Origin of the sequence: Chitinivorax tropicus (assembly GCF_014202905.1) — a bacterium.
In the GTDB taxonomy this organism is placed as follows: Bacteria; Pseudomonadota; Gammaproteobacteria; order Burkholderiales; family SCOH01; genus Chitinivorax; species Chitinivorax tropicus.
Window position 1 is genome coordinate 1 of record NZ_JACHHY010000007.1, and the last position, 111,587, is coordinate 111,587.

Here is a 111,587-nt window from a genome sequence, read left to right on the forward strand (position 1 = left end):
TTTCAGGATGCCAATGATCTGGACTTCGTTGAATCTCGCCTTGCGCATGTGAGCTCCTATCGCCCTCCATGCTAACTAATTCTTGGTATACCGTGATGGGGAAAGGTCAGTGTAGGAACCTTATTCTTGCAGGTTTGCACTCCTTCCATCTTCCCCTTTCTGCAAAACGTCAACAGCACCCAGTCAGCGTCTGGGGTGATCACCGGTTGATACGGCTGGCCGTACTCGATCCCCTAGCCCCTTGCCGGTTGCTGTCATCAAAATGTAGCGGAAGTAATTGGATAAAGTCAGCGTGCTGAGCATTTCGGCATCGACTTTAGCAAGCAGTTGAGGGGTAGACATATCAATGGCTTGCACTTGAGCCAATCCTGTAATTCCTGGCCTTGCTGCAAATACTTCAAGTTGGTCCCTGGCTTCAATCAGCTCGACTTGATTGAACAGACAAGGCCGTGGCCCCACTAGGCTCATCTCGCCTTTCAGTACGTTCCACAGTTGTGGCAATTCATCCAGTTTGCTTTTACGCAGGAACCGCCCAAATGGCGTGATTGCATTGGCATGCACCAGATGTGTTGCGACAGAGGCGGTATCTGCGCGCATGGTTCTGAATTTGATGAGGTTGAAAGCTTGCTTGTCTTTCCCAACACGTTGTTGGATGAATAAGGGTGAGCCAGTGTCAAACAGGCCGATCATATACAGCACGGCCATCACTGGCGAGGCCAGCACCAAACCCAATCCTGCCAATAAAAGATCCAGAAAACGCAACATCAATATTTACCCTCACGCTGTCGATACCACTCAGCCGTAGCGGCAAGCCCCTCTGCCATGCTGAATGGCGGTGACCACCCAAGCTCGCGTTGAATCGGCGCGATATCGACAGCTAACGATCCGATCAATCGGTCGACTGCGGCGCGCTTACCAAGCAAACTGCCCGCCCATTTCATCCATTGTACTGGGATGGGCATCAGATGGGCGGAATGCCCCATTGCGGTGGATATCCGACGAATCAATTCTGGTGTGGAAACATCGTCACCATCACTCAGCAGGTAAGTCTTGCCTGCTGCTGCTGGGTGTGTCATGCAAATTTGAATAGCATGGATGAGGTTGCCGACATAGATCAAGCTGCGGCGGTTGCAAATGGTACCAAATGGCAGTGGTAGCCGCCTCTCTACGGTCTGTAGCAGGCGGAGGAAATTGCCTTTGACGCCTGGGCCGTAGACAAGTGGTGGGCGCAGGATCACTACCTCCATGTCTGTCTCTGCGGCGATTTGCATCAGACCTTGCTCGGCTTTCCATTTTGATATCGCGTACGCATCAGTTGGATCAGCCAGGTCATCTGCGCAATAAGGCTGATCTCTTCCCTCGCCCAACACTTTTATCGAACTGAGAAAAATAAAGCGCTTCACGCCGGAGGCGGCACATTGGCGAGCCAGATTCAATGTGCCCAGTGTGTTGGCCAAGTGATAGGCGGCCTGCGATTCAGCTTGGCCCGATGAATCTGGCACTTTTGCAGCGGTATGGATGACAATAGCGATGTCTCTGGAAAGCACTTGGCTCCAATCCGTGGTGGCGTCCATCTCGCCTACTGCGATTTCTCCTGCTCTCGCATTGGCCCGCGTTGATCGGATAACCTTAAAACCAACTTCGTCTAGCTTTTTGCCCAGCGCGATGGCAACAAACCCCCGCGCCCCAGTAATCAGCGCATTCAACTTTTTCCCCTCAGATCCGCCGACGGGATGTTTGGTAAACGCCCACCATGTTTATAGAAGAAACGCATCATGCTGGTGATATGCCAGTATAGGTAACGGAATTTTCTCCTGCTGTCTCGTTGCGCCTCATGGATGATGGAAACCTTTGGGCAAGCAACAATTCTGATCTTTTGCTTCCACGCTCGGACGCAAATATCGACATCTTCGTAATAGAGGAAAAAAGCTTCGTCAAACCCTTTCAAACGAGCAAATGTATCATTTTTGAACAGCATGAACATGCCAGCCGCCCATTCGGGGAAGAATGCCGCCTGCCCAGGCTGAGCATGGTAACGTCCATCTGGACCACCTACTGCTTTGGACAGCAGCATCCAAGGCGTTGGAAAGCGTCGTAGACTGTCCTCCATCTGTCCCTTTCCTGACAATACCAACGGTACGCCCAGGCCCGCCCCCAAGCTGTCCATGGTCGCCAACAGGGTTGGAAAAGGATTGCCAGACAGGTGTACATCCGGATTGATCGGACAGAAGAAATGTAGCCTAGGGTCATTCTCAATGTGCCTGAAAGCTGCATTATGATTCGCCCCAAAACCTTTTGGGGATTCGTTCTGAATCAATAACACTCGCGCATCATCTGGCAATGCCAGCGTTTCAGGAACATTCAATGTGACAATCACCAGACCGACTTCTTTGCAATCCAGAAGCTCGGCTACCAGCGGGGGGATCATGGCGGCATGTCCATGGGAGATGATTGAGAGGGCGATCAAGATTTACTAATTTTTATGGTCAACGTCAATTTGCGGCAATTTACACGCTAAGGCAGCTCCGCACAAATCCCCCATTGGGTAAATGTCCCATCACTATATTGTCCAACATCCGAAAGATCATGAGCGGACTTTTAGAAGTCGCTCTTGGCTTTGTTCTGATCTTTGTCTTGTTGCAAAATCCGGCGAATCTCGCGCAATCTTGCTTCAAGGGCGGATTGCAGGTAGAAATTGCCTTTGGCGTTGTCCATGGCGATCTTGAGTTGGGTCTGGGTTTCCATTGGATTGCCCCGTAGCCAGAAATATTCCGCCAGCGCTTGGTGTTCGCGGGCGTTGTCTTTCAGTGCTTCATAGGCTCTGGCGCGGAGGTGGTATAGCCGGGCATCGCCGGGTGTCAGGCTATGCTGTTCATTGATCTTGTCCAAGGCTGACTGGGCTTGGTCTTGTCGTAACAGGGCCTCGATACTGCCGAGGGATAAGCCCGGGTTGCCTGGGTAGTGTTGTAGTGCTTCCTGATAGATTTTCCCGGCTTTGGCAGGTTGATTCAGCGCCAGCTGGATATCTCCTGCCAATGTTTCCAGCATGGGGTGCTGCCACCGTTTTCGCGCTTTGTTGATTTCGAGCTGCGCACGCTCGTATTGGCGGTCTTTCAGTAAGGCAAAGGCCAATCCATAGCGGTAGGCGATTTCCTGGGTGTATTTCTTCTCCGCCAAGGCGTAATCGTAATATTGTACGCTGGCTTTTCCACCATTTTGCATGACCCGCAGTTTTTCCCGGATCAGCAAGAAGTCTGTACTGTCAGGAATTTGCCGATATGGCAGCAGATCGACCCGGCTTTGGGTGTCAGCCACGCGCTCGGTGGTCAATGGGTGGCTTCTCAAATAGGGTAGCGCGTTGTTGTCCAGCAGTGAGTAGGCTTTTTGCATGCGCTCAAGAAAGCGTGGCATGGCACGCGCGTCGAAGCCGGCTTTGCTCAATGTCTGCAGGCCCAACCGGTCTGCCTCTCGCTCGTGGTCGCGGCTGTAGGCCAACGTGGCGGAGGCTCCCAGTGCCTGAGTTGCGGCGAGCACGCCCATGCCTGGGTCGGAATTGGTGGTGCTGCGGGCCGATAAGATGGCCAGTGCCATAGCGGCCAGTAAGGGCACTGATAGCTTGCTCTGTACTTCCGCCCGCCGGGCCAGGTGGTGCTGGGTGACGTGGGCTATTTCGTGTCCGATGACGCCAGCCAGCTCGGATTCGCTTTGAGCTGTCAGGAAAATGCCGGCATGGATGCCAATGAAGCCACCGGGCATGGCGAATGCGTTGATACTCTTGTCGTTGACCACGAAGAATTCGAATGGAATGGTCGGGTCTTGGCTGGATGCGGCCAGTTTGTAGCCAACGCTGTTGATGTAAGCCATGATATCCGGGTCATCCAGATACTCGTCACTGGCGCGGATTTCACGCATGATGCTCTCCCCAATCGACCGCTCCTGCTGCATGGAGAGGGTGGATTGGGAGGAGTCGCCAAGATCCGGCAGGCCGTCAGCCATGACAGTCTGCCAGCTGAAGCACGCCAGTACGATAAGGGAAGTCAGAGATCGCATGATGCTATGATAACGATTTTGGCTGTGGGTTCCGAGTCCATCTGTCACAGTCCGCCCCGGTTTTCGCTGGCATGCCGACCGTTTTGGCGGGTATCACCGGGAATCTGATCAGGAACAAGGTTGTCTCTGGATGAACCATGCCATATTAACTGCCAGCATGCCCAGGAAACAGATCATGAGCCAGGAATTTACACATTTTGACGCAACCGGCCAGGCCCATATGGTGGATGTGGCCAGCAAACAAGAAACGCATCGGGTGGCCCGGGCGGGTGGGCGGATCGTGATGCTGCCCGCCACGTTGCAGAAGATCCAGCAGGGTGATCATAAAAAAGGTGATGTACTGGGTATCGCCAGAATCGCCGCCATCCAGGCAAGCAAACGCACAGGGGATTTGATCCCGTTGTGTCACCCGATCCCCCTCACTCATGTAGCTGTTCAATTTGAGGTGGATGAACCCAGCTCTGCCGTGTTGTGTGAGGTAACCGCTGAGACAGTGGGGCGTACCGGGGTGGAGATGGAAGCCCTGACTGCTTGCAGCGTGGCGCTGTTGACTATCTATGATATGTGCAAGGCGGTTGATCGCGGCATGCAGATCGACGCGGTACGGCTGCTGGAAAAGCGGGGTGGCAAGTCGGGCGATTGGATGGCGTAGGTTCGCTACGTCATCTTGTCTGGGGATGCCGCTGGGGACAGGATTTTTCAAACCTGTCAGCAGCGCCAGATGCTTGATGGCGCACGGTGGTGCGCTCAGGTCAATTAGGGGTTGCTTGTCGGCGCTGGCAATGTAGGCAGGCTGGGTCTTGCTTGAAACGCATCTCACGCCAGGTCATGCTCCGCCCGTCCAATAACAGCAATCGACCGGCCAGTGTTTCTCCGTATGGAATCAATAACTTCAATGCTTCCGCAGCTTGCATGCTGCCGATGATGCCGACCAGTGGTGCGAAGACGCCGAACAGGGCGCAGGGGCCATCGTTGGCGTCACCCGTGTCTGGGAATAGGCAGTGATAGCATGGGGCTTGCGCCTGCCGGAGGTCAAAGACGCTGATCTGGCCATCGAACCGGACAGCTGCGCCTGACACCAATGGCTTTTTGAACTCACTGCAGGCGGCGTTTACCGCGTGGCGCGTGTCGAAATTGTCACAGCAATCCAGTACCACATCCGCTCCGGCGACCAGCGCCCGTAAATCATCTCCTGCCACGCGCTCTTGAATGGCCGTGACCTGGCAATCCGGGTTGATCTGTGCCAGCCGTGCTTTGATCGACAACGCCTTGTTCTGCCCGATACTGGACAGTGAGTGGGCTACCTGCCGTTGCAGATTGGTGGCATCGACAGTGTCATGGTCGCATACCGTCAGCTGGCCGACGCCAGCGGAGCCCAGATACAACGCGGCAGGTGAGCCCAGCCCACCCGCACCAATCATCAAAACTTTGGCATTCAGCAGATTCTGCTGGCCTTCCACCCCGATTTCATCCAGCAGGATGTGTCGGGAATAACGAAGCAGTTGGTCATCATTCATGGTGGCAGTGTAGCAGGCAGCGAACTGCTTGAGCATGATCTTGCGCAACTCAGGCGTGGCCCAATGGTAAAGGGGCGCTACGTTTGACTGGTTCCAGCGCAATGGTGGATTTGACGCTGCGCACGCTGGGCACGCACATCAAGGTATGCATCACAAACCGCGACAGTGAGGGTAGATCAGGCACCTGCACCCGTAGCCAGTAGTCGGCCTCACCTGACACCGCATAGGCTTCCAGCACTTCGGGCAGGTCTGCCACTGCACTGGCGAAATCACGCACCACGGCCTCGCCGTGATGATCGAGAAAGACATTGATGAACGCCAGAACGGACAGCCCTAAGCGCTCAGGGCGCAGATTGACACGGTAGCTGTCGATGACCCCGGCCTCTTCCAGACGCTGGATGCGCCTGCCGATCTGAGAGGGTGATAGCGGAATGGTCTGCGATAGCTTCTGGTGTGTGCTGCGCGCGTCATGTTGTAGGGCATCGAGGATCTGGACATCAAAACGGTCAAAGTTGATGCTGCTCATTATCTGCATTTGTTGTGGTCATGATGCGTCAATTATGCATAATTTATGATATTTATGCGAATATTGCGGCCAATCCGCATGGCGGTAAGCGTAGACTGTGCAGCCTCAATCATTGCAGGACGCGAGGCACGTCATGGATACGCATCAGCCTTACATCATTCCCGACATCACCATCCGGAAAAACGACGGCCTGGCCCATGCTGCGGACTACACCATGCCGCAGCCACTCGATCGCTACACCGCTGACGATCACGCTGTGTGGTGCTTGTTGTATGAACGCCAAATGGCGCTGCTGCCTGGGCGGGTGTGTGATGAGTTTCTGGTGGGGCTGGCGCAGATCGAGCTGGCATGTGATCGAGTGCCCATATTTGAGGAGTTGAATGTCCGGCTGAGGGCTGCAACAGGCTGGCAGATTGTGGCGGTGCATGGCTTGATCCCTGATGATGTCTTTTTCGAGCACTTGGCCAATCGTCGGTTTCCAGTCACCTGGTGGTTGCGTGAGCGCCACCAGATCGATTATCTACAAGAGCCGGATATCTTTCATGACCTGTTCGGCCATGTGCCGCTGCTGATGAATCCTGTGTTTGCCGACTATCTGCAAGCCTATGGCCGGGGTGGCATGAAAGCCAAGGCACTGGGTGCATTGCCGATGCTGGCCCGCCTATACTGGTATACCGTCGAATTTGGCTTGCTGAAGACTGCGGAAGGCTTGCGGATCTATGGTGCGGGTATTGTGTCCAGCAAGTCTGAGTCGATCCATAGCCTGGAAAGCACCAGCCCGAACCGCGTCGGTTTTGATCTGGAGCGGATCATGCGGACTCGTTATCGCATCGACACCTTTCAGCAGACATATTTTGTCATTGACAGCTTTGAGCAATTGTTTACGGCCACTGCGCCGGATTTCACCACAATCTATCAGTCTTTGCTGAGCCAGCCAGTCTTGGGTGCAGGCGCGCTGACCGAGGGGGATTGCATATTACAGCGAGGTGATCAACAGGGCTGGGTGGTGACGGGGGACGTGTAGACTGGCTTGGGGCTTGGCTTGCCGCGCGGCTTGCAATGCCAGTATGCTCAACTTGATGTAGGCGCCAGCCTGTTTTGCTGGCAGGTTCTTTTTTGATGACGAGGGCTCAAATCATGCTGGAACGACTGACACCCGAACAAAGCCAGCGGCTGGTCAGCGAGCTGCCTGGCTGGGCGCTGACCAATGATGGCAAAGGCATGGTCAAACAATTTGTGTTTGCCGATTTCAAGGCTGCTTTTGCATTCATGACCCAGGTGGCATTGCAGGCAGAGGTGATGAACCATCACCCTGAGTGGCGCAATGTCTATAACCGGGTCGAGATCGTCTTGACAACACATGACGTGGATGGCTTGTCCACGCGGGACAGGGATCTGGCTGATTATATCGAGCACATCACACGTTGAGCGCCGATCGGCCATGAAGCCATGACTACGAAACGGAGATCCAAATGAAGTCAACACTGACTGATAAGGTCATCGCCATCCCGGGTGGCTTTGGCTACCTGGGCAGCGCGATTGCGCAGGTGTTGCTCGCTGCAGGGGCAAAAGTTGCCCTGATCGGCTTGGTGCGTGGCGAGCTGCCTGCGACCGAGGCCAACCTGCTCGCCCTGCCGGGGGTGGATTTGACCGACCTTGTTGCCAGTACTGCGGCATTCAAGCAAGTCGCCGCCCAGTTCGGTGGCTTGGATGGGGTGGTGAATGTGGCTGGGGGGTTTCGCTGGGAGCTGGTTAGAAGTGGTGATATTGCAAGCTGGGACGCCATGTACCAACAGAATGTCCGCACCGCAGTGATTGCCTGCCAAGCCGCCTTGCCCTTGCTGCAAGCGCGTGGCATGGGACGGATCGTCAATATCGGCGCCAACGCGGCCACCAAGGCGGTTGCTGGCATGGGGGCTTATACAGCGTCCAAGTCAGGGGTGGCCAGGTTGACGGAAAGCCTGGCGGATGAGTTGAAATCGTCTGGTATCACCGTGAACGCGATTCTGCCTGCGATCATCGACACCCCTCAAAACCGTGTGGATATGCCCGACGCGGACTTCAGCCAATGGACCCCACCAGAATCGATCGCCCAGGTGATCGCTTTTCTGCTCTCTGATGAAGCACATGCCGTATCGGGAGCCTTGATCCCAGTGACCGGCGGACGCCCTTGAGCCACATTGACATTGTACCCCCGCACCTTGATTGGCCCAGTCAATGGGGGTGAAGGCGGTCAGCGCGGCAGATGGTTTTCCGCCAATTTACCCAGCCGCCGAATGGTGTGTTCGACTTCTGTTGTAAAAGGCAGGCCGCAGTTCAAGCGAATGTAGGTTTCGAACCGGATCAAGTTGGAAAACAGTGTGCCAGGGGCGATCAGGATGCCCGCCTGCAAAGCGTCCTCAAACAAACGGGAGCCGGAGATCGGCTCTGGCAGCTCTACCCACAACATCAGCCCACCTTCGGGCACCACCAACCGCGTGCCTGCCGGAAAATACTGTGCGACAGCTTCAGCCATTTGCTCCCGCTGGGCGCGCAATGTATGCCGCAGCCGTCGCAAATGGCGGTCATAGGCGGCAGAGTTCATGAATTCCGCTGCTGTCAGTTGCGACCACTCTTCGTTATGGCGCGATTGGGCGTATTTCAGCATCTCCACCTGATCGTGCCAGCGACCCGCCGCGATCCAACCCAGCCGCATGCCCGGAGCTAGCGTCTTGTGCAGTGACGCGCAGTGGATCACATTGCCCGTTTTGTCCCAGTGCTTGAGCGCCAGCAGCGGGATGTCACTGTTGGTCAGCGCGGTATAGGTATCGTCCTCTATCAGCGGAATGCCTTGTTGCATACAGAGCTCGACCAGCCGTTGCTTGTGTGCATCCGGCATGATTGAGCCCAGCGGGTTTTGCAGATGGGGCACGACCACGACCGCTTTGATGCTGTCGTGACTGCGTATGGCCAGCTCCAGCGCGTCGATCGACAAGCCCGTTTGGGGGCTGGTCGGGATCTCAAGGGCACGTAGACCTAAGCTTTCCAGCACCTGTAACAACCCATAGAAGGTGGGGGATTCCACCGCAATGGTGTCGCCTGGTTTGGTGACCGCTCGCAGGGCCAGGTTCAGCGCCTCGATACAGCCGTGGGTCACCAGGATGTCGGTTGGCGCCAGAGTCATGCCACTGGCCACCGCACGCCTGGCCAGCGCGACTTTCAAGGCCATATTGCCACTATGAGTACCTGCGCTGACCAGCAGTTGGCGGTGCTTACGTAATAGTCGGCTTGCGATCAGGTTCAGTTGTGCATGGGGATACAAGCTGGGCGCTCCGCGTGCACCAGACAGATTGCATTGGATCGGATAGCGTTGTCCTTGAGCGACAAAGTGCGACACTCGTGCCTGAATCCCGACAAAGGCCGCAGGATCGAGAGGTAATGCAGGATTGGGCTCGCGTGTGGGCGCCAAGGGCAATCGCCTGGGGTGTCTGACAAAGTAACCAGATCGTGGGCGCGCCTCAAGCCAGCCCTCGTTTTCCAGGTGCCGGCACAGCTGCAGCGCGGTGGTGAGACTCACATCATGCAAGCGCATCAACTCCCGAACCGAAGGCATCTTGTCACCACGAGCCAGTGAGCCAGCTTTGATTGCATCCAGATAACGATTGGCCAGGCGGCGGTAAAGCGGTTGTGTATCCATACCTAATCATGGTGTCAGGGTGGCTTGCCTGAACAGATATAGATTCCAACTATTCACACCATAACAGATTGATAAAAATACCATCTGTTATGGGATCATCACCATTCCCTGTCTCTGTCCTCGCTTTGCTTGTGTCACTAAGCTGTCCAGACATGATCGATGAAGATGGGAGGCGCAGGTATGGACGGCGATAAAGTGGTGGATACAGTTTTGCTCAACCCTGGACAAGGGATGGTTTGCCAGATCTTACGAGGGTCTGTCATCCAGGTGATGGCCGGGCAAATCGAGATTGGCTATGTGATCTGGATTGATGGCCGGCCCTTCACGCAATCACAGCACTTGAGCGCTGGGCAGGCGACGACATTTGGCGACACCGTGTGGTTGACGGTCCGTAACATCGACTCACATCCCAGCCAAATCCGCCAGGGATCAATATCCCAGCCCCATTTTCTCAAACCCCTCCTGCGGCTGTTATGGAGTTTGACCAGCAGCCTCGTGGCCAAATGCGCGTCATACAGCCGGCATCGATCATCATGATGGGGCGGTATTGGCCGACCGCAGCGGGATCATCCTGATCAACACGTCGATCAAACATTCAGAATACGTATAACTCTCCAGCCCTGTGTCATCCATGTCTGTGCCGGTGCAGAGTGTCGATCAAATTGCCACTGTCAGTGATGCTGGGGTGCCAAAAGTGAGGTAATGGGTTTTGTGTTGTATCTAATTATTTTTTAAAGAGAAAGTAAGGATTTGATGAAGCGTGCATTGTGCGGCGGGACGGGTTGTCCAGGCAGCGTGGGCACCGCTACGGTGACCGGCCGGAAAAATGGGTGGGCTTCGTTGTCGGTGTTGACTGCACCTTCTTCCGAATTGCAATCAGTAACTTAATGCATTTTGAATATACTGATGTAATTCTCATGCTATGAATATGTTATTGGTAATTTAACATGCCATTGTCAATAAGAGTTAAGTCGGAAATCTTTACACTTGTACTTTCGATCATTCCTTGTTGAATAAGGAAAATATTGATTCTGTATGTATTTCTTAAGCGAAAACCAACATGGCACGTGTTTTGCTTTTATATGCGTGCTTTCTACAAGGAGTTATATATGATCAAGGCATCAATCATTGCGGGAACCATCGCAATCGCAACAGTTTCCAGTTCCGCGTTTGCGGGTTTCATCAATGGGGATTTCGAGCAGGGCAATACCACCGGCTGGACGGTCGGCACAGGTAACCGTGCAACAATTTTGAATGCGAATCTCGACCCCATGGCTTTCTTGCCTGGTGGTAGCAAATTCAATGCAAACCGTGACAATTCCGCTATCGTATCTGGTGGTTTTGCCCCGCATACCGATAACCAGCTGAAGCAGGTTTATGCAGGTAATCATTCCATGCGAGTGGAAGATGTGCTCAACGGTGGATACGCTTCTGTCATTACGCAGAAGGTGGGCAAGTATCAAGATAAAGACATTTTCTTTGCCTGGGCGGCAGTACTTGAGGGTGCGCATGACTCAAGAGAAGCAGCGACGTTCAAGCTGGTTCTGCGTGATGAAACCCGTGGACTGAATCTGATCACCCGTGAATACAATGCTGATCAAGCGGGTGGTGGCGTGGATAAATTGTTCTCCAAATCGACAGATGGCTATTTCTACACTTCATGGCAAGTTGAGCAGCTGAGCCTGGATGCCGCCGCTCAGGGAAATGACATTTCCCTGACCCTGCTGGCAGCAGACTGCTCACAAACTGGCCACGGTGGCTGGGTGTACCTGGATGGCTTTGGCCAAAGCGCACCTTCAGATGTGCCCGCACCTGGCGTCCTGGCGCTGATGGGTCTGGGCCTGTGTGGTTTGGCTGCAGCGCGCCGTAAGCGCTGATCGCTTCGACAGACTAGGCTTTTCATTTGGTCTCGTCTGGCAGATGAAATTAAGCCGGGTTACCCGGCTTAATTTTTCTCTTTCGAACATGCTATATGGATGTTCACTCTCTGGCGCGAAAATGACGTTCTGCTCAATGGTGTCTGAGCTCCGTAGCTTTGTCGAGCGCTGATCTGTCTGATGAGCTGCCTACCTTGTCCTGCCTTGCTGGATGGGCAATTCCTCATTGTCAGTGCTTGGCCCGGTGTCGGTACGTATATCTCTCGAATTCAGCTTGATCCACCTGATCCACAAGGCATGTCTTTGCCGATATGGATATAGTCGAATTGCCGATAGTTATTTGGCATTAGCGGGTTCATATCGATATTGTGCGTTTTGGGCTCGCTCTTGCCATGTCGCCAAGTAGATGATTGTGTAATCAGCCTTGCAGTCACACGCCCACCACACGCTATGTAAGGGATTGCCCCTGATCCTCAATGGGCCATGTTGCTGCTACTCTTGATCGAGCACCTACCTCCCACCACCCTGACGTCAGGCTGACAACAAGCGAGGCCCATCATGTATGCCATACTGGACACCCTGCAGACTTGGCCGGATGAATCATTACTGAGATTGATCGATCATTTGAAGTGGCATGGTTGGGTGACGGATGAAGATCGCCTGGGCCTGTCTTCCACCATGATTGAGCATTGGGATGCGGCCTGCACTGGATATCTGCGCGCTGTCGGCTATGCCGGTGCTGATCTTGGTCGGGTCGGGTACTTTCAGCCAGGGTGGGGGGCGATCTATGCTCTGTACGACTCGGTACAGTTCGATGCAATGTCTGCACGTGAGCACCTGATTCTGCTCGGCCAGCGGCTGGCTGAGTCTCTCTGAAGTTGATCAACTTGAAAGGACAGTCTGTGAAAATCTATGGCACCTCAAACTCCCGTTCGACCCGTGTTCTGTGGGTGGCGGAAGAGGCTGGCATTGCTTACGACTATGAAAGTGTGGACCTGAAAAGCGGAGCGGCCCGTAGCGAGCCTTATCTCTCCATCAACCCGGCAGGGAAGGTGCCTGCGCTGGTCGATGGTGAGTTGGTGCTGACAGAGTCGGCGGCCATTTGCAATTATCTGGCGCATTGCGCACCTCAGTCCGGGCTGTTGCCGCCGGAAGGCACTAAGGAGCGGGCATTGGTCGATCGCTGGAGCTACTTTGCGATGACAGAAATGGATGCGCCGCTGTGGGTCATGACCAAGCATACCTTCATCTACCCGGAGGATATGCGTGTCCCAGCCATCGTGACCGTGGCGATGGGTGAGTTTGCCCGTGCGGTGGGTGTTTTGGACAAGGGCTTGGGAGAGCGGGAGTTCATCGTTGGTGATCGCTTCACTGTTGCGGATGTGCTGCTGGGGCATTGCTTGAGTTGGGCGAAGGCATTTCAGGTGCCGATCGAATCAGAGCGTGTCATGAGCTACGCCAAACAGCTGTGGTCACGTCCGGCCTTGGCGCGTGCTAGGGAGCGCGAAACCGTAAAGTGACGTGACGGTTTGCTGGTTGATGATCTGATCAGCGCGAGGGTGCAAGTCCTGGCGCTGCGGGCTTGGCTAGATAGTTGAGTGACAGCCATGCCAACAGCGCCCAAAGGCCGCTTAATGGGTGGCTATTGGCAGGTTATCGTCCGACGGTTGTCTTGCCTTTTCCTGATTTCACCTGCATACCCCTGCCGAGGCAGGGTTTGGTGCCTGTTGTTTGCCCGGTTCACGACTGGGACGCTGTCGACAGGGCTCTTGCCACATGTTGCGCCACCTGCTCGATCAAGTCGGGCGCCAAACAATCCAATGTTGTCGTATCGACCATGGCGCGGAGCCAGGTCATCTGCCGCTTGGCCAATTGCCGGGTCGCGAAAATGCCTTTATCACGGAAGGTGGCGTAGTCGGTGTCGCCCGCTAAGTGCTCCCAGGCTTGGCGATACCCCACGCAGCGCATGGAGGGTAGATCCAGGTGCAGACCTGGGTAGCTGGCCTGCAGCTGTCGCATCTCACCGAGAAAATCATGTGCCAGCATCTGATCAAAGCGCTCGGCAATGCGCTGATGCAGCACTGCGCGGTCGCTGGGCATCAGAGCCAGTTTGGTCAGCCGGTAAGGTAGCGGCTGGCTGGTTTGTCGTGCCAGATGAGCGCTCATGGGCTCGCCAGTCAGGCGCCAGATTTCGAGCGCACGCTGGATGCGCTGTGAATCGCCCGGTTGTAGGCGGGCTGCAGTGTCAGGGTCGATTTCCGCCAGCTTGGCGTGCATGGCCGGCCACCCCAGCAATGCTGCCTCTTCATCCAGCTCGGCGCGGGTGGCAGGGTCAGCTTCAGGCAGGTTGGATAGCCCATGCTCCAAGGCTTTGAAGTACAGCATGGTGCCACCCACCAGCATCGGCACCTTGCCACGGGCGGTGATGTCAGCCATCAGGCTGAGGGCATCGGTGCGGAATTGTGCTGCGGAATAGGCTTCCAGTGGGCTGATCAGATCAATCAGGTGATGGGGGGCACGCGCAAGTGTGGTGGCGTCTGGCTTGGCGGTGCCGATGTCCATGTCGCGGAATACCAGTGCTGAATCAACGCTGATCAGCTCGATCGGCAGCTGTTGAACCAACTCAACGGCGGCGCCGGTTTTGCCGCTGGCAGTGGGGCCCATCAAGAACAGGGCCGGGGGAAGCAAAGGAGGCATGGATAGTGTCGGTCATCAATCAGAAGTGGTTGGCTCCAGCCGCCGTAGCAGGTGGCTGATGATCAGTGCGGTGCTGATCGACAGGGCGACCGCCAGGCAGAAGGCCCAGCCACCCAGGTCTACCAGCCCCAACCCTACGGTAATGGCAAAAGCCCCCAGGCCAGTCATGCCGGCGCAGAAGCCTTTCAGTTGCACCAGCAGGGCATTCCGGCCAGCGGTGGCAAAGGTAAAAGCAGGCATGACCGAGCTGGCCACTGGGAAGACGGTCAGCACCCCGGTCAGCGTAGTGCCCAGTCGGCTGGCCAGGGTTGTCAAGACCACCACCAGCAGCAGCGCAGCGCCCATGCGGGCGGCCAGCTCGGCCTTGGGGAGATGGGTGTCTGTGGGTGGGGCGACAGGATGCGGCACCAAGCGGGCGGCCAAGATCAGCGACAGCATGGCCGCAACGCTCACCCAAGCCTGATCTGCCTGCCCCATCACCACCAAGCCCAGACCAACCACGAGAAAGCCTGCCCAGCCGATCAATAGACTGGCCAGCCAACCGAAGCGCTGGCTGGCCAGGCCAAACAGCAATATGTGGGCGGCGATGCCAAGCAGGCCCGCCGGAATGGCCCGAGCGGCAGCGGCGGCAAAGCTCGCGCCATGTTGCAGCCACAAGGCCAGAATGATTGGCCCCGCCACCATCGGCAGGCCGCCAAGAAAGCCTGCCACTGCTTGGCCCCAGCGTTTGCCAGCCATGCTGGCGAGGCCGATGAACATCGGTGCGCCAAACAGCTTGATGACCAGCAGCTCCATCACTGTCCTCGCATGAACAGTTTGTCTAGCTCGTTCAGGCTGAGTTTGAACCAGGTCGGGCGGCCATGGTTGCATTGTCCGGAGCGCTCCGTGGCCTCCATGTCGCGTAACAGCGCATTCATTTCCGGTACGGTCAACTGGCGATTGGCTCTCACCGCGCCATGGCAGGCCATGGTGGCCAACAGTTCGTTTCGGCGCTCGGTCAGCACGCGGCTGGCGCCTACCTCGCGGATGTCCTGCAGCACGGCGCGGGCCAGCTCTGCGGCATCGGCCTGTTGCAGCATGGTTGGCACCGCGCGCACGGCCAGATGCGTGGGGGACGCTACACCGATCTCGAAGCCCAATTGCGGCAGCAGGTCACCTTGTTCCTCCACGGTGGCCACATCCAGTCGATCAGCCTGGAAAACGACTGGAATCAGCAAAGGCTGCATGGATAATTCGTCTGCATCCAGCGCATGTTTCAAGCGTTCGTAGACAATGCGCTCGTGTGCGGCATGCATATCCACCACCACCAGCCCCTCGTTGGTTTGCGAGAGGATGTAGATGCCGTGCAGCTGCGCCACGGCATAGCCCAGTGGAGGGACGATGACTTCCTCGGCGGGGCGCTCCAGCAGAGCGGTATCATGCTGTCCGGGCCAGGAGGTGGTTTGCAGGCTGCCAGGGTGGCTGTTGGGGGTAGGATCGCCGCCCTTGATACCGCCAAACAGGGTCTGGTAGAAATTGCGCGGCTCGTAGGCGGCCAGCGGCATCTTGGTCTGCTCGAACCGTGGCTGATAGGGTTGAGAATGGCGCTGGCCCGAGCCGGGTGCCGCGCTGATGGTAGCGGGTGCTCCGCCATCGTCGGCCTGCATGGCTGCCGCGCCAGCAGTGGTGCTGGCCAGGGCTTTATGCAAGGCATGGAACAAGAAGCGATGAATCGGCTGCGATTCCCGAAAGCGGACTTCGATTTTGGTCGGGTGGACATTGACATCCACGCCCTCAGGGTTCAGCTCGAAAAACAGTGCATAGCAGGCGTGCCGATCATGGTGTAGGACATCTTTGTAGGCTTCGCGGATGGCGTGAGTGACGACTTTGTCGCGCACAAAGCGACCGTTCACATAGAAATACTGCGCGTCCCGACTGGACTTGGACACGGTTGGCGAGCCCGCCACGCCGTACAGGCGCAGACTGTTGGCGGATTCATCCAGCAGCAGGCCCGCCTGCACGAAATCCTTGCCCAGAATCGCCTCGACACGTTTCTCAAGTGTCTGTCGTGGTAGCCGCCATTGCGCCTTGGCATTGTGAAACAGGGTAAAAGCCACGTCGTGGTAGGCCAGCGCCATACGCCGGAACATCTCTTCACAATGAGCGTATTCGGTGGCTTCGCTTTTCAGGAATTTACGACGGGCCGGTGTGTTGTAGTAGAGGTCATTCACCTCGACCCGCGTGCCTGCTTGCAGGGCGGCGGGTTGCGGGTCGCTGATCTGGCCTTCCAACGTATCCACCTGCCAGGCCATGTCGGCCCCGGACAGACGGCTGGTCAAGGTCAGTCGTGACACTGAGGCAATGCTCGCCAGCCCTTCGCCGCGAAACCCCAGGGTGCCGACTTGTTGCAAGTCTTCCAGCGAGCTGATCTTGCTGGTGGCGTGCCGTGACAAGGCCAGGGCCAGGTCTTCCTTGGCCATGCCGCTGCCATTGTCGGTGACCCGCAGCAGCTTGATGCCACCTTGTTGCAGATCGACCTGGATCTCGGTTGCACCGGCATCCAGGCTGTTTTCCAGTATCTCTTTCAGCGCGGACGCAGGCCGCTCCACCACTTCGCCTGCTGCGATCTGGTTGATCAGGTGGTCGGGAAGAAGGCGGATGGCTGGCATGGAATCAATGATGACGACGAAACCGTCATTATACCAGCCGATCTGCTCCGCTTTGCCTCGCCCGTGACTTGGGGGTGCAGTTCAGGCTGCCAAGTGATTTTTGCCTGCCCCTGGCTGCGTGGCCGCGTTGCTTGGCCACGCTCTGCACGCCTTGCCCATGGTGCCTTGCAGGCGGCTCATTTCACCTTGCGGGTGCTCATGTGGCGCAAATAGGCCAGGAGGTCGGTCAGGTCACGTTCCGACAGGGTTTTCTCATCCACGGCGGGCATGGCCGAGCGCTCCCAGTGGCGCAGCTTCTGGGGGTTGCGGACCAGGGTGCGCAGGTAGGGCGCCCGGAGGTATTCGGTTGGGTTGTGGGGGATATTCAAATCCGGCGCCAGGTTTGCGTCCCCTGCTTTGTTCAGCGAGTGACAAGGCAGACAATGCTGTTTGAACTGAGCAAACCCGTTGCGGATCGGGCTGTTGGCCGGCAATGTGGCGGCGGGCTGCAGCTGGGGGTAGCGGATTTCCACGGGTTGGACGCGCTCGATGCGGGCCAACTGATAGGGCCACATTTCTGGCGTGATGCCGCTCTTCTCGGGGCTCAGCCAGACCACATACAGCGGGCCTGCCGTACCGGGCTTGCCTGGTTTGACGGGTGGCCAGGGGGCATCGTCCGTTTCAATCGCCAGGTACGGCTCTGCTTTGCCCTCGGCCAACAGCAGGCTGGCTGACAGCGTGACGGCAAAGCCATCGGACGCGGTGAATTTCAGGCTATCGCTGGCTTGGATACCGGCTTTTTTCAACAACGGTTGCAGTGGCACAGCCTGATAGCGCATGGCTTTGTGATAGCTGACATCATTCGGCACATCAATCTCACGCAAACCCGTCTCAGCCAGCAGGGCCTGTTTTTCGTAGGCTTGCTGATATTGCTCGTTGGCAATGGACAGGACAGGGGTGGCGAAAGACAGACTGCTACAGGTGAATAAGGCTGCCGCCAGGGCTTGTTTCAACAACGTGTGCATGGGTGATCCCGTTCTTGTCTGAAATTGAGGCGACAAGATCATAGAACAAGGCTGCGCGGGGCGGATAGCCTTGTGTAAACGTCGTTATTTGCTGATTCAGGGATGTAGCAGATGCAACAAGGCCAAGCCAGGCGTCCGCTCAAAACGGCCATACTCAGGCATTTGCGGGGCGGTCATGCTTTGCGGGTCGTGATCACAGGCCGTGGCTGCCCGCAACGGCCCCCAGGATGGTCAACAAGCTGATCGCCAACAGAACACCATGCAGGCGTTGAACCAATCGGAAGGTTGCCGCTGGCGATTGGCTGGCGCGTCGGCTGAACCAACGATGCAACCAGAGTGGCTCCAGCACGAACAGAATCAAGCTGAAGATCGCCCAGATACCCACCATGGCGTGCATCCACCAGTAGTGTGGATCAGCGAATCGTCCCCATAAGCCCAGCCGCTCGACCAGGAAAAAGCCGCTGATACCTGTCAGCAGCGTGGTGGCCTGCGCAATGCGGGCAAATCGATGTTCGATCATTTCAAACATCGGCGCTTGCTCGGCTGGCTGGAACCGTTGGCGGATGGCGGGCAGGATCACCAATGTGACCATGGCCACACCGCCAATCCAGATGACCACGCCCAATACATGAAGGGCGCGGGCAAGGGCGAGTAAGGCGTAGTCTGACATGGGGGCGGCTTGGGTGGTGAGATGGCGTCATTGTAGATGACCGGGCTGGTTGCCACTTTGTGTTGAATCAAGCCCCGCTCTGCACCGGAAGCAGTACTCATGGCCAGCTGCCGGTGGTGGCGAATCCACCTCTACGGGTCTACAGCTGCTTGTAATACAGCGAAGTGGGCCGCAGCTGGCCATCTGGAGAGCAGGCAAAGTCAGGAATCACCCCTGCAAACTGGTAGCCAGCCTGTCGATAAAAGCCCTCCGCCGGGGAGCCGGTTTCCGTATCGAGGTACAGCAGTCGACGGTGTAACGTGGCTGCTGCTTCCTCCAGTGTCTTGACTAACGCATGGCCGATGCCCATGCGGCGGGTGTCGGTGTGAACCAGCAGCTTCTGCACTTCCGCGCGGGCCAAGCCGTTTTCACGCTGACAAAGATCCAGTTGGATGGTGCCAACGATTTTGTCATCACACATGGCCACCCACAGCCAGCGGCTGCCATCCTGCAAACTGGCTTCCAGCCCGCGCCAGTATTGGCGTGCGCGGGTCGCATCCAGGGTGGCTAGGAAGCCGACCGATGCACCATGATGGACCGCATCGATCAGCAGCGCGATCAACTGGGGTGTCGCTTCGTGGAGCGTAGTGTGGCTTAAGCGGACAATTTGTAAGGTCATGATGTCATCCAATCAGTGGCTTTTTTGTATGCCATCCATACCAAGCATGGTTTGTGCCAACCGTGTGAAAGGGTATGGATCAGGCTTGGTATGCCGCGATTCGGTCAGTAGGCGGCAGAGTGAGCAGGTAACTGGATGCGGCGTGGCACCAGATTGGGGCACTGGAATACGGATCTGGCGAGGGTTGTGCGGCCAGATGCCATGATCATGACGCCCACAGCGATCAAACAAGGCGAGGCGGGCATCGGTTAGAATGGCTTTTTGATTGTTTCAGGGCGATTTGAATGACTGAGAACGAAGCATGGCTGACACGTAGCAAGCAGGCCGTCTGGCACCCGTGCACCCAGATGAAGCGCCATGAAACCTTGCCGCTGGTACCGATTGCGAGAGGGGAGGGGCCTTGGCTGTTCGATTTCGATGGCAATCGTTATCTGGATGCCGTATCGAGCTGGTGGGTGAATCTGTTTGGTCATTGCAACCCTCGCATCAATGAAGCCATCAAATCACAGCTGGATACGTTGGAGCATGTGATCCTGGCGGGCTTCACGCAGCAACCGGTCGTGGAGCTGTCAGAGCGGCTGGCCAAGCTGACGGGGCTTGGGCATGCGTTTTATGGCTCGGATGGTGCATCGGCCACGGAAATCGCGCTGAAGATGAGCTTCCATTATTGGCGGAATGTCGGCCTGTCGGGAAAAGTCGGTTTTGTCAGCCTGCAGAATAGCTATCACGGCGAAACGTTAGGGGCTTTGTCGGTGACCGATGTCGCATTGTTCCGCGATACCTATGCCCCCCTACTGCGGCAAAGCCACCAGGTGCGAAGCCCCGATTGGCGCCTGGCCGAGCCCGGTGAATCAAAGGAAGCCTATGCCGAGCGCTGTGCTTCCGAGCTGGCTGACTATCTGGCGGCGCACCATCACACCACTGCGGCGTTGATTCTGGAGCCGCTGGTGCAGGGCGCCGCTGGAATGGGCATGTACCACCCGATCTATCTGCAGCGGGCTCGGGCGCTGTGTGATCAATACAACGTCCACCTGATTGCAGACGAGATCGCGGTGGGGTTTGGGCGTACCGGCACAATGTTTGCCCACGAGCAGGCAGCAATCAAGCCAGACTTCATCTGCCTGTCGAAAGGCATCACCGGTGGGTATTTGCCATTGTCGGTGGTGTTGACGACCGACACGGTCTACCAGGCGTTTTACCATGATGAAGTGACCCGTGGTTTCCTGCATAGCCACAGCTACACCGGCAATGCGCTGGCGTGCCGCGCGGCCTTGGCAGTGCTCGATATCTTCGAAGAAGAGGATGTGATTGCCTCCAATCGCATACGCGCTGCTTGGTTCACCGCGCTGATGGAGCCGATCCGCCGCCATTCCAAAGTCACGCATTTCCGGCAGCTGGGCATGATCTGGGCAATGGATGTGCTGACCGATCAACCAGACTTTGCCAATCGCTGTTTCCAGCAGGCCCTGCAGCAAGGCGTGTTGTTGCGTCCAATCGGGAAGTCGCTGTATTTCATGCCACCCTATGTGGTGGATGGCGAGGCAGTCAGCTTGTTTGTCAGCACAGTGCTGTCGATACTGGATCAAGTTTGATCCACGGGCTCTGATTGTGTGTTGCGGCCATGTCGATGGCATGGCGGCTTTGTTTTACCATTCATGCAACTTGGCATGTTTTGCATGGTCAATGTGTGCTTGCCATCCTTGATTCGGTGTCATGGGTACAGTCAGTTTACAGTCAACTTTTTTGAATGATGATCCCGTTCCTGCCGTACCCTGGTATCGGACAGGGAGCGGGCTGCTGATTTCGCTGTTGCTGCATGCGGCGTTGCTGGTGTTATGGCAGGGGTGGCAAGCGAAGCCCCCGGCTCTCGCACCTGCCCAGCGCATCATCGAGCTGCGCCTGCAACCCATTGCCAAACCAGCTCCACCCCCCGCTGTTGATTTGATCCCACCGCCCCAGGCGCCTATTGCAACCACTACACCCAAGCCCGCGCTTACCCCTACCCCCGCCAAGCCGACACCCGCCAAGGCTGCTGCCGCCACCGCACGTATCGCCCGCCCAAAGACAGAAGAGGAAGAACAAGCAGTACCCGAGGCACCCTCGCGTGCAGCACCGATTCAGGCTGATCTGGCACCAGCTGCCGGACATATCGATCTGGAGGCGGCCAAGCGGATCGCACGGGAAGCGGGCCAGGAAGGGAGCAAGTCAGCACCCCCAGCCTATCTGGCGAAGCCTGCGCCGGAGCGCGAAACTGCGCTAGGGAAGGGCATCAACCAGTCGGAACGTGCCGATTGCCGTGAAGCCTATGCCGGGCTCGGATTGCTTGCCGTGCCGTTACTGTTGAAGGATGCCGCCACCGGCGGTGGCTGCAAGTGGTGATGGGTATCGTTTTACCGACAGTGCCCGTGTCGGGTCATGCCTGCAGCGCCCGGTTTGGCAGCCCCGCATGGCTGTTTTCAATGCACCCTCCATTCAAATTTCCCACCTGATTTGATGAATCATTTTGTACATCTCACTGAGATTTGAAATCGATTTCACATGGCCGACTGACAAGCGGACAAACGGTCATTTTCGATATCAATGGTCAATTATATTGGGCGAAGCGATTTCGAATTGGCCCGATCGATATGGTAGTCACATGTGATTTTCATTAACTAAAGCGTTTTCTTTTTCGGTAAAAACGTCTTTAACTTTTTGAAAATAATTGTTTTTTTTGAGATGCGAGGGGGGTGTTGCATCACTTTGACTTATCGCATGTGCAGCTTCGCATGTATTGCTCGTGTGGCACCGAAAAACGGCCATGTCATTGGCAGAAAGTGAACGCCGTAAATTTGACGAACGGAGGAAACTTCTGGAGGGTGGGTGAGGTGATGTCATATTGACACGTAGGAAAGCAGCATGATCAAATCAACCCCGCTTTATGACAATTAAATAGTTCAAAGGGGCGCTGCATGTTACAAGTAACTACCAAACGAATCATTAAGTTATCAACTTGTGCAGTATTGGTCGCCGGGGCAATGCAAGCCATGGCGGCTACGCGCGTTGATCTGGGCTCCCAATCCTTGGCTGCTGCAGATCTGCCACAGCTGGGCGCAGACCTGCGTCCGGTGACATCCATCAACGTTGCGAATGGTGCAACCAAGGTCAAGTACCAGCAATATTACAACGGCATCCGTGTCTATGGCGAGCACGCTCCGGTAGGGGTGCAGCAACGTGGTGCACAGGGAATGCAGGCTGACTCAGTCGCCTCATTTGTGGCTGGTACCTATGTATCTGATATTGAAAGTGATCTGCCCAATGCCCGTCCGACGCTGTCAAAAGACGATGCGCTGAAGATTGCGCGCAGCCGTGCTCTGTTCGGCAGCCCGGTCAAGCAAGGGCAGGGCGAGAAAGCTGAGTTGCTGATTCGCCTGGATGATGCTGGCCGCGCTCAGCTGTTCTACCTGACTTCCCTGTATGTAGGTGGGCCGCGTCCGACTCAACCTGTGTTCATGATCGATGCAATGAGTGGTCGTATCCTCAAGCAATGGGAAGGTTTGGCCCGTCGCGATGCAGTCGGCCCCGGTGGCAATGAGCGTACTGGCCGTTACGAATTTGGCCGTGACCGCAAGGCGATGAAGGTGGCTGAAGACTGCCGTTTCGAAACCGACAATGTGGTGACGGTCGATCTGCAACACTCTCAGGATACACGCAATACCACTCCATTCCGCCCTGCGGACTGCCCTGCATCCGGCCCGGTTCGTAATGAATACAAGGCGATCAACGGTGCATATTCGCCTATCAATGATGCTCATTATAGCGGTGGCGTGGTGTTCGATATGTACCAGGACTGGTTCCAACGCCGCCCGCTCAATGGCAAGTTGATCCTGCAAGTGCATTTTGACAAGGATCACGAAAATGCATACTGGGGCAATGGCCGGATGCAGTTCGGTGATGGTGCTTCGCGCATGCATCCGCTGACCTCGCTTGGCGTGATTGCGCATGAAGTGAGCCATGGCTTTACCGAACAGAACTCTGGCTTGGAGTATTCCGGGCAGTCGGGTGGGATGAACGAGGCATTCTCGGACATCGCATCACAAGGCGCTGAGTTCTACAGCAACGGTCAAGCCAGCTTCCAGATCGGCCATGACATTTTCAAGGCGCGTGGCGAGGCAATGCGCTACATGGATGAGCCCGAGAAGGATGGCCGGTCGATTGGTCATGCCAGCAAGTATCGCGATAACATGAATGTGCACTTCACCAGCGGCGTGTACAACAAGGCATACTATCTGTTGGCTCACAAGCCGGGTTGGGATGCACGTAAGGCATTCGAGGTCTTCGTTGTTGCCAACATGATGTACTGGCGTTCAAACAGCACCTTCAACGATGGCGCGTGCGGTGTGATCCGTGCAGCGGATGACAAAGGGCGTAACCGCAATGACGTGATTGACGCATTCAGCCAGGTAGGTGTGACATGCGCCAACGTGCCACCGACACCCACCCCGACGCCGACACCTACTCCGACGCCGACACCTACTCCAACACCGACACCGACACCGACACCCACCCCAACGCCGACACCTACTCCAACACCCACACCGACACCAACAGGTGATGTGCTGAAGAATGGTATTGCTGTCACCGGCATTGAGGCATCTGCAAACACCAAGAAGCAGTTCACGATCGACGTGCCAGCAGGCGCTCGGTTCCTCGCTGTGCGTACAGGTAGTGGGACGGGTGATACGGATCTTTACGTCAAACATGGCAGCGTGCCCAGCACTGGCCGTAACAGTGATGCGGATGGCATGTCAGGTGGCGAAACCAACGCCGAGTACGTACTGATCAACAATCCCAAGGCCGGCAAGTATTACGTGCTGTTGCACGCATACTCCGATATCAAGAATGTTTCGGTCATCGGCGCGGTTCGCTGATCCAGATATTTCCAAGGTGGCCATCTCAATGATGGCCATGAGTCAATCGCCCTGGGTAGGGCGAGCATGCAACGGATAGGAATGAAACATATGCAAAGCTTCAAAAAAACTTATTTGGCAGGCGTAATCGGGTTTGCATTGGCTGGTTTGGCTTATGCAGGGGCCGCAGATGAATTGGGCATCAACACAGGCCGTAGCGCCCAAGGCAAACAGGCATCGGTCACGCTGCAAAGTGGTGAAGTCGTCAAGTACGTCATCATTGATGGCTACGCCGTTGCTGGCGACATGGTGTTGGGCCGCCATGATGAGATCCAGGCCAAGCGTGAATTGCGCGAATTTGCCGGTAACTGGCAGCGCCCGGTGGTTGAGCTCAAAAAGGGTCAGCAAAGCGACAATCATGCAGCCCAGTCCACCCGCTGGCCGAACAACACCGTGTACTATGCCTTCGCGTCAGGTTTGTCTCAGCGGACACGCGATGCAGCTTTGGCAGGTATGAAGCTGATCACGAATCGCACAGCAATCAAGTTCGTAGAGCGCACTAACGAGCGTAACTACGTAGAGTTTTTCCAAGGCGGCGGTTGCTATTCATCAGTTGGTATGGTGGGTGGTAAACAACAGATTTCGCTGGGCTCAGGTTGTGAACATGCTGGTATCGCAGCGCACGAAATGCTGCATGCGCTGGGATGGCACCACGAGCAGATGCGCCCTGACCGCGACAATTATGTCACGATCCACCTGAACAACATCTCCTCTGGCATGCAACACAACTTTGACAAGTTGCGCGCTTCTCAAGGGGATTCAGCAGGTTCCTACGACTTCAAGTCGATCATGCACTACAACGCGTATGCCTTCTCCAACAATGGTCAGCCAACCATTACACCGAAAGACACCAGCATTCCGCTTTCGGGGCTGGGCCAACGCCAAGCATTGAGTGATGGTGACGCCGCATCGGTAAACAAGTTCTACCCTGGCGCGGTTACCCCGACCGACCTGCAGATGACGTTGAGTGCGGCTGAGTTGCGTCTGGATGAAAACACCAAGGGTGAGCTGGTGTTGGATGTTGCTGGCTCTGCAGAGGATCTGCGCACCCTCAGCTTCCGCGTCAAGACTGACAATGCGTCTGTGATCGCCCCCAGCGGCGTACGCGTTGAGGATGCGGCCTCCGGCAATCAGCGTAGTGTGGTCATCGTTCCTCAGGCCAATGCTTCTGGCGTGGTGAATGTCACGATCGCAGCCAGAGCCCAGAGCGGTAAGCAGGCCGTGGTGAATCTGAAGGTAACAGTGGTTGATGATCCAACCACCCCAACACCTACTCCGACACCAACACCTACTCCGACACCAACGCCTACTCCGACGCCAACGCCTACTCCAACGCCTACTCCCACACCTACGCCTACTCCGACCCCTGCAGGCAAGTGTGACACCCAGTTGAGCGTGAGTGGCGAAGTGTCCATCAGCAACAAGCTGAGCGGAAGCAATCTGGTGCCGGCTGGTGATGCATCGTTGGCACCCATGATCGTGTGGAATGATGGCAACGCAACCCGCTGGAATCTGCAGCGCAATAACGATGGCTTCTACTTCATCGTATCCAAGGCCAGCGGCCTGGTGCTGGATCTGAACGGCTCCACACGCAATAAGGTAGGCGGCTCATCCATCCTGTTCACTCGCCATGGCGGAGTCAACCAGCAATGGTGCCCGGTTGCAACGGGTGATGGCTCCTATCAGCTGGTGTCCCGCTTTAGCGGCTCCCCACTGGGTATCGCGGCTGCGGACGATGGCACGCACGTGCTGCAGTTCGCCAAGGGCGCAACTGGTGATGGTCTGAAGTGGGTTTTCACCCCTCGCAGATCTCGCTGATCAGGTGAGGTTAGGCTGGCATGACATCCATTGATTGAAATGCAATGGCTGCCATTGCCAGCCTTCTGGGTCACCGGATTCTGCTGACATGGTTTTGTAGGCTCACGCTGTCTTTTTGCAGATCATATGCCATTGATCGTGATGTGATTGTTCTGCATGTCGTCTGGGTGCTGAATCATGCCAGCAGAGTCTGGTTACCTAATGGGCTGTTGTCCTGACATGCGTCGGGGTGGCAACCCTTTGCCAGTGAATCAAATACGCCGCGTCATATTCTGTCCTGGGCCTTGACTGAATCAACATCAGAGGGCCATTTCCTATTGAGATGCAGGTGAAGGGCGATGCGGGCGGTTGGGTCATTGGCGAATGAACACTGCTGCTGTTTGTTTTCTGTTTGGTCTGACGATTCAACGCGCTGGAAAAATCGGCAGATATCACGGTATTTCAGGAGATTCCATCATGAGTCGAATTCCACGCATGCCATTGTTGGCCATGTTATTGGGTTGTGCGCTGCCAGTCATGTCAGGTCAGCTTCAAGCGAAACTGGTGAGCGACACCAAGTTGATTCAAGCCGCCAATCAGGCCTTTTCTGGGCAAACCCAGGGTCTGCTCGCCAATGCCGTCGCTACAGGCGAAACCATTGTCGAAGTGAATAAGCAAGATGCGCGTGGCGAATGGATGATGGGGTCGGTCACCGCCATCATCAGCCACCGTGCGCATCAGGCGCCCAAGTCGCTGTTCTTCATTGCGCACAAAACGGACGCAGGCTGGCGTCTGGGCATGGAAGGTTCGCCTGAATATGCCGCCCTGGTGGAAGAAGCGCCCGATGAGCTGCTTGCGGAAGATGAGAAGCGCAGCTTGACCGCCTCGGATGACCAGGGTTTTGCTACCGATACCGGTCTGGCCTTGCCCTGGCGGGAAGGTGATGCTTGGGTTATGGGTGGTGGGCCGCACGGCAATTCGGGTAGTAGCCGCCCATTCAACTCGATTGATTTCAATGGTCGTGATGGCCGTGTATTGGCACCTGCATCAGGCCGTTTTTACAAGAGCTGTGTCCGCAATGGTAGTGCGTTGGTCAAAATCGTTCACGACAATGGCTACACCACGACTTACTATCACATGACCAATCTGGCCAATCTCGCTGATGGCACACAGATTACGAAAGGTACCTATCTTGGGCAGATCGATGTACAGCTGCCATGCGGTGGGGCAGCCAGTGGTCCTCATGTGCATTTCTCGTTGCTGAAGGATGGGAAAGACATTGCGGTGGATGGAATGACCATCGGCGGTTGGACTTTTACCGAGGGTAGCCAACCCTATGGCGGTTTTGCTCGGCATGGAACTCAACAGGTCAACGCGGGGCGAGGGTCTTTGACCAACTTCGGCACGGGTACGACACCTACTCCGACGCCTACCCCCACGCCAACACCAACGCCAACGCCAACGCCTACCCCCACACCGACACCCACACCTGATGTGGTTCTGAGTAGCGGTAAGGTGGTGACAGGTATCGCAACAGGGACGAACACAGAAAAGCATTACACCATCGAAGTGCCAAAGGGTGCGAAATTCCTGGCAGTACGTACAGGCAGTGGTACTGGTGATGCAGATCTGTACGTGAAGTTTGGCAGCGTACCGAGCAAAGGGCGAAACAGCGATGCTGATGGTAAATCCACTGGTGAAACCAGCGCGGAGTATGTATTGATCAAAAACCCCAAAGCTGGCGAGTATCATGTCCTGGTACATGCATACAGTGCTATCAGCGGTGTTTCATTGCTGGCGGTCAGTCGGTGATTGGATGGGTGACCCCTACCGTATCAGTGCCGCTGGGTAAGGTTGCGTGATGGGGGATTCAGCCTGATTGGTCAAGCAAAAGGGGATGGTGACATCCCCTTTTGTTCATCTACCCGGATCGAAAGCGCATTGCAGATTAAGGTGTGGCCAGGTCAGGCTGTCCGCCATACAGCTGGTTATACAAGGTCTGAATATCGACCATCAAAGCCTGATCCATCATATTGATGCTGGAGGATAGGTAGTCCGCCAGCTGCCGCTCCTGTGGGTGCATCCGATCCAGTTTGAGTGGGGACATCACAAACAAGTGGTATAGCTCTGCCAACGTGATCTGTGATGGCGATCGCCGTAATAGCCAGCCATTCTGTTCGGTTTTTTCAATCAGCCGGGCCTGCGTCAGACGATGCAGCAAAGTAGACAAGTGATCCATGCCGCATTGGAGCTTTCTCTGCAATTGCCAGGCCGTAGGTGTTTCGCCGCTTTGTTGGCTTTCGCACAGCAACACCAAGACCCGTGCCGCATCAAAAAAGCTCCGTCCTGTCTCGGGCTTACGTCGCCAAGCGTGCGCCTCCCAGTAGGACAAACAGGCAGACAGCACCGCCCCGAACAGAATGATGGCCCACATCACATACAACCACATCAAGAAGATCGGGAAGCTTGCAAAAGCACCATATACAATGTTGTAGCTACCCATGCCCTTGATATAAATACCAAATCCACGCTTGGCGAATTCAAACAACACGGCGGCGGCGATACCCGCCATCAATGCGTGCTTACGGGGCACTTGGCAGTTGGGCACGACGTAGTACATCAACGAAAAAGCCAGCGTGGCCAATATCCACTGTGACCCATTCAGCAGCAACATTTCCGCGAATGGCAACTCCTTTGCGTAGTCCACCGACCGGGCCAGCACCGAGGAGGTCAGGCTCAGGCTGGCTCCCACCATGATCGGCCCCAAGGTCAAGGCGGCCCAGTACAGGACGATACGCCGGAACAGTGGCCGCGCGGTGCTGACATGCCAGATGGCATTGAATGCGCGCTCGATGGTCAGGATCATCATCAGTGCGGTCACCGCGAGCGAGATGATGCCCACCGCCGTCAATTTGGTGGCGTTGTCCGAAAACTGCCGCATATAGACCGAGATGACTTTGCCGGCAGAGGTCGGCACCAGATTGGTCAGCAAAAAGATCTTGAATTGATTGCTGAAGTCCTCGAATACGGGGAAGGCCGAGAAAATCATCAACACAATTGTCAGAAAGGGCACCAGCGCCAGCAAGGTGGTAAAGGTCAGGCTGCCAGCGGCCTGCAGACATTGATCCTGCTGAAACCGCTGCCACACAAAGCGCAGAAAGCTGGCTGGCGCATGCAGCGGAGTTTTACGGGCATGGGAGATCAGGTTGAGCAGCATGGGGGCCTGGAAAGATGGATCAGTGCCGTATAATACCGCATCCCAAACCTTGTCCATCGCTATGCACGATATTCTAGTGTTGTATTACAGCCATCACGGCGCCGTCAAACAATTGGCCCAGCACATTGCGCGCGGGGTAGAGAGCGTGCCGGGTTGCCGCGCCCGTCTCCGCACCGTGCCTAAAGTCTCAACAGTATGCGAAGCTACGGCACCCGCCATCCCAGATACGGGCGCTCCCTATGTCGAGCCGGTGGATCTGGTCGAGTGTGTGGCTGTCGCAGTCGGCAGCCCTACACGGTTTGGCAATATGGCTGCCCCGATGAAGTATTTTTGGGATGGCACCGCCAGCGAATGGAGCAAAGGCACGCTGGTGGGTAAACCTGCATGTGTGTTCACCAGCACCGCATCGATGCATGGCGGTAACGAAGCCACCCTGTTGAGCATGATGCTACCGCTCTTGCATCATGGCATGCTGCTGCTGGGTGTGCCATTCACCGAGGCGGCGTTGAGCATCACCCAGGCGGGCGGCACCCCTTATGGTGCCAGCCATGTTGCTGGCTTGACTGGCGATCAGCCTGTTTCCGATCACGAAAAACAACTTTGCATGGCATTGGGCAAACGCCTGGCCGAAACCGCGCTGAAACTCCAATCATGAATCCGACCCGCCTGTTGCATCTAGGGGCTGTCAGCAGCCTGACCGCACTGATCTTTCTTTGCCTGGCCTGGGAGCTTTGGCTGGTGCCGCTGCGGCCTGGCGGCTCGTGGTTGGTGTTGAAGGTGGTCTTCTTGTTGTTTCCACTGTTTGGCATCTTGCGTGGCAAGGTCTACACCTTCCAGTGGTCAAGCATGTTCATCCTGATCTATTTCACTGAAGGCATCGTCAGAGGCTGGTCTGACATGGGGCTTTCACAAGTGCTGGCCTGGGCCGAGATCGGCCTGTCCTGCTTGTTCTATGTATGCGTGATCTACTTTGCGCGTAATGAGAAGCGGCGATTGGCCGGGTTGCCTATGCCCTGACCGGAAAAAAAGAGCCCATGCATCCCGCCGGTACGCATGGGCCATGGCCTGCCAGCTAAATCACTACGCCAGCAGTCTCGTCGCCTGAATACGACGGATTTGCCAACTCAAAGCCAGTAAGCCCAGTGCGATCAATGCCGCAGAGTGTGGCTCTGGCACATCTTCTGGTGGCGGTGGCGGCAATATGCCGCGAGCCATGAACAGTTGTTCATAACCATTGTCGATCATCTGCGCATTGGTGCAGCGCTGAGCAAATTCGCTGTTGCAGCCCATCCTGAAATCGATGCTGAGTACATCGTATCCCGTGCCGCCGCCTGAGCCGCCGTTCCACCACTTGTTCAATTGCGAATCCAGCTCGGGCGAGAACACCGCATAGGCAGCCTGATTGGCACCCAGATTGTGGTTGATGGTCTCGGCCACACTGGGGTCGCTGCAATCGACAACCACACCGGTCGCGGTCAGGCAGACATTGCCACCGGAGATCACGAAATCAGACAGTGATGGGGTGCTGCCGACAGGGCCGATTGGGTAGGAATTATCTGTTGCCGGTCGGCTATAGAGCGCTGGGTCTTTGTCCGGGCCACTCACGATGCCGCCTGTGCTGCCGATCACGCCACCACTCAAGCAGACGTTGCCGGCAGGGCAGTTGTTGGCGAAGGTGAAATACTGGGTGGGGAGATTGCCATCGGTATCCCGCAACGAAATCTGTGCCCAGGCAAGCAGGCTTTGAAATGCGCCGCCCCCACTATTGATTTCATTGTTATTGAACATCAGCACCATCGAGTTCAACAAACCGGCACTGCCGCCGAGATACCCTGTCAGCGAGGCAAGCGTTGCATTCCAAGTGGTGTTTTGATCAGCAGCACCGGCCAGCCCGCCTGACCCCGTGGGATGTAGGCTTGTTTGCCCGGTGCTGAAATAGGGTAGGCCACCATTGCCACTGGGCGTGGCATAGGCGTCGTTCATCCCCGCAAAGTTGGTGTTGACGCCGCTGCCGCTGGCTCCGGTTGCAACCACAACGTCATTCTGAATGGCACCCGGTGTGGAGGTGACATAGAACGGATTGCCCGGGCCGACACCACCGCCGTTGAGTTGATCATATTGCCATGCCAGTATGGGCAAGGAGTAAGAGTAGAAATCACCATACAGGACAGCGCTGGTTGAAGCAGAGGGCAGCGTGATGGTGGTCGCTTGTACACTGGGGCTGAAATAACATGCAGCGATGGTCAGGGTGGCCAACAACCGTAGCTTCGGTACTTGAGTGGACATGATTTCCTCCTATCCAGTGGTAACTGATATATGGAATAGCATATTTGATGCCAAGATTAAATTTCCTTTTATTTCAATTATTTATATTTTGTTTGTTTAATGTAATGTATGGAATGTAAGATATTCTGACGTTGATATATGACTGAATTGGGCCTGTATGTGCGGGTTTTCATGGGGAGCGGCAAGCTGAGCGACAGGTGAATCGGCGCGGATGAAAGCTCAGCGTGTTGTGAGAGCATGAGTGGTGGTCTGTTGGGAAGAGGGGAGTAGGTGATTTGGCCATGTAAGGTTTCCCGACACCACCTGTCAGGAGGGTGGGGAATGCATATCTATATGATGTGAAATTAATTTTTGGTAAGGTGAATGGTGTGGGGCGACCGCCTGTTGGCGCTGGCCAGTATTGGCTGGATTTGTCCGCAAGTCGTCCGGATGAGGCATTGGGCAGTTGTTTGGGTGTGCTTAAACTGCATGCATCTTTCACCGTGCTGGAGCACCCGCCATGTCTCAGAACACCGCTTTGTTGGTCATCGACGTTCAACAATCATTTCTACACCGCCCCTATTTTCGTGAGGCGGCCATGCACCCTTACCAGGAAAGGCAATTAGCCTTGATTGCTGCTGCAGAGGCGGCAGGGGTGCCGATCGTGCATATCTTTCATTCCGATGAGTCAGAGCCTGGTGGGCCGTTTTCGCGCTCGTCAGGTCTGGTCAAGGCCATGGCTTGGTTGCCCGACAATGCGGCGGTGACCTTCGAAAAACACGTGCACAATGCCTTCACTGACACCCAGCTGGGTGCCTGGCTGACCGGGCGCGGTATCCACCACTTGGTCATCAGCGGCCTGCGAACGGAGCAGTGCTGTGAAACGACCGCCCGTGTCGCGTCGGATATGGGCTACGAGGTAAGCTATGTCACCGAGGCCACTGGGACGTTCCCGATGACGCATCCTGTGTCGGGCCGTGAATTCAGCGTGGATGAAATCCAGGAAAAAACCGAGCTGGTGCTGGCCAATCGCTTTGCCAACATCCGCACGGTCGAGGACATGGCTGCTGCTTGGCGCCAAGTGGCCGTGGCGGGTTGAATAAAATCCGTTGCCACGGCAACCCTGAGGCGGGCTGGGCGCTATAGGCTGCCAGCCCACGCCTGCATAGGTATTTGTACGTTCGAATGCACTTTCTGTGTATCCTGTACAGAGGCTGTGTGGGGTGGCCAGCGCCGGAGCTGTGGGGCGAGCTGGTGGCACACCTGTCCCGCCGGTAGATTGTTCGATACCCGATCTCCATCAAGTGGCGGTCGATTTGGGGGCGGCCAGGTCGCCCATCCGCAGGGTATCGGCTGATATTTGACCACCTGCAGCAAACCTGACGGAGCCGTCATGCCAATTCGTGATATCGCACTGGCCCTGATCATCGTGACGATCTGGGGCTTCAATTTTGTTGTGATCAAATGGGGCCTGCATGGCGTGCCGCCGTTGCTGCTCTGCGCTTTACGCTTTCTGGCCGTGGTGTTCCCGGCGATTTTTCTGGTGAAACGACCCAAAGTACCCTGGCAGGACGTGGCCTTATACGGCGTGACCTGGGCGGTGGTGCAGTTCGGGTTCCTGTTTTCAGCTTTGCATGTTGGCATGCCAGCGGGCTTGGCCTCAGTGGTGTTGCAGTGTCAGGCATTCTTTACGCTGTTGTTTGCCGCAGTCTGGGTCAATGAGCGCTGGCGGCCCAGCCAATTGCTGGGTTTACTGGTGGCGACTGGCGGGCTGTGGCTGATCGGCAGTGCACATGGGCAGGCCATGTCGTTGATGGGCTTTGTGCTCACCATCTGCGGGGCGGCTGGCTGGGGGCTGAGCAATGTGGTGGTGCGGCGGATGACGCAACGTGTCGCCAATGTCGATATGCTGGGCTTCGTGGTGTGGGCATCGCTGCTGCCCATGCTGGTGTTCACGGCGCTGTCCTTGGCGTTGGAGGGGGTCGGGCCGGTGATGCATGCGTTGACGAATCTGGACGGTACCTCGATCTTCTCTGTGTTGTACTTGGCCTATGCGGCCACCGTGGTGGGCTATGGCCTGTGGACGGGCCTCCTCAAGCGCCACCCGGCCAATTCGGTTGCACCATTCAGCCTGCTGGTACCATGGGTGGGCTTGTTGTCCGCCTCGCTGTTGCTGGATGAGCAGCTCAACCCCCAGCAATGGGCCGGTAGCCTGTTGCTGATGAGCGGTTTGATCATGAATGTGTTTGGCAGTCGCGTCATGACATGGATGCGAGCAAAATTGAACTGGGGAGTGGAGTGATCGGTCCATCCTGATCGGCTTATGTCATGACTCCACGGCATCTCTATTTCATCTTGACCCCACGCTTTGCGCTGCTGGATTTCGCCGGGCCAGCGGAAGCATTCCGTATTGCCAATGGATTTGGTGCCCGGTTTGTGACCCATATCGCCGCGCCGGTCGTCAGCCTACAGTGCTCCATCGGGTTGCGTCATGATGGCCTATCGCCGCTGCCTGAGCCGCTGTCTTGCGAAAATAGCTTGGTCATCCTGACCGGCACGACTTGCTCGGCCATCGACTACCAGCAGCCAGAGGCTCAGCAAGTCGTGGATTGGCTCAAGCGGGTCGTGACACCGGAGCATTGCCTGGCGACGGTGTGCTCTGCTACCCAACTGGCGGCCCGGGCGGGCTTGCTGGATGGGCGCGTCTGCACTACCCACCATAGTGTGGTGGATCGGCTGCGGATGTTAGCGCCCACCGCCAAAGTGCTGGAGGATCGCGTATTCGTTGAGGATGGCCCAATTGCGACCGCCGCTGGCATCACGGCAGGTATCGACCTGGCGCTCTATCTGATCGAGCGCCACGCCGGGGCGGCCATTGCCCAGCAAACCGCCCGCGAGATGGTGGTATACATGCGGCGAAGCGGCCAAGACCCGCAGCTGTCGCCGTATCTAGCCCATCGCAATCACCTGCACCCAGTGATCCACAAAGCACAGGACCTGATCAGCCAGGACCCGGCTCACCCCTGGCAGTTGGAAAGCCTGGCTAAGGCAGTCAATGTCAGCGCACGCAATCTGACGCGATTGTTCAAAGAGCACACCGGGGTGACCGTGAACGATTACCAACTGTCCATTCGCCTGGCGCACGCCCGCAGCTTGTTGGAGAGCACCCGACAGCCCATCGAGCGGGTTGCCGAGCTGGCGGGTTTCGGCTCTGCCCGAGACTTCCGCCGGGCCTGGTCACGCCTGCACCCGGAAAGCCCGTTGATGTATCGGCGGTCGCTGGATGGTGCCAAGTAGCCAGCCAGGCTGAAGCCAGGGAGACACCCGGCATGGCAAGGCCGCCTGTGTATGCCCGCAGTACCCGACGTTAGGCCAAGCATTCCTGAAACCGCGCCCGTAGCTCATCGTGGGGCAACGACCGTCCGATCAGTACGATGTCGGTCGTTGGCGGGGTGTCGCCCCAGGGGCGGCCATAGTCAAAACCGGCAATCTGATGTACGCCCTGGAACACCAGCCTGCGTGGCTCATCGGCAATCGCAATCACGCCTTTGTGGCGCAATAGGTCTTCTCCATGAATCTGCATCAAGGCAGTCATGAATGCACTGATACGTTGCATGTCCACCGGGCCCCGGTGATGCAGATGAAGCGCTGCAATGTCGTCACCAAATGAGCGGTTGGCCGATATCCCTATCGATGATGACGTCGGGCCAGGGCTGTAGATGCGGGCTTGGCTGGGGGCGGGTTTATCCAGTAGGTCCTCATCCAGGTGAAAGCCACGGACATTGAACAATAGATCGAGTGACACAGCGCCCTGATCGAGTTGGAATTGCGGGGCATGTGAGTTCATGAGGCGCAGCCGTTCGCTCAGGGTGGCGACCTGCTCGGCAGGCACCAGATCGGTTTTGGAGAGCAGCAGGCGATCGGCAAACCCGATCTGTTTCCGCACGACCGGGTGTGTATCCAGTTGCATCGGGCCATGCAGGCAATCGACAACCGTGATGACGGCATCCAGGGTGTAGGCGTCTGCCAGCTCCTGGGCAGCGAAGAATGTCTGTGAGATCGGAGATGGATCGGCCAATCCTGTGGTTTCGATCACGACCCGGTCGAATTTCAATTCTCCCAACATCTGCCGCTCGTGTAAGGAACGCAGGTGGTGGGCCAGATCACCACGGATGGTGCAGCACAGGCAGCCATTGGTCATTTCGATGACTTCGCTGGCCTCTTGAATCAACAATTGGCTATCGATATTGACTGGGCCAAACTCGTTTTCGATCACGGCAATCCGCATGCCATGTTGGCCACGGAGAATATGGTTCAGCAGGGTGGTTTTTCCTGCGCCCAGAAAGCCTGTGAGTAAGGTAACGGGGGTTTGGGTCAGTGGGTTGGGGCTCATGATGTCAAACTTGCTTGGCAATGGTTCAAAAGCAGCGTGTATGCGCTGCGGTGGGTTTTCAGGCGCGGAGGCATGGCGGCATTTGTCATCGTCACCTCAGCTGCGACACCCTGTCAACCGCGCCTAACGCCCACCTGACACATCCAATATGGCGCCAGTGGTGAAAGAGGCCAGGTCAGATAGCAGCCACAAAATCGCTTCTGCCACTTCCTCTGGTTGGCCGCCGCGTTGCATCGGAACACTTTGTCTGACCCGATCGACACGCTCTGGTTCTCCGCCACTGGCGTGCATCTCGGTATAGATGAAACCTGGGCGCACCGCATTGACCCGGATGCCTTCCGCCGCCACCTCAATCGCCAGACCTCGCGTCATCGTGTCCAGTGCGCCTTTGCTGGCCGCATAGTCAATATATTCGCCCGCAGCGCCCAGCCTGGCAGCGGCAGAGGAGACGTTGACGATGGCTCCTCCTTCGCCATCATATCGGGTGGACATATGCTTGATGGCTTCCCTGGCACATAAAAAAGGGCCGACCACATTGGTGCTCAGAATACGTTGCAGGCGTGCTGCGTCCATCTGCTCCAGGCGCATCTGTTGAGCGAGGATGCCAGCATTGTTGACCAGGGCCGCTACGCGACCGATGCGCTGTTCGATGGTGGCAAAGAGCCGGACCACATCCTGTTCGCTGGCAACATCCGCCTGCAGGGCAAGCGCCATGCCGCCCTGGTCGTGAATCTGCGCTACAACCCGCTCGGCAGCCAATTGATTGCGTAGGTAGTTGACCACGACAGCATAGCCATGGCTGGCCGCCAAGCACGCGGTGGCGGCGCCGATACCACGGCTGGCGCCGGTGATGAGTACGACTTTGGGCATTGTGTGACCTCTCGGGGGTAAGCCGGTGAACAACATGGTGGGTGTAAAACCGCACCACGTGCTGTTCGGGAGAGCTTACCTGATCAGGTCGGACAGGGCTTGCCCGGATTTACCTGGATACAGCCTGGCCGCCAGTTGATGGCGGCTGCCTGGCTCAGTCAACAACACTTTCCTGTCTTGCCGCCATAGCGTGCCTCCTGGCGTTCCCGAAAAAAGGTCTCGTAACTCATTGGCACCTGATCAGGATGCGTAGTCTGCATGTGCCGCACATAGGCCTCATAATCGGGCAGGCCGACCATCAGATTGGCGGCCTGCCCGAGATACTTGCCCAGCTTGCTCAGTTGATCAAACATGGCTTACGTCCTGACCGTAGCGGGCAAGGGCAATTCACGCGCCGTGGGATGCGCGGTACGATAGGCCTGCCAGCACGCGCGGGCACCAAACAGCACGATGCTGATCACCAGTAGCATGAAGCCGCCAGCCAACGTGGCATCGAGATAGTCGTTGAATACCACCTGCTGCATCTGTGCCAGGCTCTTGGCCGGAGCAAGCACCTCACCCTGCGACAAGGCTGTCTCGTATTTGTGGGCATGGGCCAGGAACCCGACCTTGGGGTTGTCCGAGAACACTTTGAGCCAGCCAGCCGTCAGCGTGCAGATCAGCAACCAGACGGTGGGAATGATAGTCACCCATGCATAGCGCTCGCGTTTCAATTTGAACAGCACAACCGTCGCCAGCACCAATGCGGTGGCCGCCAGCATCTGATTGGCGATGCCGAACAAAGGCCAGAGCGTGTTGATACCGCCCAGCGGATCAACCACGCCTTGATACAAGAAATATCCCCAGGCCGCGACACACAGGCCGGTTGCAGACAGATTGGCCACCCATGAGTCTGTTTTCTTCAAAGCCGGGACAAAGGTGCCCATCAGATCCTGCAGCATGAAGCGCCCAGCACGAGTTCCCGCGTCAACAGCTGTCAAGATGAACAGTGCCTCGAACAAGATGGCGAAGTGATACCAGAAGGCTTTCATGGCTGGGCCACCAAACACGTTGGATAGGATTTCCGCCATGCCCACCGCCAAGGTCGGCGCCCCGCCAGCCCGCGAGATGATCGAATGCTCACCCAGCTCCTTGGCTGTTTGGGTGATCATGTCCGGCGTGATGAGGAAGCCGAAATTCGATACGGCTGTCGCGGCGCTTTCCGCTGTTTTGCCAATGACCGCAGCGGGGCTGTTCATGACGAAATAGATGCCCGGGTCGATGACCGAGGCTGCAATCAGCGCCATGATGGCGACAAAGCTTTCCATCAACATGCCACCGTAGCCGATGAATGGCATATGGGTTTCGTTTTCCAGCAACTTGGGCGTAGTGCCAGAGGCAATCAGCGCATGGAAGCCAGAAACTGCGCCACAGGCGATGGTGATGAACAGGAATGGAAACAGATTGCCGCCCCAGACCGGCCCCGTGCCGTCGATGAAGCGGGTCAGCGCGGGCATCTTCAGCTCAGGTGCCACGATCAGAATGCCGATCGCCAGCCCGACAATCGTGCCGATTTTCAGAAAGGTGGACAGATAGTCGCGTGGTGCCAACAGCAGCCAGACGGGCATCACCGAGGCGATGAAGCCATAGGCGATCAACATCCAGGTCAGCTGCACACCGGTGAAGGTGAATGCCGGTGCCCAGACCGGGCTGGCGGCCACCATGCCACCACCCCAGATCGCCAGCATCAGCAAGACAAAACCGATGATCGATACTTCTCCGATGCGGCCTGGGCGCAGATAGCGGCTGTATACCCCCATGAACAGTGCGATCGGGATGGTGACCGCAACGGTAAACGCCCCCCAGGGGCTTTCTGCCAGCGCTTTGACCACAATCAGCGCCAGCACCGCGAGAATGATCACCATGATCATGAAGGTGCCAAATAACGCAATCACCCCCGGTACATGACCGACCTCCGATTTGATCAGGTCACCCAGCGAGCGGCCATCACGACGGGTCGAAATGAACAGCACCATGAAATCCTGTACGGCACCGGCCAGCACGACACCAGCCAAGATCCACAGCATGCCCGGCAAGTACCCCAATTGCGCGGCCAGTACCGGCCCAACCAGCGGCCCCGCCCCGGCAATGGCGGCAAAGTGGTGCCCGAACAGCACATACTTGTTGGTGGGGACATAATCCAGGCCATCGTTATGACGGACAGCGGGCGTGGCGCGCATGGCATCAAGCTTCATGACGTGCTTGGCGATGAACAGGCCATAATAACGGTACGCAATCAGGTAGACCGATACCGCAGCAACCACAATCCACAAGGCATTGATGGATTCACCGCGATGTAATGCGACGACGCCCAGCGCAAAAGCGCCAATGGCACCGATTGCGCCAAACGCCGCATGGCGGGCAAAAGGGGGCATGGTTTGTCTCCAAAATTCGCTGGCCGACTACTTGGGTCAGCACGTTGTCAGTGGGGAAGTCGGATATGGCTTGTGCCAGGCTCGAAAAACGATCTGGTGGTGCTGGTGGGTCCAAAACCATCTCATCAGAGCTTAGGCTCTACTATTCTCTTTTTAAGGAATGTAAAGAATTCGCAGAAATACCCCTGGCTGGCTTACGTAGAACTACCAGGTACTGTTGACACGGCCATATTGCTCCAGCGCACAATCAGCCCAGAGCGGGCCTTGGAGCCGCATTAATAGATGCTTGGCATGCACGCGACTTACATGACGATGAATCTGAAACACAAAATATTTGCGTTGACCATTCTGCCGTTGTTGCTGGCGCTGGCGGTGATTGCACTGCTGGTCTGGCAGCGTGCCGAGGACATTGCCGATCAGCAGGCCAAGACGATTGAGGAAGCCTTGCTGACCAGCAAGCGTGCGGAACTCAAGCACTATGTCAGCCTGGCGCTGAGTGCAATCGAGCCGCATTACCAACATGGGCTGGCGGATGCCAACGCACAGGCGCGAGCCAAGGCGGCTTTGCGAGCGCTGAGCTTTGACAGCGATGGCTATTTCTTTGTCTACGACCTGACCGGAACCAATCTGGTTCACCCACGCCAGCCCGATCTGGAAGGTCGGAACCTGTGGGACATGCAGGATCGGCAGGGGCGGTATGTGATCCGTGCATTGGTCGAGGCGGCCAAGGCTGGCGGAGGATATCCACGTTACGGTTGGGAGAAACCCTCTACCGGCCAGTTGACTGAAAAGTTGGGGCATGTGGTGCTGCTGGACAGATGGGGCTGGGTGGTGGGAACGGGTATCTACCTCGATGATGTGGCGCAGGCGATTGCCGAGGCCAGAAAACGGGCCGGTGACAATGCCCGCAATACCCTATACAGCCTGGGTGGAATTGCTTTGGTGGCGGTGCTGATCGTCTTTGGCGCGGGGCTCGCGTTGAACGTCAGCGAACAGCGTCTGGCGGACGACAAGCTGAAAACGTTGGCGCAACGTATCGTCACCTTGCAGGAAGAAGAGCGCGCGCGCGTAGCGCGTGACCTGCATGATGGTATTTCACAGGTGCTGGTTTCGACCAAATTTCAGTTCGAGCTGGCGCAATACAAGGTTGAACACGGTGGTGTGGGCGCGGCGGATGATTTGCGCAAGGGGATCGACGATCTCTCCAGCGCCATCCACGAGGTCAGGCGTATTTCCCATGACTTACGCTCGTCGATTCTGGATACGCTGGGCTTATCTGCCGCCATTGCGCAGCTGGCCAACGAATTCGAGCTACGGAACTGGGTTGCCGTCAATTTCGACAATCAATTGGGCGATTTCGAGCTGCCCGACCACGAGGCCATCGCCTTGTTCCGGATCGCCCAGGAGGCGCTGACCAACACCGAGCGCCATGCTGAGGCCAGCGAAGTCCAGATCAAGCTGGTCAAGGAGCCAAGGCAAGTTCGCCTGGCCATCACCGATAACGGTCAGGGCTTTGACGCCACCCGTATCGATCGGGACGGCGGCATCGGCCTGCGCAATATCCGCGAGCGGGTCGAGCACCTGGGCGGCCAATTCCATATGACATCTGCGCCAGGGTGTACCCGCCTGGAGGTATGCCTGCCGCTTTCCCTTGAGGCCCATACATGACACGAATCCTTCCGCCCAACAAACCCCGCGTGCGCCTCATCCTGGTGGACGATCACCCCCTGGTGCGTGATGGCCTGAAAGCCAGGCTGGCCGCCGTGCCGCAATTCGAGCTGATCGGTGAGGCTGGTGGTGGCGCCGAGGCATTGAACCTGGCCGAGATCCACAAACCAGATCTGATGCTGGTGGATATCAGCATGAAGGACATGAACGGCATTCGCCTGACGGAATTGCTACGAAACCGCTGCCCCAATGTGAAGGTCCTGATCCTTAGCATGTATGACAACAATGAATACGTGACCAGCGCCATGCGGGCTGGTGCCAAGGGCTATGTGCTGAAAGACGCCGGTTCGCAGGAGATCATCGCCGCCATCGATGCCGTGGCGGCGGGCGGCAGCTATTACAGCGCCGCTGTGGCCAGCGCGCTGGTGGCGCCGAAGATCACGAACGATTCGCTGACCGATCGTGAACGGGAAGTACTGATGCTGCTGGCCCAAGGCCTATCGAACAAAGCGGTGGCCAAGCAGCTCGATATCAGCGTGCGGACGGCAGAGGCGCACCGGCTGAGCATGCGCCGCAAGCTGGGGATCGACACCGCTGCAGGCTTGGTGAAGTATGCCATCGCGCAAGGCTGGATCAAAAGCTGACAGACTTACTGGGTCAGCCCGCCCACTTGGCGGGCCAGATAGCCTGCGTAGTTGTCCGTCATGCCGCCGATGAAATCCAGCACTCGCATATAGGCCAAATACAAGGGCCAGCTGGGGTCGGGTACGTTGTGCTCCATCAGATCCAGCGTCCGTTTGGCACGGAATGAGAGGCTGCCACTGGTCTTGAGCTGATAGACCGCGCTCAGGAATGTTTCCAGTAACACCTCCAACGTGGTGTAGGCACCAACCTCGATCTCGACCTTCTGTCGGGTATTGAAGATCTTGGCGCGGGCCAGCCGCTTGGCTTCGTTCAAGCCATCCACGATATGTCGGGGACAGGTCACCAGTAGATCCTGTGTCAATTCACCTGCCAGCAGCAGATCGTGGTGTTCCGCAAAACTCAACGCCACCGCGTTCACCAGCCGCTGAATCGCCTTGCCCCGCAGCAAGGAGATCTTACGGCGGGTGGTGGGGGCCTCGCACAGCTCTTCACGTAACGCAGTGCAATCCCCGATCAGCTCTACCAGAATCGGCTCGACCTGCTCATAGCTCAACACCCCGATTTCAATACCATCTTCCAGATCAAGAATGGCATAGCAGATGTCATCCGCCGCCTCCATCAAGTAAGAGAGCGGGTGTCGCGCCCAGCGATGGTGGCTGATTTCGATCAAGCCCAGCTCAGCGGCAATGATCTCCAACTGCGGCAATTCAGATTGATAACAAGAGAACTTCTCTTTATTGCCAGCATGCTCAACCGTCCAAGGGTATTTCAGCAACGCGCCCAAGGTGGCATAGGTCAGCCGCAGGCCACCGGCGAAGCGATGGTTCTCCAGCTGCGTCACCACCCGGAATCCATGCGCATTGCCCTCAAAAGTCTGCAGATCCCGTTGCTCAAGAGCGGTCAGTGGTGCGATCAAAGGCTGGTTGCGTTCCTGGCAAAACCAGTCCCGAATGGCGTATTCACCAGCGTGGCCAAAAGGTGGGTTGCCAATGTCGTGTGCCAGGCAGGCTGACTGAACAATCGCCCCAAGATCGGTCGGAACGATGCCTGTGGGCAGCTTGTCGGCCAGCCGCTGGCCTGCCATCACACCAAGGCTACGCCCCACCGCAGCCACTTCGATGGAGTGGGTCAGTCGGGTGTGGACGTGATCATTTTCAGACATCGGGTGGACTTGGGTCTTACGTCCCAGCCGTCGGAATGCGCTGGAAAAGACAATGCGATCATGGTCTTTGTGAAAATCGGTACGCCCGGCATCTTGTCCGGTGGGTTTGGCATTGCCCAGCCGTTCGGCGGATAGCAATTGAGTCCAGGTCATCAGAGGCATGGTGGTGTTCGCTCGATATTGAACAACATGATCGGATCGAGTCCGCCCCTTTCACCGTGAAAAAGGCAGCTTGACATGCTTAGCATGTGGGTTTTACATTACAGGCACTTCGCGCCAATTTGAACACAGCTTGCGGGCGCGCTACAAATACAGCTAAAGCGTGGTGAGAAATGGCAACTGATTTCCCAAACCCGCTTGGCATGTGCAAGCGGGTTTTTTGCTTTATGGCTGTTCATCGCTTGTTCAATATGTGTGTGACAGGCTATAGTCTGACGTTCAGCGCCGATTTAACGAACAACTTGCGGGGCGCAATCGAAATTCCGCTAAAGCGTCGCCGGCGGGGCTCATCTCAAGGCGCGCGATTCATGCTCGCAACAGGAGATCACTATGTTTGACTGCTATCTGGACGAATCCAGCTTCACCACCAACCAAGCCGCGACGGGTTCATCCGTGGCGCGTGTCGGGGATGCTGGTCTGCCGCCACGTGGCCATCCTCATAGCCGTATCGATATCGTATTCCATGCTGATACGATGTCCGGTGCCCGCCAGCAGATTCTTGCCCAGATTGCCAAGTTGGTTGCGGAGCCCATCGAATACAATGCCGGGCGCTACAGTGTCCGAGCCATCACCTTTGAGCAGGCCTTATTGATCAATCGCCTGGCTGGCGATTGGGGGGTGATCAACGCCATCGTCACGGCGGAGCGCCCTGGCCGGTTGGCTTGAGTGACACGCTGATGATCCATTATCGAACCAGGCTGCCCATTAGGTCTTGCGCTGTGTGGCGTGCCGACAGAATTTAGATTTCATTTGCCACAACTAAAGCGGCGTTGGCCGCTTTTTTTATTTCATCGTGAATTTATGTCGAGTCTTCCTGCAACCTCTTCACAAGCATTACCTGGCTTTGTCGGTGAGAGTCGCGCCATCTTGAAGTTGGCAGGTCCGATCATCGTGGCACAGCTCGCCCAGACAGCCATGGCCTTTGTCGATACCGTGATGGCAGGGCGTGTCTCGGCTGCTGATCTGGCCGGCGTGTCGCTGGGGGCCAGTATCTGGATCACTATCGTGCTGACTTTCACGGGCGTGCTATTGGCTGTCAGCCCCTTGATTGCACAGGCCTACGGCGGAAAACGGCATGTGGAAATCGGTGGCATCATGCGCCAAGGGATGTGGCTGGCACTCTTGCTGGGCGTCGTCTCCATTGTCATTCTGAAATATGGCGCACCCGTGGTGCTGACATTGGCCAACGCCGCGCCAGATGTGGCGGTTAAGGCAACTGGCTTCATGGATGGCGTGGCAGTCGGCATGCCCGCCTTCCTGCTGTACAAAGTCTTCAATTCCTATACTTCTAGTGTCTCGCGCACCAAGCCCATCATGATCATCAGCCTGTTGGCCTTGGCGCTGAATGTGCCTGCCAACTACGTGTTGATCTACGGCCACCTCGGTTTGCCCGCCATGGGTGGGGCGGGGTGTGGGTGGGCCAGCGCCTTGGTCAACTGGTTTTCGGTGCTCGCCCTGGTGGTGTACACCTGGCGCCATCGCTTTTATCAGCAGTTTGAAGTCTGGAGCCGCTTTGAGTGGCCCAACTGGGATGCGCAGAAACGTCTGATCAAATTGGGTCTGCCGATCGGCCTGACCTTACTGGCCGAGGTCAGCGCGTTTACCATTGTTGCGCTGATGCTGGCGCGGCTGGGGGCTGCTGTGGTGGCATCCCACCAGATTACGTTGAATTTCTCTGCCCAGACCTACATGCTGCCATTTGGCATTGCCTCAGCCTTGACGGTGCGTGTGGGGCAACACATTGGCGCAGGTCACCATCACCTCGCGGCCCATACCTGCAAGGTGGGCCTGAAGCTGGTGCTGTTGATCGCATCCGCCACAGCGTTGTTGATCTGGGTCGGCGCAGGCTACATTGCGGCCATGTACACGCCAGACAAGGCTGTGCAAGCCATGGCCGCCACCCTGTTGATGTTTGCGGCAGCATACCAGATCCCCGATGCCGTCCAGGTCAGCGCGACTGGTGCATTGCGAGGCTATAAGATCACTACCTTTCCGATGGTGATCCAGATCGTCGCATTCTGGGTGGTCGGCATCCTGGGTGGCTATCTGCTTGGGTTGCGGGGCGTCTGGTTCATCAATCAGGGGCAACCGTTGGGTGCGTCTGGGTTCTGGATTGCGCTGGTGTTATCGCTCACTGCAGCGGCCATCCCACTATTGGCGTATCTCGTGCGGATTGCCCGCCGCTATCGGTAACGCATTGAGTCTTTGAACATGTGTTGCACCAAAACACGGAGTATCGCGTGAATATGCCTCAGATTGAGACACATGTCTCGTTGAAACCATATAACACCTTTGGAATCGATGTGCCGGCTCGCCATTTCGTGCGGGTGACGACCCTGGCGGCACTGAGATCGGTGCTGAGCCTGCCTGCATTGCAAGCCATGCCACGCTTGATCTTGGGCGGGGGGAGCAACATCTTGCTGACACAACCCTTTGATGGATTGGTGATCAAGCTGGCGTTGCTGGGAAAAGCACAGGTATCGGAGGACGATGAAGCGGTCCATGTCAAAGCCATGGCAGGAGAAAACTGGCACGACTTTGTCTGTTGGACGATCCAACAGGGGTGGGCAGGTTTGGAAAACCTGTCATTGATCCCAGGCACCGTGGGCGCCAGCCCCATCCAGAACATTGGCGCCTATGGCGTTGAGATGAAAGACTGCTTCCATAGCCTGACGGCGCTGGAAGTCTCAACCGGCACCGTGCACACATTTGATCATGCTGCCTGTCGGTTTGCTTATCGTGACAGCATGTTCAAACATGTGGCACCTGGGCACTACATCATCTTGGATGTCACCTTCAGACTGCCCAAAAAACCGCAATGGCATACCAGCTATGGTGAAGTCCAAGCCGAGCTGGCCAGACAAGGCGTTGTCGAACTCAGCGCCCAGGCGATCTCTGACGCCATCTGTACCATTCGGCGCCGAAAATTGCCCGATCCAGCCCAAATCGGCAATGCTGGTAGTTTTTTCAAAAATCCGGTGGTGTCCACAGTATTGGCGGAGAGCTTGAAAAAACAATTCAATCAAATGCCTACCTACCCGCAGCCAGACGGAACCACCAAGCTGGCAGCGGGTTGGCTGATTGATCAATGTGGCTGGAAAGGGCATGTGGAAGGGGCTGTGGGTGTGTATGAAAAGCAAGCATTGGTATTGATCAATCGAGGCGGGGCTGCTGGCAGCGAAATATGCAACCTGGCTAAGCGGATTCAGCACTCGGTCATGGCAAAATTTGGCATCGAAATTGAACCTGAGCCCTTGATTTTGTAACGTATATTGGTGTGTGATGCCCTCTTGTCTATAGTGTAGTCAGTAGCCGGTGTGACTTGCAATGTATATTCGTATATTATGATATGCAACTCAAGTGCCGCACCGTGGCGCGAGTTGATACCTTTAAGAGAGGGGCATCATGTTAAAAACAATCTTTCTGGCCGCTACCCTGTTTACCGCAGCAGTGGCGCCTGTCATGGCTGATGACCTGGATGACATCCAGAAGAAGGGTGAATTGGTCGTCGGGGTAAAGGATTCCTTGCCGCCATTTGGTGTGCTGGACGCCAAGACCCGCACCGTGTCAGGGTATGACGTTGATTTTGCAGCAGGTATTGCCAAGCGCCTGAATGTCAAACTGCTTGCCAAGCCGGTTGATTCCGCAGACCGGATTCCCTGGCTGAAAGACAAAAAAGTTGACATGATCATTGCAACGTTCACCAAAAACGCGGAACGTGAAGCGCAAGTCGATTTCAGCTATGGCTATTTCGTCACCGGACAGAAGTTCCTGACCAAAGCAGGGCGGATGAAGGATCTGGCAGACATCGAAACCGCCGTCATCGGTACGGTCAAGGGCTCCACCTCGGAAAAACAAGCACGCAAGGCACTGCCTAATGCCAATATCATGCTGTTTGAAGACTATCCGGAAGCGGTCAAGGCCCTGTCGGATGGTAAACTGGAAGCAGTCACCACAGATGAGCCGATACTGGCCGGGCTGTTGAACAAGATGCCCAACAAGAAGCAATATGAAATCCCCAATGTTCCGATTTCACTCGAAACCTATGGCATTGCCGTGCGAAAGGGCGAAAAACGCTTGTTGAAAGCGGTTAACGACGCGCTGCTGGACATGGAGAAAACCGGTGAAGCCACGAAGATCTTTGAACGTTGGTTCGGCTACACCACACCAAACCCGATGCCACGTATTTTCGTGATTCGTGGTGGTTGATGGTGCATCAACCATGAGCCGTAGAGGCCGCCGACCAAGGCGGCCTTTTTATTTGGGCTGCTCAGCCAGTCATGTTGACGGTTGTGCTGTAAACGCCCGGCTGTTGATGCTACAACCATGTATAATTGCGCCACTTTTCGCGATATTTTCGCTATATAACAAAACCTTCAATGATTCAAAAACTTATCCAGCGCGTATTTGGCCGGCGAAAAGCAGGCAAGGGACATCGTGCTGCCATCATCCCGCATCCGCAACATGGCATTGGTCGAGATCAGATCGCACACAGCGCCCTGAAAGTCATCGATAAGCTCCAGGAGGCAGGCTATGAGGCCTTCGTGGTGGGCGGGGCGGTTCGCGATCTGCTGCTTGGCAAGATACCCAAAGACTTCGACATCGCAACCAATGCGACGCCGGAGCAGGTGCATGGCTTGTTTCGCCGCTCCAGGATCATTGGTCGTCGCTTCAAGATTGTCCATGTGACTTTCGGGCGGGATGAAGTCATCGAGGTGACCACCTTCCGGGGGGATTCGGACGATGGGCAGGTGATCGACGCCACCGGGCGTATCCTGCATGACAACGTGTGGGGGAGCCAAGAGCAAGACGCCCGTCGCCGTGATTTCACTGCCAACGCTCTGTATTACAACCCTGCTACGCAGGAGATCATCGACTACCACCGTGGGGTGGAAGACATTGCGGCGAAGCGGTTGGTGATGATCGGTGACCCGTCGCTGCGCTATCGGGAAGACCCGGTGCGGATGCTCCGCGCGGTGCGCTTGTCAGCAAAGTTGGGCCTGACCATCGACGCAGCTACCAGCCAGCCGATTGCTACGTTGGCTGCCTTGTTGAAAAACGTCCCAGCGGCGCGTCTGTTTGATGAGATGTTGAAGCTGTTGTTCTCGGGGCACTCGCGCCAGTGCTTGCAGCAACTACGCCAGCAGGGCTTGCATCATGGGTTCTTCCCGCTGCTCGATGTCATCATGGAGCAGCCGCTGGGCGAGCGTTTTGTGCAATTGGCATTGGATAACACCGATCAACGCATCCAGGCCGATAAGCCAGTTTCGGTAGGCTTTCTGTTTGCCTCACTGCTTTGGCATGAAGTGCTGGCCAGCTGGAAGGATCGCCAGGCAACCGGCGAGTTGCCGATCCCGGCCTTGTTCAGTGCAATGGATGAAGTATTGGCGGTGCAGGAAGAGAAGTTGGCCATTCCACGCCGCTACAGCGTCACCATGAAAGAGATCTGGGCGTTGCAGCCACGCTTTGAGCAGCGGGCAGGCAAAAGGCCGTTCCGGTTGCTGGAGAACCCACGGTTTCGCGCCGGGTATGACTTCCTGTGCTTGCGGGCGGAGAGCGGCGAGGTCGAAATGGAATTGGCCGAGTGGTGGACACGCTTTCAAGATGTGGATGGCGCTGAACGTGAGCGGATGTTGATCAAAGACGAGGCGCAGCCCGCCAAGAAACGCCGTCGTCGTCGCCGCAAACCCAATGCCAAAGGGGGGGATGGCGCAGGAGACGCGGAATGAGTCGAGCCCAGGTGGTAGTCGCCCTGGGGGCCAATCTGGCTGACCCGGCGGCACAAGTGTTGCATGCTGTCGATCAGCTGGCCGCCTTGCCTGACACCCAGCTGCTGAAAGTATCGCCCCTTTACCGTAGCGCGGCGGTGGGATATGTTGACCAGCCTGATTTCGTCAACGCAGTCGCGCTGATCGAGACGGCCATGCAACCGGACGCGCTGCTGGTGGCGCTTCAGGCCATCGAGCAGGCTTGTGGGCGGGAGCGCACTTTTCGCAATGCGCCACGTACACTGGATCTGGACATTCTACTTTATGACGATCTGCACATCGTCAAGCCATCATTGACCATTCCACACCCTCGGATGAGTGAGCGTGCGTTTGTGTTGCTACCGTTGCTGGATATATTGCCAGAGTGCATCATTCCCGGTCTTGGCCCTGCCCAAGCATTTTTGTCGGGTTGCGCTGATCAGGTGATCGAGCGTCTGAAGTGAGGTTGAGATGGATCTGGCGCAGTGTCGATATATCGTCGTGGAGGGTTTGATTGGCGCCGGCAAGACCAGTCTGGCCAAGCAGTTGTCCACGCATCTGCAGGCACTGCCGATTCTGGAGTCACCCGAATCCAATCCGTTCCTGGCTAAGTTCTACCAAGATCCATCACGATACGCATTGCAGACGCAGCTGTCATTTCTGCTGCAGCGCACAGAACAATTGGCACCGTTACAGCAGCTGGATATGTTTTCCACCCAGGTGGTGTCAGATTACATGCTCGCCAAAGAGCTGATTTTTGCCGAGCAGAATCTCAGCGACGAAGAGTGGCGTCTGTACCGATCCATATACCAGTCATACAGCCCCGAGGCGCCCAGGCCGGATCTGGTCATCTACCTGCAATTGCCTGTTTCCATTGCCATGCAGCGTATACAGCAACGCGCACGTAGCTACGAGACAGGCATCGAAGAACAATATCTCAAACAGCTTGCCGAACGTTACAGCCGCTATTTCCACTCTTATGATGATTCTCCCTTGTTGATTGTGAACGCATCGCAGTTAAATCTGGTTGATGATGACGGGGACTTTGAGTTACTTTTGCAGTGCATCAAACAGATGCGAGGCGGACGGGAATTCTTCAACAAAGGTTGACCCGTTTTATCCTTTTGAATAAAAAGCTTGCATAGCCAGTCCCTCACAGCTGGGGGCGTGGCCACAGATATTCAATAATTCGAGCAAGCGCTTGATGGAAGTTAACCATGCGGATCACGATTAGCACGTTGCAGAAAATGGCGGACGAGGGCCAGAAAATTGCCATGTTGACCTGTTACGACGCCAGCTTTGCGGCGTTGATGGATGAGGTCGGTGTGGATGTCCTGTTGGTGGGCGATTCCCTCGGCATGGTGTTACAAGGCGCCGACAGTACATTGCCCGTATCGCTGGAGGACATGGTCTACCATACTCGCTGCGTTGCCAAGGGCGCCAGGAAAGCCTTGGTGCTGGCTGATCTGCCTTTCGGGGCCTACCAGGAAGGCCCTGCGCAGGCGTTCCGCAGCGCTGCCAAGCTGATGCAGGCAGGGGCGCATATGGTCAAATTGGAAGGGGGCGCCACTATGGTGGAGACAACCCGTTTTCTGTCCAAACATGGCATTCCGGTCTGTGGGCATATCGGCCTGACACCACAGTCAGTCAATCAATTGGGTGGTTATAAGGTGCAGGGTAAGACCGATCAGCAAGCGCAGCAATTGCAGGCGGATGCCCTGGCCTTGCAGGAGGCAGGGGCATCGGTCGTGTTGATGGAAGTGATGCCTGCCAGCTTGGCCCGGTCGATCACCGAAGCACTGCATGTCCCAACCATCGGTATTGGGGCGGGTGTCGATTGTGATGGTCAGGTACTGGTCTTGCATGACATGCTGGACATCTACCCTGGCAAGAAGGCACGCTTCGTCAAAAATTTCATGCAAGGCGCGACCTCGGTGCGTGGGGGCATCGAGTCCTATGTCAAAGCCGTCAAAGCCAAAACCTTCCCCTCAGAAGAGCATAGTTTCTAAGTCATGAAAGTCTTGCACTCCATTGCCGAACTCCGGGCCTTCCGCCAGCATGCCGGTCGGGTCGTATTCGTTCCCACCATGGGCAATCTCCATGAAGGCCACCTGTCATTGATCCGTCTGGCCAAGCAGCATGGTGATTCGGTCATCGTCAGCATCTTTGTCAACCGCTTGCAGTTTGGAGTGGGTGAAGATTTTGAGCGGTATCCACGTACCCTGGCACAGGACTGTGCCAAACTGGAGTCGGTTGGCACCGCAGCCGTGTTCGCACCGGCGGAGGATGCGCTCTACCCGAATCCACAACAGTATTGCATTGAGCCACCCGGCATCGCCAATGAGCTATGCGGCAAGTTCCGGCCAGGACATTTCCGTGGCGTGACAACGGTGGTTTCCAAGCTGTTCAATATCGTCCAGCCTGATGTGGCGATTTTTGGCAAGAAGGACTACCAGCAATACTTTGTACTGCGTGATATGGTGCTGGATCTGAACATGCCGATCGAAATCATCGGCGCGGAAACGGGCCGTGCAGAGGATGGCTTGGCGCTCAGCTCCCGTAATGGCTATCTGTCCGAATCAGATCGGGCGGAGGCCCCACGGATCTATCGTCACTTGTCCCAGCTTCGGGATGCCGTCCAGCAGGGGGCGCGGGACTTCGAGCTGCGTTGTCAGCAGGTGGTGGCAGATTTGGCGCAGCATGGGTGGAAGGTCGACTATGTCGAGGTGCGGGACGCCCACACGCTGGGGGCGCCCAGCGCCACTTCAACCCGCTTGGTTGCGTTGATCGCCGCTAAAATCGGCAATACCCGATTGATCGATAACATCGAAATCCAGCTTTAAATCACCTCAAGGGGCCTGTTGGAATACAGGCCATGTGCCGATGACCTATCTTCCTCCTGAATTTGAAAACAAGATCTGCACGCTGGATACCCTGCCTGATCGTGCAGCAGCATTGCCCAAGCCCTTGGTGTTCACCAATGGCTGTTTCGATATCCTGCACCGAGGGCACGTCACCTACCTGGCCCAAGCCCGCGCATTGGGTGCCGCCATGGTGGTGGGCGTCAATACCGACGCGTCAGTGAAGCGACTTGGAAAAGGCGATGATCGCCCGATCAATTGCACAGCGGATCGGATGGCTGTGTTGGCTGCCCTGAGTTGCATCGATCTGGTGGTGGCGTTTGATGACGACACCCCGTTGCAGCTGATTCTGGCCGCCAGACCCGATATCCTGGTCAAGGGCGGTGACTGGTCGGTAGACAATATCGTCGGTGCCAACGAAGTCAAAGGATGGGGAGGGGCAGTGCATTCCATCCCTTTCCTGTTTGAGCGCTCGACCACGTCCACTTTGAACAAGATCCGGCAGACACAGCGGTAAACCAGTTTGGCGTAAGCGCCATAGAAAAGCCTGCGGATGCAGGCTTTTTCTTTTCCCATCCCAGCATGCTTCAAAAAAAGGCCACCGAGTCGGTGGCCAGAAAAGAAGAGTGAGAGTACGGCTGATGATGGCTTACTTGAACTTGTAGTTCACCGAGCCATAGACATAGCGACCACGACCATCATGGGCGGCGCGTGCGAAGCCATAGTTCGCGTCGTTGCCGAATGTGATGAACGGCGGCTTACGATCGAACATGTTCTTCATGCCCAAGGTGAACTTGGTGTTTTTCAAGCCGCTGTATGTGCCTTGCAGATCAAACGTGCTGAAAGAGGCAATTTGGCGGGTGTCATTGTCGACGCGCTCGCCATTATTTTCATCTAGGAAGCGGCCTGTATAGTTCCAAGCGATGGTGCTACCCCAGGTGCCAGCATCCAGTGACACACTCATATTGTTGTGCCATTTCGGATCAGCATACAGCCCCACAGTCTGTTGCATGTGATCTTCAGGACGTTTGGCACTTTCATGTTTGTGCTTATAGGTCGCTGAATCTGTGATGGTCAACGCGCCAATGCCATCCAGCTTGAAGCGATAGCGCAGATCGATGTCCACACCTTTCAACAATGAGCTGGCAATATTCATGAATGGGCGTTTGACATGGTCGATTTCGCCTGGGTCTCCAGCACCGGCACCTGGCTGGCGCACGATCAGGTCGCTGTATTGGCTGGCGTGATCCAGGATGTACTGCTCATCCAGGGTATCGACAACGTTCTTTTGGCTGATCTTCCAGAAATCCATGCCAAACGACAGCGATTGGATAGGCTCAACCATGAAGCCCAACGAGTAATTGCGTGAGGTTTCCGGCTTCAGGTGCGGGTTGCCTGAAGTTCTGGCCTCGATCGATACCTTGCTGCAAGCCTTGATGGCGTCACAGCGAGGGGTGTCCGTCACGCGCTGGAAACCGGTCTGCGAGCCCAAGTACAACTGGCTCATGGATGGCGCACGGAATGCTTCACTGACTGAGCCACGGAACATCAATGACTTCATCGGCTGGAAGCGGAACGCATATTTGGGAGAGGTCTTTGAGCCAGAGTCGCTATAGCTGTCGCGACGCACGGCAAGTTGCAGCTCCAGCATGGAGTGCACGGGCAGGTTCGCCTCCAGATAAGCGGATCTGGTCGTCCGTTCCCCATCCGACCTTGCGCCGCCAGTGCCTTCGATCTTGCTGGCAGCCGATGCCGCGTCGCGCTGGTTGTAGACGGTTTCGCGGCGATATTCCGCGCCACCCGCCAAGCCCAGACCACCACCTGGCAGTTTGACGACATCTGAGCTGCTGAGTTTGAGATCTGCAAACTTGATGTCCGATTTACCGGTTTCAGAGGTGGATGCCTTGACTGTATCCCAGGTCGCGGGGTCGTTGGCGCCAAATGGATTCAAGCGGCCATCCTTCAGGGCATTGGCCAGCAGATCTTTGTGAAGGTAGTTCTTACCATTGCGCTCGGAAACCGACTTGGTGATCCCGACCGCTGTGTCGAAGTCAACATTGAACAGGGTGCCCTTCAAACCTGTCAGCAGGCGGCTGGCCTTGGTCGTGGTGGTAGTTTCACGATTGCCTGCCTCAATGGAACGCCAGCGGATGGAGGCCGTCTTTTTGAAAGGGTTGTTGGGGTTATTGGCTGCAATGGAATAGTTCGAACCAGAAATCGGTGTCGGTGCATTGATGGTCAAAGCTTCGCTTTGGCTGTAGCCCATTTCGGTGAACCAACGGACATTGTCGGTCACATCCACATTCAACAGGCCAAATAGGTTCTGACGACTGGTTGGCGGGGTGTTGTCCAATGCTGTCATGAAATCGTAAGCGCAATTACGATCTGCACCCGATGGCTGCACATTGCCTGCCGGGCAGCCCGGCATCGGCTTCCAGCCGGTCTGGTCATTGAAGTTATATGAGCCAGGCGCACCAGTTGGGCTGCGCAGGTCATCGCCACCCAGCTCGCGCTTATCAGCGCTGGCGGAGAAGGAACGATCACGGCTGGCAATGCGTTCGATCTTTTGTACATCCACTGAGAACAGGAAGTTGTACTTGTCAGCTTCCAGATCACCAACACCGGCAGTCAGATTGTAGTTCTGCTGCTGGCCATCACCCTTGGTGGTCTGACCATAGTTCACCTTGCTTTCCAAGCCTTGGTAGGACTTACGGGTGATGATGTTGACCACCCCGGCAATGGCATCCGAGCCATAAATGGCGGATGCGCCGTCTTTCAGGACTTGCACCTGCTCTACCGCAGACATCGGCAATGAATTGATGTCGACGAAATTCACCGTGCCGCCCAGTGCCAGACCATAGCTGGCGATACGGCGACCATTCAGCAGAACCAATGTGTTCTGCTCACCCAGGCCGCGCAGGCTGATACCCGCTGCCCCTGGTGCAAAGCCACCCGTGCCAGCAGTTTCATTTTGGCTGGAAACGTTGGATGACAGGGTTTGAACCAATTCGGAAATGCTCTGTGCACCGGTGCGGTCAATGTCTGCACGCTTGAATACGGTGACCGAGGTAGGGCCTTCCTTGCTGATGCGCTTGATGTTCGAGCCAACGACTTCGATGCGTTCGGCCTTCTTAGGCGCTTCTTTTGCGGCTTCTTCCGCGAACACCATCGGCACTGCAAATGCACTTGCTGCACCGATCAGGCCGATTTGATATGCCAATTGTTTGAGGCGCATTGCGCTCATCTCCCTTACTTTGTTGATTTCCTGTGCGGTGGACGGTATTGCCTGGCCGAGCGAGGCGAGTGCCAAGTCCGCATATGGATTGCTCTTTCGCATGGATTTATATGCGGTTTGAGCGGGGGGGCAAGTGTAAAGGAAATCGAGCGGTGGAAACGTGATGCCTGATAAATTGCAAAATTATGTAAAGAATGTTTTGTTTGTGTGAAATTTTTATGTTGTTATGTAATGTTTTGAGGTGGAAAATTGCGCAAAAGGTTCACTTGGCATGATTTAAGCGGTGCTTTTGCAGCACTTCCAGAAAGTCCGTGCCATATTTCTCCAGCTTGACATCACCGACCCCGGTGATGCCATGTAGGCCCTCCAGGCTGTTCGGGCGTTTTTCCAACATCTGCTTCAGTGTGGCATCACCGAAGATCATGTATGCCGGTACATTCTGTTCCTCTGCCAGCTGCTTCCGACACTGTCGCAACGCAGCCCACAGTTCCCGTTGTTCATCCGTATCCAGGGTGACGGTCGAGGCTTTGGTGCCCCCCCATTGTCGGGCTTCGCTGACTTTGCGCAATTGCAGGTGTTGCTCCCCACGCAGGATGCCACGGCAGGCGTCGAGGAGGTACAGTCCGCCATGCTCACTGACCCCGATCATGGCCATGGCGACCAGCTGGCGTAGCAAGGAGCGCCACTGGGCCTCGCTGATGTCTTTGCCGATGCCAAAGGTGGAAAGGTGCTGGTGGCCACATTCACGCATCTTGGCGGTGTCCTTGCCGCGTAGGATGTCGATGATGTGGCCCGCACCATAGCGTTGCCCGCTGCGATAGATGGTGGAGAGCGCTTTCTGGACTGCGGTGGTGGCGTCCCAGGTCTGTGGCGGGTTGGTGCAGAGATCGCAGTTGCCGCAAGGGGTGGCGTCTTCATTGAAGTAATGCAACAGCACTTGGCGACGGCAGCTGGGTGCCTCGCAATAGCCCAGCATGGCGTCCAGCTTCTGTCGTTCGATTCGCTTGATTTCGTCGGGCGTGCCTGATTGCTCGATCATGTCACGCAGTAGCACCATGTCTTGCAGGCCATAGGTCATCCAGGCGCTGGCCGGCAGGCCGTCCCGCCCGGCCCGCCCGGTTTCCTGATAATAGCCTTCCAGGCTTTTGGGCAGATCCAGGTGGGCCACGAAGCGGACATCCGGTTTGTCGATGCCCATGCCAAAAGCAACGGTTGCGACGATGATCGTACTGTCCTCTCGCAGAAATCGGGTCTGATTGGCCTGCCGGGTGCTGGTATCCAGGCCAGCATGGTAGGGCAGGGCGCGCAGGCCTTGTTCTTGCAGCCAGGCGGCGGTCTCTTCTACCTTTTTGCGTGACAGGCAGTAGACGATGCCAGCATCGCCTGGGTGCACATTGCGGAGGAAGTACAGGAGTTGCTTGCGGGGGTTGTCCTTTTCGACCACGGTATAGTGGATGTTGGGGCGATCGAAGCTGGATAGGAAAACCCGGGCAGATTGCAAAGCCAACCGATCGACGATTTCCTGTCGGGTGAGTTGATCCGCAGTGGCGGTGAGGGCGATGCGGGGGATGTCAGGGAAGTTCTCATGCAGAACTGAGAGCTGGATATACTCCGGGCGGAAATCATGGCCCCACTGCGATACGCAATGGGCTTCGTCGATGGCGAACAATGCGATGTTGCTTCGATGCAACAAGCTTTGGAAGCGTGGTGTCAGCAGGCGCTCCGGCGCGACATACAGCAGCTCCAATTCACCTGCCAGCAGGGCTTGTTCGATATCGTTGGCCTCGTGAAGCGCCAAGGTTGAATTCAGGAATGCTGCGCGAACCCCCAGCTGAACCAGTGCATCGACTTGATCCTGCATGAGCGCGATCAAGGGTGAAACGACAATGCCACATCCTTCTCTCAGCAATGCCGGGATCTGATAGCACAGCGACTTGCCGCCGCCGGTGGGCATCAGCACCAGGGCATCTCCCCCTGTGGCAACATGCTCGACGATTTCTGCTTGTTGCCCTCGAAAGGCGCTGTAACCAAAGGTGTGTTGAAGTACGCTGAGAGCTGTGGACATGAAAGGATGGAAAGGCGAAGTCAGGGCGGGATTATACCCTGACATGCCAACACAGCTGACTGTGGCTGAGGCTCAGTCCTCCAGCACATGCCCCAGATAGGCCCGGTCTTGTTTGCCGAACACCGCCCAGGCACGGTCATACAGGCCATTGAACGGCAGAATGCTGACATCGCCCACTGTGCGTTGCTGGCGGGTGATCAAGGCCTGCAGCTTGGTTTTGACCGGGGGGGTGATGGCTGGGTTGTCCAGTGGGGTGGCTTGCTTCTGTAGGCGTTGTGCATCCACGTTTTGAAATGGCATATACCAGTGTGCGTAGACAAACAGCGAGCGGCCACTGCCCAGTGCTTCACCCAGCATCTGCTGCAGCTCTTGAGTTGATTGGGGTGGCCTGATGGCCACGATTGGTAGGCCCAGTGCCTTGTCAGCTTTGTCCAGCAGGGCATGGACATCGGCCTCGGTGGTCTGGTCATACACCAGTTGATGATGGCGTACTGAGTTCAGGCTGCCATCAGAGTAGACAAGCAGCGTGGGGCGCTGCTGGTGGATGGCGTGAATGCCCCAGGCCAAGGCGCCGAGCTGGAGTGCGGCGATCATGGCCAGGTCGAATTTCAGACCTTTCTTACCCGGCACAAACAAGATCAGGGTCAGTAGCGGCCCCAAGATCAGATCGACTGGTGTTGCAATGCGCAGCCCTTGCCAGCCGCCATCGATCCAGAAGAAAGGGCCTGGGTACCAGTAGTAGATGCAAATACCGACCACAATACAGAAAATGACCAGGCTCATTGCAAAATGTATCAATGCAGCGCGTATGCGTGTCATGGCTTGCATCATGTCTTCCTTGTTACCTTGTTACCTTGTTTCAGCAGTGATACGTCATATTCTATAAAAATTGGCGCGTGATTGCCTGTTGTCGGATCGGTCATCAAAGTTTCATTGGATATTCATGTCGTTGTAGCCGTGGTGGCGCACATTGAAGTACATGGATACGCGATTACTTGTGATGAACGATCTGCCCGTATTGCGTAGGCAATTACGCTTGGCCATCGTCACCGAAACCTACCCGCCTGAAGTCAACGGCGTGGCCATGACCATTGGGCGGATGGTGTCGGAGCTGCAGGTCAGAGGGCATCAGATCCAGTTGGTGCGCCCACAACAGCATGCTGAAGATGCCCCGCGAGAAGGCGAGCAATATCAGGAGCTGTTGCGCAAGGGACTGCCGATACCTCGATATCAGGGGTTGAAGTTCGGCCTGCCAGCCAAGCAGGCGCTCACGACAGCCTGGCGGCGTAAACGGCCAGACTTGGTACATGTGGTCACGGAAGGCCCGCTCGGCTGGTCCGCCATCTCTGCGGCCATCAAGCTGAAACTGCCGGTCACTTCTGACTTCCACACCAACTTCCACTCCTACAGCCGCCATTATGGCCTGGGTTGGCTCAACAAGCCTATCCATGCTTATTTGCGCAAGCTGCACAATCGCTCTTTGCTGACATTTGTGCCCACCAATGAAATGGTGCAAGCGCTCGATGCAGCTGGCTACCGCCATCTGGCAGTGGTTGCCAGGGGGGTCGATACCCAGTTGTTCAGCCCTACCAAGCGTAGCGAGGCGTTGCGTCAGCAATGGGGGGTGAAGCCTGACGAGCTGGTGGTGTGCCATATTGGGCGCTTGGCGCCGGAGAAAAACCTGATGGTGGCGGCCCGGGCATTCGAGGCCATGCTGAGCACCGGCAGACGCTGCCGGATGCTGTGGGTGGGCGATGGCCCAGAGCGCAACGCCATGCAGGCACGTTTCCCTGACCACCTGTTCGCCGGCATGCGGCAAGGTGAAGACCTCGCCGCCCACTATGCCAGTGCGGATGTATTTCTGTTCCCCAGTCTGACCGAAACCTATGGCAACGTCACCGCCGAAGCGTTGGCCTCTGGCTTGGCTGTCGTGGCTTATGACTACGCTGCAGCCCGCGAACACATCCGCTCCCGACAGAGTGGCATGCTGGCAGCATTCAACGACGAGGCCGCCTTCATCGATGTCGCCTGTGAGCTGGCCAAGCACAGCCAATTGTTGAGCGACGTTCGGCAGCAGGCCGCCCTGTCAGTGGCGCATTTGAGCTGGGGGCAGGTTACGGCGGATTTCGAAACACATCTGATCAACGTCATTCAACAATGGGAGGCGCGTCATGAGCAGGTTTGATCACTCACTGGTCAGAATCGCAGATTGGGATCGTCGCCTGACCGAGCGGGCCAATCGGGCCAGCGCCTATCGCGGAGTACGCTGCTGTTTTTCGGTGATCAGCCGCCTGGGCGATGGCGTGTTCTGGTATAGCCTGATGGCCTTGCTGGTGTTGACAGAGGGTGCAGCGGCACTCAGGCCGGTATTGCACATGATCGTGGTGGGGCTGGCCTGCACCGCGCTCTATAAATGGCTCAAGGCATTGACCTCGCGGCCACGCCCGTATTGCCACAACGAACGGATCATGTTGTTCGTCGCCCCGCTGGATCAATACAGCTTCCCCTCTGGCCACACCCTGCATGCCGTCAGCTTTACCTTGTTGGCGGTGTATTACTACCCAGTGCTGGCCTGGGCGCTCATCCCTTTTGCGTGCTTGGTCGCCTTGTCCCGCTTGGTGCTTGGCTTGCACTACCCAAGTGATGTGTTGGCGGGCATGCTGATCGGTGCCTCGGTCGCCAGTCTGTCGATCAGCCTGCTGGGCTGACCTGACCTGACCTTGCCGGGTATATTGACTGGGCTCGGCGGTATTGCCTAAGTCATTGAATGGCATTGAATCAACCTGATGCACAGGCTATGCTGGAAATCTGATGATCAGGTATGAATTAACATGCGAATATATTCAATTATTATTCTGGCCGTATTGCTCAGCGCCTGTGGTAAACGGGATGAGCCCCCCGTGGCAATCTATCAGCATGAGCGTGAGCAGCTTGATAAAGCCAAGGCAATCGAGCAGACCTTTCAGAAAGCCGATCAGGATCAACGCAAGGCGATCGACGAAGCCAGTGGTGCCGAAAAACCATGAGCTGACCCGCCCCGGCCATCCATCATGGTATGGCCGAGGGGGCGGTCTGACCGGGGCTCGGTCATGTGATCATTCTGCAAACTGGCACCCGGCGCCTGGATGTGTCCGTCGTGGGTGTGGCCAACCTGAGCACAATGTCAGTGGCTGGTACCCGCTGAGCGGGTGATTTTGTTGTAGACGTTGTATTTGCCGACGGGTTTGCTCATGGGAATGCGTTTGATTTCCTTCCAGGTGGCCGCGTCAAACACGATCAACGCGCCATCTTGTTCCCACAGGCTGGCCAAAGCGTATTTGCCATCACGAGTGAATTCGATGTGGGCCAGGGTCTTGCCGGGCTCGGGGCGGACTGTCTTGACCACTTCCAGCGTGGCTTTGTCGATGATCTGCAGGGTGTCCTTGCCGGTGGGGCTCATCATGCTGTCCACCCAGACATAAGGCGTGTTCTCGTGGCTGCGCATGAAAAAACCCGGCCCCAGTGTGGGGATCTGCTTGATGGTCTGCCAGGTGCGCATGTCGATGACCGTGACTTGTCCATCTTTCAGATTGGGGGTGGCCAGGATGGGCTGGCCGTCTCTCAGCCAAGTGATGCCTGAGCCCAGATGCGGCATGCCAGCCAAATCCAGATCAGCGATCTTGCGGCGGATGTTGAGGTTGATGACTTGCCCCTTGCCATTTCGTGAGGCACCGATCAGGTGGGTGTAGGGCGGGTCGAAGAAGAAATCGTCGAGAATGTCATCCAGTGGGATGGTGATGGGGGTGAATTGACCGGGTTGAAAGACCGCCTCACCCAGTTGATGGTCATGCACCTGTCCCTTTGCCACGGGTGGCGCATCATCGGCATAGGGAATCTCCCAGGCCTCGGGTACATCTTTCAGCGCCACGATGAAGCTCTTGCGGGGGGCTGCATCATACACAGCCGAGACACGCGATATTTTTCCTTCCGCGCTCTGCGCGTCATACACCCGTAACAGGTTCAAATCCTGATCGAACAGCACGACCGATTGCGGCAGGTAATTGCCCGCCAGCACATAGCGGCCATCCGACGAGACGGCGATATTGCGGGTGTTGAGCCCCGCGCGGATTTCCGCAACGGTTTTGAGGTTCCAGATATCGAATTTGCTGATCCAGCCATCGCGCGAGGCAAAATAGACATAGCGGCCATCGGGGCTGAATTTGGGCCCGCCGTGCAAGGCGTAGCGTGTGGCAAAGCGATGGATAGGGGTGAGCTTGTCACCATCCAGAATGGTGGCGTGATGGTCGCCGCCTTCCACCACGACGAACAGGTTATGTGGGTCTGCCTTGAATACCGGCTTGTTCTTGAGCTGATCGGGGGCAGTGGTCTGCTGGCGTGACTGGCGAATCTGCTCGGCTGTCCAACCCGGCGTGTCGGCGGGCGGGGTATACAGATGATCGACCAGAGCCTGCAGCGCAGCGGGCTCCAGTGTGGTTCCAAAGCCGGGCATCTGGGTGGCGGGGCGACCATCGCGGATCGTCTTCAGTGCATCACTCCGCTTCAGGCGCTCCAGGCTTTGTGGCAACAGTGCTGGCCCCATGCCACCGGTGCGCTGCGCGCCGTGGCAGCTCAAGCAGTGTTGCTGATACAGCTCTGCCGCGTTGGGCATGGGCTCGGCCAAGACATGGCCAGTCATCAGGCCCGCCAACAGCGCGGCCCAGCGGATAAGGGTAGGATTCAGCATGTGGATACCCGTTTGATCGGAATATAGGGCGTGGTGGTGATGCGTTGGCTGGCGGCGGTGATGCCCAGCTCTTCATCCAACATGTAGCAGGCGGGATCTTCCTGCCAGGCGTCACCAGTGATCTGCCAAGCACGCACACGGGTGTTGCCACCACAGATATCGACATATCGACACTGCTGGCAACGGCCTTTCAATGGCCTGGGGTGTTGCTTGAGGCCTGCCATCAATGGGTCGCGGGTGTCCTGCCAGATGTCACCGAATCCACGATCCCGCACGTTGCCAAGCGGGTAGTCCCACCACATGGTGTCTGGGTGGACCACGCCCAGGTTGTCGATATTGGCGACATTGACCCCCGACGCGTTGCCACCCCATCTGGCCAGCTGATAGCGCATGGCTGCTTCATAGGCGGGGAAGCGCTCTCTTACCCACTGCAGCAGATACACGCCATCGGCATCGTTGTTGCCGGTGACAAATTCACGATGGCGACCCTGGCGGGCATCTTGCCAACAGGCTTCGAACAGCTGATCCATCGCCCAGCGGGTGGTGCGGTGCATCACATCATCGGCACGATGCTTGTTGCCGCGTCCGGCGTAATTCAGGTGCGAGAAGTAGAATTTGTCGATCTGCTCCTGATTCATCAAATCCAGTAAGAGCGGCAACTCCGCCGCGTTGTCCTGAGTCATGGTGAAGCGGATGCCGACCCGGATCTGCCGGGATTTGCAAAGCCGGATGCCCGCCAAAGAGGCATCGAATGCCCCGGCTTTGCGCCGGAAGCGGTCATGGGTGTCGCCCAGGCCATCCAGGCTGATACCGACATAGTCAAAACCCGTTGTGGCGATGTCATCGATGTTCTGATCGTTGATCAATGTGCCATTGGTGGATAGCCCGACATAAAAGCCCATAGCCTTGGCGCGGCGGGCAATCGGAAAGATGTCCGGATGAAGCAGCGGCTCGCCGCCCGATAGGATCAGCACCGGTACGCGGGCGGCTTTAAGGTCGTCCATCACCCGGTAGATCTCGTCGGTGCCAAGCTCGCCCTTGAAATGGGTGTCCGCCGAGATGGAATAGCAATGCTTACAGGTCAGATTGCAGCGGCGGATCAGATTCCAGATCACCACCGGCCCAGGCAAGGTCTGGCGCTTGGGTGGGGTAGTGGGCACCGCTGCGGGCTCGTCTGTTTGTTGAAGCTGGTGCAAGGCTTGCATGAACTGACTGATGCGGAACATGGCATTACTCCGGAAGGCGTAGGCCGGTTTTTTTGAGGATACGGGTGCTGTAGAGGGTATCGCTGCCTCGGCAGGCATCGCCCAGCACTGTGCGGATCACCGCAATCTGTTGGGTGGTTTCCTCACGGGTTTTACCGTGCACCATGGCAAATAGGTTGTAGGGCCAAGCCGGCAGGTGGCGTGGTCGTTGATAACAGTGGCTGACAAATGACAAGGCACCGATCTGTTGCCCAAGGACGTCGATCTGGCTGTCATCCACGTCCCACACGGTCATGCCATTGTGCCGATAGCCCAACCGATAGTGATTGGGCACGGCAGCAATACGGCGGATCAGGCCATGCTGCTGCATGGCCATCATGCGATCGATCACCTGCTGCTCGGTCAGGCCCAACTGCAGCGCCAGCGCGGCAAAAGGCTGTGAAACCAGTGGCAGGCCGGATTGCGTCAGCTGCACCAAGCGGTAATCGATCTCATCCATCACTTACTCTTTTCAAACCGCTGGGTGACATTGTCGAGCACTTCCAGAATCCGCTCGCTGGTGCTGACGACGTTTTGGGCGTTGCCGGCGTTGTGAGGCTGGGTCAGGGCCATATCCAGAAAGACCCATTGCTGGCTGGCCAGATCCAATTGTTGTTTGAGCGTGTTGCTCAGGTTTGGAGTGGCCGATAGCTGGGTCAGGTTTCGGTTGAACTCACCGCGCGCCTCTTGGATCACCTTGTCGCCATCAGCTTGGGTCACCCCCCAGAACTTCGCCAGATATTGTCTGGACAGCATCTGTGACAACATCCGTTGGCGGCCTGCCAGGTTGACGAATTTGCCACTGGGTTGGCCATAGGCGTCCTGCAGCGCCAGTGTGACCTCATTGGCTGTTGCCAACAGGCTGTCAGACTGGCTTTGCAGCTTTCTGGCCGTCACTTGGGTCACCGGGCCGCTGACCAGCTCGCGGAAGGCTTTCCACTGTTGTTCCTCTTTCTCGATGGCCGCGTCCACATTGGCTGGCAGGTCCGCTTGCTTCAAATCCGCCAATTGCTGCTCAAACGTCTTCATCGATTCATTCAGTACCTGCCGCCCTTGTTCCGGCAACACATTGGCCCCAAGCTGCAGATAGGCCTTGACGATGCGCTGCGACAACATGCGCTGGCGTCCGGCCTTATTGATCAGATCGGGGTAGGGGATTTCAGCGGCATAGGCGCTGGCCGAAACCAAAGCTGCCAATGCAAATATGAAAAAACGATGGGTAGTGCGTGCTTGTATCTTCATGGTTATGTTCCTCGCCCCGTCCAGGAAGCTGCTTGCAAAACGGCTGGGCGATCGCGATTCGGGGGCAGTGCTCGGAATCCTCATGTATTGCGCATCCACTTCGGTGCCTGAGCGCTGTCTTTCCCCAACTGACGGTCGCTCGCACATTCTGCAAACCGCTGCTATGCGGGGAGATAAAGGTTGACGAAGAACTCTTTCTCCTTGGGCATGGCCAGAACAGCAAGGCCGGTGGCGGTTTCAATCCGCTCTAGTGTTGTCTGGATGGCTTGTGGATCAGGGCAGGCGACCACAAACCACATATTCAGTTGATGTTGACGTTGGTAGTTATGCGCCACTTCGGGAAAGGCATTCACCAGACGGGCAACATCTTCGAACTGCTCCTCGGGTACTGACATGGCGGCCAAGCAAAAGCGGCCACCCATTTTCTCGATCTGGAACAGCGGCCCGAACCGGGTCAGCATGCCGGCATCCATGAGCGACACCAAGCGTTGCAACAAGGTGGCCTCGTCGATGCCCAGCTGCTCGGCTACCTGTCGATAGGGGCGGGGACAGATCGGCAGGCCGTGTTGCAGGGTGTTGATGATGGCCCGATCCAGTGTATCCAATACTGGCGTGTCATCCATAGTTGGCCCCGCATTGTTTGTAGCGTTGCGTGCTGAACAGTACCGCCTGTCGGTACGCGCCCAGCTGGAGCTGCCGGGTCAACAGCGCGATATTGGCCTCGACTGCTTGACGGTGCTTGCCGTGAATCATGCAGAACAAGTTATAAGACCAGTCCGGTAGCGATCGTTGCCGACGATAGCATAAGGTGATGCCAGCCTGGCCAGCCAGCTTGTGGCCAATCGCATCGACCTGCTCGTCCGGCACATCCCACACGACCATGGCATTGGCAGTGTAGCCCAGCTCGCGGTGCCGCAGAATCAAGCCCAGACGCCGAATGGCGCCCATATCACACCAACTGTTCAGTTGTTGCATCACCCAGGCCTCGGTCTGTTCGATACGATCGGCCAGCTCGGCAAATGGGCGACTGACCGGGGGCAGACCCTGTGCCAGCTGCTTCAGCAAGGTGCGTTGTTGGGGGGTTGGCTGTAGTCGCTGCGCGGGGACGTGTCTACGCGGGCAGCTGCCATCACGCAGGTCGAAACCGAGGTCGATGTGATAGTCGCTGACCAGGGGTAACGAGATGAGTGGTAAGCCGATGGTCTGCCGGATGCTGGCCAGTACCGCTTCGCGTTGCTGTTCGGTTGAGGTGGTGATCACAAACCACAGATTGAATGCGTGCTCACGAGCGTAGTTGTGGTTGACCTCGGCATAGGCCGATATCTTCTGCGCGATCTCTGGCAGATCTTCCGGTGGCACGGCCAATGCCGCAAGGGTGGAAAAGCCGACAGTGTTGGGCTGGAACACCGCGCCGACACGGCTGACAACCCGTTGATCGAGCCAGCCATGCAAGGTATCCAACACGTCCGATTCCTGCACACCCAGCTCGTTGGCGATCACCAGGAATGGCTTGGGAACGACTGGCAGGCCTCGTTGATAGCTGTTCAACAATTGGTAGCGCCAATCCTGCTCGGTGGTTGCCTGCTGGTGTAATTGGGTCGCAGCCTGCTCCGGTTGTGGCAAGTGGGCTACATGGTCGGTTGGCGGATGATGGCCTGCAAGCAGGTGTGAAAGTCTGTCGGGATTTCCCATGATTTACATCCCAATGCGGTGAGCCCGCCAAGTGAAGAAGATGCCGGAGGGACTACGTGCTGGCAGTGATGCACGTTGTTCGAAAGTGTCGGTGCGGTACACCACCACTTCATTGCTGTCCCGGGCCGACAGCCAGACTTCGTCCCCACGGGCGGTGAATTCCATATGTAAGATGGCCTTGCCAGGGGTGAGTGTGGTGATGACTTGCAGGCTGTCGGTGTCGATGACCTGCACTTTGTCGTTATCGGGGAAGGCAAAATTGACCCAGACCCGCCGATGGGTCGGCTCGACCATCACAAACACCGGCTGCCCCAGTACAGGCACCTTGGCTGTCGGTTGCCAGCTCTGCCGGTCAGCCACCAGCACGGCGTGTTGCCCGATGGCGGGCAGGAAGGCATGACGCGAGGTCAGCGCCCAGCCGCGCAGATGCGGCATCTTATAAACTGGCAATTTCTCCTGCCCTCGTCCATAGTTAGGCAGGATACGCTGCGCGCCGCGCTCTGGGTGCCAGGTATCAAGCATGGCCAAGCCATCCTCACCAAACAGGCCCGCCAGATAGTGGCGCCCATCTGGGCTCACCAGCCCATCATAGGGCTGCATGCCGGCGGCAAAGCGCTGTACGCTGGGCTTTCGGGGCTGGCTCAAATCCGCCAGCCAGATTTCGCCGCCTTCAAACAGCGCATAGGCAAAGCGGTTGCCCGGCAGATCCGCCAAGCCAACCACCTTGGAAGGCCGGCCCGCCGAGGTGATGGCGGGGATGTCGGCCAGTGGGGCCAGGGTGTCGGCATCGAATACCCGGATGCCGCCCGGCTCGTAATTCTGTGCAACCAATAACCGGCCATCTTGCGAGATGGCGCCGCCAATGCTGTTGCCTGCTTGCAGAATGCGCCTGTCGATTCGTTGTGCCAACAGATCCAGCTTGGTCAGCCCGCCATCGCGGCCAAAAATATAGGCGTAACGAGCATCACGCGAGAACACAACAGACGCGTGCGACAGATCACCCATCCCTTGGATGGTGGCCAGGCTACGACGGCTCTGTTGCTCGATGATCTGCACCGCACCATCAGCCCGTTCGATGACCACGCCCAGGTCGCCGGTGCCACGCAGCACGGGGGTGCTGCAGGCACCCAGCAGCCATAAACAGCCAATCAAAGCTAGACGGCACTTAGCGGGGAGGGGCAGGCGCATGGGACTCTTCACTGCGTAGCGTATCGATCAGCCACGCGACTTCTGACTCTGTCAGAAAGCGCTGCCAGGGCGGCATGGCGGTGCCAGGGCGACCGTACAGGATGGTAGCGATCAGGCTGTCGCTTGGTTTGTCACGCAAAGCAGCAGCGGTCAAAGGTGGACCGAGTCCACCTTGTCGTGTCATGCCATGGCATGCGCCACAGTCCTGTTTCAGCAGATGCAGCAAAGCCGCCTGCCGCGCAGGCTCGGGCGGCGCGGCAGCAGCCAATTGGCACAACAGCAGAAACAACAGAGGCAGCATACGCATGGCAGAGGATTACTGAGTCAGGATGAACTGCACCATGGTCTTGAAATCAGCGTCGCTGCCCTTGCCTTTGTTAGGCGGCATCGGGACTGGGCCCCACACACCGGAGCCACCATCGGCCACTTTCTTGACGAGCTGTGCTTCGGCCCCGGCATTGCCTTTATATTTCTTGGCAATCTCCTGGAACGAAGGACCCACCAGTTTCTTGTCCTTGGCGTGGCAGGCCACACAGCCAGATTTGGCCAGCAGGTCTTGTGCTTTGGCCGCATCGACAGAGGCGCTGGCCGGGTTGGCCAGCCACAGACAGGCCACACCGGCCAGTGCTAATAATGTACGCATCAACATGATCGACTCCTTCTCATCTGACAGGGCGGCGTGTCGCCGCCCATTTGTGAAAATCAATAAATATCGTGCTGGGTGTTGTAAACGTTGAACTTACCTGTTGGTGTGATCAGTTTCGGATCTGCGATCACCTTCTTGCAGGTACGGGTCTTGTCGTCTACCACCACGATTGCAGAGCGTTTGTCCTTGGCGCTCCACACCGAGAACCACACCTCATCGCCAGCCTTGTTGTATTCCGGCTGGACGACCCGTTTGGCCCCTTCACCCAGATCTTTGGCGCAACCTGCGATATCGATGATCTGCGCAGGTTTGTTCAAATTGTTGATGTCATAGACAGCAACTGATTGGCTGATCTTCGCATCGGGGTTGAATGGCGTATCCACCCACAGATTCTTCGATTTCGGGTGGGTCTTGATGAACAACGAACCGCCCCCCTGGCCTTTCAACACTTGCACCACTTTCCAGGCGTTGGCTTTGTGTTTGACCGGGTCGGTGCCAATCAGGCTGATGTCTTCCGAGCCCAGATGCGAGGTGGACCACACCGGGCCGAAGGTGGGGTGATTGAAGTTCGCACCACGCCCTGGGTGCGGAATCTTGCCCACATCGACCAGTGCTGCTCGTTTACCGGTGACTGTGTCCACCACAGCGATCTTGTTTGATTGGTTCGCCGCCACCAGGAAATAGCGCTTGGTGGCATCCCAGCCGCCATCATGCAGATAGCGGGCGGCGTCAATGGTGGTGGTTTTCAGGTTATCCAGATCTGAATAGTCCACCATCAGAATCTTGCCTGTTTCCTTCACGTTCACCACGAACTCTGGCTTATGGTGGTTTGCCACAATCGATGCCACGCGTGGCTCTGGGTGGTATTCCTGGGTATCGACAGTCATGCCTCGGGTGGCCTGGATCTTCAGCGGCTCCAGCGTATCGCCCTTCATGATCACGTACTGTGGCGGCCAGTAAGAGCCTGCAATCGCATAGGTGTCTTCGTAACCCTTGGCTTTAGAGGTATCGACTGAGCGTGCTTCCAGCCCAACGCGGATCTCTGCGACGTTGTCGGGTTTTTCCATCCACAGGTCGATCATATTGATCTTCGCATCCCGCCCGATCACGAACAGATAACGTCCGGATGCCGACAGGCGCGAGATATGCACTGCATAGCCTGTCTTCACGATATTGACGATCTGCTTGCTGTCTCCATCGATCAGCGCAATCTCACCCGTGTCACGCAGCGTGACCGAGAACAGATTGTCGATGTTGAAGTTGTTCATCTTCTTCTTCGGGCGCTTCTCGGCAGGAATCAGCACCTTCCAGGTCTTTTTCATCTCCTCCATCCCGAATTCCGGTGGGGTGGGGGGCTCTTGCTGGATGTAGCGCGCCATCAGATCGACTTCATCATCCGTCAGCTCACCCGACGTACCCCAGTTGGGCATACCGGCTGGCGAGCCATATTTGATGAAGACCTTCAGGTAGTCGGTACCGGCGGCCAGGGTCTTGTCAGTCGTCAGCGGCTTACCCGTGGCGCCTTTGCGCAGCACGCCATGACAGCCAGCGCAACGCTCGAAGTAGATCTGCTTGCCGATCGAAAACTCTTTTTCCGTCATCGGCGGCGCTTTGGGGTTCACGTTCTGGTGCATCGGCTCGTTGGCCAAGGGCGATCCACCCCCCGCCGTATACTGTGTTGCCGGCGTGGAGCTGTGCTCCTGCTTGGCGTTATCGGCAAATGCCTGACCGATGGCCCATGGCAAAGTCGCCATCACCACCAGTTTCGCAATCGTTGAATATCCCTTGCGCTTCATCTTGTTCTCCTTGATCGGAACGGGTAACGCAGACTTGCCCGAGAGATGAACGTCGTGTGCAGAAAATGCAGCCAGACAGGTGCTGGTGGCCAATACGACAATCAGTGGACAAGTTTGATGGATGACAGCATCGCTGTTTGGCGGTTTGTTGGCATTGATGCGTATCAAATGCAGCCAGCTTGATTGAAAATCGAAAGAACTAGCCTGATAGGTCGAAAGAACTATTTACTGGCAGCAGTCCAGATAAAACCCATTTGATATATATGGATGATGGGTTGGATTGATTGAAATGATTAACCGAGAAAAACACTCGGTTTTATCGAATGATTGATAAGCGTCAATGAGTCGAGACCATGATCTTCGCTACAGTGATGGCATCCAGCCAACAAGGGAGCGAACCGATGAGTGGTACCTTCACCAAATCCACCGCGCGAAACATCTTTTATGGTGGCGCGGTGTTCTTCTTTCTGCTGTTTCTGGCGCTGACCTTCGACACAGTCCAGACGCTGCCCAAACATGACAACAGCGCCAATCTGACCGAGCAGGTCGTCCGTGGTAAGCATATATGGGAGACGCGCAATTGTATCGGCTGTCATACCTTGCTGGGCGAGGGGGCGTATTTCGCACCTGAGCTGGGTAATGTGTATGTGCGCCGTGGCCCTGATTTCATCAAGGGTTGGATAAAAGCGCAACCCACCGGGGCGCCAGGGCGTCGGCAGATGCCGCAATTCAACCTCAGTGAAGGTGAGCTGGATGATCTGGTGGCTTTCCTGAAATATGCCTCTGAAATCAATACCGCCAAATGGCCGCCCAATATTGAGGGCTGAGCCGGTAGTTTTTCTGTGAACGCGTGGATCAATATGGAGAAAACCATGCAATATTCATCCCAGGCGGTGGCGAAGCCCTATTTCATCGCTGCCATTGGCCTGTTCATCGGCCAGATCCTGTTTGGGCTGGTCATGGGGCTGCAGTATGTGGTGGGTGACTTTCTGTTTCCGGCCATTCCTTTTAACGTGGCGCGGATGGTGCATACCAATCTGCTGATTGTCTGGCTGTTATTCGGTTTCATGGGTGGTGCCTATTACCTGATTCCTGAGGAGTCCCAGCGCGAGCTGCACAGCCCGCGCCTGGCCATCATCATGTTCTGGATCTTTTTGGTGGCGGGGGCGTTGACGATCTTGGGCTATCTGATGGTGCCCTATGCTTCGCTCGCCAAGATGACGGGTAACGACATCTTGCCGACCATGGGCCGGGAATTCCTGGAGCAGCCGTTACTGACCAAGGTTGGTATCGTGGTGGTGGCGTTGGCGTTTCTCTACAACATCAGCTTGACAGTGTTGGCGGGTCGTAAAACCACTATCTCGCTGGTGCTGTTGCTGGGGTTGTGGGGGCTGGCCATTTTCTTCCTGTTCTCGTTCTATAACCCGTCTAACCTGGTCAAGGACAAGTATTTCTGGTGGTGGGTCGTGCACCTGTGGGTGGAAGGCGTGTGGGAGCTGATTCTGGGTGCATTGCTGGCCTTTGTGCTGGTCAAGGTGACGGGTGTGGATCGGGAGGTGATCGAAAAATGGCTGTATGTGATCATCGCTATGACCCTGATCACCGGCATCATCGGCACAGGCCACCACTACTATTGGATTGGTACACCTGAATACTGGCAATGGTGGGGTAGCATCTTCTCCGCACTGGAGCCGATTCCGTTCTTCATGATGACTGTATTTGCATTCAATATGGTCAATCGCCGTAAGCGTGAGCATCCCAACAAGGCTGCGACCTTATGGGCATTGGGTACAGGTGTGATGTCGTTCCTGGGGGCCGGGGTCTGGGGTTTCCTGCATACGCTGGCACCGGTCAACTATTACACACACGGTACGCAAATCACTGCGGCACATGGTCATATGGCCTTCTACGGGGCGTATGCGATGGTGGTGATGTGTATCATCAGCTATGCCATGCCGGTATTGCGTGGTCGCGAGGCTAACCCAGAGCGTTCGCAAGTGATGGAGATGTGGTCGTTCTGGCTGATGACCATCGCCATGGTGTTCATCACCTTGTTCCTGACTGCGGCGGGTATCCTGCAGGTATGGCTGCAACGCTACTCTGCTACACCGATGCCATTCATGGCTGCGCAGGATCAGGTGGCCATCTTCTATTGGCTGCGTGAGGGCACGGGTGTCGTGTTCATGATCGGGTTGGTGCTGTACGTGATGAGCTTCTTCGTCAAAGACCGCCCTGCCGCAGCTTGATAAGGCAATACGTCGAGGAAAGAACGCAGCGTAAGCTGCGTTTTTTCTTGGCTGGGTGACTGGCCAATTGCGCTCGGCCTGATCAACATCAATGTCCGCCACTGGGTCGTCATGCTTCAATGCAGGCTGGCCACTTTGTTACTGGGTGCGATTTGAACGCGCCATCCGAGCTTTCCTCCATTCGTCCGCAATCCAAAGCCCCTTTACCAGGGGATCTGGCCATGTGGTTCTTCATCTTGGCCGAATTGCTGGTGTTCGGGCTGTTCTTTGTCGCCTATGCTGTGACGCGTGCCAAACACCGTGATCTGTTCGCGACGATGCAAGCGACATTGGACACCACGTCCGGCGCGATCAACACAGCGCTATTGTTGACAGGCAGTTACCTGGTGGTGCGGGCGGTGCAGGCCATCCAGCTTGGCAGGGGGCGGCATTGTGCGCAGTGGCTGGTGGCAGGGTGGGGGTGTGGTGCGGTATTTGTGATGATCAAGCTGGCCGAGTTCGCTGACAAACTGGGGGCCGGGGTCACCTTGTCCAGCAATGTGTTCTACATGTTCTATCTGTCGTTGACGTTCTTTCACTTTCTGCATGTGTTGTTGGGCATGGTGATTCTGGCGGCCTGTGCCTGGAAAGCCTGGCAGGGCGGCTATTCGCAAGCGGATCATGCTGGCGTGGAGACAGGGGCAGCATATTGGCACATGGTCGATCTGGTGTGGGTGGTGTTGTTTCCGCTGGTGTATGTGATGCGATAGTTGCGGCCATGCAAGGAATGTCTGATGCAAATCAATGTGGCAACGGGGTGTTGGGTGGTGTTATTGAGCCTGACAGGGGCGGCATGGTGGGTGGCCGAAGCGCATCTGACCAGCCCGATCATCATGTTGGGCTTGGCTGGTGCCACCTGGGTGAAAGGGTGGCTGATCATCGATCACTTCATGGCATTGCGGCGGGTCAGTTGGCTGTGGCGTGGGCTGGTGTTGGGTTGGTTGAGTAGCGTGTTGTTGCTGATTGCAGTGTTTTATTGATGGCCGATGGGTTGGGGGTACGAATGAATGATCGATATGCACCGGATGGACGGGTAGATGTGATGGAAGATTCGATACCGTTTTATCAGCCGGTTGGCCAGGAGTGCGAGTTGTTCGAGCGTGCTTTTCGCCACCGTTTGCCGTTGTTGATCAAAGGGCCGACCGGCTGCGGCAAGACCCGTTTCGTAGCACATATGGCGGCCAGATTGGGCAGGCCGCTGATCACGGTGGCCTGTCATGATGACCTGACCGCGGCGGATCTGGTAGGGCGGCATCTGATTGGTGAGAGTCAGACCTATTGGGCCGACGGCCCATTGACGCGGGCGGTGAGGCAAGGGGCAATCTGCTATCTGGATGAGATCGTCGAGGCGCGCAAAGACACCACGGTGGTGCTGCATCCGCTGACCGATGATCGGCGGATTCTACCGATAGACCGGACGGGCGAGCAGTTGCATGCGCCAGAGACGTTCATGTTGGTGGTGTCATACAACCCAGGCTATCAAAATTTGCTGAAGAGTCTAAAGCCCTCGACCAGGCAACGTTTTGTCGCGCTGACATTCGATTTTCCGCCCAGCGCCGTCGAAACCCGGATCGTCACGCACGAGAGTGGTGTCGAGCAGGCCATGGCACAACGGCTGGTCGAGGTGGCCCAGCGCCTGCGGCGTCTGGCGGGCATCGATCTGGACGAGGCAATCTCAACCCGCCTGTTGGTGTATGCCGCCAACCTGATCCGCGCTGGATGTGAGCCGGTGATGGCCTGCATTGCCGCCATGGTCGAGCCGCTGACGGATGATGCTGATACCGCTGCAGCGCTCAAGGAGGTGATCCGGGCCGGCTTTGCACCATGAGCCCGGAAGACAAGCAGATCGCCGCTCGCGCAGCCTTGTGGAATCTGCTGAACATCACCTTGTTGCCTGGCTTGGCATTCGCGCTGTTGGTGATGTTGGCCAGGTTGCATTGGCAGCATGGCACGCCATGGGTGCGGGGCCATGTCCGAGGGGCGGTGGCCACCAGTATCTGGTCCGGGGTGCTGTTGGTGGCGGTGTCGGCGTTGCTGGTGTGGGGAATCGGCTGGGATCAGCCAGCCACCTGGGTGGCGTTGATCCTGTATTTCACCTGCTGCCATTCTGCATTGATCCTGTTTTCGCTGTATGCATGGTCGCGGGCGGCAGCGGGTAAAGCCATGCGTTATCCCTGGCCGGGTTTGAAAGGGTAGGTGCTGGGCAGTCTGTCCGGTTGATGTTAGGCTTTCGCCCGACTGGTGCTGTCTTTCAAGCAAATTCCATTCCGCATCGCAGGCTTCCCTCGGCCCACAGCACCGGTGTCGGGCAGAGCAGGGGTGTCGGCGGTTCACAATCATTCGGTGGTGCTTTATGCAAACACAATCCCAAGTTATCGATGTCTTGAATGCCTTGCTGGCTGGTGAGCTGATGGCCCGTGATCAGTATTTCATCCATTCCCGCATGTATGAGGACTGGGGGCTGACCAAGCTGTATGAGCGCATCGGCCACGAGATGGAAGATGAAACCTTGCATGCTGACCGGCTGATCCGCCGCATTCTGTTCCTGGGTGGCTCGCCCGGCATGATCCCTGCCCATCCACTCCGGATCGGCAACACGGTGCTGACCATGCTTGAAAACGACCTGGCGCTGGAGTACGAGGTGATCACCGCTCTGCGCAAGGCCATTGCCGTGGTCGAAACCGCGGGTGACTATGTGACGCGGGAATTGCTGGAACAGATGCTGGATGATACGGAAAACGACCATGCACATTGGTTGGAGCAACAATTGAAGTTGATCAAACTGATGGGCGAGCAAAACTATATTCAGTCTCAACGATAACGGGTTCTGTCTGCATGCTGGTCGTCGGGGCATGCGTGGGCCGAGGCGGGTACCGGGGTGATCCATCGTCGCCACATGCCCCCTTTGCTCAGCTGAGTGGCGTGCCTGATGGCTGGTCTGGCTCCAAAGCCAGATTCGGCGCGGGCCAGGGAGCCATGCCGATAGAACCCAGGCAAGGAGCCCTGCGATGGAAGAAGTCATTGGTGGTTGGTGGGACAAGCTGATCAGCCGTGTTGCCTACCGAGGCCACCCCGAGGCCGCAGTCAGCCTGGCTGACATCGCCAAGTTGGCGCCGGTGTTTTTCCGGGCGCTGGGTGGCGACCCTGGCCTGGCCGTGGCGGCTGGTGACGCCAGCGCCCATGGTGCCCGACGCACTTGGCTGGAGCGGGTCGCGGGAACGGGAGCCCACTATGATTACGCCTGGGTGGATGAGCAGACCTTGTTCCTGCCGCCCAAAATCGACATCTTCCCTGCACCTGCGCTCAATCGAGCCCTTTATCTATGGCTGATCGCCCTTGCTGCGACACAGGTTGATCACACCACTGATACCACCTCTACACCAGCAGATTGGCTGCAACGGAGCGCGCTGGCCTGCCAGCGGGTGCTGGAGCACTGGCCTGGTCTGGCACAGACATATCGGCAGCTGGTGACTGCGCATTTGGCACAGCGCCCCGATCCGGCCAGCCTGCCTGCCGATGAGGGCAGGGCTGAGCGAGCGATCCGTGCGGCGCTGCAGCACCCGGAAGCCGCCCAGGTCTTGCCCGCCACCCGGCGCCCGCCCTGGCCGGTGGCACTGTGGCTGCATCCAGTGCCCCCCGCCCAGCATGGTGGGCGCACGGCAGGCGAGATAGGCGACCCTCCTCCTTCTGCACCTCCCCAGCCCGATTCAGACCGCTTACGCAAGCGGCGTGGTGAGGCGGTGGATATGCCTGAGGCAAAAAACGGCTTGTTGATGTTGTTCCGGGCCGAGAGCCTGTTTTCCTGGGCCGAATTCATCAAGGTCAATCGGCCATTGGACGATGATGAGTCGCAGCAGGCCGCCAAGGCCGCAGATGATCTGGATGTGCTCAGCGTGACTCGGGATGGAGACACCACCGCCAGTCGCGTCCGGTTTGACCTGGATCTCCCCTCGGAACACGCTGACGACTTGATTCTACGTGATGGCATTCTGCTGCCGGAGTGGCACTATCGAAAACAGCGTCTGCAGCCTGACCATTGCCGTTTACAGATGATGTTGGCCCGGGATGCGCAGCCATGTGGCCTACCGGATCATTTGAAATCGACAGCACGGCGGTTGCGTGGGCAGTTGCAAGCGCTGAATGCCCTACGTACCCGCCTGCGTGGGCAGCCGGTGGGGGATGAGCTGGATCTGGATGCCTGCGTGCGTTTTCTGACCGACCGACGATCCGGTCATCAACCCGAGCCAGCCTTGTTCAGCCAGTTCCGCCACAACCAGCGGGATATGGCCAGCCTGCTGTTGGCCGATCTGTCCATGTCAACCGACAGCTGGGTCAATCAGGATCGGAGAGTGATCGATGTGATCCGTGATGCCTTGTTCCTGTTCAGCGATGCATTGCATGCCATGGGAGATCAGCACGCCTTGTATGGCTTCTCCAGCGTGCGTCGTCACCATGTCCGGTTTCAGGTGGTCAAAGGCTTTGATGAGCCGGTCAATGACCAGATCCGAGGTCGCATCATGGCGCTCAAACCGGGCTTTTACACCCGCATGGGAGCGGCAATCCGCCAGGCCAGCCAGATCCTGGCCGCACAGCCAGCGCACCACCGGTTGTTATTGGTGCTGACAGATGGCAAACCTAATGATCTGGATCAATATGATGGTCGCTACGGCATGGAAGATACACGGCATGCGATTCAGGCTGCGCGGGGTATGGGGTTGACACCATTTTGTGTCACCATCGACAGTGAACACCAGCACTATTTGCCATATCTGTTTGGGCAACATGGCTACCTGGTTGTTTCCGATGCGACTGATTTGCCGAATCGTCTGGTTCATCTGTACAAAAACATTGTTACCGTTCATTAGCATATTATTGCTAGATAACGTTGAAATTATTTGATTTTGTTGGATTCTCTACCAATAATCCAATTGACATAATTAAATCAGGGTGTGCCATGGCCTATAACTCGTGCGTTATCAGACTTGCAAATCCGACCAACCAAGGCTTTCGAGAGGTGCAACTGCTCCCGCCCATATTGGAAGGGTTGTTTGACCATGAAGATGGCTGCATTGTGACGCTGTGCATGGATAAGCTTGAAGATCGCATCAATCATGACCGGGGCAGCCTGTCCAGCTTGATCAGTGACTTGGAAAGCCTGAATCGGGTCTACCGCGACATCGAATCCAATCGGCCATTGGGCATGCCGGTGTTGAATTCACGAAGAAGGAATGTCGAGCGTCAGATGGTGGTTGATCAAGGGCGGCACCAGCTGTATGCGCTACGCAACCTGGGGGCTGATGAGTTGCCGGTCGTGGTGCCTGCTGGCTTGGCTGAACAGTTTGAAGCAGCATTTGGCCCCCACGTCGAAGCCTTTCCCAGGGATTGGCTGGGTGCTGACCCCGCCATCTTGCCCCATCTCACCCGCAGCAAGTAATCAGCCCAGGCAACCCGTGACGATCTGCCACCAAGGTGCGGCCTTGTTGGCAAGGCTTCATGTTGCTCGGTGGCGCGTGCCAACAGAGCCAGAGGTGGCCTCATGCATGAGGCCGGTCTGGGTGTGGTTGACACGTCCTTGTGTGGGATCGACCGTCGTGGGCTGTGGGCTGCGTCCCTGTCTGGCAATACCCGGTTCAGGGTGATCGGCCCGGCCTGCCGGGCCGCCCTTACGCAATCCGTGTTCTAGCCAAAGGCGGGTTCTTGGCGAAATAGCGTCGAATGCCATTACTGATGGCCTTCGCCATCTTGTATTGGTAGTCTTCGTCTTTCAGGCGGCGCTCCTCCTCCGGGTTGGAGATAAAAGCCGTCTCAACCAGAATCGACGGGATATCCGGCGCTTTCAATACCGCAAAGCCAGCCTGTTCCACCGCCTCTTTATGCAATTTGTTGATGCCGCTCAGCTCTGCCAACACGGATTTCCCAACCCGGAGGCTGTCGCTGATGGTGGCGGTCTGGGTCAAGTCGAAAAGGGTGTGCGCCAAATAAGGGTCTTTGACATTCACCAATTTGACGCCGCCAATTAGATCCGCATCGTTCTCCTTCTTGGCCAGCCATTTGGCCGCCGTGCTGGTCGCGCCTTTTTCCGACAGGGCAAAGACAGAGCTGCCCCTTGCCTCGGGCCGTAGGAATGCGTCAGCGTGTACAGATACAAACAGATCCGCGTTCAATTTACGAGCCTTGGCAACGCGCCCAGCCAGGGGAATGAACACGTCTTCGTCACGCGTCAAGACAACTCGGACGTTTTGTTGCTTTTCCAGCGTTTCCTTGAGTTTTTTCGCGATCGACAGCACGATATCCTTTTCGCGAGTGCCGCTGGCGCCAATCGCCCCAGGGTCTTCGCCGCCGTGGCCAGGGTCGATCACGATGGTGATCAGCCGATCGACCGCCAGTTTGCGGCGGTCAACCTCATCGTCTTCCTTCTCTTTGCCGCGTTTGCCAGGCTTTTCAGTCTGTGCCGTCTCGGTGTGCCCATCTTTTTCCGGCAGTGTTGGCTTGTCAGCCTTGTCATCCCGGGCTGCCTTGGTCGGCTCGTCCTTGGGTTTGCTTTCCATGCCGCCCAGCAATGTTTCCGCACTGCCTGGCGAATACAGATCAATCACCAGCCGATGCTGGTATTCGCCAACTGGCTGAATGGTGAACACCTGTGGGCGGACTTCGGTTTTGAGATCCAATACCAGCCGCACCACGCCGGGCTTGAAACGCCCCGCGCGCAGTCGTTGGATAAAGGGGTCATCCGGCCCGACCTTGTCTGCCAGGCTTTCCAGCGCCTTCGAGAGATCGACCCCCTCGATGTCCACCACCAGCCGCTCTGGGTTCTTGATCGAGAGGGTCTTGAAAGTCAAGGCCTCTGTGGATTCAAGTGTGACGCGGGTATAGTCGGTGGCGGGCCAGACGCGCACTGCTGCAATCACCGGCTGGCCTTCAGCCTGGCCAATGCGTGTCAGTGTCAGAAAAAGCGCAGCCGCGCCAGCTTTCAAAAACCGGCGGCGCGACTCAGCGGGAGTCAGTTCGGTGGGGTAAATCGGCTCAGGCATTGGTGACCACGTTCAGTAAGCGCATCGATCCGGATGTGCCGACCCGTATCGGCCAAATCCAGGTAAATAGCCAGATCGGGAGTGGGTAATAGGCCGCTGGCTTTGTCTGGCCATTCCACCAGACAAATCGATTCGGCATTGAAATATTCCCGGAAACCGGCATCTTCCCATTCAAGTGGATCGTTGAATCTATATAAATCAAAGTGATACAAGTATAAGCTAGAAGTTACATAAGGTTCAACCAGGGTGTAGGTCGGGCTTTTGACTTTGCCCTGAAAACCCAGGCCCCTCAACAGACCTCTTGAAAAAGTGGTTTTACCCGCGCCCAGATCGCCTTGCAGATAGATGACCAGGCCCGGCTGAAGAGCACTGGCAAATTGCTGTCCGCACCGAAGTGTGCTGGATTCATCTGCCAGATAACAGGTCGATGATGAGTGTGCTTGGGGTAATGTAGACATCCAGGTGGCTCCCTCGACAGTTTTCCGCACGGCTGGCCTGTTGGCCGGGTTGAACAGGTCTTTCGATCCCAATCAAGTAGCGTTGGGGTTGCGATTATAGGTCAATCTCATACGATGACTTGAAAAACTCGCAGACTGGGCCAATGGCAATACCAACGGGTTGCAGGTAGCGGGTTGCCGCACCGGCGCCAGCCCGACAGCAATCAGATCAACAGAAGCCGCCCCTTTACAGTATCATCTCCGTGACGCCGCATTTGCTTTTCCGCATCTTTTGACCATGGATTTCCACGCACTCAAATCAGATATCAAACAATGGGCGTTGGCGCTGGGTTTCGGGCAGGCCGGGGTGTCTGGTGTTGATCTTTCGGCAGCGGAGCCCGGGCTGATGGCTTGGCTGGAAGCGGGCTTTCATGGCGAGATGGAATACATGGCCCGACATGGCTTGAAGCGGGCGCGCCCCGCAGAGCTGGTGCCTGGCACGCTGTCGGTGATCTCCTGCCGGATGAACTATACGCCCCCCCACAGCCGGAATGCCTGGGAAACTCTGGGTGATGGCGAGGCTGCCTATATCTCGCGCTATGCGCTGGGCCGGGATTACCACAAGGTGGTGCGTAACCGGCTACAGAAACTGGCTGATCGAATTGGTGAAGTGGCGGGGCCGTTTGGGTTCCGAGTGTTTACCGACTCGGCACCGGTGATGGAGGTGCAACTTGCGACCCAGGCGGGTAACGGTTGGCGGGGCAAGCACACGTTGTTGATCTCGCGTGAAGCCGGCTCGATGTTCTTTCTGGGCGAGATCTTTACCGATCTGCCGCTGCCCCCAGACGAGTCTGTGCAAGAGCACTGCGGACGTTGTACCCGGTGTATCGATGCCTGCCCAACCCAGGCGATTGTGGCACCGTACCGTGTGGATGCGCGCCGTTGCATCTCGTATTTGACGATTGAGCTGCATGGGGCCATCCCACTTGAGTTTCGACCCATGATCGGCAATCGGGTCTATGGCTGCGACGACTGTCAGCTGATCTGTCCATGGAATCGTTTTGCCCAGCATAGCCCAGAGCCGGATTTTGCGGTGCGACATGGCTTGGATCACAGTAGTCTGGTCGAGCTGTTCTCATGGTCTGAATCCACCTTTCAAACAAAGATGGCTGGTAGTGCGATCTACCGTATCGGCCATGAACGCTGGTTGCGCAATCTGGCTGTGGGCTTGGGTAATGCGCCGAGCACGCCCGCTGTTTTGGCGGCATTGCAGTCTAGAGCAGATGATGAGTCCGCATTGGTGCGGGAGCATGTGGCCTGGGCGCTGGCCAACCACATGGCGCGGCGCCAGGTGGCTGGGCAAGCAAAACCTGACGATGGCGGGTAATACAACTCTATCAAGGTGCCAACTGTGCGCCGGGAGGGGGATCTGGGGCAGGCTGTGGTGGATCAAGGGACATGATGGCAGATAGATTTTGTGTAATGCAAAGTATTGGGGGGGGGCTTACTTTGGTCCGGTGGAAAGGGTGGGCTTGCCTTTGGGTGCTGGTTGGGGTGTTGGCGAGCAGTGCGCGGGCTGAATTGACAATACGCCTGACCAACGGCGAATGGCCACCTTACCTGTCCCCGACGTTGCCGCATGATGGCTTGGCCTCTCGTATTGTCCGCGCAGCCTTTGCTGAACGGGGCATCAAGGTCGAGTATGGTTTTTTCCCCTGGAAGCGGGCATTTGAGTTGGCCAAGGAGGGGGCATGGGATGGCTCGGTGGTGTGGATGAAAAACCGGGAACGTGAGCAGCAATTCCATTTCAGTGCACCGGTGATCCACAGTGATTATGTGTTCTTCCATCGCAGGGGCTTGGTATTCGATTGGCGGGAAATCAACGATATCCGCCCGTATCGGATTGGGCTATCGGATGGTTATGACTATGGGAAAGACGTATCAGCCAGCCAGCGGAATGGCCAGTTGAAAGTCGAGGTGGCCACCAGTGATCTGATCAATCTGCGCAAGCTTGCCTGGGGGCGGATTGATTTGTTTCCCATCAATCGTGTCGTTGGTCTGTCTATGTTGTCACAGCTGAACACCGACGAAGCAGAGCGCCTGACATTTCACCCCAAGGCCCTGCAGATGGATACGCTGCACCTGATTCTCAACCGTAAGAATCCAAGCCATACCAAACTGATTGAGGAATTCAATAAAGGATTGGAGTCGGTACGGGCGCGGGGTGATATTGCCCGATTCGAACAAGAGGCTCGGGAGCCGACCTTCAAGCAGAATTGATGGTGCTGGTGCTGGTGCTGGTGCTGGTGCGCAGGGCAAAAACCGGGCCAAACCCGGTTTTTGCAGATCAGACTGGCATCATTCAGGCGTTACACGCGTTGTGCCACCGCGTGAAAGCAGGCGCACTTTGTCACCCTGACGGAACACTTCTTTGGGTGACGCTTCCTGCACAATGGCGATCTCGCGGCCATCTGCCAGTTTCACGGTCACTTCCACACCTTGCTTCTTGCCAATGGCTTTTTCCGTGGCTGCGCCGGCAATACCACCCACAATGGCACCAGCAATGGCGCCAGCTGCACTGCCACGACCTTTGCCCACTTCGCTGCCAGCCAAGCCGCCCAGCGCAGCTCCACCCAATACGCCAACCTGTGATGACTCTCCTTCGAGGATCACTGGGCGTACACTGGTGACGACACCATAGCGGACAGTTTGCTCGCCACGGGCTTCGCTGTGGCTATAGGTATCACCTGTCAACCCACTGGCACAACCACCCAGGATGAGCGCGCTGCTGACCAGGGCCAGCACACATAATTTATTGGTAGACATCATGTTCTCACTCGTAATGGTTTGATACGACTGCTTACCACAATGCCTCATTAAACGCCGCTTGGTAGGCGGTTGCAAGGCTATCCCGATCAAAGGTGTGATTCTGGGGGCCGCGGCAGGCGATTTTCAATGAGCCTAGCAGCGAAGCCAGCCGGCCAGTCTTTTCCCATGACCACTCATGTTCGATGCCATAGATCAAGCCGGCGCGATAGGCGTCACCACAACCCGTTGGATCAACAACGGCAGTGGCGGGCACACTGGGGATCTTCACGACGCGATCTTCGGTGTAGATGTCCGACCCATCTGCGCCGCGTGTCACCACCAGCGCCTTGACCCGTGTGGCAAGCTCCGACAATGTAAGCCCAGTGCGCTCCTGCAGCAGCTGGGCCTCATAATCGTTGACTGCCATATAGTCTGCAAGTTCAATGAAGCTCAATAACTCCTCGCCATTGAACAGCGGCAGGCCCTGGCCCGGATCGAAGATGAAGGGGATGCCTGCATCCTTGAACTCCTGAGCATGCTGGATCATGCCCTGGCGACCATCTGGTGCAATAATGCCAATATCCACGGCTTTCGCGTCGGCAACGTGATTCAGATGAGACTCGGCCATGGCGCCGGGGTGGAATGCGGTAATCTGGTTATCGTCCAGATCTGTTGTGATGAAGGCTTGTGCCGTAAAGCTACCGTGAATACGGTGGACATGGGTCTGTGGAATGCCCAAGGTCTCCAGGCGGATCTGATACGGAGCAAAATCGTCACCGACCGTCGCCATGATCAAGGGCTCGCCGCCCAGCAATTTCAGGTTGTAGGCGATGTTGCCCGCCGTGCCACCAAATTCACGACGCATTTCTGGAACCAGGAAAGACACGCTGAGCATGTGGACTTTCTCCGGCAAAATGTGGTGGCGAAAACGATCCTGAAAGACCATGATGGTGTCAAACGCCATTGAGCCGCAGATCAGCGCATTCATTTTGGTTTCCTTGAGTTGAAATTGGCGGCGATTCTAGCATGAGGGCCTTGTACGATATGGAAAATCGAATACATTCCCGTGCCAAATTGAAGACATGGGTCAAAGTGATTCCGGCAGACGGGCATAGCGTGATCGGCAATATTGAGGATATCTCCGCAGGTGGGATCGGTGTATTGGACAATCAACCATTGCCACCCGGTAAGGACTGCCATGTCATCTTTATGTTGCATGACAATCGTGGCGAGCACTTGTTGCAGGCACGGTGTTTGGTCACGAGCTGTATGCCGGTCAGCGGTACGCATTTTCATCTCGGCCTGCAGTTCCTCGATTTCATCAGCTCCCCATCCGAAACGTTACACGCCATTGACCACTTCCTGACCTGGCAGACCACATTCGGTGAGGAAGCCTAGCAAGGGCGTAATTGGCTGGCGGGTGCTGATGCGCAACCACACCAAAGGTCGCTAGCGATATTTGCGCCATTCTTCCGGCGTGGCGTCATGGTCGCCGTGCGCATGATGTTGCCAGATATGAATGTGGATTTCCTTAGGCTTTTTGATCAGGCGTTCAGGGCATTGCAAGTTGTCCCGTTGCACCTGTTCACAGTAAGTGATCAATGCGCGTTTCAAGCGCATGGTCAAGCTACCATCCAGATGAAAACCTAGCTGCAGCAGCCAAGCCTCGATTTCAGCCAGGCAGTGGTGATGTAGTGAATATTGGACAATCAGCCGGTATCCAGCCGGGTGGCTGATGATCTCAAGTGTGGGTAGATGGCAGAGCAGTTGTGCTGCTTGGCGGGTCTGTTCAGGCGGCCACGGGGCGAACCGTATTTCACGGGTCTTGATGAAGTCGGATGACTCGATCATGGAGGCCTCCCGCACAATCTGAAACAAACGGGCCGCTTGAGCGGCCCGTTGATCAATCAGGATTTGCTGCCTAGTTTGTTGACAACAATCTGCTGCACTTTCAACACATTCAATGCTTGTTGCAGCTGGTAGTCCTGTTTCGAGCCAAATTCGATCGGGCCTTCGGCCTTCGCGTCATCAGCCTTATCGGTCTTGTTGCTTGCTGGCGCCTTGGGCTTGGCCGCAGGTTTGGCTGCTTCTTTGTCCTTGGGTTTATCGCCTGATTTGTCCGGCTCGCCACCTTGGGTGTTTTCCAAGTGGCCGGCCAAGTCCGCTTCCCGGACACGGAAGCCACCGAACCCATCGATCGCGCTGACCCGTGCTTCTTCGACCTCTACATCCGGCACGATACCCTTAGCTTGGATCGAACGGCCATTCGGCGTGTAGTAACGTGCCGTGGTCAGCTTGATGCCGGTGGTGGCTGACAAGGGCAGAACGGTCTGGACCGACCCTTTGCCAAAGGTCTGGGTGCCGACGATGATGGCGCGTTTGTGGTCTTGCAATGCGCCCGCCACAATCTCAGATGCTGAGGCCGAGCCGCCATTGACCAGCACTACCATGGGCAGATTCTTCACATCTTTGGGCAGGTTCTTCAGGGGGTCGTCACCACGCCGCGCGTAATCCTCCTTGGTGGTGGAGCGGCGCATCTTGGCATCCTGCACACGTCCATCGGTATAGACTACCAAGGTATTGCTGGGCAGGAAGGCGGCTGAAACACCAACCGCTGCGTCTAGCAGCCCACCGGGGTCATTGCGCAAGTCCAGTACAAAGCCCTTCAGCGTACCTTTATTTTGCTTGTACAGGCTGTCAATCGCCTTGGCCAGATCCTCTACCGTGTGCTCTTGGAACTGCGAAATGCGTACATAGCCATAGCCGTCGTCCAGCAATTTGTTCCGGACACTTTGCACTTTGATGACGGAGCGGGTCAGTGTAAAGGTCAGTGGTTTGTTCTCACCTTTGCGCGCAACAGTCAGGGTGATGGTGGTATTGGGTTTGCCACGCATCTTTTTGACTGCATCATTGAGCGTCATGCCACGAACATTGGTGTCATCGAGTTTGATGATGTAATCACCGGCGCGCATGCCTGCTTTGAATGCTGGGCTGTCTTCAATCGGAGAGATGACTTTGACGACGCCGTCCTCCATTCCGACTTCCAGCCCCAGGCCACCGAATTCACCTTGTGTGGATTCACGCAGATCTTTGAAGGCGTTCTCATCCAGATAGGCGGAGTGCGGATCGAGACCCGACAACATGCCATTGATCGCCTCGCGGATCAGTTTTTTGTCCTCTACGGGCTCGACATAATCTGCTTTGACACGACCAAACACATCGGTAAAGGCACGCAGATCTTCAACCGGGAGCGGCTGGGGCTCCGCCTTGTCTGCGATGGCGCTGAAGTTGAGGCTCAGTAACACGCCAATCACCACACCGGCAGATACCAAGCTGAATTTCTGAACGTTATTACGCATGAACGCGCCTTGCCTCCTGATACGCTTTTGTTTACGGGTAACCGTTGAATGCCATGTCTGGATCAACCAGCGATGCTAATTGGCCCATTGTGCAGGATTCAATGGTTTACCCAAATGTCTCAATTCAAAGTATAACCCGGTTTCATCAGCCCCGCCGGTATTCCCGGCATGGGCAACGACATCACCGGCGTTGACACGGTCACCAGGCTGTTTGAGTACAGATTCATTGTGGCCATATAGACTCAAATAGCCGCCACCATGATCGATTATCAGCAGGTTGCCAAAGCCACGTAGCCAGTCGGCAAACACGACCCGACCAGTGGCAACGGCATGAATCGGGTCGCTGCTATTGGTCCGGATGAATATTCCTTTCCAGGTGGTGCCACCGTCGCCTCGTGTATCACCAAACCGGTGGCGGATTTCCCCTCGGGCCGGTAAACGGAGCTTGCCTTTGAGCGCGACGAAATTTGCCCCGCTTTGTGAAGCATCCGGTATCTGGTCATTCCGCTCCAGCCGCTCTGGAGGGTTAGATGTCATATTGCCAGGTTTGGTTTCCTGTGCAGGGGGATTGCGATTGGTGTTGGACTGGGCTTTCTGGCGAGCTTTCGCCTGCTCGGCTGCCCGCTTGGCCGCACGTTCACGTTCCGCCTTGGCGCGCTGTTCCGCCAATCTTGCCAGGCGTTCGATCAGCTGGGTCAGTCGTTGCTCATCTGCTTTGAGCTTATCAACCTGCATGCGGCGTGTCTTCAGCTCTGCCGATATCTTGTTGAATGTATCGGCCTTGACCTGTTTTTGCTCTTCCAAGGCTTTTTTGTGCTGACGTTTCTCCAGCTCTAACGATTGCAGCTCGCGTTCTTTGGCTGCCGTCTGTTCCACCAGTTGTTTGAGGGTGACGATCTGTCGCTTCAATTCGCTGATCAGTTTCGCCTCAGCTTCGGCAATGTAGCGGTAATACCCAAGCTCCCGTTGTGCAGAGGCCAGATCCTGATTGGACAGGATCAATTTGATCGCATCCAGCTCGCCGGCGCGGTAGTGGGCAATCAGCAACTTGGCCAATTGCTGCTGCCGACTTTCGACTTCCTGATGGCGGCGCGATAAGTCCTCCTTCAATACCTGCAGCTCCTGGCGGAGCTGTTGATGTTCTCGGCTGAGTTGGCTGAGTGTGCGCCGCGCGGTGGAGATCGCCTGCTCCGAGGCTTTCAATGCATCAGAAGCCTCGGCCTTGACCGCTTCACCCTGCTGAATCTGCTGTTGCAGGTCTTCAATCTGCTGTTTCAGCTCTTGTAGCTCGGCTTTGGAGGTTTCCGACCCCTTGGCCTTGGGCGCCGCGAAGGCAATTGGCGCTGCAGCGGGCAGCGCCAACGATAACAAAGCAATCAGTAATCTTTTCACGCGAATTGAATCAGGGAATGACCCGTCATTTCTGCCGGTTTAGGTAGTCCCATCATGTGCAACAAGGTGGGCGCCACGTCTTGCAAAGCCCCGGTTTCGGCCAGGGTGGCCGGGCGGCCCACATATAAGAAAGGCACCAGATTGGTGGTATGTTGCGTATGCATCTGCCCGCTGACATCATCATGCATCATCTCGGCATTGCCATGGTCGGCAGTGATCAACACCTCCACCCCCGCTTTTTGCGCCGCCTCGACAACACGGCCCAGGCATTGATCCAGTGTCTCGATGGCGCGTTTGGCGGCATCAAATATCCCAGTGTGGCCTACCATGTCACCATTGGCATAGTTGCAGATCATAGCGGCATATTGCCCGCTCTCAATGGCTGCTACCAGCTTGTCAGTTACCTCAAATGCACTCATCTCGGGTTGCAGATCGTAGGTAGCCACCTTGGGAGAGGGGATCAGGATACGATCTTCACCAGGGAAGGGCTGCTCTTCGCCGCCACTCAGGAAATAAGTGACATGTGGATACTTTTCAGTTTCAGCAATGCGCAATTGCTTCAGCCCTTGATTGGCCAAGTATTCACCGAGTGTATTGCTGAAGTGTTGTGGCGGGAATGCGACTGGGTTGGTATAGGCCTCCCCATAACTGGACATTGAACAAAAATAGGACAGGTTGGGTGTGGCCTTGCGAGGAAAACCATCAAAAGTCTTCCAATTCAGGGCCTGAGTCAGCTGGCGGGCGCGATCGGCGCGGAAATTGATGAAAATCACCGCATCTCCATCCCGTATCGGCAACGCTTGGCCAATGATGGTGGGTTTGACGAATTCATCGTTCTCACCACGCTCATAAGCAGCGGCCAAGCCCTGTGATGCTGTAGCTGCCTGGTATGCAGCCACACCCTGCGTCAGCATGTCATAGACTGGCTCGACGCGCTCCCAGCGCTTGTCGCGATCCATGGCGAAGTAGCGCCCAGACAAGGTGGCAATGCGGCCACCGTACTCCTTGCAAGCGGCTTCCAGCTTGGCCAGGTAGGCTTCCGCGCTACGAGGTGGCGTATCACGCCCATCCAGAAACGCATGTACGGCTATGGCAGACAAGCCATGTTGAGCGGCCAGTTTGAGCAAGGCAAACAGATGGTTTTCGTGGCTGTGCACACCGCCATCCGATACCAGACCCATCAGATGTAAAGTGCCACCCGTCCGTTTTGCCTGTTGAACCGCCTCAACCAGCGTGGGGTTGTCGAAGAACGCACCGGTTTCGATATCGTAATCGATGCGTGAAATGTCCTGACGAATGACCCGTCCAGCGCCGATGTTCAGGTGCCCGACTTCTGAATTGCCAAACTGATGTGCCGGCAACCCCACAAATTGCTCAGAAGCATTGATGGTGGTGTAAGGATAGCGCTGACACAAGCTGTCCCAGTTGGGCTTATGCGCATGCAAGATCGCGTTATCGTCGCCTTCGAGGCGATGACCAAAGCCATCGAGAATCAACAAAACAACAGGTTTAACAGTGTTCATATCAGTAACAAGCTTTCACCGGACGAAGAGCATGTGATATTTTACCAGTGAAAATGGCCCGCCCAATCAGGAAATGCACGAAGCACTCTCGGTTTATCCAAAAAGGTGTTATGTTTACGCCCCTAGTCTGGTACTTGGATGCATGCAAATTGGCTTGAATGGCAATTGCAAGGCTGGTATCATTAGAATATTCTAATACCAATCCGCCCTGGCTTTTTGTCAAGAGCGGGTGTGCAGACTTTTTTGGGGAACGCTGAATTATGACTCAAGACACCGCCGACGATTTGTTGGTGATGGATGACCAGATCGAGCAGGCATCACGCGCCATGAAGGCGATGTCGCATCCGATTCGCCTGAAGATTCTTTATGTTCTCGGTGATCGGGAAGTCAGCGTTCAGGATATCGTTGACCAGGTCGGCACCTCCCAAAGCAATATCTCTCAGCACCTGGCCATCATGCGCGACAAAGGCGTGTTGCGCACCCGAAAGGATGCCAACCGTGTCTACTACCGTGTGGGCGATGCGCGCACCCTGGAGGTGATCGGGATGATCCACGATGTATTCTGTGGTTTCACCAAGTAACGGTCAGCCCATATTCCGACAAACGGCCTGCAAATGCAGGCCGTTTGTCATTTCTGCGCTTGAATTTACACCAATCACCATCACATATATGTTTTGCGGTTTTTGTCGGCATGGGTAGCCTGTCATGCCCCCGTTCATGTATGTAATAAGGAGTGTGCTGTGGCTGAAGTTGTGATGTATTCCACCGTTGTCTGCCCATACTGTGTGGCAGCTGAGCGACTGTTGACCAGTAAAGGCGTGGGTGAAATCCGTAAGATCCTGATCGACCAGGACCCGGCATTGCGTGATGAAATGATCGAGCGGACAGGGCGTCGCACTGTGCCCCAGATTTTCATTGGGGATCATCATGTCGGTGGTTTTGATGATCTGTCTGCATTGGATCGGGCGGGCGGCTTGCAGCCTTTGCTGGCAGGCGAGTGAAAAGGAGTCGTCATGCACCTGGTCTGCTCACAGTGTTTCGGCATCAACAACGTACCAGATGAACGGCTGGAGGATGCGCCCAAGTGCGGCCATTGCAAACAACCAGTCCTGTCAGCCGCTCCTGTCGAGTTGGATGCATCCAATTTTGACCGTTTTATCGGGCATAATGGTCTGCCGGTAGTGGTGGATTTCTGGGCTCCATGGTGTGGCCCATGCCGCTCGTTTGCACCGCTGTTTGCCCAGGCTGCGGCGGTGGAAATGGCCCATTTCCGCTTCGCCAAGGTGGACACCGAGGCGCACCATGCGCTGGCAGCGCGGTTTGGTATTCGCAGCATTCCTACTCTGGCCATCTTTCGGGATGGGCAAGAGGTGGATCGTGTCTCGGGTGCGTTGCCCCCGAGGCAGTTTGCGGAATGGCTGGCGGAGCATGCCTAGGTTTCATTGATTCGGTTTCACGGCTCGCGTGGTTGTCGTCAATCGCCTGTATGGATGGTGGTAAGGTGTGCGTTGTCAACGGGCTTAAGCTCAAAATCAGGCTGATGTCGGCCATGAATTTGTGACAACATAAGCTAAATGTTTGATTTCCATCATTCCTTTTGTGGCGGAAACGGCCTCTGCGCCCCTGATGAGCCGCTGATGGGGCTGATTGCCTGATTCCCCTTGTATTGAAAGGAAAACATGGCAATTGGCGGTAGGGAAGTGCGTCCCTTGGCTGGGCTCAAGATTCGTGAGATGATTGCAGCCTGCTTTACCTTTTATTGAAACATCATTCAGGACAATATAATGAGCGACCAACAACAGAGCGAACAACAACCGGTGTTCCAGATCGAGAAAATTTATGTCAGAGACATGTCGCTGGAAATCCCGCATGCACCGCAAGTGTTCCTCGACCGCAGCCAGCCTGAAATCGATATGCAGCTGCGTACCAACAGCACCAAGATCGACGAAGGCTACTATGAGAACGTGCTGACGGTGACCGTGACTGCCAAGGCGGGCGACAAGACCATGTTCCTGGCTGAAGCATCCCAAGCTGGTATCTTCCAGATCCGCAATGTGCCGGAGGAGGACATGAGCCCGATCCTGGGTATTGGTTGCCCGAACATTCTGTTCCCATACGTCCGTGAGACCATTTCTGATATGGTGAACCGCGCTGGCTTCCCGCCGGTGATCCTGGCACCGATCAACTTCGAAGTATTGTATGCACAACAACAGGCTTCGAATGAACAGCAAGCACCTGCTGCTACTCACTAAGCTGTTGCTGTCCTGGCTGCCGGCATGCCTGCCGGCGGCTGCTTCTGCTCTCGACTTCCAGTCGGTCGCCCCCGGTGTGGCCATCCTGCGCACCGCGCCATCTGTTCAAGCCAAACCTATATTTGTACTAAGCCGCGCTACGCCGCTCGAAGTCATGTTGTTGGATGGCGATTGGGCCAAGGTGCGGGATCGCGACGGCACCATGGGTTGGCTCGAACGAAAACGGCTGTCCACCCGGAGCATGGTGGTGGTGAATCTCAAGCGCACCGTGGTTCGCGCCAAAGCCGATGAGTCGGCATCTGTTTTGTTCGAAGTTGAGAAAGACGTATTGTTGGAAGCGCTGGAGCGTCCAAACAGCGGATGGGTCAAGGTCAGGCTGCAAAACGGCCCGGTTGGCTTCATCCGTTTGAATGAGATCTGGGGAATGTGATGAAACTTGCGGTATTGGGTGCGGGTGCCTGGGGCACTGCGTTGGCAATCAGCTTCGCACGTAAGCACGATGTGACGCTGTGGGGGCGGAATACAGATCACATGGCGGCATTGGCTGCAGATCGGCTCAATCGTCAATACCTGCCAGAGTGTCCGTTTCCGGAGGGTTTGAAGATCACCGCTGATCTGGCAGCGGCGCTCGCAGGGGCGGAGCTGATCATGATTGTGACCGCCAGTGCAGGTTTGCGCAGCACCCTGAAGCAGGTGGTTGCGCTGATGCCCTCGCTGGTGCCAGTGGTGTGGGCCTGCAAGGGGTTCGAGGCGCAGACTGCGTTGTTACCGCATAAAGTGGTGGAGCAAGAGCTGCCGGCGGGGGTGCCTTCTGCAGTCCTGTCCGGGCCGAGCTTTGCCAAGGAAGTCGGGCTGGGTTTACCTGCTGCGGTCACCATTGCCAGTCATGACAAAGCATTTGCGGTTGAATTGGCTGCCAAATTGCACAGCAGCCGTCTGCGGATGTATTCGAGCGATGATGTGGTGGGTGTGGAAGTGGGTGGGGCGGTCAAGAATGTCATGGCGATTGCTGCGGGGATCGCTGATGGTATGAAGCTTGGGCATAACGCCCGGGCGGCGCTGATCACGCGTGGCCTGGCGGAAATCACCCGCTTGGGGGTGAAGCTGGGTGGCCGTGTCGAGACATTCATGGGCCTGGCCGGGGTAGGGGATTTGATCCTGACCTGTACAGGCGATCTGTCGCGCAACCGCCGGGTCGGGTTGTTGATGGCGGAAGGCAAGAAGCTTGACCAGATCTTGCATGACTTGGGACATGTCGCAGAGGGTGTGGCATCTGCACGGGAAATTCTACGGCTGGCGCAGGAGAATGGGGTCGAGATGCCGATCACCCATTCGGTCTGCCGTGCGCTATTTGATGATGAGCCGGTGCCAAAAGTCCTGGATTCGTTACTGGAGCGGCAATCCAAGCCGGAATTCCATCATTGATGTGAAATCCATCGATGTGAAGTCATCACAAGTGAAAATGGCTGAGCGTGCTCAGCCATTTTTGTTTACCTGGCTACGAATCGCGCTGGTGGAATGGTCTAGAAGCTATACACCACGGTCACGCGGGTTTCGGTTTCGATTTCTGATTGGGTATTGGGGATCTTGTTCTCGCGGGTGTTGGTCACGCCCACCTTCAGTGCCAGGGTCTTGCTCAACGAATTGCGGATACTGAGCTCCAGGTGCGAGACGCCTACTTGGCGTCCCGCTTCGATGGTGGCTTCTTGAACCAAAGAGGTCTGCTCCGTCAGCTTCCATTCCAGCTCTTCCGCAACGTGCAGCAAGGCCTCGCGCTCAGTAGGCCCGGGGGAGCGTCGGTTCCAGCGGACGCCTGGGCCGATCTCCAAAGCCAGCTCGGATGCCTCGGTGGGTTTGAAATAACGGCCAATGCCAACGACCAATGAAGGCATGTTCTGATAATACGCAAAGCGGTTGTAGCGATTGCGCACCAGCACAAAGCGATAGTCGTCTTGCGGGGCATCGGCAAACTCTGATTTCAAGCTGAACTTGTAGCGTGCTGAGGAGACGCTGCGGTGGTTGTCCTCCCGGTCACGCTTCTGCTGGTAGCGTCCGTCCAGCTGGATGCGATCGCTCCGGCCCAGGGTCTGGTGATAGAGGTCGATTTCACCCAGCCACAGCTGGCCGCTGTCATTTCCGCTGGTCAAATGCATGCCGATCTCTACATCACCATTCCAGCCAGCTTCGGGTGAGGCGTCAGCCAGCGCTGACTGGCTGACCAGGCAGGCTGCCAATAAGGCAATGCCGGTTTTCATGCGGCACCTCCGAATCCGTTCTGGCGCCATGCCTCGTAGACGATGACGGCTACTGCGTTTGATAGATTCAGGCTGCGGTTGTTGGGCATCATCGGTAGCTTGATGCGTTGCTCGGGTGGAAACCCGTCGCGGATATCGGCGGGCAGGCCAGCTGTTTCCTGGCCGAACAACAAGGCGTCACCAGGGCGGAAGGCAATCTGATCGTGGCGGGTCGAGCCTTTGGTGGTGGCGGCAAAGATACGGCTGGGGTCGAAATGGGTCAGACAGTCCGCCCAGTTTTCGTGTACTTTCATGTTGGCGTATTCGTGATAATCCAACCCGGCGCGGCGCATCCTGGCATCATCCAGAGGGAATCCCAGTGGTTTGACCAGATGCAGCTGGCAGCCTGTATTGGCGGATAGCCGGATGATATTGCCGGTGTTGGGCGGAATCTCCGGCTGAAAAAGAATGATGTGGAACATACGGGCGGCAACAGCAATGGCAAAAGCTGACTATTTTATATGGACGGTGCGATTTAGTCGTGCCGTTATGCCGATTGGTTCCCGGTGCGGCGGAACCGCAGCCGGTGAAATCTGCGATCAGGCAGTCCGTTGGAAGCGAGGGCTGGTGCCATGTCAATGCGGTGCTTGACGATGTGCGCAGCCATGCCATGTACCCCGGCAGCTCAACTGCCGACGAGGCGACCCAGCTTGACGCGCCATGGCTGGCAACCGATCATGCACAGCCTTGCCATGCACCTGCATATGCTTGATATGAATTGGAACCCTGCTTTGGAAACCCCACATGTTGCATCGAGGTGGGCATGAGCCATACCCGCGCCTGGGTGCGCCTGCCATCAGGTAAACGGCTGGATTTGCTGAACCCTACGCCGTTCGACTGGGAAGACCAAGATCTCGCACTAGGTCTGGCTCGCACCTATCGTTGGGGGGGGCACTCTGCTTGGCCTCTGCCGTTGTCCGTGGCGCAGCACTCGTTGACAGTCATGTTATTGAGGCGGCAATGGGCAACCACACCGCTCGACCCGGTGATCGAGCTGCGGGAGCTGATGCACGATGCGGATGAGGGTTTGTTGGGGTTCGATTGCATCTCAGTGTTGAAACCCTTTCTTGGTGAAAGGTTCCGCGCGCTGGCAACCCGGCTGGAGGCGGCGGTCTTCCTGCGGTATGGGCTGCCTGCCTGGACTGCCGAGGAGAAGCGCATCCACAAGCGGGCAGACCGCGTGGCGGCGGCGAGTGAGGCGCTGCATGTTGTTGGCTGGCAACAGCAGGAAATCCGACAGACATTGAAAATACGCTACCAACCACTGCAGGAAGACGTGCTGCAATCCGTCTATGGTGGCACCGCATGGGAGCCATGGACGCCCACCGTTGCCGCAGAGCGGTTTCTGGCTGAGCTGGGGCGCCTGAAGCAAGCCCTGGCTTGATGCCCACTCAGCGCCGCTGTGGCAAGGTGCGTGCCAGAATCAGACACGACACCCGAAGAGCTCCCCATCGTTTCAGGGTCAATGCGGCCTCATGCAAAGTCGCACCAGAAGTCATCACATCATCCACCAACAGGATGTGCAAGCCTCGCACAGGGTTGATGCATTCAAAAGCGCCTTTCAGATTCCTGGCGCGGTCTGCTTGCGACTGATGATGTTGCGGTGCCGTATCTCGGATCTTGATCAGATGCTGGGTGCTGAGCGGCCAGCCCTGCGCCGCCCAGGGCCGGATCAACTCATACGCCTGATTGAAGCCGCGCTCGCGTAACCGCTCGGTTGCAAGCGGCACTGGGATGAGCAGATCAGGCCGCTCAACTGGGCGTGCTCGTGTCAACAAGTCGCTCAACAAGGGCTGCAAAGCCAACCGGTGCTGAAATTTGTACGCACGCACCAGTGCATCCAAGGGAAAGTCAAAGCTCAAGCTGCTGTATGTGGCATCGAATGCTGGCGGGGCGCGTAGGCACTGGCCACAGATCCGTCCCTCAAAGGTCGGCAGCGCGCACACCGGACAACGCGCCGGGGCCAGCCAGGGCAGATCCCGTAAACACCCCTCACACAGATAAGCATCCGTGATGCCATCACCACACAACACACATTGATACGGAATCCACCCCAGGCCACGCCGCCCGAGCAGGCATAACTGATGGTAGACAGCGGCAAGGTAGCTCAACATGAGAGCGGTATAGCACAGCAGCCCGTCTCTTGTGATTTTGAGTTGATCAAGTGTGCAGCGGCAGGGCTGCACTGGCGGTCATAACCATATATAGTGGTGATATCCAGTGGCTGGCAGGCTTGGGCCAGCAATCTGTCGTGCCCGATGACAGCGGCCTGGACGTGGCTCCAATCAGGCTCGAATGACAAACACCTCTTCATGTGTGGTCATCATGAATGCTGCTACATTCCGTGCACACTGGTTCTACTTCATTGCCCCTTTCATCTTGCTTGCAGATGGACATCTCTGGCTGACCACCCTCGGGGCAATCGAACGACTGGGCGAGGCAGCCTTATTGCTGGATCTGACAGTATTGATACCCTGTCTGTATTGGCTGTGTTATCGACAACAAGGCCGTCAAGCCGTCATCCGTGCCGCTGCGCTGGCATGCCTGGGCATCTGGGCCGTCACACAGCTCATTCCAGAGGCGGATCGAACACTGCTCAACTATATTGCACCACTAAGGTACCTTGGCTTGGCCGCGCTCATCGGGGTCGAGCTGATCGTAGTCATGGCCATTTATCGGCGTATTTTCAAAGGCGGCTCGGTAGAGCAAGCCATCGCCCAGGTGCCTGACATCCCACCTGGGTTGGCCAGATGGCTGGCCTTGGAGGCGGCTTTCTGGCTCAAAGTATGGGGCATGCTGAAGAGGGCTGCACGCAAATCATTGAAAGACAACCATGACACAGGGCGGCGAGATGACATCCAATGAAAAACGATACTGGTTCCCCGCGAAACGCTTCGGCTGGGGTTGGGGGGTGCCAATCACTTGGCAAGGTTGGGCTGTCCTGCTTGTCTATCTGGGCCTGATATGGGGTGGTGCCGCAGCATTGCTGGCCAGCCATGGCGTGTTTGTCTTCATGGTGTACACCAGCATACTGACCGCCGTGTTTCTGGCAATTTGCCAGCGCAAAGGAGAGCCATTGCACCGGGGCGGCAAATGACTGCTTGGTGGGAAGGAAGCAGACTTGCTTCTGCACTCAACAGCAGGATGCTGGCGGGTATCCGGCCCTGCGTGTCATTTTTTCAGATAGCCCGCAACCGCAGCGGCGATCAGGATAGCGGGTGACAGGAAAGCACTGATGACATAGACAGCGCCCCCTTCTGCACGTAGCGCAGGCCCTACATCCGGAGAATACAGCTCCATCAGCACAGCAGCTAGCCAGAGCAAGGGGGCGGGGATCACCAATGCAATCAACCATTTCCGAAACCGTGATGCAGCAAAGCAAACAGCCGCCGCCACCAGACCGACCGCCCAGATGCTTGGCAATGATGGCTCCTTGTCCAACACCTCTGCATGGACAAACGCAGGGCAGGCCACAAGCACCAGTAAGATTTTCTTAAACATAACGGACAGTCAAGTCACTTTGAATGCAGATCACCAAAGTGGCCTGTTGATTCACCTCGTCGGCTGATTTGCTTAAAACCTACTCGGTTTACCAAGACCCTTCAGCTTTGCCTCGACAAGGGGAAATGTGAACTGCTTCATGGTTGGGTGTTTCGTTGTCAACGCTGCAACCATCTGTGTGATCGTGTGCTTTCCTTTACCAATGATGTTGTTCAGATGCAGAACGTAATTGTCCACGATTGGGCTGTTAGGCTGTTGGTAGACAGCCATCAAAATGTCGCGTAACGGCTCCCTTGGCGGCCCCCACGACAATGTCAGGATATTGATAGCATCGTAGATTTCCCTGTTGAATGGGCAGAGTGTCGCTATCGATGTGCTTGTTGTGCGGGTGGAGGACTGGGTGCTGGTCTTTGAGTTTGTGTGTTCCTCTTTCAGTGGGTTGAACAATGGCGGCTCAGTTGTTCCAGTCAGTCGGTAGAAATCGGCAGCGCAACTGTAGCCGACATGGAACAAACCCGTGTCTGTAGGTTCGGCACGATTCGTAAAGGCAAAGGTGTGGCATTCTCGTTTGATTGGGCCGCAGCACCCATCAAATACCAGACCTTCGAACAGAATTGTGCGTGAGACAGGGGCAATTTGGTACTGACGTACCAAGTTATTACGATTGTCTTCACCTCGGCAGTTTGGGAAGGGCATAATTTTTCTCAAGTGCGGTGAATATGGACACGATGTGCCCATGGTGTTGGGGTGCCACAACATATCTCGCCTTGCTCGCCAGCGGCAAACATATCAAATATGTCCAATATGGCAATTGAACATATTTCAATGGCTTGCCAAAGGGCCCTCCATTTCTGGTCCGGTCAATATCATGCGGCTGTGTGGTCGGCATCTTCCATGTGTTGGTTTGTCAGCTGTCCATCAAGTGGAAGGCTTAGGGGTGGTGAGTTTTTGATTGATTTGCTTATTTTTTGTGCAATTGTTTAGTGTCAAAACTCAATAAATTGACAATTGCTCGCGCTTTCTTTGAAGATGGCTCGCAAATTCAATCTCGGGTCGCTTTACACATGAACGATACTGTCCTGCAATTTCAACGTACGAGCCAAGCGGTGCCTCACCCCAGCCAGGAGAGCTGGACGGTTGAGGCGGTGGTGGCGCTGTTCGATCTGCCATTCAACGATCTGTTGTTCCGTGCGCAAACGGTTCACCGTGCGCATTTCGATCCGAACAAGGTGCAGTTATCGACCTTGTTGAGTATCAAGACGGGAGGCTGTCCGGAGGACTGTGGTTATTGCCCGCAGTCGGTGCGGCACAATACCGGGTTGGAGGCGGAGGCGACGTTGTCGCTGGATGCGGTGCTGGATGCGGCCAGGGCGGCAAAGGATGCGGGCGCGAGCCGTTTCTGCATGGGCGGGGCGTGGCGCGGCCCGAAGCAGAAGGATCTGGATCAGGTCAAGGAGATGATCCGGGGCGTGAAGGCGCTGGGGCTGGAGACCTGTGGCACCTTTGGCATGTTGAAGGAGGGCCAGGCGGAGCAGCTGCGCGATGCGGGGCTGGACTACTACAACCATAATCTCGATACGGCGCCGGAAAAGTACGGCGATATCATTCAGACACGTCAATATGAAGACCGGCTGGATACCTTGCGCAAGGTGCGTGAGGCAGGTATGAATGTGTGCTGTGGCGGGATCGTGGGCATGGGTGAAACGCGCCATGAGCGTGCTGGCCTGATTGCACAGCTGGCCAATCTGACCCCAGCGCCGGAGTCGGTGCCGATCAACAATCTGGTGCAGGTGCCGGGCACACCGCTGGCGGGCTCGGAAAAGCTGGATTGGACAGAATTTGTGCGTACCATTGCAGTGGCTCGCATCACCATGCCGTCTTCGTTCGTGCGTTTGTCGGCGGGCCGGCAGGAGATGGATGAGGCGACCCAGGCTTTGTGTTTCCTGGCGGGGGCCAATTCGATTTTCTATGGCGATAAGTTGTTGACCACCGGCAACCCGGAAGTTGAACGGGATCAACGCTTGCTTGCTAAACTGAATCTGGAGCCGTTGTAAGCCGCGTGGCTGCTTTGGGCTGCGTGAAGGACGACATATCAGACGGGCATGGCTGTGGGTTCTGCTGCTATCGGTGGCACGCCCTGGCTGTGCGCCATTGCAGGTATCTGGGCGCAGGCTGGGTCAGCCCTCCTGCAAATCGGCCCATTGGCTCGGGGCAAACAATCCATCATGCATAGGCAAGATTTGCACAACGCATTGAAGATGCTTGAAGAACAGGGTCTGCGGCGGCGGCGGCGCACGCTGGAGTCCCCCCAGGGTGCCCACGTGTTGGTGGATGGCAAGCCATATATCGCCTTTGCCAGCAACGATTATCTGGGTTTGGCCGGGCACCAGGAGCTGATCGAGGCTACCCAGAAAGCGGTGCTGGAATGGGGGGTCGGCGGGGGCGCCTCGCACTTGGTATCGGGCCATTTCGGCGCACATGAGCGGCTGGAGGCGGCGCTGGCTGGGTTCGTGGGGCAAGAGGATGCCTTGTTGTTCAGTAATGGCTATATGGCGAATCTGGGTGTGGTGACGGCGCTGGTGGGGCGTGGCGACGCCATTTTCGCAGACAAGCTCAACCATGCTTCGCTGAATGATGCCTGTGTGTTGTCCCGTGCGGAGTTCCGTCGTTTTCCGCATAACGATATGGATGCGCTGGCCCGCCAGCTGGAAACCACGCCCGCCAAGACCAAGCTGATCGTGGCAGATGCTGTGTACAGCATGGATGGTGATGTGGCACCGATCCATGAGCTGGTGGCGTTGGCGGATCGATACGATGCGTGGCTGCTGCTGGATGATGCCCATGGTTTTGGCGTGTTGGGCCCGCATGGCAGGGGGACGTTGCTGGCATTTGAGGTGTCCAGCCCGCGTGTCATTTATATGGCGACGCTGGGTAAGGCTGCCGGGGTATCGGGGGCGTTCGTGGCGGGGAGTGCCGAGTTGATCGAGTGGCTGGTGCAACGCGCCCGGACATATATCTACACCACTTCTCAGCCTCCCATGCTGGCGGCAACGTTGCTGAAAAGCCTGGAGCTGATCGAGCGAGATGATTGGCGGCGTGAGCGTCTGCAAGCCTCGATCAGCCAGCTGAAAGCCGGGCTGGCTGGGTTGAAATGGCGGTTGCTGCCGTCTGAAACGGCTATCCAGCCGCTGATCATCGGTGACAATGGCGATGCCTTGCGCGTGACCGAGGGCTTACGTGATCTGGGCTTGTGGGTGCCGGCCATCCGACCGCCGACCGTGGCGCCGGGCACGGCGCGATTACGGATTTCGGTGTCTGCAGCGCATGTGCCGGACGACATCGATAAGTTGTGTGTTGCGTTGCAGCAACTTGCGCGATAATGAAGTTTTTCAGTGTATTGGAATGCCCCACATGTTCAAACTACTCGGAAAAATCTTCATGTTTGCTCCCCTGTTGCTGAGCGGGGCACAGGCGGCTGATTACCCAGCCACTCCTGTCGCGGTGGTAGAGGCTTATATCAAGGCGGATTCGGCTGGTGCGGCCATGAATGCCGCGACTTGGTCATCGGTACAACAATATACGCAATGGCCTGCCAAACACAGCTGGGATGGCTGCCTGGTGGTGAAAAAGCACCAGATAGCGCCAGGTAAAGAGGCGGATGGTAAAGCCACTGTGGTGGTCAATTATGATGTGCTGGGCGAATTCGACGGTGTGCGGGTGGCGATGTCCCCCCGCCAGGACCAATTGACCCTGGAGCTGGCGAAGCAGGGCAATCAATGGAAGATCATGGGCGCACCCGCCAAGCCCAGGCTGACCACGATGGCGACCTTGCCTTTGTTGCAGGAGCAGTTGGAGCAGGCCAAGGGGTTGGGTGACCCATCGGTCGTTCAGCAGATCGAAGAGAGCATCCGCGCCCTGAAATAATCACCGCCCGAGATGGGCGTCTGAATCGAGTTCAATCATCGTGTCGTTGCATGTGGAAGTGCTGGGCCGTGGGCCCAATCTGGTGATGCTGCATGGCTGGGCCATGCACGGAGGGATCTGGCATGGTATTGCCGAGCGCCTGGCCGAGCATTTTTGCGTTCATCTGGTCGATCTGCCGGGGCACGGCCATAGCGTGGCTGTCGAGCCGTTTGGATTGAAAGCCATTGCGGATCGCATTGCTGCTGAATTCCCCTGGCCGGTGCATGTATTGGGCTGGTCGCTGGGCGGGGCGGTGGCGTTGCGCTGGGCGTTGGATCAGCCACACGCCATCAACAAACTGGTGTTGGTTGCCAGCTCGCCTTGCTTTGCACAGCGCCCGGATTGGCCTGCAGCGATGAAGCATGAAGTGCTCGCTGGGTTTGCGGGCCATCTGCAGACTGATTATGAGGGCACGCTGAAGCGCTTTCTGGCGTTGCAGGCCATGGGAGGGCAAGCGACGCGGGAGGTGTTGCGCACCCTGCAAGAGAAGCTTTTCGAGCGGGGGCGGCCAGATGGCATGGTGCTGGGCAAGGGGCTTGATCTGCTGCGAGATGTGGATATCCGCCACGAGCTGGTTCACCTCGATCAGCCGACGCTGCTCATCTACGGCGAGCGGGACGGACTGACCCCCGCCCCGGTTGGCCGTTGGCTGGCAGATCACCTGCCCGATGCCGAGCTGTGGATGTTGAAGGACGGTGCACATGCGCCGTTCGTGTCGCACCCTGACCATTTCGTGGCGCGGGTGGTGCAGTTCCTTTCGTGAAGGCGGCCAGGCGCAGCCTGACGTAAACAATTGGCCGAGGCTTGTGCGCAACAGGCTCGGTGTGGTTTTCCTGGTGTGTAGACAGCATGGCTGAAGATTTTTATACCGACAAACGTCAAGTCCGTCGTTCATTCGAGCGAGCGGCGCACTCTTACGATGCTGCAGCCGTGCTGCAACGCGAAGTGAGCGACCGCATGCAAGCGCGTCTGGGCTATATCAAACATGCCCCGGCCACTGTGCTCGATGTCGGGGCGGGCACCGGGTATGGTGCGCGGCAGTTGCGCACCCAATACCCAGCTGCACGAGTCATCGAGCTGGACTTGGCCTTGGCCATGCTGCAGTTCGGTGAGCCGGAGAAAGCCTGGTGGAAGAAACATCTGCCATTTGCCAGATCCCCCAGCCGTGCACCGCAAGTGTGTGCCGATGCGGAGGCGATTCCGCTGGCTGATGGTAGCGTGGACATGGTCTGGTCGAATCTGACCTTGCAATGGTGCAACGCCCCGGATCGAGCCTTTGCCGACATCCACCGTGTGCTGCGTCCGGACGGGTTGTTGATGTTCTCGACCCTCGGCCCTGACACCTTGAAAGAGCTGCGGCAGGCTTTTGCCGGTATCGACGGCCACACCCACGTCAACCGCTTCATCGACATGCACGACCTGGGCGATGCCCTGGTGCGGGCCGGGTTTGCCGAGCCGGTGATGGACATGGAAATCATCACCATGACCTATGATTCGGTAAAGGCCGTGATGCAAGACCTGAAAGGCATTGGCGCGCACAACGTCACCCAGGGCCGCCAGATGGGGCTGATGGGCAAGCGTAAATGGCAACAGGTGTTGGATCGTTACGAAAAATTGCGCCGCGATGGCCGCTTGCCAGCCACCTACGAGGTGGTATACGGCCATGCCTGGCGTGCGGCTGACAAACCTTCACGATTGTTGGCAGATGGTCGGCAGGTGATCGAGTTCCGACCAAGACCGGGGAAATGAACATGGCCAGTGGCTTCTTCATCACAGGCACCGATACCGAGGTCGGCAAGACCTTTGTCACCGCCTTATTGCTGCGTGAGTTGAATCGGCGGGGGCAGACGGCCCTGGGGATGAAGCCGATTGCCTCTGGCTGCGTGCAAGGCGAAGCCGGCCTGACCAACGATGATGTCGAAGTGCTGTTGGCGGCAGGCCACCACCCAGTGCCACGCAGGGTACTCAATCCTTATGCATTCGAACCGCCCGTATCGCCCCATATCGCGGCGGCCAATGCAGGGACCAACATTTCGTTCGAGGTGTTGAAGACCGCCTATGACGAGCTGGCAGGGCAAGCTGACACGGTGCTGGTCGAAGGCGCTGGGGGCTGGCTGGCACCGATTTCCGATGTGGTGGACATGGCCGATCTGGCCGCTTTTCTCGATGTGCCGGTGGTGCTGGTGGTCGGCATGCGGCTAGGTTGCCTCAACCATGCCTTGTTGACTGCTCGCGCCATCCAGGCCAGCGATTGTAGATTTGCCGGCTGGGTTGCCAACCGGGTCACCCCCGAAATGCTCGAATTCGATGCCAACCTTGCCACTTTGGAGCGTCGTATCGGCGCACCCTTGCTTGGGGTGGTGCCCTATGCCCCGACTGGCACTCTACCCATGCTGGGCCGGGCCAATTTACACCCCTTGCTGGCCGTATGATGGCTGGGCGATGAGCCATCGCACCCCAACAATCGCGCCGTTCATACCATCCATTCCGCTTTTTTTCCGCTTTTCGCCCCTGAAAGCCAGGATGCTGGCCAGAACACGTCCAATGGCACCTGTCCGTGGCGCTCGACCCAACTGATGTAGGTGTATAAACAGATACTTATCTGCTTGCTGCGATGCACATTCCTTTGGCTGCAGTCTGTGATCGAGACATTGTTTTTTTTCGTACCGAATCGTCACGCAGATATCCGGAGCTTTGAATAGTGTGAGTATCCTGGCGGGCTAACGGGAGGTGGCGGCATCGCAGATGTACGCCATCTGTTAATTCTGATAATGCGTAAATGATTGTTTAATAAAGAAGAAATGTTGCATTGCACAAGCATTGCCGTGCTTGTTTTCCCATAGGTCGTTTGTTAGTATCTTCCGCAATATGCCGCGTCAGTGCTTGCATCGGGTCGTATTCACATGCTGGCGGGCATCTGACCCGTTTGACACGCTGGCAGCATCGGTAATCTCAGCCGGGTTGTTTTGAAGCAAGTGCCGTAGGGCTCGTTGCATCAAGATTTTCCCGGCCCTGCGGTCTGTACCCAAGACTTGAATAATAAAGTAACGGGGAGACCATGAGACGCAAGCTGACGCGCATCACAGCCGCTGCGCAGGCGGGGGCTATCGCCCTTATCTCGCAGACCTGTCTGGCCGATTACCAGACCACCATGCAAAGCCCTGCCAATGAGTTGGCTGGCAAGGTGATCAGTATCCACGAACTCATGTTGTACATCTGCGGCGCGATTTTCGTCGCAGTGTTCGGTGTGATGTTCTATTCCATCTTCAAACACCGTAAAAGTGTTGGTCATCAGGCGGCCAACTTTCACGAGAATGCGACGGTCGAGGTCATCTGGACAGTCATACCATTCTTCATCCTGATCCTGATGGCCTTGCCCGCCACCAAGGTGGTGCTGGCTCAGAAAGATACACGTAGTGAAGACCTGACCATCAAGGTCACTGGCTATCAGTGGAAGTGGGGTTATGACTACCTGCAAGATGGCGTGCAGTTCTACGCCAATCTGGCCACCCCGCGCGACCAGATCGACGACTATCAGGGCGCGTCAGCCAGCAAAGGCGAGCACTACCTGCTGGAGGTCGATAACAATCTGGTGGTGCCGGTGGGTAAGAAGATCCGCCTGTTGCTGACGGCCAATGATGTGATCCACTCCTGGTGGGTGCCTGCGTTTGCGGTCAAGCAGGATGCGATTCCGGGGCTGATCCGTGATACCTGGTTCAAAGTGGATCAGCCTGGCATCTACCGTGGCCAGTGTGCCGAGCTGTGTGGTAAGGATCACGGATTCATGCCGATCGTGGTGGAGGCCAAGACCCAAGCCGACTACGACAAATGGCTGGATGAAAAGAAGAAGGAAATCCTTGCCAAGCAGGATGATCCCAACAAGGTGTGGAAGCTGGATGAGATGGTGGCGCGAGGTGAAAAGGTGTATGCCGCCAACTGTGTGGCCTGTCACCAGGCCAATGGTATGGGCGTGCCGGGCAGCTTCCCTGCCATTGCCGGCTCGAAAATCGCCACCGGCCCCACGGATGGCCATATCGGTATCGTGCTGAGTGGCAAGGGTGCCATGCCCACCTGGAAACATCTGTCCGATACCGAGATCGCGGCAGTGATCACCTATCAGCGCAATGCGTTCGGCAACAACAAGGGCGATATCGTCCAGCCGACTGATATCAAAGCCGCACGGCAAAAAGGAGCGTAAATGAATACGGCAACCAAAACCGTTGATATGCCCTTGGACAAGCCGGGGCACGGACATGAGCATGCACACGACCATGCCCATGACCACCCCACTGGCCTGTCACGCTGGCTGACTGCCACCAATCACAAGGATATCGGCACGCTATATCTGTGGTTCAGCTTTGTGATGTTCATGGTGGGCGGCGTGATGGCTTTGATGATTCGCCTGGAGCTGTTCAAGCCGGGTATGCAGTTCATCAACCCGGAGCTGTTCAACCAGTTCACCACCTTGCATGGTTTGATCATGGTGTTCGGCGCTATCATGCCTGCCTTCACCGGCTTGGCCAACTGGATGTTGCCGCTGATGTTGGGCGCACCAGATATGGCGTTCGCGCGGATGAACAACTGGTCGTTCTGGCTGCTGCCCCCTGCTGGCTTGTTGCTGATGATCAGTTTCGCGGTGCCAGGGGGGGCGGCTGCGGCGGGTTGGACGCTGTATGCGCCGCTCTCCACGCAGATGGGCATGGGGATGGATCTGACCATCTTTGCCGTCCACATCATGGGCATGAGCTCGATCATGGGCTCCATCAACATCATCGTTACCATTCTCAACATGCGTGCGCCCGGCATGACTTTGATGAAGATGCCGATGTTCGCCTGGACGACGTTGATCACCGCTTACCTGCTGATTGCGGTGGTGCCGGTGCTGGCTGGTGCAGTGACCATGCTGTTGACCGATCGCCATTTCGGCACCTCGTTCTTCAACCCCGCAGGCGGTGGTGATCCGGTGATGTATCAGCACATCTTCTGGTTCTTCGGCCACCCTGAGGTGTACATCATGGCGCTGCCAGCGTTTGGTGTGGTCAGCCAGGTGATCCCGACCTTTTCGCGTAAGCCGCTGTTTGGCTATCACTCGATGGTGTATGCGACATCATCGATCGCCATCCTGTCATTCATCGTGTGGGCGCACCACATGTTCGCAACTGGCATGCCGGCGGTCGGACAGCTGTTTTTCATGTATGCCACCATGCTGATCGCGGTGCCGACCGGTGTGAAAGTGTTCAACTGGATCGCCACCATGTGGAAAGGCGCGATGTCGTTCGAGACCCCGATGCTGTTTGCCATCGGCTTTGTCTGCCTGTTCACCCTGGGAGGGCTGTCTGGCCTGATGTTGTCGATTGCCGCCGTGGATATCCAATATCAGGACACCTATTTCGTGGTGGCGCATTTCCACTATGTATTGGTGGCTGGCGCCCTGTTCAGCCTGTTCGCGGCTTACTACTACTGGTCACCGAAATGGACTGGTCATATGTACCACGAAGGCCGTGGCAAGTTGCACTTCTGGTGGTCGATGATCGCCTTCAATGTCACCTTCTTCCCCATGCACTTCCTGGGCTTGGCGGGTATGCCCCGGCGTATTCCAGACTATGCGACCCAGTTTGCCGGGTTCAACGAGATCGCCTCGATGGGGGCGCTGGCCTTCGGTCTGGCACAGGTCTACTTCATGTTCTGCGTGGTGCTGCCCCAGATCAGGGGCGGGGCAGGCAAGGCACCACAGAAACCGTGGGATGGGGTGAACACCTTGGAGTGGGAAGTCCCTTCGCCAGCGCCATTCCACACCTGGGAAACCCCGCCATCCGAGGCATTGGTTGATCGGCTGAGCGCAGCCCAGAAGCTGCACTGAGTGTGAGGACGGGGCCGGATAGCTGACCGGCCCTGTAGAAGGAGTCAACATGAGCAAAAACCTGAGAACGGCATTGATCCTGGCCTCTTGTGCATTGGTGTTCTTTGCCGGGTTCATTGTCAAGCAGTGGTTGCTGAGCCAATGAGCATGCTTGCCGATAATCGTCAGCTGTTCATCAAGCTGTCGATCATTGCCGCCATGATGTTTGGCTTTGGCTTTGCGCTGGTGCCGCTGTACAAGCAGATCTGTGAGGCAACCGGGGTCAATGACCTGTTGAAGGCAGATGCCGCGCCGGTCAACACCCAGGTCAACGCAGCCCGCTTGGTCACCATCGAATTCGATGCCAATCTGCGCAACGATCTGCCTTGGCGGTTCAAGCCCAAGCAGGTCAGCATGAAGGTGCACCCTGGCCAGTTGGTGCAGGTGGAATATGAGCTGGAAAACCTATCTGATCGTGTGATCGTCGGGCAGGCCATTCCTAGCTATGGGCCCGCGCAGGCCGGGCCGCATTTCCGCAAGCTGGAGTGTTTCTGCTTCAAACAGCAGGCCATCCAGCCGCGCGAGAAGCGCAGCATGCCGGTGGTGTTTTTGTTGGATCGGGCCCTACCGGACGAGCTGAATACCGTGACCTTGTCCTATACGTTCTTTGAGGTGGAAGGGGGCAAGCGCTCGTGAGCGCGTCGGGCATGGATGAACAACAACAACGTGGATTCCAGGCGGTCAAGGCGATCTTCTGGGCTTTTTTCGGGGTACGTAAAGGCCGAGACCATGCGCAAGACATGGCGAAACTGACACCCAGGCAGATCATCCTGGCGGGCATCATCGGCGGCCTGATATTCGTGATGACGTTGGTGGTGGTGGTTCGACTGGTTACCAGCTGATTCAGACAACAAAATGGCAGGGCAGTAGGCAAGCGGTCGTCATGCGACACGGTTTTGTACGATGACCAAGCCAATAGAACAACGAAGGGGAGACACACATGAGCACACATGCAGAGCAACACTACTTTGTGCCGCAGCCGTCCAAATGGCCGCTGGTTGGTGCATTTGCCCTGTTTTTCCTGGGGTTGGGCGCGGCGCTGACCGTGAATGACGTACCGGCTGGCAAGGGCTGTCTGGCCGTGGGGTTTGCGATTTTGCTCTACATGTTGTTTGGCTGGTTTGGCGAAGTGATCCGCGAAAGCGAGGGTGGCAAATACAACAATCAGGTGGATCTTTCATTTCGCTGGAGCATGGGCTGGTTCATCTTCTCTGAGGTCATGTTCTTCGCTGCCTTTTTTGGTGCGTTGTATTACGCCCGTGTGTTCTCGGTACCTGATCTGGGCTCGTTGGATCAGAAGCTGCTATGGCCGGACTTCACTGCTGACTGGCCAGCCCAGGTGGCGCCAGCAGGTGTCGAGGCATATCGCCCGATGGGTGCTTGGGGGCTGCCCGCCATCAATACACTGATCCTGCTGACCTCTGGCGCGACGGTCACCTGGGCGCACTGGGGCTTGCTGAAAAACAAGCGCAGCCAGTTGGTGATGGGGCTGATGATGACGGTTGCACTGGGCATTTCATTCCTGAGCCTGCAGGTGTATGAATACGCCCACGCCATGCATGAGATGAATCTGACTCTGTCTTCTGGCATCTATGGTACGACTTTCTACATGCTGACCGGGTTTCACGGTGCACATGTCACGTTGGGCACCATCATGCTGGCCGTGGTGATGTTCCGATCCATGAAAGGGCATTTCAAGCCCGATCACCACTTCGCTTTTGAGGCGGTAGCGTGGTATTGGCACTTTGTCGATGTGGTGTGGTTGATTCTGTTCGTATTCGTCTACTGGCTGTGAGCGAAGCCTGATCGCGCGGCATGGCGCCACGCGATCAGTTTACAGCCCCGTGCGCGGGATGATGCCGAAGTAATAACCGAGCATCAGCAACAGAAACAATGAAATCGACAGGGCCACCCGCAATGTCAGCGCCTTGACAGCGCGATCAGCCGGCCCAGTCCGCTTCATCAGCCCGCGCAAGGCAGTGAACAGACTGATCAGAATGGCAATCAGCATCAGTACAGCGACAATTTTCATACGCAGTCTCTCCTTGTCATCGAATTAGTGTATGCCATTGGCCACCATGCCTCCAGCCTTCCGTTTCGGCCCGTTCGTGTATCGCCCCAGGTGGGTGACCACACTGGCGACTTTGACCATGGTCGCATTGGCGCTGACTGCTGCACAGTGGCAGCAGGGTCGCGCCAATCAGAAACGCGCCCTGCAGGCACGCTATGACGCGGCAGAACGCATGCCACGGCAATTGATGGTAGGGATGGAAGCCTTGGAGCAGGTCGAATACCGGCATGTACGGCTGCTGGGGGCGTGGGTGCCCGACAAGGCAATTTGGATCGATAACCGCACCTATCAGGGCCTGGCGGGGTATCACCTGATCATGCCACTGCGCTTTCCGGGCACGGATCGCTATGTGCTGGTGAATCGCGGATGGGTGCCACGCTCGGCCAATCTGGCCAAGGCTGCGGCAGTGCCTGATGGCCTGGTTGAGGTGCTGGGGCGGGCGGTGCCACCGCCCGGTCGCTATGTCGAGCTGTCGCAACAAACGGTGTCTGGCCATATCTGGCAGAACCTGTCGATCGAGCGCTATGCGCGTCGTTATGCGATGTCCGTCATGCCTGTGCTGGTGGAGCAAGCCAACGGGCAAAGTGACGGGTTGATTCGGGAGTGGAAGAAGCCGGATGCCGGCGTCCATAAACATGTGGCCTACGCGGTGCAGTGGTATGGCATCGCACTTGCAGTGGTGGTGTTGTATGTCGTCCTCAATGTCAAACGTCAATCTGTCAGCTAAACCAACCAATCGCCGGACGCTGTTATTGCTGTTGGCTGTGTCGATTGCACCTTTCATCGCGTCCTACCTGGCTTATTACGTCTGGAAGCCAACCCAAACCAAGACCCATGGCCAATTGTTGCCCATTCAACCCTTGCCAGCACCGTCCATGCATGATCTGCGCGGGCTGGTGGTCAATCTCAAGCAGCTACAGAGCAAATGGGTGCTGGTGATGGCCGATGGCGCAGCCTGTGACACCCGCTGCCAACGCAAGCTGTACCTGATGCAGCAGGTCCGCACAGCACAAGGAAAGGAGCGGGTACGCATTGAACGGCTGTGGTTGCTGGAAGACGAGCAGGCCGCTGTGTTGCCGCCAGAAACGACACTGGGTGTACAGATCTGGCGGGGAATGGGCAGTACATTGCTCGATGCTTTGCCGGTCGATGCTGGGCAGAATCGGCGTGATTTCGTCTATGTGGTCGACCCGCTGGGCAATCAGGTCATGCGGTATCGCCTGGATCAAGACCCGGTGCGCATGCTGAAGGAGATCGGCAAGCTGCTGAAAAACAATGAGGCGCTGGGTTGAGCGCATGTCGTTGAACAAGATGGCTGATCAAGCCGCAGACTCGTCAAATGGAGGGATGGAAGTCATGACCGTAGGTTGGTATCGCAAGCTGGTGTTGGCCGCCATGTTGTTGACGCTGTTCGTGGTGGTGCTGGGGGCGTATGTCCGGTTGTCCGATGCCGGGTTGGGGTGCCCGGATTGGCCTGGATGCTATGGCAAGTTGTCGCCATTGCATGCGAAGGATCAGATCAACGATGCCATGACTGTCGCGCCACATGGGCCGGTTTCCATGGCCAAAGCCTGGAAGGAGATGGTGCACCGCTATTTCGCGAGCACCCTGGGGGGCTTGATCCTGGCCATTGCGGCCACGGCCTGGTTCAAGCGGGCCACGCTACGGCAATCGCCATGGTTGCCGATCAGCCTGGTGCTGGTCGTGGTCTTTCAGGGGCTGCTGGGCATGTGGACGGTGACCTTGCTGTTGAAGCCTGCCGTGGTCACCGCCCACCTGATCGGCGGCATGACCACGCTGGCATTGCTCACCTGGTTGCTGCTGCAGCAGCGCTTTCCAAGCCCGACTCCATTGCAGGGTATCCGTGCGATCCGCCCTTACGCATGGCTGGCATTGCTGATCGCATGCATTCAGATCGTGCTGGGTGGGTGGGTCAGCACCAACTATGCCGCATTGGCCTGCGCCGATTTTCCCACCTGCAACCAGAGCTGGCTGCCAAGTATGGATTTCGACGACGCGTTCCATGTGTTCCGCGAATTGGGCATGACAGCAGAAGGCGCATTACTGAGCCACGAAAACCTGCGGGCAATTCACTTTACCCATCGTGTCGGCGCCGTATTGACCACATTGGCAGTGGGCGCCCTGGCCATCAAGTTGCTCGGTCATCACAAATTGAAACCCTTTGGCTGGCTGGTGCTGGCCACCTTGAGCTGCCAGATCCTGCTGGGCATCGCCAATGTATTGCTGCAACTGCCATTGCATCTGGCCGTTGCGCATAACGCAGGTGCCGCGCTGCTGTTGATCAGCCTGGTCATCATCACCTATCGTCTGTCTGCGAAGGAGTATTGAGCATGTCTGTTACGTTGACCTTGCCGCGTGGTCGTGCGCGGGAGTTTTTCGAGCTGACCAAACCTCGGGTGGTGACCCTGATCGTGTTCTGTGCGGTCATCGGCATGTTTCTGGCTACCTCAGGCATTCCGCCATTGCTGCCCATGCTGGCGGCCACGGTGGGGATTGCGCTGGTGGCGGGTAGCGCCGCCGCCATCAACTGCCTGGTCGAGCAGAAAATCGACGCAGTCATGGCCCGCACCAGGGCACGGCCACTGCCTCGTGGTCAGATCAGCAATGCACAGACCTTGCTGTTTGCCAGCCTGCTGGGTGGCCTGGGGCTGAGCCTGCTGTACAGCTTGGTGAACCCGCTCACCATGTGGCTGACATTGGCGACCTTCGTTGGCTACGCGATCATCTATACCGTCCTGCTCAAGCCCGCCACGCCACAGAATATCGTGATCGGTGGTGCTTCCGGTGCCATGCCGCCCGTGCTGGGTTGGGTCGCCATGACCGGCACCATCTCACATGACGCACTCCTGCTGTTTCTGATCATTTTCGCCTGGACCCCCCCGCATTTCTGGTCGCTTGCACTTTACCGAAAGCAGGACTACGCTCGGGCCGGCCTGCCGATGCTGCCCGTCACCCATGGTGATGAGTACACCCGGCTGCAGGTCTTGCTCTACACCATCATCCTGACCGCCGTCACCATGCTGCCAGTCGCCACGGGCATGAGCCATGGCATCTATCTGGTGTCCGCGCTGGTGTTGGATATCGTCTATCTGGTGTACGCTTGGCGTATTGTGGTGAATTACAGCGACGCACTGGCCCGCAGCGCGTTCCGTTATTCGATTCTGTATCTGAGCCTGTTGTTCACAGCGCTCATGGTGGATCACTATCTGCCCATTCTATGGTCATGACTCATGTTGCACGCAGTGAAAAGTAGCATCAACAAAGCAGCACATAACAGTATCAAAGTGTTTGCAAGCCGCCTGGGGGTTGTCCTACTGTGCAGCGTGCTAGTACAGGCGTGTGATCGCACGCCAGAGGCCCCCAAGGTGGTCTTCCAGGCCACGGACATCA

Annotated in this window: 117 protein-coding genes (1 of these 117 running past the window's edge); 70 read left to right on the forward strand and 47 right to left on the reverse strand. The window is 56.7% G+C overall.

The window, feature by feature from the left end; genetic code table 11:
* Positions 1-183: 183 nt before the first annotated feature.
* The 4 genes from HNQ59_RS06640 to HNQ59_RS06655 all read right to left on the reverse strand — a co-directional run bounded on the left by HNQ59_RS06640 (position 184) and on the right by HNQ59_RS06655 (position 4,050).
* Positions 184-765: a sugar transferase gene (locus HNQ59_RS06640; protein ID WP_184036834.1), complete on the reverse strand. Its 582-nt coding sequence runs from the start codon at positions 763-765 to the stop codon at positions 184-186.
* Positions 765-1,706 (reverse strand): NAD-dependent epimerase/dehydratase family protein, encoded by a 942-nt coding sequence (locus tag HNQ59_RS06645; RefSeq protein ID WP_184036838.1) that lies wholly within the window; start codon positions 1,704-1,706, stop codon positions 765-767. The genes HNQ59_RS06640 and HNQ59_RS06645 overlap by 1 nt, the downstream gene beginning before the upstream one ends.
* A complete protein-coding gene (locus HNQ59_RS06650) occupies positions 1,703-2,428 on the reverse strand; it encodes a glycosyltransferase family 2 protein (protein ID WP_184036841.1) in 726 nt (241 codons plus the stop codon). The genes HNQ59_RS06645 and HNQ59_RS06650 overlap by 4 nt, the downstream gene beginning before the upstream one ends.
* Before the next feature lie 170 nt (positions 2,429-2,598).
* Positions 2,599-4,050 carry a M48 family metalloprotease gene (locus HNQ59_RS06655; protein ID WP_184036844.1) on the reverse strand — a complete coding sequence of 484 codons (1,452 nt, stop codon included), beginning with the start codon at positions 4,048-4,050 and terminating at the stop codon, positions 2,599-2,601.
* A gap of 175 nt (positions 4,051-4,225) precedes the next feature.
* On the opposite strand from HNQ59_RS06655, the gene moaC reads away from it, so the two are divergent.
* Complete coding sequence (gene moaC / locus HNQ59_RS06660; RefSeq protein ID WP_184036847.1) at positions 4,226-4,702, forward strand: cyclic pyranopterin monophosphate synthase MoaC; 477 nt, start codon at positions 4,226-4,228, stop codon at positions 4,700-4,702.
* A gap of 100 nt (positions 4,703-4,802) precedes the next feature.
* Here moaC and HNQ59_RS06665 read toward each other — a convergent pair whose 3' ends face one another.
* Together HNQ59_RS06665 and HNQ59_RS06670 are read right to left on the reverse strand one after the other, a co-directional pair.
* Complete coding sequence (locus HNQ59_RS06665; RefSeq protein ID WP_184037212.1) at positions 4,803-5,567, reverse strand: HesA/MoeB/ThiF family protein; 765 nt, start codon at positions 5,565-5,567, stop codon at positions 4,803-4,805.
* Between the two features lie 49 nt (positions 5,568-5,616).
* On the reverse strand, positions 5,617-6,102 hold the full coding sequence (locus HNQ59_RS06670) for an Lrp/AsnC family transcriptional regulator (protein ID WP_184036849.1): 486 nt from the start codon (positions 6,100-6,102) through the stop codon (positions 5,617-5,619).
* 124 nt (positions 6,103-6,226) lie between these two features.
* Here HNQ59_RS06670 and phhA point away from each other — a divergent pair, with 124 nt between their 5' ends.
* The 3 genes from phhA (at position 6,227) to HNQ59_RS06685 (ending at position 8,267) form a co-directional block, all read left to right on the forward strand.
* Positions 6,227-7,117, forward strand: a complete 891-nt coding sequence (phhA, locus tag HNQ59_RS06675) for a phenylalanine 4-monooxygenase (RefSeq protein WP_184036851.1) — start codon at positions 6,227-6,229, stop codon at positions 7,115-7,117.
* Between the two features lie 113 nt (positions 7,118-7,230).
* Positions 7,231-7,521, forward strand: coding sequence for a 4a-hydroxytetrahydrobiopterin dehydratase (locus tag HNQ59_RS06680; protein ID WP_184036853.1), 291 nt, complete (start codon positions 7,231-7,233; stop codon positions 7,519-7,521).
* Positions 7,522-7,565: 44 nt separating this feature from the next.
* Positions 7,566-8,267 carry an SDR family NAD(P)-dependent oxidoreductase gene (locus HNQ59_RS06685; RefSeq protein WP_184036855.1) on the forward strand — a complete coding sequence of 234 codons (702 nt, stop codon included), beginning with the start codon at positions 7,566-7,568 and terminating at the stop codon, positions 8,265-8,267.
* Positions 8,268-8,326: 59 nt separating this feature from the next.
* Here the strand turns inward: HNQ59_RS06685 and HNQ59_RS06690 are convergent, their stop codons facing one another.
* Complete coding sequence (locus HNQ59_RS06690) at positions 8,327-9,769, reverse strand: aminotransferase-like domain-containing protein (protein ID WP_184036857.1); 1,443 nt, start codon at positions 9,767-9,769, stop codon at positions 8,327-8,329.
* Positions 9,770-10,878: 1,109 nt separating this feature from the next.
* Here HNQ59_RS06690 and HNQ59_RS06695 point away from each other — a divergent pair.
* The 3 genes from HNQ59_RS06695 to HNQ59_RS06705 all read left to right on the forward strand — a co-directional run bounded on the left by HNQ59_RS06695 (position 10,879) and on the right by HNQ59_RS06705 (position 13,166).
* Positions 10,879-11,646 (forward strand): PEP-CTERM sorting domain-containing protein, encoded by a 768-nt coding sequence (locus tag HNQ59_RS06695; RefSeq protein ID WP_246490885.1) that lies wholly within the window; start codon positions 10,879-10,881, stop codon positions 11,644-11,646.
* Between the two features lie 558 nt (positions 11,647-12,204).
* Positions 12,205-12,522, forward strand: coding sequence for a hypothetical protein (locus HNQ59_RS06700; RefSeq protein ID WP_184036859.1), 318 nt, complete (start codon positions 12,205-12,207; stop codon positions 12,520-12,522).
* A 26-nt stretch (positions 12,523-12,548) separates the two neighbouring features.
* Entirely contained in the window at positions 12,549-13,166 is a 618-nt protein-coding gene (locus tag HNQ59_RS06705; RefSeq protein ID WP_184036862.1) for a glutathione S-transferase N-terminal domain-containing protein, read from the forward strand.
* A 220-nt stretch (positions 13,167-13,386) separates the two neighbouring features.
* On the opposite strand, the gene miaA is transcribed toward HNQ59_RS06705, so the two are convergent.
* The 6 genes from miaA to HNQ59_RS06735 form a co-directional block, all read right to left on the reverse strand.
* On the reverse strand, positions 13,387-14,343 hold the full coding sequence (gene miaA / locus HNQ59_RS06710; protein WP_184036865.1) for a tRNA (adenosine(37)-N6)-dimethylallyltransferase MiaA: 957 nt from the start codon (positions 14,341-14,343) through the stop codon (positions 13,387-13,389).
* Between the two features lie 15 nt (positions 14,344-14,358).
* Positions 14,359-15,138: a hypothetical protein gene (locus tag HNQ59_RS06715; RefSeq protein ID WP_184036868.1), complete on the reverse strand. Its 780-nt coding sequence runs from the start codon at positions 15,136-15,138 to the stop codon at positions 14,359-14,361.
* A complete protein-coding gene (mutL, locus tag HNQ59_RS06720) occupies positions 15,138-16,991 on the reverse strand; it encodes a DNA mismatch repair endonuclease MutL (protein WP_184036871.1) in 1,854 nt (617 codons plus the stop codon). Before mutL ends, HNQ59_RS06715 begins: the two co-directional genes overlap by 1 nt.
* A 176-nt stretch (positions 16,992-17,167) precedes the next feature.
* Positions 17,168-17,995 carry a c-type cytochrome gene (locus tag HNQ59_RS06725; RefSeq protein WP_184036874.1) on the reverse strand — a complete coding sequence of 276 codons (828 nt, stop codon included), beginning with the start codon at positions 17,993-17,995 and terminating at the stop codon, positions 17,168-17,170.
* A gap of 193 nt (positions 17,996-18,188) precedes the next feature.
* A complete protein-coding gene (locus HNQ59_RS06730; RefSeq protein WP_184036877.1) occupies positions 18,189-18,665 on the reverse strand; it encodes a hypothetical protein in 477 nt (158 codons plus the stop codon).
* A 139-nt stretch (positions 18,666-18,804) separates the two neighbouring features.
* Positions 18,805-19,323 (reverse strand): GNAT family N-acetyltransferase, encoded by a 519-nt coding sequence (locus HNQ59_RS06735; protein WP_184036880.1) that lies wholly within the window; start codon positions 19,321-19,323, stop codon positions 18,805-18,807.
* 284 nt (positions 19,324-19,607) lie between these two features.
* Between HNQ59_RS06735 and bioA the strand changes: the two genes are divergently transcribed.
* From bioA to HNQ59_RS06760, 5 genes are all read left to right on the forward strand, one after another.
* Positions 19,608-20,915: an adenosylmethionine--8-amino-7-oxononanoate transaminase gene (gene bioA / locus HNQ59_RS06740; RefSeq protein WP_184036883.1), complete on the forward strand. Its 1,308-nt coding sequence runs from the start codon at positions 19,608-19,610 to the stop codon at positions 20,913-20,915.
* Positions 20,916-21,036: 121 nt separating this feature from the next.
* A complete protein-coding gene (locus tag HNQ59_RS06745) occupies positions 21,037-21,702 on the forward strand; it encodes a hypothetical protein (protein ID WP_184036886.1) in 666 nt (221 codons plus the stop codon).
* A 572-nt stretch (positions 21,703-22,274) separates the two neighbouring features.
* On the forward strand, positions 22,275-24,233 hold the full coding sequence (locus tag HNQ59_RS06750) for a M4 family metallopeptidase (RefSeq protein ID WP_184036888.1): 1,959 nt from the start codon (positions 22,275-22,277) through the stop codon (positions 24,231-24,233).
* 90 nt (positions 24,234-24,323) lie between these two features.
* Positions 24,324-26,090, forward strand: coding sequence for a M12 family metallopeptidase (locus HNQ59_RS06755; protein ID WP_184036891.1), 1,767 nt, complete (start codon positions 24,324-24,326; stop codon positions 26,088-26,090).
* 456 nt (positions 26,091-26,546) lie between these two features.
* Positions 26,547-27,881, forward strand: coding sequence for a peptidoglycan DD-metalloendopeptidase family protein (locus HNQ59_RS06760; protein ID WP_184036894.1), 1,335 nt, complete (start codon positions 26,547-26,549; stop codon positions 27,879-27,881).
* A 136-nt stretch (positions 27,882-28,017) separates the two neighbouring features.
* Here HNQ59_RS06760 and HNQ59_RS06765 read toward each other — a convergent pair whose 3' ends face one another.
* Positions 28,018-29,286 (reverse strand): YihY family inner membrane protein, encoded by a 1,269-nt coding sequence (locus tag HNQ59_RS06765; protein ID WP_184036897.1) that lies wholly within the window; start codon positions 29,284-29,286, stop codon positions 28,018-28,020.
* A gap of 61 nt (positions 29,287-29,347) precedes the next feature.
* Between HNQ59_RS06765 and wrbA the strand changes: the two genes are divergently transcribed.
* Together wrbA and HNQ59_RS06775 are read left to right on the forward strand one after the other, a co-directional pair.
* The gene (wrbA, locus tag HNQ59_RS06770; protein WP_184037216.1) at positions 29,348-29,941 is read left to right on the forward strand and encodes an NAD(P)H:quinone oxidoreductase; all 594 of its coding nucleotides are present in this window, start codon (positions 29,348-29,350) and stop codon (positions 29,939-29,941) included.
* On the forward strand, positions 29,938-30,303 hold the full coding sequence (locus tag HNQ59_RS06775; RefSeq protein WP_184036900.1) for a DUF2069 domain-containing protein: 366 nt from the start codon (positions 29,938-29,940) through the stop codon (positions 30,301-30,303). The genes wrbA and HNQ59_RS06775 overlap by 4 nt, the downstream gene beginning before the upstream one ends.
* 63 nt (positions 30,304-30,366) lie before the next feature.
* Here the strand turns inward: HNQ59_RS06775 and HNQ59_RS06780 are convergent, their stop codons facing one another.
* On the reverse strand, positions 30,367-31,572 hold the full coding sequence (locus HNQ59_RS06780; RefSeq protein ID WP_184036903.1) for a PEP-CTERM sorting domain-containing protein: 1,206 nt from the start codon (positions 31,570-31,572) through the stop codon (positions 30,367-30,369).
* Between the two features lie 499 nt (positions 31,573-32,071).
* Between HNQ59_RS06780 and HNQ59_RS06785 the strand changes: the two genes are divergently transcribed.
* From HNQ59_RS06785 to HNQ59_RS06795, 3 genes are all read left to right on the forward strand, one after another.
* Complete coding sequence (locus HNQ59_RS06785) at positions 32,072-32,650, forward strand: isochorismatase family protein (RefSeq protein WP_184036906.1); 579 nt, start codon at positions 32,072-32,074, stop codon at positions 32,648-32,650.
* A gap of 294 nt (positions 32,651-32,944) precedes the next feature.
* Complete coding sequence (locus tag HNQ59_RS06790; protein ID WP_184036909.1) at positions 32,945-33,853, forward strand: EamA family transporter; 909 nt, start codon at positions 32,945-32,947, stop codon at positions 33,851-33,853.
* A gap of 26 nt (positions 33,854-33,879) precedes the next feature.
* Positions 33,880-34,848 carry a GlxA family transcriptional regulator gene (locus HNQ59_RS06795; RefSeq protein ID WP_184036912.1) on the forward strand — a complete coding sequence of 323 codons (969 nt, stop codon included), beginning with the start codon at positions 33,880-33,882 and terminating at the stop codon, positions 34,846-34,848.
* Positions 34,849-34,918: 70 nt separating this feature from the next.
* Here HNQ59_RS06795 and HNQ59_RS06800 read toward each other — a convergent pair whose 3' ends face one another.
* From HNQ59_RS06800 to HNQ59_RS06815, 4 genes are all read right to left on the reverse strand, one after another.
* Positions 34,919-35,944, reverse strand: a complete 1,026-nt coding sequence (locus HNQ59_RS06800) for a CobW family GTP-binding protein (protein ID WP_184036915.1) — start codon at positions 35,942-35,944, stop codon at positions 34,919-34,921.
* Positions 35,945-36,067: 123 nt separating this feature from the next.
* On the reverse strand, positions 36,068-36,814 hold the full coding sequence (locus HNQ59_RS06805; RefSeq protein ID WP_184036917.1) for an SDR family oxidoreductase: 747 nt from the start codon (positions 36,812-36,814) through the stop codon (positions 36,068-36,070).
* A 158-nt stretch (positions 36,815-36,972) separates the two neighbouring features.
* Entirely contained in the window at positions 36,973-37,167 is a 195-nt protein-coding gene (locus HNQ59_RS06810) for a YbdD/YjiX family protein (RefSeq protein WP_184036920.1), read from the reverse strand.
* 3 nt (positions 37,168-37,170) lie between these two features.
* A complete protein-coding gene (locus HNQ59_RS06815; protein WP_184036923.1) occupies positions 37,171-39,228 on the reverse strand; it encodes a carbon starvation CstA family protein in 2,058 nt (685 codons plus the stop codon).
* Positions 39,229-39,540: 312 nt separating this feature from the next.
* Here HNQ59_RS06815 and HNQ59_RS06820 point away from each other — a divergent pair, with 312 nt between their 5' ends.
* Entirely contained in the window at positions 39,541-40,896 is a 1,356-nt protein-coding gene (locus HNQ59_RS06820; RefSeq protein ID WP_184037218.1) for a cache domain-containing protein, read from the forward strand.
* Positions 40,893-41,540, forward strand: a complete 648-nt coding sequence (locus HNQ59_RS06825; protein ID WP_184036925.1) for a response regulator transcription factor — start codon at positions 40,893-40,895, stop codon at positions 41,538-41,540. The genes HNQ59_RS06820 and HNQ59_RS06825 overlap by 4 nt, the downstream gene beginning before the upstream one ends.
* 5 nt (positions 41,541-41,545) lie before the next feature.
* Here the strand turns inward: HNQ59_RS06825 and HNQ59_RS06830 are convergent, their stop codons facing one another.
* Positions 41,546-42,865, reverse strand: coding sequence for a deoxyguanosinetriphosphate triphosphohydrolase (locus HNQ59_RS06830; RefSeq protein ID WP_184036928.1), 1,320 nt, complete (start codon positions 42,863-42,865; stop codon positions 41,546-41,548).
* Positions 42,866-43,252: 387 nt separating this feature from the next.
* Between HNQ59_RS06830 and HNQ59_RS06835 the strand changes: the two genes are divergently transcribed.
* From HNQ59_RS06835 to rfaE2, 10 genes are all read left to right on the forward strand, one after another.
* Entirely contained in the window at positions 43,253-43,588 is a 336-nt protein-coding gene (locus HNQ59_RS06835) for a hypothetical protein (RefSeq protein WP_184036931.1), read from the forward strand.
* Between the two features lie 135 nt (positions 43,589-43,723).
* Positions 43,724-45,115, forward strand: coding sequence for an MATE family efflux transporter (locus HNQ59_RS06840; RefSeq protein ID WP_184036934.1), 1,392 nt, complete (start codon positions 43,724-43,726; stop codon positions 45,113-45,115).
* A gap of 53 nt (positions 45,116-45,168) precedes the next feature.
* Positions 45,169-46,188, forward strand: coding sequence for a UDP-N-acetylmuramate dehydrogenase (murB, locus tag HNQ59_RS06845; protein WP_184037220.1), 1,020 nt, complete (start codon positions 45,169-45,171; stop codon positions 46,186-46,188).
* A gap of 139 nt (positions 46,189-46,327) precedes the next feature.
* On the forward strand, positions 46,328-47,131 hold the full coding sequence (locus HNQ59_RS06850) for an ABC transporter substrate-binding protein (protein WP_184036937.1): 804 nt from the start codon (positions 46,328-46,330) through the stop codon (positions 47,129-47,131).
* 170 nt (positions 47,132-47,301) lie between these two features.
* Positions 47,302-48,651, forward strand: coding sequence for a polynucleotide adenylyltransferase PcnB (gene pcnB / locus HNQ59_RS06855; protein WP_184036940.1), 1,350 nt, complete (start codon positions 47,302-47,304; stop codon positions 48,649-48,651).
* Entirely contained in the window at positions 48,648-49,133 is a 486-nt protein-coding gene (gene folK, locus HNQ59_RS06860; RefSeq protein ID WP_184036943.1) for a 2-amino-4-hydroxy-6-hydroxymethyldihydropteridine diphosphokinase, read from the forward strand. The genes pcnB and folK overlap by 4 nt, the downstream gene beginning before the upstream one ends.
* A gap of 7 nt (positions 49,134-49,140) precedes the next feature.
* Positions 49,141-49,779, forward strand: coding sequence for a deoxynucleoside kinase (locus tag HNQ59_RS06865; RefSeq protein WP_184036946.1), 639 nt, complete (start codon positions 49,141-49,143; stop codon positions 49,777-49,779).
* 107 nt (positions 49,780-49,886) lie between these two features.
* Positions 49,887-50,678, forward strand: coding sequence for a 3-methyl-2-oxobutanoate hydroxymethyltransferase (gene panB, locus HNQ59_RS06870; RefSeq protein ID WP_184036949.1), 792 nt, complete (start codon positions 49,887-49,889; stop codon positions 50,676-50,678).
* Positions 50,679-50,681: 3 nt separating this feature from the next.
* Complete coding sequence (gene panC, locus HNQ59_RS06875) at positions 50,682-51,512, forward strand: pantoate--beta-alanine ligase (RefSeq protein ID WP_184036952.1); 831 nt, start codon at positions 50,682-50,684, stop codon at positions 51,510-51,512.
* Positions 51,513-51,552: 40 nt separating this feature from the next.
* Positions 51,553-52,047, forward strand: coding sequence for a D-glycero-beta-D-manno-heptose 1-phosphate adenylyltransferase (rfaE2, locus tag HNQ59_RS06880; RefSeq protein WP_184036955.1), 495 nt, complete (start codon positions 51,553-51,555; stop codon positions 52,045-52,047).
* A 132-nt stretch (positions 52,048-52,179) separates the two neighbouring features.
* On the opposite strand, the gene HNQ59_RS06885 is transcribed toward rfaE2, so the two are convergent.
* The 3 genes from HNQ59_RS06885 to HNQ59_RS06895 all read right to left on the reverse strand — a co-directional run bounded on the left by HNQ59_RS06885 (position 52,180) and on the right by HNQ59_RS06895 (position 57,649).
* The gene (locus HNQ59_RS06885; RefSeq protein WP_184036958.1) at positions 52,180-54,867 is read right to left on the reverse strand and encodes a TonB-dependent receptor; all 2,688 of its coding nucleotides are present in this window, start codon (positions 54,865-54,867) and stop codon (positions 52,180-52,182) included.
* 160 nt (positions 54,868-55,027) lie between these two features.
* The gene (recQ, locus tag HNQ59_RS06890) at positions 55,028-56,830 is read right to left on the reverse strand and encodes a DNA helicase RecQ (protein WP_184036961.1); all 1,803 of its coding nucleotides are present in this window, start codon (positions 56,828-56,830) and stop codon (positions 55,028-55,030) included.
* Positions 56,831-56,902: 72 nt separating this feature from the next.
* Complete coding sequence (locus tag HNQ59_RS06895) at positions 56,903-57,649, reverse strand: hypothetical protein (protein ID WP_184036963.1); 747 nt, start codon at positions 57,647-57,649, stop codon at positions 56,903-56,905.
* A 181-nt stretch (positions 57,650-57,830) separates the two neighbouring features.
* Between HNQ59_RS06895 and HNQ59_RS06900 the strand changes: the two genes are divergently transcribed.
* From HNQ59_RS06900 to HNQ59_RS06910, 3 genes are all read left to right on the forward strand, one after another.
* Complete coding sequence (locus tag HNQ59_RS06900; protein WP_246490887.1) at positions 57,831-59,015, forward strand: glycosyltransferase family 4 protein; 1,185 nt, start codon at positions 57,831-57,833, stop codon at positions 59,013-59,015.
* Positions 59,002-59,538, forward strand: a complete 537-nt coding sequence (locus HNQ59_RS06905) for a phosphatase PAP2 family protein (protein WP_184036969.1) — start codon at positions 59,002-59,004, stop codon at positions 59,536-59,538. The genes HNQ59_RS06900 and HNQ59_RS06905 overlap by 14 nt, the downstream gene beginning before the upstream one ends.
* Before the next feature lie 123 nt (positions 59,539-59,661).
* Positions 59,662-59,856 carry a hypothetical protein gene (locus HNQ59_RS06910; RefSeq protein WP_184036972.1) on the forward strand — a complete coding sequence of 65 codons (195 nt, stop codon included), beginning with the start codon at positions 59,662-59,664 and terminating at the stop codon, positions 59,854-59,856.
* A 137-nt stretch (positions 59,857-59,993) separates the two neighbouring features.
* Here the strand turns inward: HNQ59_RS06910 and HNQ59_RS06915 are convergent, their stop codons facing one another.
* The 10 genes from HNQ59_RS06915 to HNQ59_RS06960 all read right to left on the reverse strand — a co-directional run bounded on the left by HNQ59_RS06915 (position 59,994) and on the right by HNQ59_RS06960 (position 69,361).
* Complete coding sequence (locus HNQ59_RS06915; protein ID WP_184036975.1) at positions 59,994-61,553, reverse strand: cytochrome D1 domain-containing protein; 1,560 nt, start codon at positions 61,551-61,553, stop codon at positions 59,994-59,996.
* Entirely contained in the window at positions 61,547-62,779 is a 1,233-nt protein-coding gene (nirJ, locus tag HNQ59_RS06920) for a heme d1 biosynthesis radical SAM protein NirJ (RefSeq protein WP_184036978.1), read from the reverse strand. The genes HNQ59_RS06915 and nirJ overlap by 7 nt, the downstream gene beginning before the upstream one ends.
* Before the next feature lie 4 nt (positions 62,780-62,783).
* On the reverse strand, positions 62,784-63,257 hold the full coding sequence (gene ahbB / locus HNQ59_RS06925; RefSeq protein ID WP_184036980.1) for a siroheme decarboxylase subunit beta: 474 nt from the start codon (positions 63,255-63,257) through the stop codon (positions 62,784-62,786).
* Positions 63,257-64,039, reverse strand: a complete 783-nt coding sequence (locus HNQ59_RS06930; RefSeq protein WP_184036982.1) for a type IV pili methyl-accepting chemotaxis transducer N-terminal domain-containing protein — start codon at positions 64,037-64,039, stop codon at positions 63,257-63,259. The genes ahbB (HNQ59_RS06925) and HNQ59_RS06930 overlap by 1 nt, the downstream gene beginning before the upstream one ends.
* A 161-nt stretch (positions 64,040-64,200) precedes the next feature.
* On the reverse strand, positions 64,201-64,662 hold the full coding sequence (locus tag HNQ59_RS06935) for an Lrp/AsnC family transcriptional regulator (RefSeq protein ID WP_184036984.1): 462 nt from the start codon (positions 64,660-64,662) through the stop codon (positions 64,201-64,203).
* Positions 64,655-65,731 (reverse strand): siroheme decarboxylase subunit beta, encoded by a 1,077-nt coding sequence (gene ahbB, locus HNQ59_RS06940; protein ID WP_184036986.1) that lies wholly within the window; start codon positions 65,729-65,731, stop codon positions 64,655-64,657. Before ahbB (HNQ59_RS06940) ends, HNQ59_RS06935 begins: the two co-directional genes overlap by 8 nt.
* A gap of 3 nt (positions 65,732-65,734) precedes the next feature.
* Positions 65,735-66,919, reverse strand: coding sequence for a cytochrome D1 domain-containing protein (locus tag HNQ59_RS06945; RefSeq protein WP_184036988.1), 1,185 nt, complete (start codon positions 66,917-66,919; stop codon positions 65,735-65,737).
* Positions 66,897-67,226: a c-type cytochrome gene (locus tag HNQ59_RS06950; RefSeq protein WP_184036990.1), complete on the reverse strand. Its 330-nt coding sequence runs from the start codon at positions 67,224-67,226 to the stop codon at positions 66,897-66,899. The genes HNQ59_RS06945 and HNQ59_RS06950 overlap by 23 nt, the downstream gene beginning before the upstream one ends.
* Before the next feature lie 9 nt (positions 67,227-67,235).
* Positions 67,236-67,568: a c-type cytochrome gene (locus HNQ59_RS06955; RefSeq protein WP_425491363.1), complete on the reverse strand. Its 333-nt coding sequence runs from the start codon at positions 67,566-67,568 to the stop codon at positions 67,236-67,238.
* 53 nt (positions 67,569-67,621) lie between these two features.
* A complete protein-coding gene (locus tag HNQ59_RS06960) occupies positions 67,622-69,361 on the reverse strand; it encodes a nitrite reductase (protein WP_184036992.1) in 1,740 nt (579 codons plus the stop codon).
* Between the two features lie 401 nt (positions 69,362-69,762).
* Between HNQ59_RS06960 and HNQ59_RS06965 the strand changes: the two genes are divergently transcribed.
* The 9 genes from HNQ59_RS06965 to HNQ59_RS07005 all read left to right on the forward strand — a co-directional run bounded on the left by HNQ59_RS06965 (position 69,763) and on the right by HNQ59_RS07005 (position 77,080).
* Positions 69,763-70,188 carry a c-type cytochrome gene (locus HNQ59_RS06965; RefSeq protein WP_184037224.1) on the forward strand — a complete coding sequence of 142 codons (426 nt, stop codon included), beginning with the start codon at positions 69,763-69,765 and terminating at the stop codon, positions 70,186-70,188.
* 45 nt (positions 70,189-70,233) lie between these two features.
* Positions 70,234-71,607 (forward strand): cbb3-type cytochrome c oxidase subunit I, encoded by a 1,374-nt coding sequence (locus tag HNQ59_RS06970; RefSeq protein ID WP_184036994.1) that lies wholly within the window; start codon positions 70,234-70,236, stop codon positions 71,605-71,607.
* A 221-nt stretch (positions 71,608-71,828) separates the two neighbouring features.
* Positions 71,829-72,356 (forward strand): cytochrome c oxidase subunit 3 family protein, encoded by a 528-nt coding sequence (locus tag HNQ59_RS06975; RefSeq protein WP_246490888.1) that lies wholly within the window; start codon positions 71,829-71,831, stop codon positions 72,354-72,356.
* A 24-nt stretch (positions 72,357-72,380) separates the two neighbouring features.
* On the forward strand, positions 72,381-72,626 hold the full coding sequence (locus HNQ59_RS06980) for a cytochrome C oxidase subunit IV family protein (protein ID WP_184036998.1): 246 nt from the start codon (positions 72,381-72,383) through the stop codon (positions 72,624-72,626).
* A 23-nt stretch (positions 72,627-72,649) separates the two neighbouring features.
* Positions 72,650-73,474 (forward strand): CbbQ/NirQ/NorQ/GpvN family protein, encoded by an 825-nt coding sequence (locus HNQ59_RS06985; RefSeq protein ID WP_281397190.1) that lies wholly within the window; start codon positions 72,650-72,652, stop codon positions 73,472-73,474.
* Positions 73,471-73,842, forward strand: a complete 372-nt coding sequence (locus tag HNQ59_RS06990; protein WP_184037000.1) for a hypothetical protein — start codon at positions 73,471-73,473, stop codon at positions 73,840-73,842. Before HNQ59_RS06985 ends, HNQ59_RS06990 begins: the two co-directional genes overlap by 4 nt.
* A 157-nt stretch (positions 73,843-73,999) precedes the next feature.
* Positions 74,000-74,467, forward strand: a complete 468-nt coding sequence (bfr, locus tag HNQ59_RS06995; protein ID WP_184037001.1) for a bacterioferritin — start codon at positions 74,000-74,002, stop codon at positions 74,465-74,467.
* 187 nt (positions 74,468-74,654) lie between these two features.
* Positions 74,655-76,511 (forward strand): nitric oxide reductase activation protein NorD, encoded by a 1,857-nt coding sequence (locus HNQ59_RS07000; protein ID WP_184037003.1) that lies wholly within the window; start codon positions 74,655-74,657, stop codon positions 76,509-76,511.
* 218 nt (positions 76,512-76,729) lie between these two features.
* Positions 76,730-77,080: a hypothetical protein gene (locus HNQ59_RS07005; protein ID WP_184037005.1), complete on the forward strand. Its 351-nt coding sequence runs from the start codon at positions 76,730-76,732 to the stop codon at positions 77,078-77,080.
* A gap of 229 nt (positions 77,081-77,309) precedes the next feature.
* Here the strand turns inward: HNQ59_RS07005 and HNQ59_RS07010 are convergent, their stop codons facing one another.
* Together HNQ59_RS07010 and tsaE are read right to left on the reverse strand one after the other, a co-directional pair.
* Positions 77,310-78,677: an N-acetylmuramoyl-L-alanine amidase gene (locus tag HNQ59_RS07010; RefSeq protein ID WP_184037008.1), complete on the reverse strand. Its 1,368-nt coding sequence runs from the start codon at positions 78,675-78,677 to the stop codon at positions 77,310-77,312.
* Positions 78,647-79,135 (reverse strand): tRNA (adenosine(37)-N6)-threonylcarbamoyltransferase complex ATPase subunit type 1 TsaE, encoded by a 489-nt coding sequence (tsaE, locus tag HNQ59_RS07015; RefSeq protein WP_184037228.1) that lies wholly within the window; start codon positions 79,133-79,135, stop codon positions 78,647-78,649. The genes HNQ59_RS07010 and tsaE overlap by 31 nt, the downstream gene beginning before the upstream one ends.
* 277 nt (positions 79,136-79,412) lie before the next feature.
* Here tsaE and queG point away from each other — a divergent pair, with 277 nt between their 5' ends.
* Together queG and HNQ59_RS07025 are read left to right on the forward strand one after the other, a co-directional pair.
* Positions 79,413-80,501, forward strand: a complete 1,089-nt coding sequence (queG, locus tag HNQ59_RS07020) for a tRNA epoxyqueuosine(34) reductase QueG (protein WP_184037010.1) — start codon at positions 79,413-79,415, stop codon at positions 80,499-80,501.
* A 95-nt stretch (positions 80,502-80,596) separates the two neighbouring features.
* Positions 80,597-81,394 (forward strand): substrate-binding periplasmic protein, encoded by a 798-nt coding sequence (locus HNQ59_RS07025; RefSeq protein ID WP_184037012.1) that lies wholly within the window; start codon positions 80,597-80,599, stop codon positions 81,392-81,394.
* 78 nt (positions 81,395-81,472) lie between these two features.
* Here HNQ59_RS07025 and HNQ59_RS07030 read toward each other — a convergent pair whose 3' ends face one another.
* Positions 81,473-81,943 carry an outer membrane lipoprotein gene (locus tag HNQ59_RS07030; RefSeq protein WP_246490889.1) on the reverse strand — a complete coding sequence of 157 codons (471 nt, stop codon included), beginning with the start codon at positions 81,941-81,943 and terminating at the stop codon, positions 81,473-81,475.
* A gap of 31 nt (positions 81,944-81,974) precedes the next feature.
* On the reverse strand, positions 81,975-82,910 hold the full coding sequence (locus tag HNQ59_RS07035) for a carbohydrate kinase family protein (RefSeq protein WP_184037014.1): 936 nt from the start codon (positions 82,908-82,910) through the stop codon (positions 81,975-81,977).
* Between the two features lie 56 nt (positions 82,911-82,966).
* On the opposite strand from HNQ59_RS07035, the gene HNQ59_RS07040 reads away from it, so the two are divergent.
* Positions 82,967-83,320: a PilZ domain-containing protein gene (locus tag HNQ59_RS07040; protein ID WP_184037016.1), complete on the forward strand. Its 354-nt coding sequence runs from the start codon at positions 82,967-82,969 to the stop codon at positions 83,318-83,320.
* A gap of 51 nt (positions 83,321-83,371) precedes the next feature.
* Here the strand turns inward: HNQ59_RS07040 and HNQ59_RS07045 are convergent, their stop codons facing one another.
* From HNQ59_RS07045 to gpmI, 4 genes are all read right to left on the reverse strand, one after another.
* Entirely contained in the window at positions 83,372-83,773 is a 402-nt protein-coding gene (locus HNQ59_RS07045) for a hypothetical protein (RefSeq protein ID WP_184037017.1), read from the reverse strand.
* 56 nt (positions 83,774-83,829) lie between these two features.
* Positions 83,830-85,281, reverse strand: coding sequence for a S41 family peptidase (locus HNQ59_RS07050; protein ID WP_184037019.1), 1,452 nt, complete (start codon positions 85,279-85,281; stop codon positions 83,830-83,832).
* 75 nt (positions 85,282-85,356) lie between these two features.
* Entirely contained in the window at positions 85,357-86,673 is a 1,317-nt protein-coding gene (locus HNQ59_RS19895) for a peptidoglycan DD-metalloendopeptidase family protein (RefSeq protein WP_184037021.1), read from the reverse strand.
* Positions 86,670-88,196 (reverse strand): 2,3-bisphosphoglycerate-independent phosphoglycerate mutase, encoded by a 1,527-nt coding sequence (gene gpmI, locus HNQ59_RS07060; RefSeq protein ID WP_184037024.1) that lies wholly within the window; start codon positions 88,194-88,196, stop codon positions 86,670-86,672. The genes HNQ59_RS19895 and gpmI overlap by 4 nt, the downstream gene beginning before the upstream one ends.
* Positions 88,197-88,456: 260 nt before the next feature.
* Between gpmI and HNQ59_RS07065 the strand changes: the two genes are divergently transcribed.
* The 6 genes from HNQ59_RS07065 to HNQ59_RS07090 all read left to right on the forward strand — a co-directional run bounded on the left by HNQ59_RS07065 (position 88,457) and on the right by HNQ59_RS07090 (position 91,873).
* The gene (locus HNQ59_RS07065; protein ID WP_137937083.1) at positions 88,457-88,777 is read left to right on the forward strand and encodes an ArsR/SmtB family transcription factor; all 321 of its coding nucleotides are present in this window, start codon (positions 88,457-88,459) and stop codon (positions 88,775-88,777) included.
* 159 nt (positions 88,778-88,936) lie between these two features.
* Positions 88,937-89,197 carry a glutaredoxin 3 gene (gene grxC, locus HNQ59_RS07070; protein WP_184037027.1) on the forward strand — a complete coding sequence of 87 codons (261 nt, stop codon included), beginning with the start codon at positions 88,937-88,939 and terminating at the stop codon, positions 89,195-89,197.
* A 12-nt stretch (positions 89,198-89,209) separates the two neighbouring features.
* Positions 89,210-89,632, forward strand: coding sequence for a thioredoxin TrxC (gene trxC, locus HNQ59_RS07075; protein WP_184037029.1), 423 nt, complete (start codon positions 89,210-89,212; stop codon positions 89,630-89,632).
* A 348-nt stretch (positions 89,633-89,980) separates the two neighbouring features.
* Positions 89,981-90,448: a protein-export chaperone SecB gene (gene secB, locus HNQ59_RS07080; protein ID WP_184037032.1), complete on the forward strand. Its 468-nt coding sequence runs from the start codon at positions 89,981-89,983 to the stop codon at positions 90,446-90,448.
* Entirely contained in the window at positions 90,417-90,878 is a 462-nt protein-coding gene (locus HNQ59_RS07085; RefSeq protein WP_184037034.1) for an SH3 domain-containing protein, read from the forward strand. Before secB ends, HNQ59_RS07085 begins: the two co-directional genes overlap by 32 nt.
* Positions 90,878-91,873: an NAD(P)H-dependent glycerol-3-phosphate dehydrogenase gene (locus tag HNQ59_RS07090; RefSeq protein ID WP_184037036.1), complete on the forward strand. Its 996-nt coding sequence runs from the start codon at positions 90,878-90,880 to the stop codon at positions 91,871-91,873. Before HNQ59_RS07085 ends, HNQ59_RS07090 begins: the two co-directional genes overlap by 1 nt.
* Before the next feature lie 98 nt (positions 91,874-91,971).
* Here the strand turns inward: HNQ59_RS07090 and HNQ59_RS07095 are convergent, their stop codons facing one another.
* Entirely contained in the window at positions 91,972-92,703 is a 732-nt protein-coding gene (locus HNQ59_RS07095) for a DUF481 domain-containing protein (RefSeq protein WP_184037038.1), read from the reverse strand.
* Positions 92,700-93,164, reverse strand: a complete 465-nt coding sequence (gene trmL, locus HNQ59_RS07100) for a tRNA (uridine(34)/cytosine(34)/5-carboxymethylaminomethyluridine(34)-2'-O)-methyltransferase TrmL (protein WP_184037040.1) — start codon at positions 93,162-93,164, stop codon at positions 92,700-92,702. Before trmL ends, HNQ59_RS07095 begins: the two co-directional genes overlap by 4 nt.
* A gap of 341 nt (positions 93,165-93,505) precedes the next feature.
* On the opposite strand from trmL, the gene HNQ59_RS07105 reads away from it, so the two are divergent.
* On the forward strand, positions 93,506-94,126 hold the full coding sequence (locus HNQ59_RS07105; RefSeq protein ID WP_184037043.1) for a phosphohydrolase: 621 nt from the start codon (positions 93,506-93,508) through the stop codon (positions 94,124-94,126).
* Between the two features lie 7 nt (positions 94,127-94,133).
* On the opposite strand, the gene HNQ59_RS07110 is transcribed toward HNQ59_RS07105, so the two are convergent.
* Positions 94,134-94,856, reverse strand: a complete 723-nt coding sequence (locus HNQ59_RS07110) for a ComFC family protein (protein WP_221320196.1) — start codon at positions 94,854-94,856, stop codon at positions 94,134-94,136.
* A 211-nt stretch (positions 94,857-95,067) separates the two neighbouring features.
* Between HNQ59_RS07110 and HNQ59_RS07115 the strand changes: the two genes are divergently transcribed.
* Together HNQ59_RS07115 and HNQ59_RS07120 are read left to right on the forward strand one after the other, a co-directional pair.
* Entirely contained in the window at positions 95,068-95,607 is a 540-nt protein-coding gene (locus HNQ59_RS07115; protein ID WP_184037044.1) for a hypothetical protein, read from the forward strand.
* Positions 95,594-95,839 carry a hypothetical protein gene (locus HNQ59_RS07120; protein WP_184037047.1) on the forward strand — a complete coding sequence of 82 codons (246 nt, stop codon included), beginning with the start codon at positions 95,594-95,596 and terminating at the stop codon, positions 95,837-95,839. Before HNQ59_RS07115 ends, HNQ59_RS07120 begins: the two co-directional genes overlap by 14 nt.
* Positions 95,840-95,913: 74 nt before the next feature.
* Here the strand turns inward: HNQ59_RS07120 and HNQ59_RS07125 are convergent, their stop codons facing one another.
* Together HNQ59_RS07125 and HNQ59_RS07130 are read right to left on the reverse strand one after the other, a co-directional pair.
* Positions 95,914-96,243 carry a hypothetical protein gene (locus HNQ59_RS07125; RefSeq protein WP_184037049.1) on the reverse strand — a complete coding sequence of 110 codons (330 nt, stop codon included), beginning with the start codon at positions 96,241-96,243 and terminating at the stop codon, positions 95,914-95,916.
* A gap of 72 nt (positions 96,244-96,315) precedes the next feature.
* Complete coding sequence (locus tag HNQ59_RS07130) at positions 96,316-96,939, reverse strand: hypothetical protein (RefSeq protein WP_184037052.1); 624 nt, start codon at positions 96,937-96,939, stop codon at positions 96,316-96,318.
* 368 nt (positions 96,940-97,307) lie between these two features.
* Between HNQ59_RS07130 and bioB the strand changes: the two genes are divergently transcribed.
* The 12 genes from bioB (at position 97,308) to HNQ59_RS07185 (ending at position 107,900) form a co-directional block, all read left to right on the forward strand.
* Positions 97,308-98,297: a biotin synthase BioB gene (gene bioB, locus HNQ59_RS07135; RefSeq protein ID WP_184037055.1), complete on the forward strand. Its 990-nt coding sequence runs from the start codon at positions 97,308-97,310 to the stop codon at positions 98,295-98,297.
* Between the two features lie 171 nt (positions 98,298-98,468).
* Complete coding sequence (gene bioF / locus HNQ59_RS07140; RefSeq protein WP_184037237.1) at positions 98,469-99,623, forward strand: 8-amino-7-oxononanoate synthase; 1,155 nt, start codon at positions 98,469-98,471, stop codon at positions 99,621-99,623.
* Positions 99,624-99,654: 31 nt separating this feature from the next.
* The gene (locus HNQ59_RS07145) at positions 99,655-100,167 is read left to right on the forward strand and encodes a hypothetical protein (protein WP_184037058.1); all 513 of its coding nucleotides are present in this window, start codon (positions 99,655-99,657) and stop codon (positions 100,165-100,167) included.
* 40 nt (positions 100,168-100,207) lie between these two features.
* Complete coding sequence (gene bioH, locus HNQ59_RS07150) at positions 100,208-100,969, forward strand: pimeloyl-ACP methyl ester esterase BioH (RefSeq protein WP_184037061.1); 762 nt, start codon at positions 100,208-100,210, stop codon at positions 100,967-100,969.
* A gap of 86 nt (positions 100,970-101,055) precedes the next feature.
* Positions 101,056-101,955: a malonyl-ACP O-methyltransferase BioC gene (gene bioC / locus HNQ59_RS07155; protein ID WP_184037064.1), complete on the forward strand. Its 900-nt coding sequence runs from the start codon at positions 101,056-101,058 to the stop codon at positions 101,953-101,955.
* A gap of 2 nt (positions 101,956-101,957) precedes the next feature.
* Entirely contained in the window at positions 101,958-102,638 is a 681-nt protein-coding gene (gene bioD, locus HNQ59_RS07160; protein ID WP_184037067.1) for a dethiobiotin synthase, read from the forward strand.
* Between the two features lie 626 nt (positions 102,639-103,264).
* Positions 103,265-104,404, forward strand: a complete 1,140-nt coding sequence (coxB, locus tag HNQ59_RS07165; protein WP_184037069.1) for a cytochrome c oxidase subunit II — start codon at positions 103,265-103,267, stop codon at positions 104,402-104,404.
* Complete coding sequence (ctaD, locus tag HNQ59_RS07170) at positions 104,405-106,066, forward strand: cytochrome c oxidase subunit I (protein WP_425491366.1); 1,662 nt, start codon at positions 104,405-104,407, stop codon at positions 106,064-106,066.
* 49 nt (positions 106,067-106,115) lie between these two features.
* Complete coding sequence (locus tag HNQ59_RS19495; protein ID WP_221320197.1) at positions 106,116-106,211, forward strand: cytochrome oxidase small assembly protein; 96 nt, start codon at positions 106,116-106,118, stop codon at positions 106,209-106,211.
* Positions 106,212-106,213: 2 nt separating this feature from the next.
* Positions 106,214-106,741 (forward strand): cytochrome c oxidase assembly protein, encoded by a 528-nt coding sequence (locus HNQ59_RS07175; RefSeq protein ID WP_343074213.1) that lies wholly within the window; start codon positions 106,214-106,216, stop codon positions 106,739-106,741.
* 11 nt (positions 106,742-106,752) lie between these two features.
* Positions 106,753-106,947, forward strand: a complete 195-nt coding sequence (locus tag HNQ59_RS07180; RefSeq protein WP_184037073.1) for a DUF2970 domain-containing protein — start codon at positions 106,753-106,755, stop codon at positions 106,945-106,947.
* A gap of 98 nt (positions 106,948-107,045) precedes the next feature.
* A complete protein-coding gene (locus tag HNQ59_RS07185) occupies positions 107,046-107,900 on the forward strand; it encodes a cytochrome c oxidase subunit 3 (protein WP_184037075.1) in 855 nt (284 codons plus the stop codon).
* A gap of 39 nt (positions 107,901-107,939) precedes the next feature.
* On the opposite strand, the gene HNQ59_RS07190 is transcribed toward HNQ59_RS07185, so the two are convergent.
* A complete protein-coding gene (locus tag HNQ59_RS07190; protein ID WP_184037077.1) occupies positions 107,940-108,137 on the reverse strand; it encodes a twin transmembrane helix small protein in 198 nt (65 codons plus the stop codon).
* Between the two features lie 31 nt (positions 108,138-108,168).
* On the opposite strand from HNQ59_RS07190, the gene HNQ59_RS07195 reads away from it, so the two are divergent.
* The 5 genes in view from HNQ59_RS07195 to HNQ59_RS07215 are tightly spaced (at most 51 nt apart) and all read left to right on the forward strand, a layout consistent with a single transcriptional unit that may run on beyond the window.
* Positions 108,169-108,903 (forward strand): SURF1 family protein, encoded by a 735-nt coding sequence (locus HNQ59_RS07195; RefSeq protein ID WP_184037079.1) that lies wholly within the window; start codon positions 108,169-108,171, stop codon positions 108,901-108,903.
* Entirely contained in the window at positions 108,878-109,468 is a 591-nt protein-coding gene (locus HNQ59_RS07200) for a hypothetical protein (protein WP_184037082.1), read from the forward strand. The genes HNQ59_RS07195 and HNQ59_RS07200 overlap by 26 nt, the downstream gene beginning before the upstream one ends.
* The gene (locus tag HNQ59_RS07205) at positions 109,452-110,525 is read left to right on the forward strand and encodes a COX15/CtaA family protein (protein WP_246490890.1); all 1,074 of its coding nucleotides are present in this window, start codon (positions 109,452-109,454) and stop codon (positions 110,523-110,525) included. Before HNQ59_RS07200 ends, HNQ59_RS07205 begins: the two co-directional genes overlap by 17 nt.
* A gap of 2 nt (positions 110,526-110,527) precedes the next feature.
* Complete coding sequence (gene cyoE, locus HNQ59_RS07210; protein ID WP_184037085.1) at positions 110,528-111,424, forward strand: heme o synthase; 897 nt, start codon at positions 110,528-110,530, stop codon at positions 111,422-111,424.
* 51 nt (positions 111,425-111,475) lie between these two features.
* Positions 111,476-111,587, forward strand: the 5' end (the start) of a protein-coding gene (locus HNQ59_RS07215; protein ID WP_343074216.1) for an SCO family protein. 500 nt of this gene lie beyond the right edge of the window; 112 of the gene's 612 nt are visible here — the first part of the coding sequence; its start codon is at positions 111,476-111,478; the stop codon falls past the right edge of the window.

Excerpts from the sequence above, each read along its gene's own strand:
- HNQ59_RS06640 (WP_184036834.1), bottom strand. The coding sequence starts at position 765 with ATGTTGCGTTTTCTGGATCTTTTATTGGCAGGATTGGGTTTGGTGCTG.
- HNQ59_RS06650 (WP_184036841.1), bottom strand. The coding sequence starts at position 2,428 with ATGATCCCCCCGCTGGTAGCCGAGCTTCTGGATTGCAAAGAAGTCGGT.
- HNQ59_RS06655 (WP_184036844.1), bottom strand. The coding sequence starts at position 4,050 with ATGCGATCTCTGACTTCCCTTATCGTACTGGCGTGCTTCAGCTGGCAG.
- moaC (WP_184036847.1), top strand. The coding sequence starts at position 4,226 with ATGAGCCAGGAATTTACACATTTTGACGCAACCGGCCAGGCCCATATG.
- HNQ59_RS06665 (WP_184037212.1), bottom strand. The coding sequence starts at position 5,567 with ATGAATGATGACCAACTGCTTCGTTATTCCCGACACATCCTGCTGGAT.
- HNQ59_RS06670 (WP_184036849.1), bottom strand. The coding sequence starts at position 6,102 with ATGCAGATAATGAGCAGCATCAACTTTGACCGTTTTGATGTCCAGATC.
- phhA (WP_184036851.1), top strand. The coding sequence starts at position 6,227 with ATGGATACGCATCAGCCTTACATCATTCCCGACATCACCATCCGGAAA.
- HNQ59_RS06680 (WP_184036853.1), top strand. The coding sequence starts at position 7,231 with ATGCTGGAACGACTGACACCCGAACAAAGCCAGCGGCTGGTCAGCGAG.
- HNQ59_RS06685 (WP_184036855.1), top strand. The coding sequence starts at position 7,566 with ATGAAGTCAACACTGACTGATAAGGTCATCGCCATCCCGGGTGGCTTT.
- HNQ59_RS06690 (WP_184036857.1), bottom strand. The coding sequence starts at position 9,769 with ATGGATACACAACCGCTTTACCGCCGCCTGGCCAATCGTTATCTGGAT.
- HNQ59_RS06695 (WP_246490885.1), top strand. The coding sequence starts at position 10,879 with ATGATCAAGGCATCAATCATTGCGGGAACCATCGCAATCGCAACAGTT.
- HNQ59_RS06700 (WP_184036859.1), top strand. The coding sequence starts at position 12,205 with ATGTATGCCATACTGGACACCCTGCAGACTTGGCCGGATGAATCATTA.
- miaA (WP_184036865.1), bottom strand. The coding sequence starts at position 14,343 with ATGCCTCCTTTGCTTCCCCCGGCCCTGTTCTTGATGGGCCCCACTGCC.
- HNQ59_RS06715 (WP_184036868.1), bottom strand. The coding sequence starts at position 15,138 with ATGGAGCTGCTGGTCATCAAGCTGTTTGGCGCACCGATGTTCATCGGC.
- mutL (WP_184036871.1), bottom strand. The coding sequence starts at position 16,991 with ATGCCAGCCATCCGCCTTCTTCCCGACCACCTGATCAACCAGATCGCA.
- HNQ59_RS06725 (WP_184036874.1), bottom strand. The coding sequence starts at position 17,995 with ATGCACACGTTGTTGAAACAAGCCCTGGCGGCAGCCTTATTCACCTGT.
- HNQ59_RS06730 (WP_184036877.1), bottom strand. The coding sequence starts at position 18,665 with ATGTCAGACTACGCCTTACTCGCCCTTGCCCGCGCCCTTCATGTATTG.
- HNQ59_RS06735 (WP_184036880.1), bottom strand. The coding sequence starts at position 19,323 with ATGACCTTACAAATTGTCCGCTTAAGCCACACTACGCTCCACGAAGCG.
- bioA (WP_184036883.1), top strand. The coding sequence starts at position 19,608 with ATGACTGAGAACGAAGCATGGCTGACACGTAGCAAGCAGGCCGTCTGG.
- HNQ59_RS06745 (WP_184036886.1), top strand. The coding sequence starts at position 21,037 with ATGGGTACAGTCAGTTTACAGTCAACTTTTTTGAATGATGATCCCGTT.
- HNQ59_RS06750 (WP_184036888.1), top strand. The coding sequence starts at position 22,275 with ATGTTACAAGTAACTACCAAACGAATCATTAAGTTATCAACTTGTGCA.
- HNQ59_RS06755 (WP_184036891.1), top strand. The coding sequence starts at position 24,324 with ATGCAAAGCTTCAAAAAAACTTATTTGGCAGGCGTAATCGGGTTTGCA.
- HNQ59_RS06760 (WP_184036894.1), top strand. The coding sequence starts at position 26,547 with ATGAGTCGAATTCCACGCATGCCATTGTTGGCCATGTTATTGGGTTGT.
- HNQ59_RS06765 (WP_184036897.1), bottom strand. The coding sequence starts at position 29,286 with ATGCTGCTCAACCTGATCTCCCATGCCCGTAAAACTCCGCTGCATGCG.
- wrbA (WP_184037216.1), top strand. The coding sequence starts at position 29,348 with ATGCACGATATTCTAGTGTTGTATTACAGCCATCACGGCGCCGTCAAA.
- HNQ59_RS06775 (WP_184036900.1), top strand. The coding sequence starts at position 29,938 with ATGAATCCGACCCGCCTGTTGCATCTAGGGGCTGTCAGCAGCCTGACC.
- HNQ59_RS06780 (WP_184036903.1), bottom strand. The coding sequence starts at position 31,572 with ATGTCCACTCAAGTACCGAAGCTACGGTTGTTGGCCACCCTGACCATC.
- HNQ59_RS06785 (WP_184036906.1), top strand. The coding sequence starts at position 32,072 with ATGTCTCAGAACACCGCTTTGTTGGTCATCGACGTTCAACAATCATTT.
- HNQ59_RS06790 (WP_184036909.1), top strand. The coding sequence starts at position 32,945 with ATGCCAATTCGTGATATCGCACTGGCCCTGATCATCGTGACGATCTGG.
- HNQ59_RS06795 (WP_184036912.1), top strand. The coding sequence starts at position 33,880 with ATGACTCCACGGCATCTCTATTTCATCTTGACCCCACGCTTTGCGCTG.
- HNQ59_RS06800 (WP_184036915.1), bottom strand. The coding sequence starts at position 35,944 with ATGAGCCCCAACCCACTGACCCAAACCCCCGTTACCTTACTCACAGGC.
- HNQ59_RS06805 (WP_184036917.1), bottom strand. The coding sequence starts at position 36,814 with ATGCCCAAAGTCGTACTCATCACCGGCGCCAGCCGTGGTATCGGCGCC.
- HNQ59_RS06810 (WP_184036920.1), bottom strand. The coding sequence starts at position 37,167 with ATGTTTGATCAACTGAGCAAGCTGGGCAAGTATCTCGGGCAGGCCGCC.
- HNQ59_RS06815 (WP_184036923.1), bottom strand. The coding sequence starts at position 39,228 with ATGCCCCCTTTTGCCCGCCATGCGGCGTTTGGCGCAATCGGTGCCATT.
- HNQ59_RS06820 (WP_184037218.1), top strand. The coding sequence starts at position 39,541 with ATGAATCTGAAACACAAAATATTTGCGTTGACCATTCTGCCGTTGTTG.
- HNQ59_RS06825 (WP_184036925.1), top strand. The coding sequence starts at position 40,893 with ATGACACGAATCCTTCCGCCCAACAAACCCCGCGTGCGCCTCATCCTG.
- HNQ59_RS06830 (WP_184036928.1), bottom strand. The coding sequence starts at position 42,865 with ATGCCTCTGATGACCTGGACTCAATTGCTATCCGCCGAACGGCTGGGC.
- HNQ59_RS06835 (WP_184036931.1), top strand. The coding sequence starts at position 43,253 with ATGTTTGACTGCTATCTGGACGAATCCAGCTTCACCACCAACCAAGCC.
- HNQ59_RS06840 (WP_184036934.1), top strand. The coding sequence starts at position 43,724 with ATGTCGAGTCTTCCTGCAACCTCTTCACAAGCATTACCTGGCTTTGTC.
- murB (WP_184037220.1), top strand. The coding sequence starts at position 45,169 with ATGCCTCAGATTGAGACACATGTCTCGTTGAAACCATATAACACCTTT.
- HNQ59_RS06850 (WP_184036937.1), top strand. The coding sequence starts at position 46,328 with ATGTTAAAAACAATCTTTCTGGCCGCTACCCTGTTTACCGCAGCAGTG.
- pcnB (WP_184036940.1), top strand. The coding sequence starts at position 47,302 with ATGATTCAAAAACTTATCCAGCGCGTATTTGGCCGGCGAAAAGCAGGC.
- folK (WP_184036943.1), top strand. The coding sequence starts at position 48,648 with ATGAGTCGAGCCCAGGTGGTAGTCGCCCTGGGGGCCAATCTGGCTGAC.
- HNQ59_RS06865 (WP_184036946.1), top strand. The coding sequence starts at position 49,141 with ATGGATCTGGCGCAGTGTCGATATATCGTCGTGGAGGGTTTGATTGGC.
- panB (WP_184036949.1), top strand. The coding sequence starts at position 49,887 with ATGCGGATCACGATTAGCACGTTGCAGAAAATGGCGGACGAGGGCCAG.
- panC (WP_184036952.1), top strand. The coding sequence starts at position 50,682 with ATGAAAGTCTTGCACTCCATTGCCGAACTCCGGGCCTTCCGCCAGCAT.
- rfaE2 (WP_184036955.1), top strand. The coding sequence starts at position 51,553 with ATGACCTATCTTCCTCCTGAATTTGAAAACAAGATCTGCACGCTGGAT.
- HNQ59_RS06885 (WP_184036958.1), bottom strand. The coding sequence starts at position 54,867 with ATGCGAAAGAGCAATCCATATGCGGACTTGGCACTCGCCTCGCTCGGC.
- recQ (WP_184036961.1), bottom strand. The coding sequence starts at position 56,830 with ATGTCCACAGCTCTCAGCGTACTTCAACACACCTTTGGTTACAGCGCC.
- HNQ59_RS06895 (WP_184036963.1), bottom strand. The coding sequence starts at position 57,649 with ATGACACGCATACGCGCTGCATTGATACATTTTGCAATGAGCCTGGTC.
- HNQ59_RS06900 (WP_246490887.1), top strand. The coding sequence starts at position 57,831 with ATGAACGATCTGCCCGTATTGCGTAGGCAATTACGCTTGGCCATCGTC.
- HNQ59_RS06905 (WP_184036969.1), top strand. The coding sequence starts at position 59,002 with ATGAGCAGGTTTGATCACTCACTGGTCAGAATCGCAGATTGGGATCGT.
- HNQ59_RS06910 (WP_184036972.1), top strand. The coding sequence starts at position 59,662 with ATGCGAATATATTCAATTATTATTCTGGCCGTATTGCTCAGCGCCTGT.
- HNQ59_RS06915 (WP_184036975.1), bottom strand. The coding sequence starts at position 61,553 with ATGCTGAATCCTACCCTTATCCGCTGGGCCGCGCTGTTGGCGGGCCTG.
- nirJ (WP_184036978.1), bottom strand. The coding sequence starts at position 62,779 with ATGTTCCGCATCAGTCAGTTCATGCAAGCCTTGCACCAGCTTCAACAA.
- ahbB (WP_184036980.1), bottom strand. The coding sequence starts at position 63,257 with ATGGATGAGATCGATTACCGCTTGGTGCAGCTGACGCAATCCGGCCTG.
- HNQ59_RS06930 (WP_184036982.1), bottom strand. The coding sequence starts at position 64,039 with ATGAAGATACAAGCACGCACTACCCATCGTTTTTTCATATTTGCATTG.
- HNQ59_RS06935 (WP_184036984.1), bottom strand. The coding sequence starts at position 64,662 with ATGGATGACACGCCAGTATTGGATACACTGGATCGGGCCATCATCAAC.
- ahbB (WP_184036986.1), bottom strand. The coding sequence starts at position 65,731 with ATGGGAAATCCCGACAGACTTTCACACCTGCTTGCAGGCCATCATCCG.
- HNQ59_RS06945 (WP_184036988.1), bottom strand. The coding sequence starts at position 66,919 with ATGCGCCTGCCCCTCCCCGCTAAGTGCCGTCTAGCTTTGATTGGCTGT.
- HNQ59_RS06950 (WP_184036990.1), bottom strand. The coding sequence starts at position 67,226 with ATGCGTATGCTGCCTCTGTTGTTTCTGCTGTTGTGCCAATTGGCTGCT.
- HNQ59_RS06955 (WP_425491363.1), bottom strand. The coding sequence starts at position 67,568 with ATGTTGATGCGTACATTATTAGCACTGGCCGGTGTGGCCTGTCTGTGG.
- HNQ59_RS06960 (WP_184036992.1), bottom strand. The coding sequence starts at position 69,361 with ATGAAGCGCAAGGGATATTCAACGATTGCGAAACTGGTGGTGATGGCG.
- HNQ59_RS06965 (WP_184037224.1), top strand. The coding sequence starts at position 69,763 with ATGAGTGGTACCTTCACCAAATCCACCGCGCGAAACATCTTTTATGGT.
- HNQ59_RS06970 (WP_184036994.1), top strand. The coding sequence starts at position 70,234 with ATGCAATATTCATCCCAGGCGGTGGCGAAGCCCTATTTCATCGCTGCC.
- HNQ59_RS06975 (WP_246490888.1), top strand. The coding sequence starts at position 71,829 with ATGTGGTTCTTCATCTTGGCCGAATTGCTGGTGTTCGGGCTGTTCTTT.
- HNQ59_RS06980 (WP_184036998.1), top strand. The coding sequence starts at position 72,381 with ATGCAAATCAATGTGGCAACGGGGTGTTGGGTGGTGTTATTGAGCCTG.
- HNQ59_RS06985 (WP_281397190.1), top strand. The coding sequence starts at position 72,650 with ATGAATGATCGATATGCACCGGATGGACGGGTAGATGTGATGGAAGAT.
- HNQ59_RS06990 (WP_184037000.1), top strand. The coding sequence starts at position 73,471 with ATGAGCCCGGAAGACAAGCAGATCGCCGCTCGCGCAGCCTTGTGGAAT.
- bfr (WP_184037001.1), top strand. The coding sequence starts at position 74,000 with ATGCAAACACAATCCCAAGTTATCGATGTCTTGAATGCCTTGCTGGCT.
- HNQ59_RS07000 (WP_184037003.1), top strand. The coding sequence starts at position 74,655 with ATGGAAGAAGTCATTGGTGGTTGGTGGGACAAGCTGATCAGCCGTGTT.
- HNQ59_RS07005 (WP_184037005.1), top strand. The coding sequence starts at position 76,730 with ATGGATAAGCTTGAAGATCGCATCAATCATGACCGGGGCAGCCTGTCC.
- HNQ59_RS07010 (WP_184037008.1), bottom strand. The coding sequence starts at position 78,677 with ATGCCTGAGCCGATTTACCCCACCGAACTGACTCCCGCTGAGTCGCGC.
- tsaE (WP_184037228.1), bottom strand. The coding sequence starts at position 79,135 with ATGTCTACATTACCCCAAGCACACTCATCATCGACCTGTTATCTGGCA.
- queG (WP_184037010.1), top strand. The coding sequence starts at position 79,413 with ATGGATTTCCACGCACTCAAATCAGATATCAAACAATGGGCGTTGGCG.
- HNQ59_RS07025 (WP_184037012.1), top strand. The coding sequence starts at position 80,597 with ATGCAAAGTATTGGGGGGGGGCTTACTTTGGTCCGGTGGAAAGGGTGG.
- HNQ59_RS07030 (WP_246490889.1), bottom strand. The coding sequence starts at position 81,943 with ATGATGTCTACCAATAAATTATGTGTGCTGGCCCTGGTCAGCAGCGCG.
- HNQ59_RS07035 (WP_184037014.1), bottom strand. The coding sequence starts at position 82,910 with ATGAATGCGCTGATCTGCGGCTCAATGGCGTTTGACACCATCATGGTC.
- HNQ59_RS07040 (WP_184037016.1), top strand. The coding sequence starts at position 82,967 with ATGGAAAATCGAATACATTCCCGTGCCAAATTGAAGACATGGGTCAAA.
- HNQ59_RS07045 (WP_184037017.1), bottom strand. The coding sequence starts at position 83,773 with ATGATCGAGTCATCCGACTTCATCAAGACCCGTGAAATACGGTTCGCC.
- HNQ59_RS07050 (WP_184037019.1), bottom strand. The coding sequence starts at position 85,281 with ATGCGTAATAACGTTCAGAAATTCAGCTTGGTATCTGCCGGTGTGGTG.
- gpmI (WP_184037024.1), bottom strand. The coding sequence starts at position 88,196 with ATGAACACTGTTAAACCTGTTGTTTTGTTGATTCTCGATGGCTTTGGT.
- HNQ59_RS07065 (WP_137937083.1), top strand. The coding sequence starts at position 88,457 with ATGACTCAAGACACCGCCGACGATTTGTTGGTGATGGATGACCAGATC.
- trxC (WP_184037029.1), top strand. The coding sequence starts at position 89,210 with ATGCACCTGGTCTGCTCACAGTGTTTCGGCATCAACAACGTACCAGAT.
- secB (WP_184037032.1), top strand. The coding sequence starts at position 89,981 with ATGAGCGACCAACAACAGAGCGAACAACAACCGGTGTTCCAGATCGAG.
- HNQ59_RS07085 (WP_184037034.1), top strand. The coding sequence starts at position 90,417 with ATGAACAGCAAGCACCTGCTGCTACTCACTAAGCTGTTGCTGTCCTGG.
- HNQ59_RS07090 (WP_184037036.1), top strand. The coding sequence starts at position 90,878 with ATGAAACTTGCGGTATTGGGTGCGGGTGCCTGGGGCACTGCGTTGGCA.
- HNQ59_RS07095 (WP_184037038.1), bottom strand. The coding sequence starts at position 92,703 with ATGAAAACCGGCATTGCCTTATTGGCAGCCTGCCTGGTCAGCCAGTCA.
- trmL (WP_184037040.1), bottom strand. The coding sequence starts at position 93,164 with ATGTTCCACATCATTCTTTTTCAGCCGGAGATTCCGCCCAACACCGGC.
- HNQ59_RS07105 (WP_184037043.1), top strand. The coding sequence starts at position 93,506 with ATGAGCCATACCCGCGCCTGGGTGCGCCTGCCATCAGGTAAACGGCTG.
- HNQ59_RS07110 (WP_221320196.1), bottom strand. The coding sequence starts at position 94,856 with ATGTTGAGCTACCTTGCCGCTGTCTACCATCAGTTATGCCTGCTCGGG.
- HNQ59_RS07115 (WP_184037044.1), top strand. The coding sequence starts at position 95,068 with ATGAATGCTGCTACATTCCGTGCACACTGGTTCTACTTCATTGCCCCT.
- HNQ59_RS07120 (WP_184037047.1), top strand. The coding sequence starts at position 95,594 with ATGACATCCAATGAAAAACGATACTGGTTCCCCGCGAAACGCTTCGGC.
- HNQ59_RS07125 (WP_184037049.1), bottom strand. The coding sequence starts at position 96,243 with ATGTTTAAGAAAATCTTACTGGTGCTTGTGGCCTGCCCTGCGTTTGTC.
- HNQ59_RS07130 (WP_184037052.1), bottom strand. The coding sequence starts at position 96,939 with ATGCCCTTCCCAAACTGCCGAGGTGAAGACAATCGTAATAACTTGGTA.
- bioB (WP_184037055.1), top strand. The coding sequence starts at position 97,308 with ATGAACGATACTGTCCTGCAATTTCAACGTACGAGCCAAGCGGTGCCT.
- bioF (WP_184037237.1), top strand. The coding sequence starts at position 98,469 with ATGCATAGGCAAGATTTGCACAACGCATTGAAGATGCTTGAAGAACAG.
- HNQ59_RS07145 (WP_184037058.1), top strand. The coding sequence starts at position 99,655 with ATGTTCAAACTACTCGGAAAAATCTTCATGTTTGCTCCCCTGTTGCTG.
- bioC (WP_184037064.1), top strand. The coding sequence starts at position 101,056 with ATGGCTGAAGATTTTTATACCGACAAACGTCAAGTCCGTCGTTCATTC.
- bioD (WP_184037067.1), top strand. The coding sequence starts at position 101,958 with ATGGCCAGTGGCTTCTTCATCACAGGCACCGATACCGAGGTCGGCAAG.
- coxB (WP_184037069.1), top strand. The coding sequence starts at position 103,265 with ATGAGACGCAAGCTGACGCGCATCACAGCCGCTGCGCAGGCGGGGGCT.
- ctaD (WP_425491366.1), top strand. The coding sequence starts at position 104,405 with ATGAATACGGCAACCAAAACCGTTGATATGCCCTTGGACAAGCCGGGG.
- HNQ59_RS19495 (WP_221320197.1), top strand. The coding sequence starts at position 106,116 with ATGAGCAAAAACCTGAGAACGGCATTGATCCTGGCCTCTTGTGCATTG.
- HNQ59_RS07175 (WP_343074213.1), top strand. The coding sequence starts at position 106,214 with ATGCTTGCCGATAATCGTCAGCTGTTCATCAAGCTGTCGATCATTGCC.
- HNQ59_RS07180 (WP_184037073.1), top strand. The coding sequence starts at position 106,753 with ATGGATGAACAACAACAACGTGGATTCCAGGCGGTCAAGGCGATCTTC.
- HNQ59_RS07185 (WP_184037075.1), top strand. The coding sequence starts at position 107,046 with ATGAGCACACATGCAGAGCAACACTACTTTGTGCCGCAGCCGTCCAAA.
- HNQ59_RS07190 (WP_184037077.1), bottom strand. The coding sequence starts at position 108,137 with ATGAAAATTGTCGCTGTACTGATGCTGATTGCCATTCTGATCAGTCTG.
- HNQ59_RS07195 (WP_184037079.1), top strand. The coding sequence starts at position 108,169 with ATGCCATTGGCCACCATGCCTCCAGCCTTCCGTTTCGGCCCGTTCGTG.
- HNQ59_RS07200 (WP_184037082.1), top strand. The coding sequence starts at position 108,878 with ATGTCAAACGTCAATCTGTCAGCTAAACCAACCAATCGCCGGACGCTG.
- HNQ59_RS07205 (WP_246490890.1), top strand. The coding sequence starts at position 109,452 with ATGAGGCGCTGGGTTGAGCGCATGTCGTTGAACAAGATGGCTGATCAA.
- cyoE (WP_184037085.1), top strand. The coding sequence starts at position 110,528 with ATGTCTGTTACGTTGACCTTGCCGCGTGGTCGTGCGCGGGAGTTTTTC.